This is a genomic window from Cellulomonas sp. ES6, assembly GCF_030053835.1.
In the GTDB taxonomy this organism is placed as follows: domain Bacteria; phylum Actinomycetota; class Actinomycetes; order Actinomycetales; family Cellulomonadaceae; genus Cellulomonas.
The window spans coordinates 511604-625813 of record NZ_CP125655.1 but is presented as its reverse complement, the minus strand read 5'-3'; the positions used below and the strand labels follow the sequence as shown (position 1 = coordinate 625813).

Below are 114210 nucleotides of genomic sequence, written 5' to 3'. Positions count from 1 at the left end.
GGACTCGATCAGGGCCAGGAGCGTGCGGAGGCCCACGCCGGTGCCGCCGGCCGGCGTGTAGCCGAACGGCGCCTTCTCGTTGAACGCCGGCCCCGCGATGTCGAGGTGCGCCCACGGGGTGGAGCCCACGAACTCCTGCAGGAAGATCCCGGCCGTGAGCATGCCGCCGAACCGGTCCCCGATGTTCGCGATGTCCGCGACCTTGGACTTCAGGCCGGCGCGCAGGTCGGCGGGCAGCGGCATCGGCCAGAACGCCTCGCCGGCGGCGTCCGCGGCGTCCACGACCTCGGTGCGCGTGGCGTCGTCGCCCATGACGGCGGACACGCGCGGGCCGAGGGCGACGAGCTGCGCGCCGGTGAGCGTCGCGATGTCCAGGACGACGTCCGGCTTCTCCTCGACGGCGGCGACGAGGCCGTCCGCCATGACCAGGCGGCCCTCGGCGTCGGTGTTCAGCACCTCGACGGTCTTGCCGCCGCGGATGGTCAGCACGTCGGACGGCCGCTGCGCCGTGCCCGAGGGCATGTTCTCCGCCAGGCACAGCCAGCCGGTCACGGCGACCGGCAGCTCGAGCCGGGCCGCCGCCAGCACCGTGTGCAGCACCGCCGCGGCACCGGCCATGTCGGACTTCATCGCGTCCATGCCCGCGGCGGGCTTGATGGAGATGCCGCCCGAGTCGAACGTGATGCCCTTGCCGACGAGCGCGACCTTCGCGGCCGGCCGGGACGGCGTGTACGCGACCTTGACCAGGCGCGGCGGGCGGGCCGAGCCCTGGCCGACACCCAGGATGCCGCCGTACCCGCCGGCGGCCAGCGCCTTCTCGTCCAGCACGGTCACCTTGAGCGAGCGGGCACCGGCGTCCTTGACCGCGGCCTTGGCGGCGTCCGCGAAGGCGGCGGGGTACAGGTCGTTCGGCGCGGCGTTGACCAGGTCGCGGACGCCGTGGACGGCGGCGGCGAGGACCTCCGCGCGGGCGACGGCCTTCGCGGCCGACTTGTCCCGGGCGCGCGGGGTGAGCACGACGACCTCGGCGGCGGGGGCCGCGTCGTCGGCGGAGCCGCCCGTGCGGTAGCGGGTGTAGGCGTACGCGCCGAGCAGCGCGCCCTCGGCGACCGCGGCGACCTGCACCGTGTCCTCCGCGGGCAGGGCGACGGCGACGGTGCGCACCCCGGTGAGCTCGCGCAGGGCGGCACCGGCGGCGCGGCGCAGCGCCTCGACGTCGGGGACGGCCCCGTCGACGGCGCCCAGGCCGGTCAGCACGAGGGTGCGGGCGGCCAGCGGGCCCGTGGCGGGCAGCCTGCGGACCTCGTCCGCGGCGCCCGTGATGCCGAGCACGCCGGCGAGCTCGCGCACCTGCGTCGCGGTCTCGACCGGCAGCCAGTCCGCCCCGACGACCCGCGGGCCGTCCGGGGAGCTGGCGACGGCGACGACGAGGGCGTCGGCGGTCTGGCGGGCGGGGTTCGCGGAGGTCAACGTCACTCGGGGCACCCGTCGATGCTAGCGGTGCGCCCGGTAGCGTGGGGCACCGTGACCGACGCCCTCCTCTTCGCCGTGGCCGCCGCGGCGCTGGTGCTGGCCGGCTGGGCCGGGTGGTTCGCGATCCGGGACCGCGCCGTCGTCCTGCGTCAGCTCTGGGGCGCCGCCGTCGTCGAGGCGCTCCTGCTGGTGCAGGCCGTCGTGGCGGGCGTCCGGCAGGCGACCGGGGCCGACCCCGCCGAGCCGGTGGTGTTCTGGGGCTACGTGGTGACGCAGCTCGTGCTGCTGCCGGCTGCCGCGCTCTGGGCCTTCGCGGAGCGCACCCGGTGGTCGTCGGTCGTCCTGCTGGTGGCGGCGGTGGCCGTCGCGTTCCTCCAGCTCCGCCTCGACCAGACCTGGGGGACCGCATGACCGCGACCGCCGCCGCGCGCGGACCGGCCCCGCGCAGCACCGCCACCGGACCGGGGCGCGTGCTCGTCGCGGTCTACGGCGTGTTCGCCCTCGCCGCCACGGCACGCGCCGGCTACCAGATCGCCGCCAAGTTCGACGAGGCGCCGCTGGCGTACCTGCTGTCCGCGCTGGCCGGGGTGGTCTACGTCGTGGCGACCGTCGCGCTGGCCCGGGACCACCGCCGCCTGGCGTGGGCGGCCGTCGCGGTCGAGCTCGTCGGGGTCCTCGTCGTGGGCACGCTCTCGGTGCTCGACGCCGGCGACTTCCCGGACGAGACCGTCTGGTCCGGCTTCGGTCAGGGGTACGGCTACGTGCCGCTGGTGCTGCCGTTCCTCGGCCTGGCGTGGCTGTGGCGCACCCGCGGACGGGCGGCCGCACCGGCCGCGACCTCGGCCGACGCGGCGCAGGACGGACGCGGGTCCCGGCCCGGCCGGGCGTCGGACCAGTAGGTTGGGCGGCGTGTACGGCCTCCTCTTCCGCCTGGTCTTCTCCCGCACCGACCCGGAGCGTGCGCACCACCTCGCGTTCACCTGGATCCGGCTCGCGTCGCGGGTCCCGGTGCTGCGCGACGTGCTGCGGGCGGCGCTGACGCCCCCGTCGTCCGGCGCCGTGCGGGTGCTCGGGCGCACGTTCCCGTCGCCGTTCGGCCTGGCGGCGGGCTTCGACAAGAACGCCGTCGGCGTCCCCGGCCTGACGATGCTCGGCTTCGGGTTCGTCGAGGTCGGCACCGTCACGGCGCAGGCCCAGCCGGGCAACGAGCGCCCGCGGCTCTGGCGGATCGTCGACCAGCGCGCCCTGCGCAACCGGATGGGGTTCAACAACGAGGGCGCCGTGGCGGTGGCGGAGCGGCTGCGCCGGCTGCGGTCCACCGCGTCGGGCCGCGCGCTCGTGGTGGGCGTCAACATCGGCAAGACGAAGGTGACGCCCGCCGAGGACGCGCCGCGCGACTACGCGACGAGCGCCCGGTACCTCGCGCCCTGGGCGGACTACCTGGTCGTCAACGTGTCGTCGCCGAACACGCCGGGGCTGCGGGACCTGCAGTCCGTCGACGCGCTGCGCCCGATCCTCCAGGCGACGCGGGAGGCCGCCGACGAGGCCGCCGCCGCGGCGCAGCGCCCCCGGGTGCCGCTGCTCGTCAAGATCGCCCCGGATCTCGCCGACGCCGACGTGGACGCGGTCGCCGACCTCGTCGCGGAGCTGGGGCTCGACGGGGTGGTGGCGGTCAACACCACGATCGCCCACGACCTGGGTGAGGGCGGCGTCTCGGGTCCGCCCCTCCTGGATCGCGGCCTGGTGGTCGTCGCCCGCCTGCGGCACCGGCTGGGCACCGGCCCGGTCGTGGTGGGCGTGGGCGGCATCAGCACCGCCGCGGACGCCCGGGCCTACCTGGCAGCCGGTGCGGACCTCGTGCAGGGCTACACCGGCTTCATCTACCAGGGGCCGTTCTGGGCGTCGCGCATCGGCAGGGCGCTGGCCGGCGACGTCGCCGCCGCCCGCACCGCCCGGCGGCCGGCGTGACCGCCGTGCGACCCCAGTGGGTCTGGGAGCTCACCGGGGCCCGGGGCGAGCTGCTCGACCGCCCGCTGTCGCCGGTGTTCGCCACGCGGTCGGACGCCGAGGAGTGGCTCGGGCTGCAGTGGCGCGCGCTGCGCGACCAGGGCGTGCACCGGGCGGGCCTGCGGAACGACGGCACGGCGGTGCCGCCCGTGCACGACCTCACGGCGGTGCCCGACCAGGTGACCTGGCGCCGGCCGGACTGACGCGTGCGGTGAGCGCCGCCCGGGGTCGGCGTCCGCCGCGCCCGGGCCGTAGTCAGACCGGCGCCGGCAGCGCCGCCCCGCCGCCCGCGCGGGCGCGGCCGTCGCGCCCGAGCGACGCCCAGGCGAGCGCGAGGCCGTCGACCGCCCGCACGAGAGCGTCCGGGGGCGCCGTGAACGGCACGCGCAGCCGGTCCTCGAGCGTGCCGTCGACCGCGAAGGCGGGCCCGGGCGCCACCCGCACGCCGTGCGCGAGCGCGAGCGCGCTGAGCGCCGACGACACCGGTGACCCGAGGTCGACCCACAGCGACTGCCCGCCTCGCGGCACCGCGTACCGCCACGACGGCAGGTGCTCCGCGAGCAGCGAGGTCAGCAGGTCCCGTCCCGCCCGGAGCTGGTCGCGACGGCGCCGCAGCGGGTCCTCCCCGAGGCGCAGCAGCTCGGCGGCGACGAGCTGGTCCAGCACCGCGGTGCCGAGGTCCGCGGTGCGCCGCGCGAGGGCGAGCCGGGTGACCAGGTCGGCCGGGCCGCGCAGCCACCCGACCCGCAGGCCGCCCCAGTGGCTCTTGGACAGGGAGCCGATCGCGAGCACCCGCGTGGAGCGCCCGTCGCCCGACCACGGGGCGGGGGGCGGCCCGTCGAGGGTGAGGTCCGTGAGCGCCTCGTCCCCGGCCATGACGGTGCCGGTGCGCCGGGCGAGGTCGCGCACGCGGGCGCGGGCCTCCTCGTCGAGCGTGGCTCCGGTCGGGTTCTGGTGGTCCGGCACGAGGTAGACCAGGCGGGGCGCGACCTGCCGGACCGTCGACTCGAGGAGGTCCACGTCGGTGCCGCCGCGCCCGGTCGGCACGGGAACGGGCCGTGCGCCGACGGCGCGGACAGCGTCCACGGCGTGCGGGTAGGTCGGCTGCTCGACGACGACGCGGTCCCCGGGGCCGGCGTGCGTGGCGAGCAGCAGCGCGATGGCGTGCTGCGCACCGGTGGTGACGAGCACCTGGTCCGGCGTGGTCGGCGTCCCGCGCTCGGTGTAGCGGTCGGCGATCGCCTCGCGGAGCACGTCGAGCCCCAGCGGCGCGTAGCCGTGCCCGGAGTACCGCGGGAGCTCCTCGACGGCGCGCCGCGCGGCCTCGGGGAGCTCCGGCGGGGCGCCGCACGCGGCGACGGTGAGGTCGACGAGCGTGGCGTCCTCGAGCGGCCGGGGACGGCCTCGTCCCGGCCCGGCGGCGCGGGGCCGGGGGAGCGCGGTGACCGTCCCGGAGCCCTGGCGGCTGGCCAGGTACCCCTCGTCCCGCAGCACCCCGTACGCTCCCGTCGTTGTCGTGCGCGACACGCCCAGGGCCGCCGCGAGCTCCCGCTCGCCCGGCACGCGGGTCGCGAGCGGCAGGTCCCCGGCGAGCACCGCCCGGCGCAGGGAGTCCGCCAGCGCCGCGTAGGCGGGGCCGGGACGACGCCAGTGGCCCAGCAGCGTGGCCAGTGCAGGGCCCGCGATGCGACGGTCGGAGACGAGGAGCGAGGACATGAGGCCACTGTGGCGCAAGTGGCTATCGCAGGGAAGTCCGGTCGGGGCGCAGGATGACGTGGTGACCGCCTCTCCCGACGCCCCTGCCCCCGTCGCCTCGCCCGATCCGGGTCCCGCCGCGCCGCACCCCGGCCGCCCCGGCCGCCCCGGCCGCCCCGGCCGCCCCGGCCGCCCCGTCGGAGCCTCCGAGGACCGCGCCACCGGCACCGCCACCCGCCGGGCCGCGCAGCTGCTCGGCGGCCTCGTCCTGTACGCCGCGTCGATCGCCCTGCTCGTGCACTCCGGGCTCGGGAACATGCCCTGGGACGTGCTCAGCCAGGGCACGTCCCGCCAGATCGGCTGGTCGCTCGGCACGGTGACGATCGCGTACAGCGTGGTGGTCCTGCTGTGCTGGTGGCCGCTGCGTCAGCGCCCCGGGATCGGCACCGTGGCGAACGTCGTGGTGATCGGCGTGCTGATCGACCCGGCGCTCGCGCTGCTGGACCGGCTGCCGGACCCGCTGCCGCTGCCGGCGCGGGTGGCGCTCGTGGTCGCGGGCATCGGGCTGAACGGGCTGGCCAGCGCCCTGTACATCGGTGCGCGCCTGGGCCCGGGTCCGCGCGACGGGCTCATGACCGGCGTCGTCGCCCGGACCGGCTGGCCCGTCGGACCCGTGCGGATCGCGATCGAGGTGACCGTGGTCGCCGTCGGCTGGCTGCTCGGCGGCACGGTCGGGCTGGCGACGCTCGCGTACGCCCTCGGCATCGGGCCGCTCATCCACTGGCTGCTGCCCCGCCTCACGGTGCCGGCCGTGGCAGCACCGGAGGGACCGGCGACGGCCGACGTCCCGGCGGACGTCGAGCCGGGCGAGGGGCGCTGACCGACCCCTGGCACGCCGGAGGGCCGGACCCCCGAGGGGAGCCCGGCCCTCCGGCACGTGCGCTCAGCGCGAGGCCCGCACGTGCGCTCAGCGCGAGGCGGGGGAGGACTTCGCCGTCTCCGCCGGGTCCGAGATCACGGCGTCGCCGAGGATGTCGTCGATCCGCGTCATGAGCTCGGCGGGGATCGTCACGCCCGCGGCCTTGACGTTCTCGACGACCTGCTCGGGCCGGGACGCGCCGATGATGGCGGCCGCCACGTTCCGGTTCTGCAGCACCCAGGCGACCGCGAGCTGCGCGAGCGACAGCCCGAGCTCGTCGGCCACGGGGCGCAGCTGCTGCACGCGCTCGAGCACGTTCGGCCGGTCGAGGAACGACTTCACCATGCGCGCGCCGCCCTTCTCGTCCGTGGCGCGCGAGCCGGCGGGCAGCGGCTGGCCGGGCAGGTACTTGCCCGTGAGCACGCCCTGCGCGACGGGCGACCAGACGATCTGCGACAGCCCGAGCTCCTCGGAGGCGGGGACGACCTCGCCCTCGATGACGCGCCACAGCGCGGAGTACTGCGGCTGGTTCGACACCAGGCGGAAGCCGAGGCCCTGGGCGAGGGCCTGACCGGCGCGGATCTGGTCGGCGGTCCACTCGCTCACGCCGATGTACAGCGCCTTGCCGGCGCGCACGACGTCCGCGAACGCCTGCATCGTCTCCTCGAGCGGCGTCTCGTGGTCGTAGCGGTGCGCCTGGTACAGGTCGACGTAGTCGGTCCGCAGGCGGGTCAGCGAGCCGTCGATCGACTCCATGATGTGCTTGCGGGACAGGCCGGAGTCGTTCGGGCCCTTCGGGCCGGTCGGCCAGTAGACCTTCGTGAAGATCTCGAGGGACTGCCGACGCTCGCCCTTCAGGGCCTCGCCGAGCACCTCCTCCGCGACGGTGTTCGCGTACACGTCCGCGGTGTCGAACGAGGTGATGCCGTTGTCGAGCGCGGCGCGGACGCAGGCGGTCGCGGCGTCGTTCTCGACCTGCGAGCCGTGCGTGAGCCAGTTGCCGTAGGTGATCTCGGAGATCTTGAGGCCGGAGCGGCCCAGGTGGCGGAATTCCATGCCCCCACCCTAGGCCGACGGGAGCCGTGCGCTACCGCGGGTACTCACCGTGCTTGACCTGCGGCTTCGGCAGCCGGGCGCGGCGGATCTGGAACACGCGCGTGACGCTGTACATCATCATCCCGCGCTGGATGGTGTCGGGCCCGAACTTCGCGACGAGCCGCTTGCGCAGCCGGCGCCACATGATCGCCACGTCGACGACCATCGCGATGATGAACAGGTACAGCACGACGAGACCGAGGAACGCGATGTTCGGGTTCCACGTCGTCAGGAGCATGTTGGCGAGCAGCATGACGATGGCGACCGGCAGGAACAGCTCGCCGAGGCTCCAGCGCGCGTCGACGTAGTCGCGGATGTACCGGCGGACCGGGCCCTTGTCCTTCGCGGGGAGGTAGCGCTCGTCGCCGGTCTGCATGGCGGCGTACTGCCGGTCCCGCTCGGCACGCTGCGCGGCCCGGGCCTCCTTGGAGGCGGCCTTGCGGTCCGTAGGCACCAGCGGGCGGCGGTTGGCGGCCTCGGCGACCTTCCGCTTCGGGGTGGGACGGCCCTTGCCCGACCCGGGGGCCTCGGCGGTGCCGGGGGTCTCCTCGGTCAGGGGCGCCTGGGTGGTCCCGCCGGTGCTGCCGTCCTTGCTGCGTCCGAACACCCCTCCAGGGTAGTCGAGTAGCGTGAGGGTCCGTGACAGAGCCGACCTCGCCCTCCGCGTCCCCGTCCGTCCCCGCGCTGCGCGCCCGCGTCGAGGAGGCCTTCGCCGGCGTCCGCGCGGACCTCGAGGCGCTGGTCCGCGTCCCGAGCGTCTCCAACGCGGACTTCGACCAGGCCCACGTCGCCGCCAGCGCCGAGCACGTGGCCCGGCTGCTGCGCGAGGCGGGGATGCCGGAGGTGCAGGTCCTGGCGGTCGACCGGCCCGACGGCACGCCCGGTGCTCCCGCGGTCGTCGCCCGGCGCCCCGCCCCGGCCGGTGCGCCGACCGTGCTGCTCTACGCGCACCACGACGTGCAGCCGCCCGGCGCGCGCGAGGACTGGGACACCGACCCGTTCGAGCCGACCGAGCGCGACGGGCGCCTGTACGGGCGCGGCGCGGCGGACGACAAGGCCGGCGTCGTCGCGCACCTCGGTGCCCTGCGCGTGCTCGGCGACGAGCTCGGCGTCGGCGTGACGGTCTTCGTCGAGGGGGAGGAGGAGGTCGGGTCGCCGTCCTTCACCCGGTTCCTGCACACGCACCGGGACCTGCTGGCCGCCGACGTCATCGTGGTGGCCGACTCGTCCAACTGGAAGGTCGGCGTGCCCGGCCTCACGACGTCGCTGCGCGGGCTCGTCGACCTCGAGGTCGAGGTCGCCGTCCTGGACCACGCGGTGCACTCCGGCATGTTCGGCGGCCCCGTGCTCGACGCGGTGACGCTGCTGTCCCGGCTGATCGCGACCCTGCACGACGACGCGGGCGACGTGGCGGTCCCGGGCCTCGTCGCGGCCGCCGATCCCGCGGTCGACTACGACGAGTCGGCGTTCCGGGCCGACGCCTCGGTGCTCGACGGCGTCCGTCTCGCCGGCACCGGGCCGCTGACGGCCCGGCTGTGGACCCGGCCGACGATCGCCGTGATCGGGCTGGACGCCCCGCGGGTCGCCACCGCGTCGAACACGATCGCCCCGAAGGCGACCGCGAAGCTCTCGATGCGCATCGCCCCCGGGCAGGACCCCGCGGCGGCGCTGGCCGCCCTGCGGGCGCACCTGGAGGGGAACGCGCCGTTCGGTGCCCGCGTCACGGTGCGCGACGGCGAGCTCGGCAAGCCGTTCCAGGCGCCGGCGGACTCCCCGGCGATGCGGGCCGCCCGCCGGGCGTTCGCGGACGCCTGGGGCACCGAGCCGGTCGACATCGGCATCGGCGGGTCGATCCCCTTCATCGCGGACCTCCTCGAGGTGTACCCGGACGCCGCGATCCTCGTGACCGGCGTCGAGGACCCGGACTCGCGCGCGCACGGCGCGAACGAGTCGGTGCACCTGGCGGAGCTCGAGAAGGTCGTCCTGGCGGAGGCCCTGCTCCTGGCCCGACTCGCCCTCTGACGCACCGCGCACGCACCCCACGTGCAGCGCACGCGCACGCCAGGTGCGTACGCACCGCACGCGCGCCGCACTCCGTCCCCCTCGGAGGCTCCGACGGGGCATCGGAGGTACCCGTAGAGCCCTCCGATGACGCGCGTCGACCTCCGAGCACGTTCGGAGCCTCCGAGGGGCCGGTGCGGGAGCGCGGGCCGGTGCGGGCGCGCGGGCGGGTGCGTCGCGGCGGGGGCGCGGTCAGACGGGCGGCTGCGGGTCGTACTGGATGCCGCGGCGCACCGCTCGGGCGGCGTCGCGGGACTCCAGGCGCGCGACGAGGTGCAGCGCCATGTCGATGCCGGCCGAGACGCCCGCGGACGTGACCACGTCGCCGTCGTCCACGTAGCGCGCCTCGGTGTCGACCAGGACGCTCGGGTCGATCCGCGCGAGCTCGTCGACGGCGGCCCAGTGCGTCGCGGCGGGGCGGCCGGCGAGCAGGCCGGCGGCCGCGTAGACGAGGGCCCCGGTGCAGACCGACGTCATGAGTGCCGTCTCCCGGCGCGCGCGGCGCACCCACGCCAGGTGCTCCGGGTCGTGGACGAGCCGCCGGGTGCCCTGGCCTCCGGGGTGCACGAGCACGTGCAGCGGGCCGGCCTCCTCGCGCGAGGTGTCGGGCAGCAGGCGCAGACCCTTCGCGCAGCGCACCCCCGCCCCGTCGGCGGAGAACGTCACGACCTCGGGGCGCAGCGCGGAGTGCGCGGCCCACGACGTCAGCACGTCGAAAGGCCCGACGACGTCGAGCTCCTCGGCGTCGTCGAACACGACGATCCCGACCCGCAGCGGGTGACCCGTCCCCACGTGCCCTCCTCCCGCCGTGACGCCCCGGGCCGTGGCCCTCGGGTGCCCGGCCGTCCGAGCCTGCCCGGACCGGGTGCCGGCGGCGCCGGTCCCGGACCCGGGCCCTGCCGTGTCGGCGCCGGCCGGTCAGTACCCCGGCAGCGCGAGCATCTGGTCGAGCGCGACGCGCGCCCAGTGGGCGTCGTCGGCGTCCACCACGATGCGGTTGACCACCCGCCCGTCCAGGAGCGACTCCATGGCCCAGACGAGGTGCGGGAGGTCGATGCGGTTCATGGTCGAGCAGAAGCAGACCGTCGAGTCCAGGTACGAGATCTGCTTGTCGGGGTGCGCGGCGGCGAGGCGGCGGACGAGGTTCAGCTCGGTCCCGATCGCCCAGGAGGAGCCGGCCGGCGCGGCGTCGAGCGCCTTGATGATGTACTCGGTGGACCCCACCATGTCCGCGCCGGTCACGACCTCGTGCCGGCACTCCGGGTGGACCAGCACGGTGACGTCCGGCACGGCCGCCCGCACGTCCAGCAGGTTCTGGGCGCTGAACCGGCCGTGCACCGAGCAGTGGCCGCGCCACAGGATCATCCGGGCGTCGCGGAGCTCCTGCGCGGTCAGGCCGCCTCCGGGCTTGCGCGGGTCGAAGACGACGCACTGGTCGAGCGGGATGCCGAGCTGGAGCACGGCGGTGTTGCGGCCGAGGTGCTGGTCCGGCATGAACAGCACCTTGCCGGTGCCGTCGAGGCCTCCCACCTGGTCGAACGCCCACCGCAGCGCGACGTGCGCGTTGGAGGACGTGCAGACCGTGCCGCCGTGCCGGCCGGTGAACGCCTTGATGGCCGCCGTGGAGTTCATGTACGTGACGGGGACCGTGTCCTGCGCGACGCCGGCGTCCACGAGCACGTCCCACGCGTCCTCGACCTGGTCGATCGCCGCCATGTCCGCCATCGAGCAGCCGGCGGCCAGGTCGGGCAGGACCACCTGCTGGCTGTCGGAGGTCAGGATGTCGGCGGACTCGGCCATGAAGTGCACCCCGCAGAACAGGATGTACTCGGCCTCGGGCCGGGCGGCGGCCTCGCGGGCGAGCTTGAAGGAGTCGCCGGTGACGTCGGCGAAGTCGATGACCTCGTCGCGCTGGTAGTGGTGGCCGAGCACGAACGCGCGGTCGCCGAGCGCGGCGCGCGCGGCGCGGGCCCGGTCGACGAGGTCCGGGTCGGACGCGGCGGGCAGGCCGCCGACGCACTCGACGCCGCGTTCGGACGCCAGGTCGGCGCCCTGGCCGAGCAGCAGCAGGGCCGAGGGGGCGGGCTCCGTGAACGTGGCCGTGGCGGAGAGCAGACTCACGCGCAGGATCATCCCACAGCGGGCGCCGGTGCCGGCGGGGTCGTCGTGGCCCGCCCCGGGTGCGGCGCGGATGGGGCGCGGATCGGACGCGGGTCGGGCGGGGCGGACGGCGACGCGGACCTGCGGAGCGGCCGTCCGCGGGCGTGCGAGGATCGCGGCGTGCACGTCCTCGTCGCCCCCGGCAGGTTCGACGCGCGGCCGGACGACGGCCCCGCGCGTCCCCGCGGTGTGCCCGCCTCCGACCCGTGGCCCGCGCTGACGGCGCCCGAGGCCGTGGACGCGCTCGTCCGGGGGTGGCGCGAGGGTGCCCCCGGGGACGTGCTGGTCCCGCTCCCGCTGTCCGACGGCGGCGCCGGCCTGGTGGAGGCCGTGCGGGCGGCGCGCGGCGGCGAGCTGCTGTCCGTGACGACGACCGACGCCCACGGCGCAGTGGTGCCGGGCGCGGTGCTCGTCGTGCAGGAGCCGTCGGGCGCGCGCACGGCGTACGTCGACGGGGCCCTGGCGCTCGGGGCCGCCGACCCGGGGAAGCGGCCCGTCACGGCCACCACCTCCGCCGGGCTGGGCACCCTCCTGGCGGCTGCGCTCGACACGGGGGCCGGGCGGGTCGTCGTGGGCCTCGGCGGGCGGCGGACCGTCGCCCACGACGCGGGCGCGGGTCTGCTCGCGGCGCTCGGAGCGGCTCCGGCCGTGGCGGCTGAGGGGCTCGGCGCCGCGGCGGCCCTGCGCGCGGACGACCTCGCGGCGCTGCCGCGGCTGCGGGAGGCACTGGCGGGCAGGGACCTGGTCGCCCTGCACGCGCACGACCTGCCCCTGACCGGGCTGAGCGGTGTCTCGGCGGACCTGGCCGAGTCCGGGCGCGTGGACGCCGCGACCGCGCAGGACGCCGAGCGTGCGGCAGCGGCGTTCGCGCACGCCGCGGCGTCCGCGGCCGCGACGGCCGGTCGGGTGGACCTGCTCGCCGGTCCCGGGACGGGTCGCGGCGCCGCGTCCGGGACCGCGCCGGGTGCGGCACGCTCGGCGGGGTCCCGGGAGGCGCTCGTACCCGGGTCCGGGGCCGGAGGGGGAGCGGCGTTCGTGCTGGGGCTGCTGGGCGCGCGGCTCGTCGAGGGCGCCGCGTGGGTCGCCGACGCCGTGGACCTCGCCGCGCGGGTCGCGGAGGCCGACCTGGTCGTGACCGGGTCGGGCGTGCTCGACGCCTCCGCGCTGGAGCACGGCGTGGTCGGGGCGGTCGCGCGCGCCGCCCTCCCGCTGGGCGTGCCGGCGGTGGCGGTCGCGGCGCAGCTGCGCACCGGCCGGCGCGACTGGGGCGCCGCGGGGCTCGCCGGCGGGTTCGCCGTGCTGGAGCGTCCCGACGACGCCGCGCGGTGGCGGGCCGACCCGGCCGCGGCGCTGCGGGGCCGGGTGCCGCGCATCGCCCGCACCTGGTCGCGCTGACGTCCCCGCGGGCCCGCCCGGCCGTGCGCGGGCGCTGCGGCGGGTCGCGCGCACGCGGGCGTACATTGGGGAACAGATCGTGCGGCGGCGCAGTTGTGGCTGTCGTGACCGTCTCTCGGCGCTCGCTCGCGCGCGCCGGCGACCGATGCCGACCTTGTCAGGAGACACCATGAGCGAGACCACCGAGACCGCGACGCACGGCGTCGTCCTCACCGACGTCGCGGCCGACAAGGTGCGCAGCCTGCTCGAGCAGGAGGGGCGCGACGACCTGCGCCTGCGCATCGCGGTGCAGCCCGGGGGCTGCTCGGGCCTCATCTACCAGCTCTACTTCGACGAGCGCGTCCTGGACGGCGACGCCCTGCGCGACTTCGACGGCGTCGAGGTCGTGGTCGACCGCATGAGCGTGCCGTACCTCGAGGGCGCGACGATCGACTTCGCGGACACGATCGAGAAGCAGGGCTTCACGATCGACAACCCGAACGCCGGCAGCAGCTGCGCCTGCGGCGGGTCGTTCAGCTGACCTCGGGTCGCACCACCACCTCGGGAGCCCCGGACCGCGCGGTCCGGGGCTCCTGCGCGTCCGGGTCCGGGCCCGCGTCCGGGACCGGCGGGCGGGTGGCCTAGAGGTCGCCCGCGCCTGCGTCCCGGCGCAGCCCCGCGACCACGCCCGGCAGGACGTCGCAGAACCGGTCGACGTCGGCCGCCGTCGCGCCGCGCGGGAGCGACAGCCGCACGTTGCCCTGGCTGAGCAGGCCCATCGCGGCGAGCACGTGGCTCGGCGTCTGCGTCGCGGACGTGCACGCCGACCCCGACGCGACCGCGAAGCCCGCGCGGTCCAGGGCGGTCACGACCGCCTCGCCGTCGACGTACAGGCAGGAGAACGTCAGGACGTGGGGCAGCCGCTCGGCGCGCGCCCCGGGGCCGGCGACGTCGACGAGCGGCACGGCGGCGACCCGCTCCCGTACGCGGTCGACCAGCGCGGCGCGGTCGTCGTCGCCGGCGCGCACCCGGGCGTGGGCGTGCTGGAGGGCGACCGCGGCGGCCAGCGCCGCGGGGACCGCCACGCCGCCGGGGAACCAGCGGTCCTCGTCGGGCGGGCCGACGGGGGAGCGACGCACCCCGGCGCGCGTCACGAGCACCGCGACGCCGGGCGGCGCGCCGACGTCGCCGGGGTCCACCGTGAGCACGTCCCACGCGTCGCCCACCGGCACGTGGCCCCACGAGGACCCGGCGTCGACGAGCAGCGGCACGCCCGCGGCGCGCGCGGCGGCGTGCGCCTGCTGGACCGGCTGGAGCGTGCCGACCTCGCCGTTCGCGTGCTGCAGCGCGGCCAGCGCGACGCCGGGCACGGCGACGGCCTCGGCGAGCGCGCCCGGGTCCACGCGCCCGAGGCGGTCGACCGGGACGGTCACGCGGCTCCCGCCCGGCCCCTCCGCGACGGCCAGGTCCGCGGCGTCGAGCACGGCCATCCGCTCGACGGCGGAGGTCACGACCGTCCCCCCGGTGCGCCGGCGGCCGCGGGCGACGGTCCGCACGGCACCGTGCAGCGCCGCCGTGTGGGAGGGCGCGAGGTCCACCTCCTCGGTCCGCGCGCCCACGAGCGCCGCGACGGCCTCGCGGGCACCGTCGAGCAGGGCGCGGGCGCGACGCCCCTCCGAGTGCAGCCGTCGCGGGTCCGCCCACCCCTCGTCGAGGGCGGCGAGGTACGCCTCCCGGGCCGCGGGCAGCACCGGTGCGCGGCCCGCGGAGTCGAGGACCACGCGACGCGGTGCCGCGCCGCGCCCACGGCCCGCGGCGCTCCCGGATCCCGGCGGGACGGTCGGCACGGGGGACGGCTCGGTGCTCACTCCCGGCACGGTATCCGCCCTGGCAGCCGCACGCGGCACCCACCGGGGCGCGGGGGCGCGGCCGCGGGGAGTGATCCAGATGACACTGCGTCATCTCGTGCGCCTGAAACGCGGTTCTGAGGCCACGAGCAGCCTGTCCTCGCGCTACGCTGCACGGGATCGAGGACAAAGGTCCTAGGTGGACTTCCCCGTCGGACGGTGCACGGCCCGACGCGTCGCGGCCGACGGGGACCGAAGTGGAAGGCCCCCGGTGCGCTCGCAGACCCCCCGCCGCCCGAGGCGGACCCGACTGGCCGTCGCGGGACTCGTGACCGTCGTCGCGCTCGCGCTCGCCGGATGCTCGCCCGAGGCCCAGCGCGGCTGGCTGCCCGGCGACTCCGACAACGAGATCACGAACCAGACCGGCCGGATCACCAACCTGTGGGTCGGCTCCTGGGTGGCCGCCCTCCTGGTCGGCATCCTCGTCTGGGGCCTGATCCTGTGGTGCGTCGCGGTGTACCGGAAGCGCAAGGACGACGACCAGCTCCCGGTCCAGCTCCGGTACCACGTGCCGCTCGAGATCATGTACGTCGTGCTCCCGATCGTCATGGTCGGCGTGCTGTTCTACTACACGGCGCGCGACATGACCGAGATCCAGGACACCTCCGCGGAGCCCGACCTGACCGTCCAGGTCATCGGCAAGCAGTGGAGCTGGGACTTCAACTACGTCGACGACGACGTCTACGACACCGGGCAGCACGCCCAGGAGGTCGGCCGCACCGGCGTCCTCGCGGACCAGCCGACGCTGTACCTGCCCGTCGGCGAGCGCGTCGAGTTCGTGCTCGACTCCCGCGACGTCATCCACTCGTTCTGGGTGCCGGCGTTCCTCTACAAGCAGGACATGATCCCGGGACGGACGAACACGTTCCAGGTCGTGCCGCAGGTCGAGGGCGAGTACCTCGGCAAGTGCGCGGAGCTCTGCGGCGAGGAGCACTCGTCGATGCTGTTCAACGTGAAGGTGGTGTCGCGCGAGGAGTACGACGCGCACATCCAGGACCTGCGGGACGCCGGCCAGGACGGTCAGCTGGGTCTCGAGTACAACCGCCTGCAGGACGTCCGCGTCACCGGTGAGGGTGGCAGCGACGCCGAGGGCGACGAGGGAGAGAGCTGATGGCCGCCGCCGTCGAGGTCGTGCCGGGGCTCGCGCCCCGCCGCCAGACCCTGGGCCGCACGATCGTCAAGTGGGTCACGTCGACCGACCACAAGACGATCGGCTACATGTACCTGATCACCGCGTTCGTGTGGTTCGCCATCGGCGGCCTCATGGCGCTGCTGATCCGCGCCGAGCTGTTCGAGCCGGGCATCCAGGTGGTGCAGAGCAAGGAGCAGTACAACCAGCTCTTCACCATGCACGGCACGATCATGCTGCTGCTGTTCGCGACGCCGCTGTTCGCCGCGTTCGCCAACATCATCATGCCGCTGCAGATCGGTGCGCCCGACGTCGCGTTCCCGCGGCTCAACGCGTTCTCGTACTGGCTGTACCTGTTCGGCGGCCTCATCGCGGCGGCGGGCTTCCTCACGCCGCAGGGCGCCGCGTCGTTCGGGTGGTTCGCGTACGCGCCGCTGTCGAACTCCGTGTACTCACCGGGAGCCGGCGGGGACCTGTGGGTGTTCGGCCTCGCGCTGACCGGTTTCGGCACGATCCTCGGCGCCGTCAACTTCATCACCACGATCGTCACGATGCGCGCGCCCGGCATGACGATGTTCCGGATGCCGATCTTCACCTGGAACACGCTCATCACGAGCCTGCTGGTGCTGATGGCGTTCCCGCCGCTGGCCGCCGCGCTGTTCGCACTCGGCGCCGACCGCCGGCTCGGCGCGCAGGTGTTCAACCCCGAGAACGGCGGCGCCATCCTCTGGCAGCACCTGTTCTGGTTCTTCGGGCACCCCGAGGTGTACATCATCGCGCTGCCGTTCTTCGGCATCGCGACCGAGATCCTGCCGGTGTTCAGCCGCAAGCCCGTGTTCGGCTACAAGGGCCTGGTGTACGCGACCATCGCGATCGCCGCCCTGTCCGTCACGGTGTGGGCGCACCACATGTACGTGACCGGCGCGGTGCTGCTGCCGTTCTTCGCGCTGATGACGATGCTCATCGCCGTGCCGACGGGCGTGAAGTTCTTCAACTGGATCGGCACGATGTGGCGCGGCAAGCTCACGTTCGAGACGCCGATGCTGTGGACCATCGGGTTCCTCACGACGTTCCTCTTCGGCGGCCTGACCGGCGTCATCCTGTCCAGCCCGGCGCTCGACTTCCACGTCTCCGACACGTACTTCGTCGTGGCGCACTTCCACTACGTGGTGTTCGGCACCGTCGTGTTCATGATGTTCGGCGGCATGTACTACTGGTGGCCGAAGTTCACCGGCCGGATGCTCAACGAGCGGCTCGGCAAGCTCCACTTCTGGCTGCTGTTCATCGGCTTCCACATGACGTTCCTCGTCCAGCACTGGCTCGGCGCCGAGGGCATGCCCCGCCGGTACGCCGACTACTCGCCGGAGGACGGCTTCACCTGGATGAACCAGGTGTCGACCGTCGGCTCGATGATCCTCGCGATCTCGACGCTGCCGTTCCTGTGGAACGTCTACATCACGTGGCGCCGCGCGCCGAAGGTCACCGTGGACGACCCGTGGGGCTACGGCCAGTCGCTCGAGTGGGCGACGTCCTGCCCGCCGCCGCGGCACAACTTCACGTCGCTGCCCCGCATCCGGTCCGAGCGCCCCGCGTTCGACCTGCACCACCCCGAGGTCGCCGCCATGGACCACGTGGAGCCCGAGCCCGGGTTCTTCGACTGGGAGGCCGAGCGGTCCGGCGAGCAGGGCCTGGCCCGTGACCGCCTCGAGCACGGCGGCGGCGAGCAGGAGCAGTCGACGGCCACGATCGTGGACGACCGGCCGCAGGGTGACGACGAGGAGGGGCGCACGCGATGAGCAGCCTGCACGAGCCGGGTGCCCGGCCGTCCCCGACGGGCAGCGGTGAGCGCCCCCGGCACGCGATGAAGGTCGAGCCGTACCTGTTCCTGGGCGGCGTCCTGTTCTTCATCCCGATCGGCCTGATCTACGCGTGGTGGAGCGACGGCGAGCCCGTCGGCACCGTCGGCATCCCGCTGGTCGGGGGCCTCGTCGGCATGATCGGCGGCTACCTGCTGCTGGTGTCCCGCCGCATCGACGCCCGCCCCGAGGACGACCCGGAGGCGCTCGTCGCGGAGGGCGCCGGCGACCAGGGCGTGTTCAGCCCGTGGAGCTGGTGGCCGATCACGGTGGCGGCGGCCGGCGCGGTGGCGTTCCTCGGGATGGCCGTCGGCTGGTGGCTGCTGTACGTCGGCGCGGCCCTCGGGGTCATCGGCCTCGTCGGGTGGATCTTCGAGTTCTCCCGCGGCCAGCACGCGCACTGAGCGCTCGCGCACCGCACGGACCACGGGCCGGGCACCCCACGCGGGGAGCCCGGCCCGTGGCGCGCGTGGCGCCGCGGTGCCCCGCCGGGAGCCGCGCTGCCGGCGGTGCGGTCCGCAGGTCCCGCTGCGCGCTGCCACGGCGGAGACCGACGCGTCACCGGGTGCGGAAGTACCGGAACAGGTGCGACTCCCGTGTGAGCGCCGCGGCGACCTGCGCGCCGAGCAGCGCGGCGGCGAGGCCGGGAGCGGCGACGTGGACGGCGGTGCGGACGAGCGCCGCGGGGTCCTCGCCGGTGCCGGTGACGACCTGCACCGCGACCGCCGCGGCCACCAGGACCCCGGCCGGGAGCACGGACGCGAGGCCCTCCAGCAGCAGCAGGAGGTGCTGGGCGGGTGCGGTGACACCGACGTGCCGTGCCGCCGCGAGCTCGAGCCGACGGGCCCGGACTCCCGCGAACCCCAGCAGCGCCCCGCCGGCGACGGACAGCCACACCGCGTGCCGGGTGGCCCTGCCGGCGTGCGCCTGGACCCCGTCGAACGTCGTGCCCAGCGTGGTGTTGAGCTGCGAGACGACCACCGGCGCGGCCTGCTCGTCGCCGGCGGGGAGCACGGCGAGCCGGGCGAGGGCTGCCAGGCCCGCGGGCGCGGGGTACGCGTCGACCCAGCACGCGTCGTACGGGTCGGCCCGGGTCGCCGGCAGCAGGGCGGCGTACGCGTACCCGGGGCGTCGGCCGTCGTCCGGCCAGACGTAGGTGCCGCGCACCGTCGTGGGCGTGCCGTCGAGGACGAGCCGGTCGCCGGTCCCGACGCCCAGTGCGGCGGCGGCGTCGGACGCGAGCAGCACGCCGGCGGACCCGGAGTCGTCGGCGCGGAGCAGTGCGGGAGCGCCGGGGGAGACGAGGTACGCGGCGACGGGCCCGCGCGGGAGGGTCGCGGGCGCGAGGGGCTCGGCGGCCTGGCGCAGGGCCCCGGCGGCACGCACCCCGGGAAGCCGGGCGAGGGCGTCGCAGGTGCCGCCGTCGATCGCCCCGGGTGCCTCGACGGTCAGCACGGACGCCCCGGCGTCGCGGAACTCGGCGCCGCGGACGAGCAGGGCCTCCACCCCGGCGACGTCGACCACCGCGGCGGAGCCGACCAGCAGCGCGAGCGCCAGCGTGGAGCGGAGCGCGTGCGCGGTGCCCGACCGCACGTCGCGCCACGCCTCGCCGACGACCCACCTCACGCGCCGACCCCGCGGACCGGGTCGACCCCGCGGACGGCGTGGGTGGTGAGGTCGGCACAGGCCGCGAGGTCGAGGGTGTCGGTGCACGCCGCGCGGGTCTGGGCGTCGTGCGTCGCGACCACCACGACGGTCCCCTCCCGGGCGAGGCCGCCGAGGGTGCTGCTGACCTGCGCCGCGGTCCGCGCGTCGAGCTGGGCGGTCGGCTCGTCGACGAGGAACAGCTCGGGCCGGGCGGCGATGCCGCGGGCGAGCACGAGCCGCTGCGCCTCACCGCCCGAGAGGGCGGCGAACTCCCGGTCCGCGACCTCCTCGAGGCCGAACCCCGCGAGCAGCGTCCGCGCCCGGTCCTCGGCCTCGCGCCGCGTGTGCCCCTGCGTGAGCAGCGGCAGCACCACGTGGTCGAGCGCGGTGCGGCGCGCGACGCCGTGGGGGTTCTGGAACACCCAGCCCACCCGTGCCACACCGTGCCGGTCGACGGTCCCCTCGGACGGGTGGAGCCACCCGGCGAGCAGCGAGAGCAACGTGCTCTTGCCCGACCCGGACGGCCCGACCAGGGCGTACACGCGGTCGGGGAGGAGCGTCGCGGACAGCCCGCGGAAGAGGAACGGCTGGCCGGGGAACCGGTGGCCCAGCCCGTCGAGCACCACCTTCATGCCCTCACCCCCGGCACCCCGGGGCGGGGTCCGTCCGCACCGCGGCCGGCAGGACGGCCTCGTCCGCCGGAGTGACGTACGTCTGACCGAGCTCCGACCCGACGACGCGCACGGCCACCGGGGTGCCCGTGGCGTCGCGCACGCAGGCCGTCCCCGACTCCGCGTCCTGCACGGACGCCGGCGGCACGATCCCGACCTCGAGCGACGTCACGAGGGACCACGGCACGGTCAGGGTGACGTCGGCGCCGGCCTCGGCCGCTGCGGCCGCCTCCGTGTAGCTGCGGGAGCCGGCGATCGCCTGGAGCGCGGCCCCGTCGGCCACGCGGCCCTCGGCGTCCACCGGCACCTGCTGGTCGTCCACCGTGAGCGCGCGCTCGCCCGGCACGGCGTCCGCCGGCAGGCTCACGAGCGCCGCGGCGGAGATCGCCGCCGGGAGCTCGGCCAGCACGTCCCCGGCGGCGACGTCCGAACCCGTCGCCGCCACGCACCGGCTGACCACGACGGACGGCGCCGGCAGCCACGCGACACGCGTGTGGTCCACCGGCTGACCCCAGGCCGGGGCCGGGAGGCCGGCGGCGACGGCAGCGTCCCGGTACGCCCGGAGCGTCCCGGCCGTCACGCGGTCGCCGTCGGGTGCGTCGTGCCCCAGCCCGCGCAGCGCCTCGTGCAGGGCGGCCACGTCGGTGCCGCGGTCACCGGTGGCGAGCGTCCGCCACAGCGGCTCCGACGTGTGCAGGTTCAGCAGGCCGGCGCCGTCCAGGGCGAACGTCGAGGTGCCGCTGTCGAGCGAGCCGCCCGGCGTGCACGTCGACCGCGTGAGGTAGCCGTCGGCGCGGACCGTGACCTCGCGCGCCTCCCCGGGGGACACGCGCAGGGCGAGGTTGCGCGGGTCGGCGAACTCACGGGTCGTCACCGGGACCTCCGTGATCGGCGCACCCGCCGCCAGGGCCTCGGGCGTCCCGGGGGCCGCGAGCCACGTCCCCACCGCGAGCCCCGCCGCCGACGCGGTGAGCAGGGCCAGCGTCAGCACGGACGCGGAACCTGCACGCATCAGGGGGTCGCCGATCCGGACGGGCCGGTCGACCCGGTCGTGCCGGCGTCGGAGGCCAGCCCGAGCGGGTCGAGCTGGCAGGCGGTCGCCGTCTCCTGGTCCGCCGGCTCCCAGGGCGTCGCCGCACCCTCCTCGTACGTGTTCTCCAGGTCGCGGGCCGTGAACCCGGGCTCCACGATGCCGTGCTCCACCATGCACGCGGCCTGGATCGTGAACGCGTCGAGGTTGTCGGGGTTCAGGCGGATCTGGTCGTGCAGCGCCACGACCCCGCCGTCGGCGAAGGCGCACAGCCCCATGACGTCCAGCGGGTCCTCGCTCCCGGTGAGCACGTCGACGGTCTCGAGCCCGTACGCGTCGTACTCGACGGTGGCACCGTGGTCGTCGTAGCACGCCAGGACCTGGCGCATGCCCTCCTGCACCTCGGCGTCCGAGATCTCGCTGTCCGCGAAGGCGCGGTGCGCGAACTCGGAGTCGGTGACGGAGTCGTAGTACGCGAGCTCTTCGGCCCACGGTCCCGAGAAGTCTCCCGGAGCGGAGCTGGGGCCGGTTCCGGGGGTGCCTGAGCACGCGGCGAGGAGCACGACTCCGGCGGCGAGGCCCGCCGCGGCACGGAGCCGCGGCGAGCCTGCGGTCGAGGGGCGCTCGCCCATCAGCCGAAGACCATCGTCGGGTACTGGTAGCAGACCTGGTAGGGGTTGTACGACCAGTTGCCGGCAGAGACCCAGCTCGCGAGGCGCACACCGTTCGTCGCCGTCGCGGACTTCTTGTACCCGTACGCGCCGCGGGTGCAGTTGACGTTCCTCACCTTCGTCGAGCTCAGGTTGCTGTAGCTGCAGCCGGCGGCCGACGCGTCCGGGGCGCCGGCTGCGGCGTCGACGACGCCGAACGCCCCGAGGGCGAGCGCGAGGGCGGCGAGCCGGGCGGTCGTGCGGCGGCGGGCGAGGGTGGTGCTCATGGCGTGCTCCTTCGTCGTGAAGCAGGCCGGCATCGGTGCGGCTGATACACCGGGCGGTCCCCGTGGACCGGTCCGTCGATGCTGGTCCGGGCGCGGGACCGGGGTCAACGCGAGGTCGCGCGACACGCCCGGGTAGCGGCGCTGGAGCCCGGCGAGTCGTCCGCCTTCGTCCCGTGATGTCCTGGTGGCAGGCGTCTCACGCTGCGGACGCGCCGAGGGCCGGCCACCCTGCGGGGTGACCGGCCCTCGGGCCGAGCGGGCGCGGTGTCAGAGCGCCGGGACGATGAGACCCGAGGTCTGCGTGCGCGCGCGCGTGAAGCGCTCGCCGGCGTCCGCCCAGCTGACGATGTTCCACCAGGCCTTGACGTAGTCCGCCTTGACGTTGACGTAGTCGAGGTAGAACGCGTGCTCCCACATGTCGAGCACGACGATCGGCACGAGGCCCAGCGGGATGTTGCCCTGCTGGTCGTAGAGCTGCACGATGACGAGCTTCTGCCCGATGGAGTCCCACGCGAGGATCGACCAGCCGGAGCCCATGATGGTCGTGGCGTTGTTGGTGAAGTGCGCCTGGAACTTGTCGAACGAGCCGAAGAACTCGTCGATCGCCGCGGCGAGCTCGCCGACCGGCTTGTCGCCGCCCTCGGGGGAGAGGTTCTGCCAGAACACCGAGTGGTTCACGTGGCCGCCCAGGTTGAACGCCAGGGCCTTCTCGAGGCCCGCGATCGCGCCGAAGTCGCCGGACTCCCGGGCTGCCGCGAGCTTCTCCAGCGCGGTGTTGGCGCCGGCCACGTACGTCGCGTGGTGCTTGTCGTGGTGCAGCTCCATGATGCGGCCGGAGATGTGCGGCTCCAGCGCCGCGTAGTCGTAGGGCAGGTCCGGAAGGGTGTAGTCAGCCATCAGTGCCTCTTCCTGCTCGGGTCGCGGCGCTTGGTGCCGCGACGGCGTTCTGGCAGCAGGGGCGTGCGGCCGCGGGGGCTGCGCGCACCTGCCTCTGTCGTACCACGTCCCGCGGTGGGCGGCCCGGGGGACGGTGGGGCGGGACCGGTCCGGGGACCGCCCGCTCCCTCCGGTGCAACGAGCGGCGCGCGCGGATGATTCCCCAGGTCACGGCCGTGCGACGCGGTGGTCGCCGTGCCCTCGACGGCGGCAGGGCCGGCCGCGCGTCGACGTGACGCACGACCGGCCCTGCCGTCGCTGCTGCGGGTCTCAGCGGTGCGCGCCGCCGCCCGTGCCCTCGGTGTCCTCGGGCTCCGACGCGAGCTGACGGGCACCGCTACCGGCACCGATCGCCCGGTGCTCGTCGTCGTGCGCCGCCGGCAGGGCGTCGTGCCCGCCGTGCGACTGCGCCGCCGCGAGCTCCGCCGGCGTGACCGGCTCGACGCGGTCCTCGTAGAACACGCGCGAGAGGCGCTGGCGCAGCAGGTCCTTGCGGTAGCCCTTGCGCCGGACGCCGCGGGAGTCCTCCGCCGGCTCGATCTCGACGGGCCGGCGCGGCTCGTGCTGCACGCGCAGCCACCGCTCGTGCGCGTCGAGGGGCTTGTGCACCTCGATGTACTCGCCGGACGCGAACCGGACGATGCGCCCGGTCTCGTGCCCGTGGAGCACGACCTCGCGGTCCTTGCGCTGCAGCGCGAGGCAGATCCGCTTGGTCAGCCAGAACGCGATCGCGGGGGCCACGAAGATCAGCACCCGGAACGTCCACGTGATGTCGTTGATCGACAGGTGGAAGTGCGTCGCGATGAGGTCGTTCGACCCGGCGAGGATCAGGATGAAGAACGCCGTGAGGAACGAGACGCCGAACGCGGTGCGGAACGGGGCGTTGCGCGGGCGGTCGAGCACGTGGTGCTCGCGCTTGTCGCCCGTGGCGAACGACTCGATGAACGGCCACAGGGCCAGCGTCGTGAACAGCAGGCCGGGGATCACCACGCCCGGCACCAGGATGTTCATCGAGACCGTGTACTGCCCGATGACGAACTCCCAGCCCGGCATGAGGCGCAGGCCGCCCTCGAGGAAGAGCATGTACCAGTCGGGCTGCGCGCCGGCGGACACGACGCCCGGGTCGAACGGCCCGTAGTTCCAGACCGGGTTGATCGTCATCGTGGCGGCCATCAGCGCGATGACCGAGAACACGACGAAGAAGAACCCGCCGGCCTTCGCCACGTACACCGGGAACAGCGGGTAGCCGACGACGTTCTTGTCGGTGCGGCCCGAACCCGGGTACTGCGTGTGCTTGTGCAGCACGACGAACAGCAGGTGCAGGCCGATGAGGGCGAGGATCAGCGCCGGCACCAGCAGCACGTGCACGGTGAACAGGCGCGGGATCAGGTCGGTCCCCGGGAACTCGCCGCCGAACAGCGCGAACGAGATGTACGAGCCGAGGATCGGGATCGCGCGGGCCACGCCGTCCGCGATCCGCAGGCCGTTGCCGGACAGCACGTCGTCGGGCAGCGAGTAGCCGGAGAACCCGGCGAGCAGGCCCAGGATCATCAGCGTGAAGCCGACGACCCAGTTGAGCTCGCGCGGCTTGCGGAACGCGCCCGTGAAGAAGACGCGCATCATGTGCGTGACGATCGCGGCCATGAAGATCAGCGCGGCCCAGTGGTGGATCTGCCGCATCAGCAGCCCGCCGCGGACCTCGAACGACAGCCGCAGCGTGGAGGCGAACGCCTCGGACATCTGCACGCCGTCCATCGCGGCCCACGGGCCGTGGTAGTGCACCTCGTTCATGGAGGGCACGAAGAACATCGTGAGGAACGTGCCCGAGATGAGGAGCACGACGAAGGAGTAGAGCGCGATCTCGCCCAGCAGGAACGACCAGTGGTCGGGGAAGATCTTGCGCGCGAACTCCTTGACCGCGGTGCCGATGCCGGTCCGCTGGTCCAGGTAGTCGGCGGTCGCCGCGGCGGCGCGTGCGCCCGCGGTCGGCGGTGCCGACGCCTGCGGCGGGGAGTCGACGGTGCTCATGTCAGGCGCTCCCAGAACGACGGGCCGATGGGTTCGTTGAAGCCGTCCTGCGCGACGAGGTAGCCCTCGTCGTCGACCGTGATCGGCAGCTGGGGCAGCGGGCGCTTCGCCGGGCCGAACACGACCTTGGCGCCGTCCGCGGCGTCGAAGGTCGACTGGTGGCACGGGCACAGGATGTGGTGCGTCTGCTGCTCGTAGAGGGCGACCGGGCACCCGACGTGGGTGCAGATCTTGGAGAACGCCACGATGCCGTCGTACGACCAGCCCTCGCCCTGCTCGGAGCGGATGTCGCGCGGGTCCATGCGGATCATCAGCACGACCGCCTTGGCCTTCTCGTTCAGCGGGTGCTCCGCCTCCTCGAGGCCCTGGGGGATGACGTGGAACACCGAGCCGATGGTCACGTCCGACGCCTTGATGGGCCGGCCGCTCGGGTCGATCGTCAGCCGCGTCCCGCGGCGCCACATCGTGTGCTTCGAGCGCGCCACGTTCCAGTCGCCGCCGAGGTTACCGACCAGCGGCACCGCGATCGACAGCGGGAACAGCGCGAGCGAGGTCACCATCGCGCCCTTGAGCACCCCGCGGCGCCCGATCGACGAGTCCTTGGCGCCCTCGCGCAGGGCCTCGACGGCCTTGACGCGGTTCTCCGCGGACGACGCCGTGGGGTGGCGGTCCTCGGCGCGCTCGTGGTCGTTCATCAGGGACTTGGCCCAGTGGACCGCCGCGAGCCCGATGCCGGCCAGGCCGAGGAACAGCCCGAGCCCGAGCAGCAGGTTGGACAGCCGCATGCTGCCGACCGTCTCGCCCGGCGGGACGAGCGCGTACGCGACGATCGCGCCGATCGTGCCGAGGATCGAGATGGTGAACAGGACGACGACCTGCCGCTCGGCGCGCTTGTTCGCCTTCGGGTCGGTGTCGCCCACACGGGCGCGGTGCGCCTCGAGGCCCGGGTCCTCGAACCGCTCGGGCACCGGCGCGGAGCCGTCCCGGGTGGTCAGGTCGGTCGAGGGGTCGTGGGGTGAGTTCACGAGGACTTGGCTCCGATCCAGACCGAGGCGGCGATCAGCAGGCCGATGCCGACCACCCAGGCCCACAGGCCCTCGCTGACGGGACCGAGCGAGCCGAGGGAGAGGCCGCCCGGCGACCCGTCACGCTGCTCGTCGAGGTACGCGATGATGTCGCGCTTCTCGTCCGGGGTGATGTTGGCGTCGTTGAACACCGGCATCGACTGGGGGCCGGTGAGCATCGCCTCGTAGATGTGCGTGGGCGTGGTCTGGTCGAGCGAGGGCGCCCACTTGCCCTGGGACAGCGCGCCGCCGGCGCCGACCGCGTTGTGGCACATGGCGCAGTTCGTGCGGAACAGGGCCATGCCGTTCGCCGCGTCGCCGAGGCTCGGGTCCACCTGCTCGGCGGTCGGCACCGCGGGCCCGGCGCCCAGCGAGGCGACGTACGCCGCGAGCTTGTCGATGTCGTCCTGCGTGAACTGGACGGGCTTGGCCTGGATCTGCTGGCCGTTCATCTGCGCGGGCATGCGGCCGGTGCCGACCTGGAAGTCGACCGCGGCGGCGCCCACGCCGATGAGGGAGGGGCCGCCGGCGCCGCCGTCGACGGCCTCACGGCCCTCGGCGGTCGGGCCGTGGCAGGTGGCGCAGTTGGCCTGGAACAGCTTCTGGCCGGTGGCGATGTCGCTCTCGCTGGCCGTCGCCTGCGCCGCGTCGGCGCTGGCGGGCTGGGCGATCGCGTACACCGCACCGGTCAGCAGCAGCGCCAGCAGGAGCAGCACGACCGGTGCGGACCGGTGGTGCCTGCGGGCGGCGAGTGCCTTCACGGATGGATCCTCGTCTCGGGCGTGCGGGGGGCTCGGGGGGTCGTCGTCACTTGATCAGGTAGATCGTCGCGAACAGCGCGATCCAGACCACGTCGACGAAGTGCCAGTAGTAGGACGTGACGATCGCGGTCGTCGCCTCGTGGTGGCCGAACCGCTTCGCCGTGAAGGACCGGCCCAGGAGGAACAGGAACGCGATGAGGCCGCCGACCACGTGGAGGCCGTGGAAGCCGGTCGTCAGGTAGAAGACGGAGCCGTAGGGGCTCGACGAGATCGTCAGGCCCTCGTGCACCAGCTCCGCGTACTCGAAGATCTGCCCGCCGATGAAGAACGCACCCATGACGTAGGTGAGCGTCATCCACTCGTTCATGCCCCAGCCGCGCACGTTCAGCAGCGAGCCGGAGCGCACCGGCTGGAACCGCTCCGCGGCCCACACGCCCATCTGGCAGGTGACGGACGACAGCAGCAGCACCGTCGTGTTCACCGCCGCGAACGTGACGTTGAGCTTCTCCGTCTGCACGGCCCACTCCTCGGGGACCGTGGCGCGCAGCGTGAAGTACATCGCGAACAGGCCCGCGAAGAACATCAGCTCCGACGCGAGCCACACGATGGTGCCCACCGACACCGGGTTCGGTCGGTTGACGCTCACCCGGGGAGCGGACGTGGGGGCAGCCGTTGCGGTCGTCACGCACGTCAGTATGGCCGAAAACCGCAGCGCATGGGTCCCAAGTCCTAGGGCGTGGCCGAGGTTTCTGTCACATCGTCACCTCGTTCCGGCCCGTCCGCCGCGGTTCCGGGCGCCTGCGGACCACCGGCACCCCGGCGTGCCAAGATGCAGGGCGGGGACCCCCGTCCCGCCCCGCACCGAGTGAAGGACCACCATGGCCGCTGACCGCCTCACTGCCGACGCCTCCGCCGAGCAGGCCGGACCGCGCATCCTCCTCTACAGCGACGACCTCGACACCCGCGCCCAGGTGCGGCTCGGCGTCGGCCGGCGCCTGCGCCGGGGCGCGCCGGACATCGAGTGGACCGAGGTCGCGACGCCCGCCGCCGCCCTCGAGCAGGCCGAGGCCGGCGGGTACGACCTGTTCGTCTTCGACGGCGAGGCCCCGAAGGTCGGCGGCATGGCGCTCGCGCGCCAGGTCAAGGACGAGGTGTTCGGCTGCCCGCCCGTGCTCGTGCTCACCGGCCGCCCGCAGGACGCGTGGCTCGCCGCCTGGTCCGACGCGGACGCCGTCGTCTCCCAGCCGCTCGACCCGGTCGAGCTGCAGAGCGCCGTCGCCGGTCTGCTCACCGGCGCCCCCGCGGCATGACGCAGGGCGCGGGCCCCGTGCCGGCGGTGACCTGGCCGGACCTGCTGGCGTCGCTCGTCGCGCGGCAGGACCTCACGGAGGCGCAGACCGCCTGGGCGATGGACCAGATCATGTCCGGCGAGGCGTCCCCGGCGCGGATCGCCGGGTTCCTCATCGGGCTGCGCGCCAAGGGCGAGACCGTCGCCGAGCTGACGGCGCTCGCCGACACGATGCTCGCCCACGCCCTGCGCTTCGAGGTGCCCGGGCGGTCCGTGGACATCGTCGGCACCGGCGGGGACCGCGCGCACACCGTCAACGTCTCGACGATGGCGTCGCTCGTCGTCGCCGGGACCGGCGTCCGGGTCGTCAAGCACGGCAACCGGGCCGCGTCCTCGTCGTCCGGTTCCGCGGACGTGCTCGAGGCGCTCGGCATCCGGCTCGACCAGACCCCCGAGCGCGTCGCCGCCCTGGCATCCGAGGTCGGCATCACGTTCTGCTTCGCCCTGACGTTCCACCCCGCCATGCGGCACGTGGCCGTCGCGCGCCGCGAGCTCGGCATCGGCACCGTCTTCAACTTCCTGGGCCCGCTCACCAACCCGGCGCAGCCGGCCGCCGCCGCGATCGGCGTCGCCGACCCCCGCATGGCGGGGCTCGTGGCCGGCGTGCTCGCGCGGCGCGGCACCGAGGCGCTGGTGTTCCGGGGGGACGACGGCCTCGACGAGCTGGCGCCGACCGGGACCGCCCACGTCTGGCACGTCACCGGCGGTGCCGTCACCGAGCACGTGCTCGACCCCGTCGCGGACCTCGGTCTGACGCCGCTGACCGTGGCCGACCTGCGGGGCGCCGACGCGGCCTTCAACGCCGGTGTCGCGCGGGCCGTCCTCGCCGGGGAGCACGTCGCGTCCCGGGAGACCGTGCTGCTCAACGCCGCCGCGGCCCTCGTCGCCGACGGTTCCCTGCCCGGGACGGGCGCGGAGGGCGGTGGCCTCGTGGACCGGCTGCGCAGCGGCCTCGAGCACGCCGCGCGGGCGGTCGACTCCGGGGCGGCGGCCGAGGTCCTGGCGCGCTGGAGCGCGGCGAGCTGAGGCGCTGGAGCGCGGCGAGCTGAGGCCGACGGCCGTGAGCGGGTGGCGGCCGGCGGCCCGCGCCGTCAGCCCTCGATGCCCAGGGCGAACGCCTGCTCGAGGTCGTGCTGCGAGTACGTCCGGAACGCGATGAACGTCTGCGTCCGCACGACGCCCGGGACCTTGCTGACGCGGTCCGCGATGATGTCCGCCAGCTCCTCGTGCTCCCGGACGCGCACCATCGCGATGAGGTCGACCCCGCCGGTGACCGAGTAGACCTCGCTCACCCCGGGGATCTCGGCGATCGCCGCGGCGGCCTCGGGGATGCGCGCGGCGTCGGTGTCGATGTGCACGATGGCGGTCAGCATGACGCCATCATGCCGCGCCGGCGGCCCCCGCGGGGTCGTCCCGCGCCGCACGCCGCGCGTCGGGGTCAGGCGGCGGCACGAGGGCCGGGGCCGACGGGTGGCCCGGGGCGGACGCCTCGCCGGGCGCTGCGCCCGGGCCGGCGGCGGGCGCCGGCTCGGGCGCAGCGACGGCAGGCGGGCGGACGTCGTGCGGCGCTGGGAGCGGCGTTGCGGCGTCGCGCTCGAACTGCGCGTCGCGCTCGGCCCGCGCCTCCGCCTCGGCATCCTCCAGCCACGTGGTGCCGACGGCCGCCGCGGGGTCGGTGCGGGCCTGGGCGGAGCGCACCGGGTACGACCACGGGGTGCTCACCGAGACGATCCTCACGCCGGGACGCCCGAGCCACCCGAGCACGAGGTCGGCCTCCTCCGGGTGTCCCGCCGGCGCCGGGGGAACCGGAGGGTCGACGTGCTCCCCGCTGGCGCGCAGCGACTCGATGGCCGGCGTGGGATCCGTGCGGGGCGGCACGAGCGCCGTCCCGGCGAGCCGGCCGTGCCGGACGAGGACGAGCTCCCAGCCGCCGGCGTCCGTCCGCCGGGCTGCGACGAGCTCGGCGCACGCCGACAGGGGCGCCAGGCGCTGCGCACGCGCCGAGCCCCGGAGGAACGCCGCGAGGCGGTCGCGGACCGTGGCCGCCTCCTCGTACCGCTCCTGCCGGGCGAGCCCCGCGATCCGGCCGGCGTGCGCGTCCACCACCCCCGCGGGGTCCGCGGTCATGGCCTCCCGCACCCGGTCCACGGTGGCCGCGTGCTCGGCCGCGGCCTCGGGCCGGACGCACGGAGCCGGGCAGCGGCCGATCTCCGCGAGGTGGCACGCCGTGGCGCCCGGCGCCGGCACGGCGGGGAGACGCGACGTGCAGCGCCGGATCGCGAAGGCGTCGTGCAGGGCCTCGACCGCAGACTGCGCCGCCGAGCGCGAGGAGAACGGGCCGATGTGGGTCGCGCCCGGGCGGACCTCCCGGACGACCGACAGGCGCGGGAACGGCTCGTCCGTGAGCCGGATCCAGGGCATGCGCTCCGGCGCCCGGGAACGCCGGTTGTAGCGCGGGTCGTGCTCCGCGATCAGGCGGAGCTCGCGCACCTGGGCCTCCAGCGGCGTCGCGCACACGACGGGCGTGACCGACTCGGCGATGCGCACCATCTCCCGCATCCGCGAGCGCTTCTCGGCCGCCGTGAAGTACGACCGGACGCGCGACCGCAGCGAGGTCGAGGTGCCGACGTAGAGCACCTCGTCGCGTGGTCCCCGGAACAGGTAGACGCCCGGCGCGTCCGGCAGCCCGTCGGCGAGGTGCCGCTTGCGCCGGATGTCCGACGGCACCGCGTCGCCCGCCGTCGCCAGGTCCTCGAGGTGCGTGATGCCGAGCGGCGCGAGGCGGCTCAGCAGGGCGTGGAGCACGTCGACCGTGGCCCGGGCGTCGGCCAGCGCCCGGTGCTCGGGTGTCGTCGTCGCGTGGAACAGGGCGGCCAGCGTGGACAGCTTGTGGTTCGGGGCCTCGTCGCGGGTCACGACACGACGGGCGAGCCTGACGGTGTCGACGACCGGGAAGCCCGGCCAGGCGTGGCCCGTCTCGGCCGCGGCCGCCTTGAGGAAGCCCACGTCGAACGGCGCGTTGTGCGCGACCAGGACCGCACCCCGCGCGAACTCGAGGAACGACGGCAGCACCGACCCGATGCGAGGTGCGCCGACGACCATCGCGGTCGTGATGCCCGTGAGGACCTGGATCTGGGCCGGCACCGGGCCGCCCGGGTCGACGAGCGTCTGGAACTCGCCGAGCACCTCGCCCCCGCGCACCTTGACCGCGCCGACCTCCGTGATGGCGGACGCCCCGGGTGCGGCGCCGGTCGTCTCGAGGTCGACGACGACGAACGTGACGTCCGACAGCGGGGTGCCGATGTCGTCCAGCGTGACCTGCACCGGCCGGCCCACGGGCTGCCGCGTGAGGTCCTCACGCGGGGGCACGGGGGAGCGGAACACCATGACGGGGACGGTATCGGTGGGGTCCGACACACCGGCGGCACGGGCCGCAGGCTAGAACGGCGGAGGCAGCTCGGCCAGCGCGTCGACCTGGGACGGCGGACTCGCGGACACGTCGACCACGGCGTCCCCGCCCGGGCGCGTGAGGTAGCGGTGGCCCGCCGGGGTGACCCACTCGTACACGCCGGGCCGGAGCTGGCGCAGGCGAAAGCCCCCGTCGGTCTTGAGGCGGTGGTGCCGGCGGCACAGCACCCCGAGGTTGGCGTCGGACGTCGTGCCGAGCGGCTGCGCACCGCGCGCTCGCTCTCCCAGGGCCGTCACGTCCGACGCCCGAGCGTGACCGGCCCCGGAGGGCACGCCGTGGAACTCGAGGGTGTGGTCGAGGTCGGCGTCTGCTGCCGACACCGTGCAGCCGGGCGCCGCGCAGTGACGGTCGCGGGTGCGGACGTGCTCGTCGAGGGCTGCCGGTGGTCGGTAGCGGGTGCGACCGACGTCCAGCACGGCGCCGGAGAGCGGGTCGGTGACGATGCGGCGCCAGGTGCCGCCCGCAGCGAGCGCCCGGGCCGTCACGGCGTCGACCGGCCCGTAGCCGGCGAGCTCGCCGGGCCGGTCGTCCAGGCCGAGGAGCGTCGAGGCGGCGACGGTCACCCGGATCTGAGCGCCGGCCCGGCCTGCGCCCCGTCCGCCGCAGGCGCAGCCGCCCGTGGCACGAGGGGCACCCGGGGCCGAGCCCTGCGCCGACGTGGCGCCGGAGGAGCCCGGCCGCACCCGGTCGTCGCTCCCGGCAGCCGTGCCGTCGCCATCGGGCAGCACGCTGTCCTGGCTGTCCTGGCTGTCCTGGCTGTCCTGGCTGTCCTGGCTGTCCTGGCTGTCCGGCGCCGGGACGTCACCGACCACCAGGTCGCGCAGCCCGTCCGCGCGCAGCTGCTCGAGGGTGCGCGGGTCGCCGTGGACCCGGGCGGCTCGTGCGGTGTGCTCGAGGACGCCGTCCACCCGGGTGGCGTCCTCGGCCGCCAGGACGAGCCACATCGACGCCATCCCGTCGGGCTCGGGGCGGGGGCGGGACACCCGGCGCCCCGTCCGGGCGAGCTCGTGCCGGGCTGCTGCTCCGTCGGGGTCGACCTCGCGCAGCGCGCGCTCGACGTCGAGCCGCACCTGCGCGGTCGACCGCTCCGGGGCCTCGGGCAGGACGAGGTCCTCGACGGCCTCCGCGACGCGCAGGTCCAGGTTCCCCAAGCGCTGCACGAGGACGGACACCTTCGCGGCGTCGAGATCGCCCGCAGCGAGCGCGGCACCGGTCGCGGGCAGCACGAGGTCCAGGACCTGGCCCTCGCGCACCAGCCGGTTCGCCACGACACGGGAGACGCCGAGGCGCATCGACAGCTCGTCCGCGGCGACGGAGCGGTGGCGCGGCAGGGGACCGACGTCGTCGTTCCACGCCGGCTCCATCTCGGGGCGACGCGCCAGCGCCGCAGCGAGGCTCAGCGTGCGCGCGTGCGCCGCGGCCTCGAGGCGCGCGGATGCGGCGACCGCCTCGACGAGGATCTCGACGGGGACGGTCGACGGGTCGAGCTTGTCGAGCCACGCCGCGAGCGGCTGGTCGGGTGCGGCCTGCGCGACGGTCTCGATCTCGCCCAGGAGCCGGGTGCGCTCCCGCCTGGCCGCGAGGTGCGCCGGCTCCTGCGGCACGACGGCGTCGGTGCCGACGGCCTCGTGAGTGTCGGTGGTGTCGTGGCCACCCGTGGTGTCGCGGCCACCCGTGGTGTCGCGGTCGCCGGTGGTGCCGTGGTCTCCGGGGGAGTCGGCGCCACGCGGGGCGAGGTGACGGGCGCCCGTCGTGGCGCCGGCGCCCCCGCCGCAGGGGCTCGACGCGAGGGGCCCCCGGTGGCCACCTGCTCCTCCCGGTCGCGGGTCGCGCGGTCCGCCGGCCACGGCCGCCTCGCGCGGTTCGCGACGGCGGCCCCGGGCGTCGTAGAAGGGCAGCGCCGACCCGGCGCGCAGCCCCCACGAGTCGCCCGCGAGGAGCGGCTCGGGGAGGTGTTCGCGCAGGTCAGGTGCCATGAGAACACGCTACCGACGACCTCCGACAAGCGCCCTGCCCGGGCGGTCCGCCTGGGGACGACGGTCGCTGTGTCGTGGTGTGCACGGCGTGTCGCCCCGGCCGCGCGGGCCCGTAGGGTGACGAGCATGTCCGTCGTCGTGCCCCCTGCCGTCCGGGCCGCCGTGGTGGGGCTCGCGGCCGAGGTGCTCGGTGCGCTGGAGCCGGCCACCGTGCCGTCCGCGCTCGCCGCGGTCCGCCGGTTCGCTCCCCGCCGACGGGCCGACGCGGGCGCCGGCCCGTTGTGGCGCGCGGTCGAGGGTGACGACGCGTTCCGGGCACGGGTCGCGCGGGCCTGGTCGCACGCGCACCCCGACGAGGCGGCCGACCTGCTCGCCGCGGGTCGCGAGCCGTCGCCACGGCCGTCGCCACGGCCGTCGCCGTCGCCGTCGCAGCCCGCCGGGTCGGGCGCACCTGTCGCGGGCCTGGAGGCCAGCACGCCGTCCTCCGCGCTGGACCCGGATGCCGGCACGCCGTCCTCCGCGCTGGACCCGCATTCCGGCACGCGGCCTCCCGCGCCGGACCTGGACGCCGGCACGCGGCCTCCCGCGCTGGACCCGGATGCCGGCACGCGGCCTTCCGCGCCGGACCCGGTGACGCTGGCCGTGGGCGCCGTGCTGCTGCGCCCGCCGGGATGGCAGGACGTGGTGCTCGCGGCAGCGGCGCCGGAGGCCTGGTCAGCGGGCTCGGGCGACGAGGATCCGAGCGCAGCCGGCGCGGGAGGGTCGCGAGGGCAGGGCACGGGCCCCGCCCAGGGCTCGGGTTCTCCTCAGGTTTCCGGCCGCCCGCAGGGCTCCGGTGCCCGCCTGGGCCCGGCCTCCCGCGGGGGCGCGGGCTCCGCGGTGGCCGTGCGGCCCGACGACGTGCACCGGATCGCCGCGCGGCTGGCGGCCGAGCAGGAGCGGGCGGACGCGGCGGAGGCCGAGCTGGTCGCGCTGCGCAAGGAGCTGCGACGGCTCCGGTCGGACGCGGACCGCGCGAGGGCCGAGGCGCGGCGGGCCGCCGAGCGGGCGGCGGAGGTCGGCGCCGCGGCCGAGCGGGTGCACGCTGAGGCCGCGGCGCTCCGGGCGCGGGCCGACGAGGAACGGCGGCGGGCGGAGGAGCTGGTGCGGGCCGCCCGGGAGGACGCCGCGGTGCTGCGGGACCTCGCGGAGGTGCGGGTGCGGCTGCTGCTGGACACGCTGGTGGAGGCGGGGTCGGCGCTGCGGGAGGAGCTCGCGCTGCCCCCGGCGGGTGCGATGCCGGCCGACCTGGTGGCGCCGGCGCCCGTGCCCGGTCCGGCCGGACGTGCGACGTCGAGGGGGCGGGGTGCGGACGACCCGGCGCTGCTGGACGAGCTGCTCGCGATGCCGCGGGCCCACCTGGTCGTCGACGGCTACAACGTCTCGAAGCTCGCCTGGCCCGACGTCCCGCTCGCCGAGCAGCGCCGCCGTCTCACCGAGCGGCTCGCGAACCTCGCCGGTCGGACGGGCGCGGAGGTGACGTGCTGCTTCGACGGGCGCGAGCCCGGGCCGCACGACCGGGCCCCGAGCGGCCCGCGCGGGGTGCGGGTGCTGTTCTCGCAGGGGGAGATCGCCGACGACCTCATCCGGCGGCTCGTGCGTGCGGAGCCGACGGGCAGGGTGGTCGTGGCGGTGACGTCCGACCGGGCGCTGGGCGCCGACCTCGAGGCGGCCGGCGCCCGGGTCCTGCCGTCGGCGACCCTGCTCGCGCGGCTCGGGCGCGTCTGACGTCGGCGCGCCCAGGACGGTCCGGCGCGCCCTGGACGGTCCGACGCGTTCCGGCGCCCCGGCACCGACCGCCTACCCGCCGGCCACCCGAGCGCCGGGCACCGATAGCCCATGCGCGCCGACCCGGCCGCGACCGGGCCCCGCGACCGGGTCCCGCAGAGGGGTCCCGCGACCGCCGGCGCCCCCGCCTCAGCGCCCGGGCTCGGCGGCGTAGATCGCCTCGACGTCCGTCGCGAAGTCCTTCAGGACGTGGGTGCGCCGCACGCTCAGCTTCGGCGTGAGGTGCCCGCTCGCGATGGTGAGGTCGCGCTCGAGGATGCGGTAGCGGCGGATCGACTCGGCGCGCGAGACGGCCCGGTTGGCACGCTCGACGGCCTGGTCGACGGACGCGAGCACCTCGTGGTCGTGCATGGCCTGCGCGACGGTCATCGGCTCGCGGCCGTGCGCCGAGCACCAGCCCGGCAGCCCCTCGGCGTCGAGGGTGACGAGCGCGCCGATGAATGGCCGGCCGTCCCCGACCACGACGACCTGGCTGATGAGCGGGTGGGCGCGCAGGCGGTCCTCGAGCAGCGCCGGGGCGACGTTCTTGCCGCCCGCGGTGACGATGATCTCCTTCTTGCGGCCGGTGATGCTGAGGTAGCCGTCGGCGTCGAGGGAGCCGAGGTCGCCGGTGCGGAACCAGCCGTCGTCGAACGCCTCGGCGGTGGCGACGGGGTTGCCGTGGTACCGCGTGAAGACCTGCGGCCCGCGCACCTCGACCTCGCCGTCCGCGGCGATCCGGACGGACGTTCCGGGCAGCGGCGGCCCGACCGTGCCGATGCGCGTCTTGCCCGGCAGGTTGACGGTGGCCGGGGCGGTGGTCTCGGTCAGGCCGTACCCCTCGAGGACGCGGACGCCGATGCCGCGGAAGAAGTGCCCGAGCCGCTCGCCGAGCGGAGCCCCTCCGGAGATCGCCCACTCGACCTGGCCGCCCATGGCGTCGCGGAGCTTGTGGAACACGAGCCGGTCGGCGACGGCGTGCTGCACCCGCAGCGCGATCCCGGGCCGGCCGTCGTCGAGCGCGCGCGAGTAGGCGATCGCGGTGCGCGCGGCCCACTGGAAGATCTTCAGCTTCCCGCCGGCGGCGGCCTTCTGCTCGGCGGAGTTGTAGACCTTCTCGAACACGCGCGGCACCGACAGGATGAAGGTCGGCCGGAACTCGCCGAGGTCCTGCAGGAGCTGCTTGGTGTCGGGCGTGTGGCCGAGGACGGAGCCCGCGGGCATGCAGAGCACCTCGACGAAGCGTGCGAACACGTGCGCGAGCGGCATGAACAGCAGCGTCCGGGAGCCGGGGGTCGCGACGACCTCGTGCAGCCCCTGGACGGCGTTGCGCGCGAGCACGGAGAAGTTGCCGTGCGTGAGCTCGACGCCCTTGGGGCGGCCGGTGGTGCCGGAGGTGTAGATCAGCGTGGCGAGGTCGTCCCGGCCGGCGACGCGGCGCCGGCGGTCGATCTCGGCGTCGGGCACGTCGCGGCCGTCGGCGACGAGGCGCTCGACGGCCCCGTCGTCGAGGACGAGGACGTCCTGCAGCAGGGGGGCCTCGGGGCGGACCTCGGCGACGGTGGCGGCGTGCTCGGCGGTCTCGACGACGAGCAGCGTCACGGCCGCGTCGGTGAGGATCCAGTGGACCTGCTCGGCGGACGAGGTCTCGTAGACGGGGACGGGCACCGCGCCGGCGCTCCACAGGGCCCAGTCGAGCAGCGTCCACTCGTAGCGGGTGCGGGACATGATGCCGACGCGGTCGCCGGGTGCGATGCCGCGGGCGACGAAGCCGCGGGCGACGTCCCGGACCTGCCGGTCGAACTCGCGGGCGCTCACCGTGTGCCAGGTGGTACCGGTCCCGGGCGTCTTGTACTCGATGAGGGGACCGTCGCCGGTCCCGGCGACGCGGGCGGCCAGCAGGTCGAGCAGGTTCTCGCGGGGCCCCGCGTCGACGAGCAGGGGTGTGCTGAACTCCTCCATGGTTCTGGCTCCATCGTCAGAGGTCGGAAGGTGCCCGCAGCATAAGGGACTTTGGTCCCACATGCAGGGCGCGCGCCGTGCCGCCACCCGTCCGGGGACGGTGCGCGGCCCCGGGGCGGCGTGGGAGCGCGTTCAGGGAATCCGGGCGCGCACGCTAGCGTGGGCTCGCACGCGCGCGCTGCCGCCGCACCGGTGCGGCAGCACCCGGGACGCCCGGCGGCCGTGCGCCTTCGTGCGGGACGCACAACCACGACGCGGAAGCGGGGAAGCATGCACGCCATCGGTGTGGACATCGGCGGGACGAAGATCGCCGCCGGTGTGGTCGACGAGGACGGCCGCATCATCGCCAAGACGCGGCGCGACACCGACCCCCGCGACTCGGGCAGCGTCGACCGCGGCGTCATCGAGGCGTGCCAGGAGCTCGCGTCCGAGCACGAGGTGGGCGCCATCGGCCTCGCCGCCCCCGGCTTCATCGGCGCGGACCAGGCGACCGTGCTGTTCACCCCGAACCTGCCGTGGCGCGACCACCCGCTGCGCGACATCGTCGCGAAGGAGCTGGGCGACGACGTCCGGATCGTCGTGGAGAACGACGCCAACGCCGCCGGCTGGGCGGAGTTCGCGTTCGGAGCCGCACGCGACGTGCAGGACATGCTCCTGCTGACGATCGGCACGGGACTCGGCGGCGCGCTCGTCGTCGGCGGCAACCTCATCCGCGGCGCCTGGGGCGTGGCGGCCGAGGTCGGTCACATGCGCGTGGTCCCCGGCGGCCACTACTGCGGCTGCGGGCACGAGGGCTGCTGGGAGCAGTACGCCTCGGGCAGCGCCCTCGTGCGGGACGCGCAGTCGGCCCTCATCACGCAGCCCGAGCGCGGCGCCCGCCTGCTCGAGCTGGCCGGCGGCGACGCCGACGCGCTCACCGGGCCGCAGGTGACGCAGGCCGCGCAGGAGGGCGACCCGCTGGCCGTCGAGCTCCTCGCGGAGCTCGGCCGGTGGATCGGCGAGGGCTCCGCGTCCGTCGCCGCGCTGCTCGACCCGGCGATCGTCGTCATCGGCGGTGGCGTCAGCGCGGCCGGCGACCTGCTGCTCGCCCCCGCCCGCCGCGGGTTCCTCGACCAGCTGTCGGCGCGCGGGCACCGCCCGGAGGCCACGTTCGCGCTGGCCTCGATGGGCAACGACGCGGGCATCGTCGGCGCGGCGGACCTCGCGCGGCGCTGAGCCGCCCGCCGGGGCCGAGCCGCCCGCGGTGCCCGGTCGCCCGCGGGTGCGGTGACGCGCGGACCCGCGCGGCTCAGACGACCGCGCCGTCCGCGTCGTCGTGGTCGTCCTCGTCGCGCCGGTGCGGCATCCGCCACAGCAGCACGACGAGCCCGAGCAGGAACACCGCCACCGACGCCTGCACGATCGCCGACGGGGCGTCGCGCCAGCCGAGCAGGACGACGAGCCACAGCAGCGGCATCCCGCCGACCGCGAGCCACGCCATCGTGAGCAGCGGGTCGCCGCCGAGCACCGGCCCGGGGTCCGGCGGCACGAAGTGCTCCGCGTCGTCGACGCGCCGCTCCGCCTCGTCGATCTGCCCGGTGGCGTCCCAGTCCCGCCCGGTACCGCCCCCCGGCAGGCCCGCGGAGCGGTCCTCGTCGGCGTCGGTCCGGGCCTCGTCGCCCCCCGACCGGGCCGGACGCACGACGCGGCTGTCGGTGACCCATGGTGCGACGGGGTAGGTTACGGCGGGACCGGACGACGTCCGCGGGTCGTCCTGGCCCGTGGCGCCGGAGGTCGACGGCCCGGTGAGGTCCGTGCCGCCCTGCAGGTCCGCGACGATCGCGGCCCACTGCTCGTCGGACACCTCGGCGGACCGGTCGGCGCGCGCGGCGTCGCGCTCGTCCCCGTCGGGGGACGGGTCGTCGGCGGGGTGGTCGGGACGCGGGGCCATGGCAGCACTCTAGAGTCGGCTCCGAGCACAGGGCACGGGACGGGGTCGACGGTCCCGCGCGACGAGGGCGAGAGGTGGCAGGTTGTTCTACTGGTTGATGAAGCGGGTCCTGATCGGCCCGCTGCTGCACCTGCTGTTCCGCCCGTGGGTCCGCGGGGCGGAGCACGTGCCGAGCAGCGGCGGCGCGATCCTCGCGAGCAACCACCTGGCCGTCATCGACTCGTTCTTCCTGCCCCTGGTGCTGGACCGCGAGATCGTCTTCATCGGCAAGAACGAGTACTTCACGGGGCGCGGGCTCAAGGGACGGCTGACCGCGGGCTTCATGCGCGGCGTCGGGACCATCCCGGTGGACCGCAGCGGCGGCAAGGCGTCCGAGGCGGCGCTGCGCACCGGGCTGCGGCGCCTGGAGGAGGGCAAGCTCTTCGGCATCTACCCGGAGGGCACGCGCAGCCCCGACGGCCGGCTGTACCGCGGCAAGACCGGCGTCGCCCGCCTGGCGCTGGAGTCCGGCGCGCCGGTGGTCCCCGTCGTCATGGTCGACACGGAGAAGGCCCAGCCGCTCGGGCAGCGCCTGCCGCACCCGCGCCGCATCGGCGTCGTCATCGGCGAGCCGCTCGACTTCAGCCGCTACCAGGGCATGGAGAACGACCGGTTCATCCTGCGCTCGGTCACCGACGAGATCATGTACGCGCTCATGAGCCTGTCCGGCCAGGAGTACGTCGACATCTACGCCGCGACGCAGAAGGCCCGCATCGCCACCGGCCACCCGGCCGCGACCGGCCCCGCCGCCCCGGAGCCGACCGCCCCGGGCGGCCGCGCCGTGCCCGATGTCCAGCCACCGGTCCCGCCGGAGGAGGACGCCGCGGCTCAGTAGGATGAGCCCGTCCGCCGTGCCCTGCGCGTGGCGGCACCCCGGACCTCGGTCCCGGTTCCGGGTCTCGTGCGTCGCGTTCAGTGGCGCGCGGGCTGGGGACCCCCAGCCGTGCTGATCAACGAGAGGTGTGTCTCATGTCGGTTCGTCGCGTCGCGCTCCTGACCGCGGGTGGCTTCGCTCCGTGCCTGTCCTCGGCCGTCGGTGGCCTCATCGAGCGGTACACCGAGATCGCGCCCGAGGTGGAGATCATCGCGTACGAGCACGGCTACTACGGGCTGCTGCGCGGGGACAAGATCGTCATCACCGACGAGGCGCGCCGGCAGGCGGGCATCCTGCACCGGTTCGGCGGCTCGCCGATCGGCAACTCCCGCGTGAAGCTCACCAACGCGGCCGACTGCGTCAAGCGCGGGCTGGTCCAGGAGGGCCAGGACCCGCTGCAGGTCGCGGCCGAGCAGCTCAAGGCCGACGGCGTCGACGTGCTGCACACCATCGGCGGCGACGACACGAACACCACGGCCGCGGACCTCGCCGCGTACCTGGCGGAGAACGACTACGGCCTGACCGTCGTCGGCCTGCCGAAGACCATCGACAACGACGTGGTGCCGATCAAGCAGTCGCTGGGCGCCTGGACCGCCGCCGAGGAGGCCGCCGGGTTCGCCGCGAACGTCATCGGCGAGCACCGCTCCGGCCCGCGCATGCTCATCGTGCACGAGGTCATGGGCCGGCACTGCGGCTGGCTGACCGCCGCCGCCGCGTCCGAGTACCGCAAGTGGCTCGACGCCCAGGAGTGGGCCCCGGCCCTCGGCCTGACCCGTGAGCGCTGGGACATCCACGCGGTGTTCCTGCCCGAGCTGGCGATCGACATCGACGCCGAGGCCGCGCGCCTCAAGGCGATCATGGACTCCCAGGGCAACGTCAACATCTTCCTGTCCGAGGGTGCGGGCATGCACGAGATCGTCGAGCAGCTCGAGGCGTCCGGCGCCGAGGTGCCGCGCGACCCGTTCGGCCACGTCAAGCTCGACACCATCAACCCGGGCCAGTGGTTCGCGAAGCAGTTCGCGGAGAAGCTCGGCGCCGAGAAGGTCATGGTCCAGAAGTCCGGCTACTACTCGCGCGCCGCGGCCGCGAACGCCGAGGACCTGCGCCTCATCAAGTCGATGACCGACCTGGCCGTCGAGTGCGCCCTGCGCGGCGAGGCCGGCGTCATCGGCCACGACGAGGAGGACGGCGACCGCCTCAAGGCCATCGCGTTCCCGCGGATCGCGGGCGGCAAGGCGTTCGACGTCTCGCAGCCGTGGTTCGGCGCGCTCCTGGAGGGCATCGGGCAGCCCCTGGTGCCCGCAGCGGCCCACTGATGAGCGTCGAGGCCGACCCCGCGGTGCTCGAGGGCCTCGAGCACTGGCGGACCCTGCCCGTCACGCAGCAGCCCGCGTGGCCGGACGCCGACGCCCTCGCGCGCGTCGGCGCCCGGCTCGCCGGGCTGCCCCCGCTGGTGTTCGCGGGGGAGGCGGACGCGCTGCGCGGCCAGCTCGCCGCCGCGGGCCGGGGCGAGGCGTTCCTGCTGCAGGGCGGTGACTGCGCCGAGACGTTCGCGGAGGCCACGGCCGACAACATCCGCGGCAAGATCATGACCGTCCTGCAGATGGCGGTCGTGCTCACGTACGGCGCCAGCCTGCCCGTCATCAAGATGGGCCGGATGGCGGGGCAGTACGCCAAGCCGCGTTCGTCGGAGACCGAGACCCGCGACGGCGTGACGCTGCCGGCGTTCCGGGGCGACATCATCAACGGCTTCGAGTTCACGCCCGAGGCCCGCACGCCCGACCCGGAGCGGCTGCTCGACGCGTACCACACGTCCGCGTCGACGCTGAACCTCATCCGCGCGTTCACCACCGGGGGCTTCGCGTCCCTGCTGCGGGTGCACGAGTGGAACCGGGGCTTCACCGCGAACCCGGCGTACGCGCGGTACGAGGAGATCGCCGCGGAGATCGACCGCGCGATCCGGTTCATGGCCGCGTGCGGCGCCGACTTCGACGCGCTGCGGACCGTGGACTTCTACTCGAGCCACGAGGGCCTGCTGCTCGACTACGAGCGTCCCCTCACGCGCATCGACTCGCGGACCGGGCTGCCCTACGACTGCTCGGCGCACTTCCTGTGGATCGGGGAGCGCACCCGGCAGCTCGACGGCGCGCACGTGGACTACTTCAGCCGCGTGCACAACCCGATCGGCATCAAGCTCGGCCCGACCTCGACGGCCGACGACGCCCTGCGCCTGATCGACAGGCTCAACCCGAGCGCGGAGCCTGGCCGCATCACGTTCATCACGCGCATGGGCGCCGGGAAGATCCGGGACCTGCTGCCGTCGCTCGTCGAGAAGGTCACCGCCGACGGCCGTCCCGTCACCTGGGTGTGCGACCCGATGCACGGCAACGGCATCACGTCGGCGTCCGGGTACAAGACGCGGCGGTTCTCCGACGTCATGGACGAGGTCGCCGGGTTCTTCGAGGTGCACCGGTCGCTCGGGACCGTGCCGGGCGGGCTGCACATCGAGCTCACCGGGGACGACGTCACCGAGGTGCTCGGCGGCGCGGAGGAGATCGACGACGCCGGGCTGGCGCGCCGGTACGAGACGCTCGTCGACCCGCGGCTGAACCACCAGCAGTCGCTGGAGCTCGCGTTCCAGGTGGTGGAGCTGCTCCGCCGGAGCTGAGACCCCGCGACGACGCCCCGTGCCGCGCGCCCCGACGAGGGCCGCTGCGCGGGGCGTCGTGGTGCGCAGCGCGTCAGACGACGGTGAGGGTGATGACGGTGCCCGGTAGAACTGACTCGCCCTCCGGGACGCTCTGGTCGACAACCGTCCCGATCAAGCCGCCCCAGGAGTTCTTGCGCTCGACCTTCAGCCCGAGGTCGGTGAGTGTCTTCTCGGCCTCGGCGAACGTCATGCGCTCAACGTTCGGCACGGCCACGGGTTCCGGCCCCTTCGACACCTGCAGCGTCACGGTGTCCGTGCGGTGCCCCTCGGTGCCGCCCTCGGGGGACTGGGAGATCACGCGGCCGGCCTCGACGGTGTCGCTGAACGCCTCCTGCGCCTCGACCTTCAGGCCGATGGCGTCGAGCTGCGTCCGCGCCTGGTCGAGGGTCGCTCCGACGACGGAGACCACGGTGACGGGCTCGGGTCCCTTGGACACGGTGAGGTACAGCGTGGACCCGCGCCGGATGGAGGCGTTCGGCTCGACGGCGGTCCCGTCGGCGTCGGTGATCGCGGTGACGACGCCGAACCCGGCGGTGTCGGAGTAGACGTTGTCGTTGTAGTCCACGACGAGGTCGGCCCCGGTGATTGCGGCCTCCACGTCGGCCTGCTGCTTCCCGACGAGGTCAGCGGGCACGGTGACGAGGTCGGGGCCGCGGGAGACGGACAGCGTGACGCTGCCGTCCTTGCGCACGGGGTCGCCCTCGGCCGGCTCCGCGGCGAAGACGGTGCCCTTCGGCGCCGAGTCGTGGAACTCCTCGACGGGGTCGGCCCCGAGACCCGCGTCCTGGAGCTCCGCCACGGCCTCGTCGACGGTCAGCGACGTCACCTCGGGGACGGTCGTGTAGGCGCCGGGCCCCTCCGCGAGGTACCACCACGTCCCGCCGCCGGCAGCGGCGAGGACCAGCACCGCGGCGAGCGCCCAGCGCCACCAGCGACGCCGGCGCGGCGGCGCGGGGGAGTCGACGGCGGGCTCGGGCCCGCCCGCGGTGACGACGCCGATCGGCAGCGCGACGGTCCGTCCGGGTGCGTCGATGCGCGCCGTGGCGTCCGAGGGACGGCCGTCGTCGTCGGACGGGTCGTCGCCCCGGAGGTCACCCGGCCCGTCGGACTCCGGGTCGGTGGCCTGGGGGAGCGACACGGCCGGCTCGACGTCCACGCGGCGGTCGAGCGTGGCGGTGTCGAGCGCCGTCCGCGTGCGCCGCAGCAGCGCGAGCGCGGCCCCGGCGTCGGCCGGGCGGTCGTCGGGCTCGCGGGCCGACAGCGCCCCGACCAGCTCGTCCACCTCGACCGGGAGCCAGGACGCGGTGTCGGACGGCGCGGGCACGTCGGAGTTCACGTGCTGGAACGCGATCTGGATGGGCGTCTCGCCGGTGAACGGCTGCGCGCCGGTGATCATCTCGTACAGCAGCACGCCCGCGGCGTACACGTCGGTGCGGGCGTCGCTGCCGCCGTGCAGCACGAGCTCGGGGGCGAGGTAGGCCACGGTGCCGAAGACGGTGCCGGTGGTGGTGGACGTGACCTCGGTGACGGCGCGCGCGAGACCGAAGTCCGTGACCTTCACCCGGCCGTCCGACGCGAGCAGGACGTTCTCGGGCTTCACGTCGCGGTGCACGAGACCCGCGCGGTGCGCCGCGGCCAGCGCGTCGAGCACCTGCTCCGCCACGCCGAGCGCCTCGCCGACGCTCAGGGACCCGCGCTCCGCGAGGTGCCGCCGCAGGTTCACGCCGTCGACGTACTCCATGGTCAGGTACGACGTCTCGCCGTCGACGCCCTGGTCGTACACCCCGACGAGCCCGGGGTGCGTCAGCCGGGCGGCGGCGCGCGCCTCCCGCCGGAACCGCGCGACGAAGTTCGCCCCCGCGGTCCCCTCGGCGAGGTGCGGGTGCATCACCTTCAGCGCGACGTCACGGTCCAGCCGGCGGTCCACCGCGAGGTACACGGTGGCCATCCCGCCGCGCGCGATCCGCGAGACGACCTGGTACCGCCCGTCGACCAGGCGGCCGACGAGCGGATCGGTGACGGTGGCTCCCACGGCGCGCAGTCTACGGTGGCGGGGTCGCCGGACCCGGCAGGCAGACCGTCAGAAGCGCGCCATGAGGGTCTGGACGTTCGCCACGTAGCGCCGGGTGTCGCTGAACATCCCGTTGCGCTTCACCGAGCCGGCGCCCTGGTAGTACGACGCGATGGCCGTGGGCAGGTCGGGCGAGGTCTTCACGAGCTGGCGCAGGATCGCCACGCCCGCCACGACGTTGTCGTCGGGGTCCAGCAGGTTGAGGTCGCGGCCGACCAGGTCCGACGCCCAGTCGCCCGACGTCGGGATCACCTGCATGGTCCCGATCGCGTTGGCGGGGGAGACCGACGTGTGGTCGAACCCGGACTCCTGGAACGCGATCGCCTGGGCCAGCGCGGCGTCGACGCCCATGGCCCGGGCGGTCGAGGCGACCTTCGCCTGCATCTGGTCGCGGCTCGGCACGCCCATCGCCAGCAGGGACGCCTTGTTCGCGTTGGCGGAGGCGACCACGCTCGGCGCGTAGGTGCGGCCGAGGAACGTGTTGCCGACAAGCGCGGTGCCGCCGGTGGCCTGGGGCGTGGCGGCGGGCGCGGCCGTCGCGGTGGCGCCGGCGCCGGGGATGGTGAGGGTCTGGCCGACGCGGATGAACGCGCGCGAGTCCAGGCCGTTCGCGGACACGACGGCGGCGACGGTGGTGCCGTAGCGCTGGGCGATGGCGGAGACGGTCTCGCCGGAGGCGACGGTGTGGGACCCGCCGGTGGCCTGGGGTGCGGCGGCGGGGGCGGCCGTCGCGGTGGCGCCGGGGATGGTGAGGGTCTGGCCGACGCGGATGAACGCGCGCGAGTCCAGGCCGTTCGCGGACACGACGGCGGCCACGGTGGTGCCGTAGCGCTGGGCGATGGCGGAGACGGTCTCGCCGGAGGCGACGGTGTGGGACCCGCCGGTGGCCTGCGGCGCGGCGGCGGGCGCGGTCGTCGCGGAGCGCTGGGTCGGGATCGTGAGCCGCTGCCCCTCGCGGATGAACGCGCGCGAGTCCAGTCCGTTCGCCGTGCGGACGGCGGAGACGGTCGTGCCGTGCCGGGCGGCGATGTGGCTGACGGTGTCACCGGACCGCACCGTGTACTGCTCGTCGGCGTGCGCGGCTCCCGCCGACGCCGTGGCGGCGACGGCGGCGATCGCGATGGCGCCGGTCCCGGTCGCGAGGCGGCGTCCACGGGCGCGGGAGGCGGCGCCGGGCGCCTGGGCGCGGGCGGCCTGGTCCGTGAGGGCGAGGGCGGGCTGCGTCATGGTGGGGACCCCTGTGCTGAGGACGTCGCCGCTGGCGGTGTGCGAGTGACGTGTGTGACTACTGTGACTGATGTGACTAGTGCGACGGTAGTGCAGGTGACGGGGCCTGGGAAGTCGGCGGTCGCATTTGTCCGGTTGACCTGCGCCGATCCGTCGCGACGTCACCCGCTGGGTGGACGCACGGGACGTCCGGGCCGGTGGCGGCGCCGCCGGGACGCGAGGCGTCGGATGCCGCCCGGGCTCAGTACGCTGGCCCGCGTGACTGCGCAGCCCACCCCCGATGACCTGGTCGACACCTGGCTGACCGTGCCCGACGCGGCCGACGAGCTCGGCCTCGACGCCGGCAAGGTCCGCCGCCTGCTGAAGGAGCGGCGGCTGGCCGCCGTCCGGCGGGGGGAGCCGCGGGTCCTCAGCATCCCCGCGGCGTTCCTCGTCCCGGTCGACGCGGCGAACCCGGTCGCCGACCCGCACGCCGACGAGGACGACGAGGCGCCCGCGGCGCGTGCCACGGTGCTCGCCTCGCTGCAGGGCACCCTGACGGTGCTCGGGGACGCCGGCTTCTCCGACGAGGAGGCCATCGTGTGGTTGTTCACCCCGGACGACTCGCTGCCGGGACGCCCCGTCGACGCCCTGCGCGCGGGGCACAAGACCGAGGTGCGGCGTCGCGCCCAGGTGATGCTCTGAGCGTGTGACGCGCCGGTGCCGGTGCGGGCGGCGGCGGGCGGCCGGACCCGCGCCGGCACACCGGCTCGGGACGCCGCCGTCTAGGCCCGGCGGTCCACCGCGGCGTGCGCCAGCTCGAGCAGCATCGCCCGGCCGTCGTCGGCCAGGGGCGCGGCGGCCAGCTCGGTGAACGCCCGGTCGCTCAGCCCGGCGATCAGCTCCTCCACGTCGGCGACCGCGCCGCTCGCGCCGATGAGGGCGGCCAGCGCGCCGCACGCCGCGTCGTCCAGGTCGCGGTCGCCGAGGCCGGTGCGCAGCGCGTCGACGAGCGCCACGTCGCCCGACTCCTGCGCGCGGGCAATCGCCCGGGCGACCAGCACCGTGCGCTTGCCCTCCCGCAGGTCGTCGCCGGCGGGCTTGCCCGTGGCGGCGGGGTCGCCGAACACGCCGAGCAGGTCGTCGCGGAGCTGGAACGCCTCGCCGAGCGGCAGGCCGTAGCGGGCCGTGGCCGCCAGCGCCGCGTCGTCCGCGCCCGCCAGCACCGCGCCGAGCCGCAGCGGGTGCTCCACGCTGTAGCGGGCCGACTTCGAGACGATCACCTCCCGGGCGCGGGCCTCGTCCTCGACCGGGTCCTCGCCCCACGGCAGCACCTGCGCCAGCAGGTCGAGGTACTGCCCGACCGTGACCTCCGTGCGCATGCGCTCGAAGACGTCGTGCGCCCCCGTCCGCCGGTCCGCCGGGCACCGCTCGACGGCCCGGACGAGCTCGCGCTCGCTCGCGACGAGCGCGAGGTCGCCCAGCAGGATCGCGGCGGACTCCCCGAACCGCCCCGCGTCGCCCGACCACCCCTGCGCGACGTGCCGAGCGGCGAACCGCCGGTGCGCCGACGGCTGGCCGCGGCGGGTGTCGGAGTCGTCCATCACGTCGTCGTGGAACAGGGCGGCGGCCTGGAACAGCTCGAGCGCGGCACCGACCCGCAGGACGACCTCCGCGTCCGCCGAGCCCGCCTCCCCGCCGTGCGCGCGCCACGACCAGTAGCAGAAGGCCGCCCGCAGCCGCTTGCCGCCGGCGAGCATCTGCCCGAGCGCCTCCGCGAGCGGGACGGCGCCGGCGCCGGCGGCCGCCAGCTCGGGGACGAGCCCCGCGACGTGCTCCGTGAGCAGGGCGTCCACCCGGGGGCGCAGATCCTCGACGTCGACCAGGGCGGTGGTGGGGCTCACGCGGCGAGCCTAGGGCCTCAGAGGCGGACGGACCCGCCCAGGGTGAGCGTGCGGACGCCGTCGCGGTCCAGCACGCCGAGCGTCAGGATCTCGTCGGCCTGGTCCCCGCGCACGAACGTGGACGAGGCGGCCAGCCCCGAGGTGCCCGGGTCCACGACCGTCTCCGTGAAGCCGGCGGCCGCGAGCTGGTCGCGCACGTCCTGCACCAGCGCGTCCGTGCCCAGCGGGCTGCGGAGGTTGAGGCTGATCGTCGTGAGGCCCGTCGCCGCGTCCGGCTCGGCGCTCGAGACGAGGATGTCGCTGCCCTCGGGCGGAGCCACCAGCTCGGACGGGAAGCCGGGCGCCAGCCCTCCGACCTGCGAGCCGGTGGCCGTCGGGCTGGGCAGCAGGGACTCCGTCGGCGCGGGCGTGGGGTCCGGGCTCACGAGGGTGGTGGGGGCGGGCGCCGGGTCGTCGTCCGCGCAGGCCGCCGTCGACAGGACCGCGAGCACCAGCAGAGCGGTGGCAGGTCGGACGAGCACGCGGTCACAGTAGCGCCGCTCCCCGCGCGGGGGCCGAGTCCTCCACAGGGCCGTCGCCGGTGCGTCGTCCCCAGCGCGCCCGCGCCGGCGCGCCGCGACGGGCCGGTGCCGCGGTGGAGTGACGCCATGACCACCACGACCACGACCACGACCACGGCGCCGAGCGCGGCGGCGAGCGCGACGCCACCCGCGGCGGACACCCACGGGCGGGGCGCCACCCGGCTCGCGCCTGCGCAGCAGCGTCCCCACCCCACCCCGGAGCTGCTCGGAGCGCTGCCGTACCAGCTGGGCTTCCGCCCCGAGGAGTGCCTGGTCGCCGTCGGGCTCCGCGGTCCGGGACGCAGCATCGGCCTCGTGGCCAGGATCGACCTGGACGACGTCCTCAGCCCGGCAGGTCCGGACCTGCTCGACGACGTCGCCGGGCACCTCGCGGCCGACCACGCGGTGGAGGTCGTGGTCGTCGTCTACAGCACCGAGGGCGACCCGCGCGACCTCCCGCCGGGGTCGGGCGCCGTCGGAGGTGCCGACACGCAGCGGGCGGCCGAGTCGGCCCGGGCGGCGCTGGAGCACCTCGGTCCGGTCACGACCTGGATGGTGGCGCAGGGTCGGTACCTGGGACTGACGTGCCTCGACGCGGCGTGCTGCCCGCCCGGCGGGCGACCGCTCGCGGAGCTGGAGCAGGGCGGGATCGCCGGCCCGGTGTCCCGCGCCCGGCCGCTGCCCCGGCGTACGGAGCTCGCCGCCGTCCCCGTGGCACCCGCGGGCCGCCGGCGCTCAGCAGCCGCCGCCAGGTCCCGGTGGACGGACGCCCGGCTGCGTGCGTCCGGCCCGGAGGCGCTGCTCGGCTGGAGGGAACGCTCGCTCCGGGCCTGGCGCGCCGCCGTCGCCGACGTGCACCGGTCGCCGGGCGAGGGCGTCGACCTGAGTCCCGCCCAGCTCGGTCGCATCGAGGCCGCGCTCGAGGACACGACCGTGCGGGACGCGGTGGTGCTCACCCTGATCCGGCCGGAGGCGACCCTCCCGGATGCGTTGCTGCGACACCTCCCGCACTCCGGCGGCGCGGACGCGGCGGACGGCGGGCCGACGTCCGGGGCAGGTGCCGGGACGGTCGAGGATGGCGCGGGCCTGACGGGCGACGCGTCGACAGCCGCGGGCGGCGCCGGGACCGTCGACGGTGTATCCGGCGTGGGGGACGGCGCACGGGGGACGCAGGGCGACGCCACGGACGCGCGTCCGGCCGGGCGTGGCACGACGGGCGTGCCCGGCGCCGGGGGTGCGGACTCCGCCGCGGCGTCGGACGCGGACGACGGCGCCCGCGGGTCCGAGGTCGCTCCCGCCGACGCGGCATCCGTGTCCGCGGCGGTGCGGCGCACGCTGGACGTGCTGCTCGAGCCCGAGCACGCCGAGGAGCCTCGGGAGGACGTCGCGTCGGCAGCGCGCGCGGTGCTCGAGGCCGTCGTGGCCCACGGTCGCACGGGCCGGCAGGCACCCGCGTGCACGCTGCTGGCGCTGCTCGCCTGGTGGGCGGGCGACGCGATCCGGGCGCGGCTGCTGGTCGACCGGGCGCTCGCGGAGGACCCGTCCCACCGGCTGGCCGAGCTCCTGGACCGGGCGCTCGGTGTCGGGCTGGCTCCGGGGTGGCTGCGTCGTCGCTGCTGAGCGGCCCGGCGCTGTCGTGCGGGTGCGGCGCGTTCCGGTACCGTCGGACCACGGTCCGCAGCCGCACCCGAGCGATGTCCTCGCGTTGCCGGCGACGGACGCCGAGCAACACGTGCGAGGAGCACCCATGAGCATCGTGGTCGGGTACCTGGCGACGGTCGAGGGGCGTGCCGCCCTGGCCGCCGCGACGGGCGAGGCCGTGCGCCGGTCGGAGCCGCTCGTCGTGGTCGTCAGCGAGCGGGGGGACGAGAGCGACGAGCAGCGCTCCGAGCTGTCCGCCTCGCTCGACGACGTGCGCAGCTCGCTGGAGTCGCGGGGCATCCCGCACGACATCCGCGTGATCGCCGGGGGTCGCGATGTCGCCGAGGACCTCATCGGCACCGCCGAGGAGACCGGCGCCACGCTCATCGTCATCGGCCTGCGCCGTCGCAGCCCGGTGGGCAAGCTCATCCTCGGCGCCAACGCCCAGCGGATCCTGCTCGACTCGCCGTGCCCCGTCCTCGCGGTGAAGCCCGACCCGAGCTGACCTCGCGCGACCAGGGCACGCCCGCCGCGACGCGGGAGGTCGCGCCGCCGGACGCGGGTCCGGGGACGCCGGTGCTGCCGGGGCGAGGGGGCGCCTCAGCGGTGCTCCGCTGCCGCGCTTCGGCGGCGCCCACGCCCGCGCCGGGCTCGGGCGTGGGTGAGCCCTGCGTGGACGCCGGTCTCTCGCTGGTGCGTGTGCGGCGTGGTGTCGGGTCGCCGCGTGTGCGTGTGCGGCGTGGCCGTCGAGTCGTCGCGTGTGCGCGTCCCGCGTGGCCCGCCTGGCTCTCGTGTGTGCACGTCCCGTGTGGCCCGCCGGGCTCTCGCGTGCGCACGTCCTGCGTGGTCGGGGAGCCCCTGCGGGTGCGTGTCCCGTGGTCCGTCGGCGGCCCTCGCGAGGCGATCCCGGGCCCCCGTGGTGACACGCCCGGGACGGGCCTGCGGGAATCCTCCGGGCGACCCGCGCGTTGAGCACTCACGACAGGGTCACCTGCCGCGCCGGCCAGGGTCTCGCCACCCCCGGGCGATGCTCCGCCGTGGGTGCGGCCGGTACAATATCGAGGTACCCGATGCGCCGAACCGGGTCCCTTTGCTGCCGAAAGGTCATTCGTGACGCCCCAGACTTCCACCCCCACCCTTCCGCGCGAGTTCGAGCACCCCGCCCTGCAGGACCTCGTCCGCCGCGGGCGCACCAGCGGGAGCGTCGACGCCGCCGCGCTGCGCTCGGCCTGCGAGGCCGCGCAGGTGGAGGACGCCAAGCGGCTGAAGGCCGTCGTGCGCGGTCTGGCCAACGCCGGGATCTCGGTCTCCGAGCCCACCGCGGCCACGACGCGCGTCGCGGCCGCCACCACCGCGAAGGCCCGGCCGTCCACCAAGGCCGTCGTGTCGGAGGACGGCGACGACGCCAAGCCGGCGCCCCGCAAGCGTGCCGCGGCCAAGCCCGCGGCGAAGAAGACCACCACCGGCAAGGCCGCGACCGCGAAGCCCGTCAAGGCCGCCGGCAAGGCCGAGGACGACATCGACGACGAGGACGTCGAGCCGGACGAGGTCGAGATCGAGGACGTCGAGATCGACCCGGCGGACGCCACCACGGACGGTGACGACGAGTCCACCGAGGACGGCGACACCGAGACGCCCGCGACGCCCGCCGCCGCGACCCCCAAGGCGGACGAGGAGACCGAGGACGTCGGCTTCGTCGTCTCCGACCGCGACGAGGACGACGCGCCCGCGCAGCAGGTCGTGACCGCCGGTGCGACCGCCGACCCGGTCAAGGACTACCTCAAGCAGATCGGCAAGGTCGCGCTGCTGAACGCCGAGCAGGAGGTCGAGCTCGCCAAGCGCATCGAGGCCGGCCTGTTCGCCGAGGAGCGCCTCGCCGCGGTCGGCGACGACCTGGAGCCGAAGGCGCGCCGCGAGCTGCAGTGGATCGCGCAGGACGGCCGACGGGCCAAGAACCACCTGCTCGAGGCGAACCTCCGCCTCGTCGTCTCGCTGGCCAAGCGCTACACCGGCCGCGGCATGCTGTTCCTGGACCTGATCCAGGAGGGCAACCTCGGTCTGATCCGCGCGGTCGAGAAGTTCGACTACACCAAGGGCTACAAGTTCTCGACGTACGCCACGTGGTGGATCCGCCAGGCGATCACCCGCGCGATGGCCGACCAGGCGCGCACCATCCGCATCCCGGTGCACATGGTCGAGGTCATCAACAAGCTCGCCCGCGTCCAGCGGCAGATGCTCCAGGACCTCGGCCGGGAGCCGACGCCCGAGGAGCTCGCCAAGGAGCTCGACATGACCCCCGAGAAGGTCGTCGAGGTCCAGAAGTACGGACGCGAGCCCATCTCGCTGCACACCCCGCTGGGCGAGGACGGCGACAGCGAGTTCGGTGACCTCATCGAGGACTCCGAGGCCGTGGTGCCCGCCGACGCGGTGAGCTTCACGCTGCTGCAGGAGCAGCTGCACCAGGTCCTCGACACGCTGTCCGAGCGGGAGGCCGGCGTCGTGTCGATGCGCTTCGGCCTGACCGACGGCCAGCCGAAGACCCTCGACGAGATCGGCAAGGTCTACGGCGTGACCCGCGAGCGGATCCGTCAGATCGAGTCCAAGACCATGTCGAAGCTGCGGCACCCCAGCCGCTCGCAGGTGCTGCGCGACTACCTCGACTGAGCCCCCCCGGGGCAGCAGGACGGCCCCTCCTCGACCACGCGGTCGGGGAGGGGCCGTTCGTGTGCCGGTCACCCCGCGGGCTCCTCGCCGGGCTCCTCGCCGGCCCTGCGGACGCGAACGGGCCCGCCCGGCTTCTCGGCCGGGCGGGCCCGTCGTGGTGGTGCGGTGGCGGCGTCGCGCGGTCCCGGCGCGCCGCGGGGGTCGTGGTGCGGTCAGCGCGCCCCGGCGCCGGCGCCGTGCTCGGCGAGGAGCTTGTCGGTCTCGTCCTGGACGTGCGTCGCGAGCTGCGAGTACTTCGGCGCGTGCTCGCGCGCGTGGTGCGCGCAGAACAGCAGCTCGCCCACGGGCAGCAGCACGCGGACGTAGGCCTGAGCGCCGCAGCGGTCGCAGCGGTCGGCTGCAGTCAGCGGAGTCGTGGTCTCAAGAGTCCCAGTCACGTTGTCATACAACCATCCCGGCCCGGGATCCTTCCCGTCGGGAGCGGGTGGTTCGCTGCGGGCGAAGCAGAAGTCACCCGGTGCTCACACAGCCGCAACACGACCGGCACACTCCCGGCGCGGCATGGCTCCGCGGGAGTGCCCGGTGGAGCGATTAGGCTCGGGCACCGTGTCGACCGCATCCGCCGAGTCCAGCTACACCGCCCGCCACCTGTCCGTGCTCGAGGGGCTGGAGGCCGTCCGCAAGCGCCCGGGCATGTACATCGGGTCGACGGACTCCCGCGGTCTCATGCACTGCCTCTGGGAGATCATCGACAACTCCGTCGACGAGGCGCTCGCGGGGCACGGCGACCGGATCGACATCGTCCTGCACGCGGACTCGTCGGTCGAGGTCCGCGACCAGGGGCGCGGCATCCCCGTCGACGTCGAGCCGAAGACCGGCCTGACGGGTGTCGAGGTCGTCCTGACGAAGCTGCACGCGGGCGGCAAGTTCGGCGGCGGGTCGTACGGGGCGTCCGGCGGTCTGCACGGTGTCGGCGCCTCCGTGGTGAACGCGCTGTCGGAGCGGCTCGACGTCGAGGTCGACCGCGGGGGCAAGACGCACCGCATGACGTTCCACCGGGGCGAGCCGGGCGTGTTCGACGACCGCGCGGGCCGCACCCCGGACTCGCCGTTCGAGCCGTTCGTCGCCCGGTCGCAGCTGGACGTGGTCGGCAAGGTCGCGCGGGGCCGCACGGGCACCCGCATCCGCTACTGGGCGGACCGCACCATCTTCCCGTCGACCGCGGTGTTCTCCTACGACGAGCTCGTGACCCGCGCGCGGCAGACCAGCTTCCTGGTGCCGGGCCTGACGATCACGGTGCGCGACGAGCGCGGGCTGGCCGGGACGCCGGGCGCGGAGGGCCCGCACGAGGAGGTGTTCCGGCACGACGGGGGCACGGTCGACTTCGCCGACTTCCTCGCCCCCGACGCCCCCGTCACCGACACGTGGAAGCTCACGGGCTCCGGGTCGTTCACGGAGACGGTCCCCGTGCTGGACGCGCGCGGCCACATGACGCCGCAGGAGGTGCAGCGGGACTGCGAGGTCGACATCGCGCTGCGCTGGGGCACGGGTTACGAGACCGAGGTCCGCACGTTCGTCAACATCATCGCGACGCCGAAGGGCGGCTCGCACCTGGCCGGGTTCGAGACGGCGCTGCTGCGGACGCTGCGCAAGCAGGTGGACGCGAACGCCCGCCGGCTGAAGATCTCCGCGAAGGACGGCAGCGACCGCATCGAGAAGGACGACGTGCTGGCGGGCCTGACGGCCGTCGTGACCGTCCGGCTCGCGGAGCCGCAGTTCGAGGGCCAGACGAAGGAGGTCCTGGGCACCGCCCCGGTGCGGGGCATCGTCGCGAAGGTCGTCGACACCGAGCTCGCCGCGATCCTCACGTCGAGCAAGCGGGAGCACAAGGCGCAGTCGGCGGCGCTGCTCGACAAGGTCGTGGGGGAGATGCGGGCACGCGTCTCGGCCCGCAAGCAGAAGGAGATCTCCCGCCGCAAGACGGCCCTGGAGTCCTCGTCGCTGCCCGCGAAGCTGGCCGACTGCCGCAGCGACGACGTCGGCCGCAGCGAGCTGTTCATCGTCGAGGGCGACAGCGCGCTCGGGACGGCGAAGCTCGCGCGCTCGTCGGACTTCCAGGCGCTCCTGCCGATCCGCGGCAAGATCCTCAACGTCCAGAAGGCGTCCATCTCCGACATGCTGCGCAACGCGGAGTGCGCGGCGATCATCCAGGTGATCGGCGCCGGGTCCGGCCGCACGTTCGACCTGGACGCCGCCCGGTACGGCAAGGTCGTGCTGATGACCGACGCCGACGTCGACGGCGCGCACATCCGCACGCTGCTGCTGACGCTGTTCTTCCGCTACATGCGCCCGCTGGTCGAGGCCGGGCGGGTGTACGCGGCGGTCCCGCCGCTGCACCGCATCGAGGTGATCGGCGCCGGCAGCCGCAAGAACGAGTACATCTACACGTACTCGGAGGCCGAGCTCGCGGCGACGCTGAAGAAGCTCGACCGGGCCGGCAAGCGCTACAAGGAGGACATCCAGCGCTACAAGGGTCTGGGCGAGATGGACGCCGACCAGCTCTCGGAGACGACGATGGACCCGCGGTTCCGCACCCTGCGCCGCGTCACCCTGCCGGCCGCCGAGAGCGCGGACGCGCTGGTCCGCAGCGCGGAGGAGACCTTCGAGCTGCTCATGGGCTCGGACGTCGCACCGCGGAAGGACTTCATCGTGGCCGGCGCCGCGACCCTCGACGCCTCCCAGATCGACGCCTGACCGCGCGCGGGGGCACGCGCAATCTCGGATGACATCGACGGCCCCGTCAGGCACCGTGGACGCATGACCACGACGCGACCGACGACCGAGCACACCCTGGCACCCATCGCGGAGCGCGCCGCAGCGCCCGCGGTGCTGCCGGAGCCCGACCCGGCCGCCACGGGGCTGACCTGGCGGGCGCTGCGCCGGGACGACGTCCCCGCCCTCTTCGCCCTGGTCGCGCGGACGGAGGAGGCCGACGAGGCGCCGGCGCGCACCGCCGAGGCCGAGGTCGACGAGTGGTTCGACGGGGACTGGAAGGACGTCGCGGCCGACACCCGCGTCGGCCTGGACGCCGACGGCGAGCCGCGCGCGTGGATGGTCGTCGAGTCCCACCCCGGTGACCTGCGCGTGGTCCGCGCGCACCTGTCCGGCGGCGTGGACCCGTCGCACCGCGGACGGGGCGTCGGCCGGGCGCTCGTCGCCTGGGGCACCGGCCGGGCGCGGCAGCTGCTCGCGGCGTCCGGCAAGGAGGTGCCGGGCCGGATCGGCGCCTACGTCGAGGACCACCGCGCCGACGCGCTGGGGCTGTACGCCGCGGCGGGCTTCACGCCGGTGCGGTACTACGCCGAGATGCGCCGCGACCTGGCGGCTCCGCTGCCGGAGGTGCGCCGCACGGAGGGCGTCCGCGTCGTCCCGTGGACCCCGGAGCTCGACGAGGCGGTGCGGCTCGCCCACAACGAGGCGTTCGCGGACCACTGGGGCAGCGAGCCGCGCACCCCGGAGGCGTGGCAGCACGGCCGCTCGATGTTCGCGCCCGCCTGGAGCCGGGTGGCCGTGGACGAGGCCACCGGCGAGGTCGCCGGCTACGCGCTCTCGGGCCGGTACGAGCAGGACTGGCCGGTCGCCGGCTACACCTCCGGCTACACGGAGCTGCTCGGGGTGCGGCGCGCGTGGCGCGGTCGCGGGCTGGCGGTCGCGCTGCTCACCGCCGTGATGGAGGCGTACCGGGAGGACGGCATCCAGTACGCCGAGCTCGACGTCGACACCGCGAACCCGTCGGGGGCGCACGGGCTGTACGCCGACCTCGGGTACGAGGTCACGCACGGCTCGCGTCTCCTGACGATCGAGCTGTAGCGGGCGGCCGGTGGTTTCCGGCCCCGCGCGGGGTCCGGTGGTTCTACGCTGAGCCGCATGGCGGCGGCGCACGCGGCGGAGGAGCAGCTCCCGCAGGACGCGACCTGGCGGGCGTACCTGGGCCTGTCCCGGGAGTTCTTCACCGCGCTCGAGCGGGGGCTCGGGGCGGAGGCGGGCGTCTCCGTGGCGGACCTGGAGCTGCTGGAGCCCCTGCTCGCGGCGGGCGAGCCCGGCCTGCGCGCCAAGGACCTGGCCGCCGCCGCGGAGTGGCAGGACAGCCGGGTGTCGCACCAGCTGCGCCGCATGGAGCTGCGCGGGCTGGTCACGCGCAGCCGCGACCGTCAGGACGCCCGCGGGACCGTCGTCGCGCTGACCGAGGCGGGCACGGCCGCGGCGCGCGCGGCGCAGGCCACCCGGCGGGTCATGGTCGGCGACCTGCTGCTCGGACCGCTGGACGCCGCGCAGGTGCGCTCGCTCGAGGAGATCGCGGCGCTGGTGCGCGCCCGGGTCGCGGCGGCTTGCCTCGGCCGCTGACGGCGGGCCCGGCCGTCGGCCGGGCCCCCGGGCTCAGCCGGCCCCCGGGCTCAGCCGATCGCGACCGGCGGCGCGGCGAGCGGCTGCCCCGAGCCGTCGCGCCGGTCGTCCGGCTCCGGCAGGTCGACGGGCTGGCCGGCGGACCCGGTGGCGCGCGCCGGCGCCGGGCCGGCCCAGGCGAGGAACAGCGCGTCCTCGCCCTTGAGGAACCGGTGCGCCCGGACGCCGCCGGTGGCCCGGCCCTTGCCCGGGAACCGCCCGAACGGCGTCACCTTGGCCGTGCCGGCCTGCGTGCCGGGCAGGGCGTCGGAGGTCCCGGCCACCGTGACCACGACGGTCCCGTCCGGGTCGCTGCCCGCGGGCAGCGCGCCGAAGTGCACCACCCGCGCGCCGGGCGCGAGCTTGATGCCGGCCATGCCGCCGGCCGGGCGGCCCTGCGGCCGGACCGACGCGGCGGGGAAGTGCAGGAGCGCCGCGTCGGACGCGACGAAGACCAGCTCGTCCTCCTCGCCCACGGTCGCGCAGCCGACGACCTCGTCGCCGTCCTTGAGCGCCACGACCTCCCAGGAGTCGCGGTTGGCCGGGGCCTCGCCCGGCGTGACCCGCTTGACGACGCCCTGCGCGGTCCCGAGCGCCAGGGTCGGCGCGTCCGCGGTGACCGGCACCAGCCCGACGACCCGCTCGCCCGCGTCGAGGGCGAGCAGCTCCGGCAGGGGCAGGCCGCCGGACAGGTTCGGCGCTCCGTCCGTCGGGGGCAGCGCGGGCAGGTCCAGCACGGAGACCCGGCGCACGACGCCGCGGGAGGTGAGGACGCCCACCTCGCCGCGGACCGTCGCCGGGACGGCGCCCGCGAGCACGTCGTGCCGGGAGCGCCCGGCGCCGGGCGCGGGTCGCAGCACGACGTCGGTGCCCGCCGTGCGGGCCACGAGCCCGGTCGCGGAGAGCAGCGCGTAGCAGGGCGAGTCCTCGATCTCGAGCGACAGGGCCGGTGCCGCCCCGCGCGCCGAGCGGGGCGCCGGTGCGCCCTCCGCGGCCGTCACCGACCCGCCGGCGGACTCGAGCAGGATCGTCCGGCGGGGCGTGCCGTACGTGGCGGCGACCTCCGCCATCTCGTCGGACACGGCGCCGCGCAGCAGGCCCTCGTCGGCCAGGAGCGCCTCGAGGGCCGCGATCTGCTCGGCCAGCTCGTCGCGCTCCTTCTCCAGCTCGATGCGCGAGAACCGCGTCAGGCGGCGCAGCCGGAGCTCGAGGATGTACTCGGCCTGCGGCTCCGACAGGTCGAAGACGTCGCGCAGGCGGGTGCGGGCGGTCTCCGCGTCGTCGGACGACCGGATGACCTGGATGACCTCGTCGATGTCGAGGATCGCGACGAGCAGGCCCTCCACGAGGTGCAGGCGCTCGCGCTTGCGGGTCAGCCGGAACTGGCTGCGGCGGCGGACCACGGAGATGCGGTGCTCGACCCAGACCTGCAGCAGCTCGCGCAGCCCGAGCGTGCGGGGCTGCCCGTCGACGAGCGCGACGTTGTTGATGGAGAACGAGTCCTCGAGCGGCGTGTACCGGTAGAGCTGCTCCAGGACGGCCTCGGGGTTGAACCCGGTCTTGACCTCGATGACCAGGCGCAGCCCGTGCTGGCGGTCGGTGAGGTCGAGCGCGTCCGAGATGCCGGAGAGCTTCTTGGACTGCACGCCCTCCTTGATCTTCTCGATGACCTTCTCGGGACCGACCGTGTACGGCAGCTCGGTGACGACGATGCCCTTGCGGCGCGGCGTGACGTTCTCGATGCGGGCGGTGGCGCGGGTGCGGAACGCCCCGCGCCCGGTGCGGTACGCGTCGCGCACCCCGTCGAGCCCGACGATCTTGCCGCCCGAGGGCAGGTCGGGGCCTGGGACGAACCGCATGAGCTCCTCGAGCGTCGCGTCCGGGTGCAGCACCAGGTGCCGGGCGGCCGCGACGACCTCGACGAGGTTGTGCGGCGCCATGTTGGTCGCCATGCCGACCGCGATGCCGGACGCCCCGTTCACGAGCAGGTTGGGGATGGCCGACGGGAGCACACCCGGCTGGGTGAGCTTGTTGTCGTAGTTCGGCACGAAGTCGACGACGTCCTCGTCGAGCCCGGCGGTCATCGCGAGCGCGGCGGGAGCCATGCGCGCCTCGGTGTACCGGGGCGCCGCCGGGCCGTCGTCGAGCGAGCCGAAGTTGCCGTGCCCGTCGACCAGGGGGAGCCGCAGCGAGAACGGCTGCGCCATCCGGACCATCGCGTCGTAGATCGCGGCGTCGCCGTGGGGGTGCAGCTTGCCCATGACCTCGCCGACCACGCGGGCCGACTTCACGTGCGCGCGGTCGGGCCGCAGGCCCATGTCGTGCATCTGGAACAGGATCCGCCGCTGCACGGGCTTGAGGCCGTCGCGGGCGTCCGGGAGCGCGCGCGAGTAGATGACGGAGTACGCGTACTCGAGGAACGAGCCCTCCATCTCGGTCGCGACGTCGATGTCGACGATGCGCTCGACGACGTCCTCGGGCGGGACGTCGGGGGTGCTGCTGCGGCGCGCCATGCGGATGCGGCTCCCGGGATCGGCGGTGGGTGACGGCCCATTGTCCCCGTCCGGCGGCCCTGGGGACGACCACGACGCGCGGGCCCGGCCCCGTTAGGCTCGTGCGCATGGCGGAGGTCACCGGGGACGCGCGCGCCGACGAGCCGCGGGACGACGCCGCGCCCGTCGGGTACCCGGAGAGCTGGGAGGCCGACGTCGTGCTGCGGGACGGCAGCACGACCCACGTCCGCCCGATCCGGCCGGAGGACGCCGCCGCGCTCCAGGCGTTCCACGTCGCGCAGTCCGAGGCGTCGACCTTCCTGCGGTTCTTCGCGCCGCTGGAGCGCCTCCCGGACCGCGACCTGGCCCGGTTCACCCAGGTCGACCACCACGACCGGGTGGCGCTGGTGGCCGTGACCGGGGACGACGCGATCATCGGGGTCGCGCGCTACGACCGCGTCGGGCCGGACGAGGCGGAGGTCGCGTTCAACATCGCCGACGCGCACCACGGTCGCGGGCTCGGCTCCGTGCTGCTGGAGCACCTGGCCGCCGCGGCGCGCGAGCGCGGGGTGCGCCGCTTCACCGCCGACGTGCTGCCGCAGAACGGCCGCATGATCGCCGTGTTCCGCGAGGCCGGCTACACGCTGCAGCAGCGGCTCGAGGACGGCGTGGTCACGGTGTCGTTCGACATCCATCCCACGGACCGGTCGCTGGCGGTGACGGCGGCGCGCGAGCACACCGCGGAGTCGCGCAGCGTGCAGGGGCTGCTCGCCGCGCGCTCGGTGCTGGTGCTGACGTCGCCCGACGCGGAGCCCGGGTCCCTGCCGGACCTCCTGGCGTCCCGCGTGCTCGCGGACCTCGCGGCCGGAGGGGTGCACGGGCCGGGGGAGCCGGAGCACCGCACGGGCGCCGTCGTCGAGCCCGCAGGTCCGGCGGAGCCGGTCCAGGTGCACGTGGTCGGGCGCGCCCCGGAGCCCGGCACGCCGGTGGCCGTGCGGACGTGGCCGGACCTGGACGCGGTGCCCGGTCCGGTGGACCTGGCCGTGCTCGCGCTGCCCGCCGCGGACGCGGTCGTCGCGGTGCGCTCGCTCGGACGGCTGGGGGTGCGGGGCGTCGTGGTGCTGTCCGCGGGCTTCGCGGAGACCGGGCCGACCGGCCTGGCGCTGCAGCGGGCCCTGCTGCGCACCGCGCACGCGGCGGGCATGCGCGTCGTCGGACCCGTGTCCTACGGCCTGCTCGCGCACGCCGCGGGAGGGCTGCTGAACGCCTCCCTGACCGAGGACCCGCCGCCCGCGGGGCGGATCGGGTTGTTCTGCCAGTCCGCCCCGGCGGCGGTGTCGCTGCTCGGGTCCGTGCGCCGCCGGTACCTCGGCCTGGCCCACCTGGTGTCGGCGGGCAACCGCGCCGACGTGTCGGGCAACGACCTCATGCAGTTCTGGCAGGACGACGACGGCACCGACGTCGTCGCGCTCTACCTGGAGTCGATCGGCAACCCGCGCAAGTTCTCCCGGGTGGCCCGCCGGCTGGCCCGGGTCAAGCCGGTCGTGGTGGTCACCGCGGGGCGCTCCGGGCACGTCGTGCCGCCCGGCCACGCCGTGCGGCCCACCCAGGCGCCGCGCCGGACGCTCGACGAGGTGATGCGTCGCTCCGGCGTGGTGCTGGTCGACAACACGCACCAGATGCTCGAGGCGGCCCAGCTGTTCGCGCTGCAGCCCCTGCCGCCCGGCGGGCGCGCCGCGGTGGTGGCGTCGTCGCCGTCGATGGCGGCGCTCGTGCAGGAGGCGGTCGTGACCGCCGGTCTGACGGTCGCGGGGGAGGCGGTGATCCTCCCCGAGGACGCGGACGAGGAGCGGGTCGCCCGCGCGTTCGGGGACGTGTACGCCGACCCCGGGGTCGACGTCGTGGTCACCGTGCACGTGCCCACCGCCGGCCCGCGCGACGACCGGGTCGCGCAGGCGCTGGCCCGGGCCGCCGCCGGGTCGGGTCGCACGTCGGTGGCGTGCCTGCTCGGTCTGCACGGCGCGACGCCGCAGCTCACGGCGCCCGACGCCGACGGCCTGCTGCGCACGGTCCCCGCGTACACCACGCCGGAGGACGCCGTGCTCGCCCTCGGGCAGGCGGTGCGGTACGCCGCGTGGCGGTCCGGGGACCGCGGCACCCTGGTGCACCCGCAGGGCGTGCACGCGCGCACCGCGCGGCGACTGATCGACTCCTGGCTCGAGGAGGCGGGCCGTCCGGCGGTGCTCGACCTCGGGCCCGACCGCACGGCGGAGCTGCTCGCGCTCGCCGGCGTGCACGTCCTGGCGTCGGTGCCGGTGCACGACGCCGACGAGGCGGTCGCCGCCGCCGAGCGGCTCGGCTGGCCGGTCGCCCTGAAGTCCACCGTGCCCGCCCTGCGGCACCGCTCCGACCTGGGCGGCGTGCGGCTGGACGTGCACGACGCCGCGGAGCTGCGCGCCGACGTCGCCCAGGTGCTCGAGCTCGCCGCCCCGCACGCACCCGCGGAGGGCCGCGCGCCCCTGGAGGTCCAGGCGATGGCCCCGCACGGCGTCGCGACCGTCATCCGCTCGTCGGAGGACCCGCTGTTCGGACCGGTGCTCGGGTTCGGCCTCGGCGGCGACACCACCGACCTGCTGGGCGACCTGGCGTACGCCGTGACGCCGCTCACCGACGTCGACGTGTCCGAGATGGTGCGCGCCCCGCGGTCCTCCGCCCGGCTCTTCGGCTACCGCGGCGTCCCGCCGCTGGACGTGGCCGCGCTCGAGGACGTGCTGGCGCGCGTGTCCGTGCTCGCGGACGACCTCCCGGAGCTGCTCGCGCTCGAGCTCAACCCGGTCGTCGTCGCGGAGCGGGGGGCGTACGTGCTCGGCGCGACGGCGCGGGTCGGGACGGCCGCGCGCGCCGACGGGCCGCGCCGGGCGCTGCCCGCATGAGCGGCGGGCACGCGGCGCGTCGTGCCCGCGGGCGGACGGTGTGACGGGCCGCCCCGGTCGGTGGGAGGATGTCGTGGTGCCCGCACCGTCCACCGACCTGCTCCGCGACCTGCACCGCGCGGGGTACTACCCCGAGCTGGTGGCCGACGTGCTCGACGTCGCGCTCGCCGACGAACCCGTCGAGGCCCACCTCGTGCACCCGGAGACGACGTTCGACGCCTCCGAGGTGCGCCGGCACGTCACCGTGCTCGCGCTGACGCCCACCCGCCTGGTCGTCGCGCACGTGGACGACCACCCGGCGGACAGCGAGCACCCCTCGGCGAGCGCCGCGGCCACCACGGAGGCCGTCCCGCTGTCGGAGCTGCGGTCCGTCGCGCTGACGCACGTGCTCGGCTCGCCCGAGCAGCACCGTCCCGGCGACCCCGCCACCGAGCTGACGCTGGCGATCGGGTGGGGCGCGGTCTCGCGCGTGGACCTGGAGCCCGCGCAGTGCGGCGACCCGCAGTGCGAGGCCGACCACGGCCTCACCGGGACGCTGACCCCCGACGACGTGGTCGTCCGCGTGAGCGCGGTGGCCGAGGGCGCCGGTGCCGTCCGGGACGCCGTGGCGTTCGCGCGGCGCCTGTCCGCGGCGAGCGCACGCTGACATGACGACCGCCACGTCGTCCACCGTGCCGGCCCGGCTCGCGGACGCGGGGCTCGTGCTGCCGGACTACCGGGGGCCGTCGCTGTCCGGCCTGCTGCCCGCCGTCGCCGACGCGCTCGGCGCGCCCGTGCCGGAGGGCCCGGAGCGCCGGGCCCAGCTCGGCCTGCAGCCGACGCACCGCGTCTGCGTCGTGCTCGTCGACGGCCTGGGCTACGAGAACCTCGCCGAGCGCGCCGGCCACGCGCCGTTCCTGCGGTCGCTGCTCGACGGCGCCTCGGCGCTGTCCGCCGGGTACCCGTCCACCACCGCGGCGTCGATGGGCAGCTTCGGCACCGGCACCGCGCCCGGGCGCACCGGGCTCGTCGGCTACACGGTCCGCAACCCGCGCGACGGGCGGCTCGCGAACATGGTGTCGTGGGACGGCCTGGGGCCCGCCCGGGAGTGGCAGCGCGAGCGCACGGTCTTCGAGCGCCTCGTCGCCCACGGCGTCACGGTGACCACGGTCGGGCCGGCGAAGTTCATGGGCTCCGGCCTCACGGAGGCGGCGCTGCGCGGCGGGGGGTACCGGGCGGCCGAGCCGCTCGCCGCCCGGGTCGACGCCGCGCTGCGGCTGCTGCGCGAGCCGGGCCTGGTGTACCTGTACTGGGGCGACGTGGACAAGACCGGCCACCACGAGGGGTGCGGCTCCTGGCAGTGGGGCGACGAGCTCTCGGCGCTCGACGGCGAGCTGCGCCGCCTCGTGCGGTCGCTGCCGCGCGGCGCGTCCGTCGTCGTCACCGCCGACCACGGGATGCTCGACGTCGACCCGGCGCGGCGCTGGGACGTGGCCACCACGCCGGGGCTCGCGCAGGACGTCGAGCTGGTCGCGGGGGAGCCGCGCGCGCTGCACGTCCACCTGCGGCCCGGGGCCGACCCGGAGGCGGCCGCGGAGCGCTGGGCGGACGTGCTGGGCGACGCCGCGGTGGTGCTCACCGGCGACGTCGCGGTCGGCGCCGGCCTGTTCGGGACGGTCTCCGAGCACGTGCGGCCGCTGATCGGCGACCTCGTCGTCGCGACCACCGGCCGCGCCACCGTGGTGGACTCCCGGACGCAGACGCCGGCGTCGCTGCAGCTCGTCGGCGTCCACGGCTCGCTGACGCCGGCCGAGGTCCGGGTGCCGCTGCTGGCCGTGCACACCTGACCGCGACGCACAGGAACGGAACGAGGAGAGCGTGGCAGAGCTGGTCTTCTTCTGCGGCACGATGGACTGCGGCAAGTCCACCCTGGCGCTGCAGATGCACCACAACCACCAGGCGCGCGGTCGCGACGGCGTGCTGTTCACCCGCAACGACCGCGCGGGGGAGCACCGGCTGTCCTCCCGGCTGGGCCTGTCGGTGCCGGCGCACGAGGTCACGGACACCACCGACTTCTGGGCGGAGGTCGTCGCGCGCCGCACGGGCGGGCGGGCCGTCGACTTCCTCATCTGCGACGAGGCGCAGTTCTACTCGGCGGAGCAGGTCGACCAGCTCGGGCGCGTGGTGGACGAGCTCGGGGCCGACGTGTTCGCGTTCGGGATCACGACGGACTTCCGCACCCGGCTGTTCGCCGGGTCGGCGCGGCTCCTGGAGCTCGCCGACCGCGTCGAGTCGCTCCAGGTCCAGGCGCTGTGCTGGTGCGGCGCCCGGGCCACGCACAACGCGCGCACGGAGCACGGGATCATGGTGGTCGAGGGCGCCCAGGTGGTGGTCGGCGACGTCGCGGTGCCGGACGACGAGGACGCCGTCGGCTACGAGGTGCTCTGCCGGAAGCACCACCGGATGCGGATGACGGCCCGGAGCTCGCGCGCCGGGACGATGTCACCCCAGACGCTGGACCTCGCCGGCGACTGAGCCGCCCCGGCCCGGGCCTCTACTCCGGCTTGGCCCCGAAGACGATCTCGTCCCAGCTCGGCACCTTCGGCCGGCCGCGGCGGCTGCTGCGGGGACGGGCCTCGCGCTCCTCGGCGCGCGGGGCCGCGTCCGCGTCCGGGGCCGTGCCCGTCGCGCGGTCGGCCGGCGGCTGCTCGCCGGGCTCCAGGGCGACGGGCGTCGCCGGCTCCTCGGCGTCCCGCGTCCGCGCGGGCGCGGGGTAGATGCGGGCCTCCGCGGCAGGGGCGACGTCCACCGGGTGCGCGCCGGGCGCCTCCGCGGCGGGCTCGTCGCCGAGCTGGCCGAAGTCGAACGCGTGCTGCGGCCCGAAGCCGCCGAACGGGTCGTCCTCGTCCTCGTCGAGCTCGAGCGCCTGGCGGACGCCGCGGCGGGCCCGCAGGTCGTCGAGCAGCTCGCTCGTCGCGCGCAGGTCGTCCACCGGGTCCTCGGCCGGCTCCGCGGGCGCCGGTCCGTCCACGGCCGCGAGCACGGGCCGCACGTCGGCGTCGACGTCGTACACGAGGTCGCGCACCGCGGACAGGTGGCGCCGCGGCACGGGGCCGTCGGCGATCTCCGTCTCGGACAGCCAGCGGGCCTCGTCCTCCTCGGCGTGCACGGCCCGGGCGGACGCGTCGTACGCCCAGCGCGCCTCGCGGGCGTCGTCCTCCACGCGGAACCGCGCGACGACCGTCCAGCCGGCGCCGGTCTCGCGGTACGCGTCCCACTCGACGCCCTCGGGGTCGACGCCCCGCGCGGCGAGCCGGTCCACGACCAGGTCGCCCAGCACCGGCGCGCCCACGTCCCGCCCGACGCGGGTCGCCCGGGCCTGCTCGGCCACGAACTCGCGCTCGGCGAGCACGGGCCCCTCGAACCGGCGCACGTGCTCCACCGCCAGGCCCGACTCCTCCGCGATCTGCTCGGCGGACTGCCCCGCGCGCACGCGCGCCTGGATCTCCCGCGGGCTCGGCACCCCCGACTGCTCCGCGCGGATCTGCTCCAGCTGCGGCCGGTCGCGGCGCACGGCGGCACGCAACGGCTCGTCGATGCGCAGGCGGTAGCGCTGCCCGTCGGCCGCGGCGAGCACGAGGTGTTCCCCGTCCTCGTGCAGCCCGATCAGCTCCAGCTCGGCCATCACCTCTCCCATCGTCCGCGACGAGCCTGCCATCGCCCGGCCCCGATCCCGCGGAGGCTGGGCGGTGCGCCGTCCAACTCCCCGGCTGCCATGATCACCCCTGTGTCCGTGGACCTCCCGCTGCAACCCGTGCTCGAGCTGCTCGGCGTCTTCGTGGGTGCACTGTCCGGCGGCCTGGCCGCGGTGCGCAAGGGGTTCGACATCTTCGGCATCGTGGTGCTGGCGTGGGCCGCGGGGCTGGGCGGCGGCATCATGCGCGACGTCCTCATCGGGGCCGTGCCGCCGGTCGGCATCGCGCAGTGGGAGTTCGTGGTGTGCGCGTGCGTCGCGGGGCTGGTGACGTGGGCGGCGCACCCGGGCCTGGGCCGGCTGCGCCGGTTCGTGCTGGTGCTCGACGCGGGCGCGCTCGCCCTGTTCACGGTCGTCGGGACGATCAAGGCCCTCGAGTACGGCACCGGGGCGACCGCCGCCGTGTGCGCGGGCGTGATCACGGGCGTGGGCGGCGGCGTGCTGCGCGACCTGCTGACCGGCGAGGTGCCCGTGGTGCTGCACCAGCGCCAGCTCTACGCGATCCCGTCGGTGCTCGGGGCCCTGCTCGTGGCGGTGCTGTGGCACCAGGACGCGCTGTCGGTCGGCACCGAGGTGGTCGCCGTCCTCGTGGTGCTCGGCACGCGGCTGGTCGCGCTGCGGTTCCGGCTGCAGGCACCGGGGCCGTGGGACCCCGCGGCGCTGCGGGACGCGCGGGCCGCGCGCACGGGCCGGGGCCGGCCCGGGTTCGGCCGCGCCGGCCGCACGGAGCGCGGGGTGCGGGCGGCGCAGGCGGCCCGGGCGGGCGACCACGGCCGGGGAGGACGTCCGCCGGGGCGCGGCCCCGGGCGCCTCGAGCCCGCGCCGCTGCTCCGCTGGATCGCGCGCCTGCGCCGCCGCCGCGGCGCGTGAGCGGGCCGGGACGGCGACCGCCTGCGGGCTGTCCGGCAGGATGGGTGGCGTGACCACCGCACCGGACCCCGCCCCGCCCGCCGACCAGCCGTCCGCCCTGCCCGGCCCCGCCGAGGTCCGGCTGCTCGCCGACCTCGCCGAGCGCTTCGCCCGCTCGGCCGGCGAGCTGATCCGCTCGACGCGCCCCGCGCGGGTGTCGGTGGCGGCCACCAAGTCGAGCGAGGTCGACCCGGTCACCGCCATGGACCTGGCGTCCGAGGCGCACCTGCGCGCGCTGATCGCCGAGCACCGGCCGGACGACGGCGTCCTGGGCGAGGAGGACGGCTGGCAGCCGGGCACCACGGGGCTCACGTGGGTGCTGGACCCGGTCGACGGCACGGTGAACTACCTGTACGGCGTCCCGGCGTACGCGGTGTCCGTCGGCGTCGTCGCGGGCGAGCCCGACCCGGAGCGCTGGACCGCCGTGGCGGGGTGCGTGCACTCGGTGGTGGACGGCGTGACGTACACGGGCGGGCTCGGCGCCGGCGCGTACCGGGACGGCGAGCGCCTGGCGGTCAACGAGGCGCGCCCGCTCGCCACGTCGCTCGTCGGCACGGGCTTCGGCTACCGGGCGGAGCGCCGCCGGGTGCAGGGCCGGGTGCTGGCGGAGCTGCTGCCGCAGGTGCGGGACATCCGGCGCATCGGCGCGGCGTCGCTCGACCTGTGCCGGGTGGCGGAGGGGACGCTCGACGCGATGTACGAGCGGGGCCTGAACCCGTGGGACGTCGCGGCGGGCGAGGTGATCGCCCGCGAGGCGGGTGCGCAGGTGAGCGGCCTGCGGGGCCGCCGCGCGAGCCGTGACATGACCGTCGTGGGACCGCCGGAGACCGTCGCGGAGCTGGCCGGTCTGCTCGCCGCGCTGGGCGCCGACGCCGACGCCTGAGAGGACTCTGGGAGGCGCCGGCCGACCGGCGTGCACCGCGCGCCGAAATAGGGCACAATCCGGGGCGCCCGGCCGGGAACAAACCTGTCGCGCGACGACTTGATCCCGCGTACGCCGATCACCGACCCCAACGGAGCGTGACCACACCTCATGGCAACCGACTACGACGCCCCGCGCAAGACCGAGGAGGACCTGAGCGAGGACTCGCTCCAGGAGCTCCAGGCCCGGCGCTCCGACAAGAACTCGGGCGTGGTGGACGAGGACGAGACCGAAGCAGCCGAAGGGTTCGAGCTCCCGGGCGCGGACCTGTCCGGCGAGGAGCTCTCTGTCCGGGTGCTGCCGCGTCAGGCCGACGAGTTCACGTGCTCCAAGTGCTTCCTGGTGCACCACCGCAGCCAGCTCGCGTACGAGAAGGACGGCATGCCCGTCTGCTCGGAGTGCGCGGCCTGAGCTGCCTCCACGACCCGGGCGCGTGAGCGTCCGGACCAGCCGTCACGACGCCGGCCGGGCCTCCTGGGCCCGGCCGGCGTCGTCGTCCGCGGCCAGCGCGGCCACGAGGGCCTCCGGGCGGCGCGTCGAGACGAGCCAGTACGGCGTCGGGTCGGCGGGGTCCGCGAGCTCGACCCGCACCGCCGTGCGCACCCACCCGCGCAGGCAGACGTAGGCGCGCGCGTCGAGGCCGGGGCCGAGGGCCTCGCGGGTCGCCGCCGGGTCGAGCGGGCGCGGGTCGCGCAGCAGCGTGACGGGCACGTGCGCCGCGCCGGCGTGCAGCTCGCCGCCGGCCACGCGGACGCGGGTGGAGGCGGCCACGGCGGCGGCGCCGGCCGCGACGAGACCGACGACGCCGGCCACCAGCCCCGCCGTCCGGCTGACCGGCCACAGGACGATGCCGAGCATGACGGCGGCCGCGGGCACCGCGAGCCACCCGGCGGGCGAGGGCCACAGGCGCTCGTCGAACGAAGGCGGGGTCGTGGTCTGCACGGTCCCAGCATCCCACCCGCGCCGGTAGGGTCGGGGCCCGTGACGAGCACCGGACCCGGCCCCGCCCACGACACGCCCGACGACGGCACCCGCACCGACGGGACCCGCGCCGACTCGACCCGCGCCGACGGCGCGACGACCACCGTGCTGCTGCGGCGGCTCGACGAGGGCGTCCCCGTCCCGGGGTACGCGCACCCCGGGGACGCCGGCGCCGACCTGGTCACCCGCGTCGACGTGACGCTGTCGCCGGGGGAGCGCGCGACGGTCCCGACGGGCATCTCGATCGCGCTGCCCGAGGGCTTCGCGGCCTTCGTGCACCCGCGGTCGGGCCTCGCCGCGCGGCACGGGCTGACCGTGGTGAACGCGCCGGGCACGGTCGACGCCGGGTACCGCGGCGAGATCGCCGTGACGCTGCTCAACACCGACCCGCGGGAGCCCGTCGAGCTGCACCGCGGGGACCGCATCGCCCAGCTCGTCGTGCAGCGCGTGGAGCGGGCGGCCTTCGTCGAGGTGGAGGCCCTGCCGGAGTCGGTCCGTGGAGCGGGCGGGTTCGGGTCGTCCGGCGGCTGGCGCGCGGCCGCCGGCGTCGCCCCGGTCGTCGCCGGCGCGCCCGCGGAGGCCCCGGACGCCGGCCCCGGTTCCGCCTCGGGCGGAGCCCGCTAGGTGCGCCGCACCGGGCGGACTACTGTGGACGTGTACGTGCCCGCGACGCGGGTGACCCGGGGAAGGGACTGAGGGTGGCGCTATTCCGGCGCGGTGCGAAGGACCGCACCGCCCAGGACGAGACCGCGGCCGCCGAGCCGACCGCCGACCGCGACGACGCCGCGGACGCCACCGGGGCCGAGGCAGCCGCCCCGGCCGCGGACGACCCGGCGGGCGACGCGCCCGACGCTCCGGTGTCCGACGTCCCCGCGCCCGCGCTCCCGGCCGACCGGTCGCGCGGCCCCTGGGACGCCACCGAGGACGTCCCGCCCGGCCCGCGCATCGACCTCGGCGCGCTCCGCCTGCCCGGTGTGCAGGGCATGGAGCTGCGCATGGAGATCGACAAGAAGAGCGACGTCGTGACGGCCGTCGGCGTGACGCTGGACGGCTCGACCCTGCAGATGCAGGCGTTCGCCGCGCCGCGCTCCGAGGGCATCTGGGACGAGATCCGCGAGGAGATCGGCGAGTCCGTGCGCAAGCAGGGCGGGGCGGTCGACGACGTCCCCGGCCCGTTCGGGCGCGAGCTGCTCGCGCGGCTGCCCGTGCGGACGCCCGAGGGACGCACCGGCCACCGGCCCGCGCGGTTCATCGGCGTCGACGGTCCGCGCTGGTTCCTGCGCGGTGTCGTCACCGGCCGCGCCGCGGTCGACGAGGACGCCGCGAAGCGCCTCGAGGACGTGTTCCGCCGCACCGTCGTCGTCCGCGACGGCCAGGCCCGCCCGCCGCGCGACCTGCTCGCGCTCCGCCTCCCCGGGCAGGAGGACGGCGCCGTCCCCAAGGCCGCTGCGCCGGCACCCACGTTCGACCCGCTGACGCGCGGGCCGGAGATCACGGAGATCCGCTGACATGTCCCCCGTGTCGCTGCGCGAGCAGCTGCGCAAGGCGGTCGCCTCGCAGGAGGAGATCGAGGCCGACGAGGAGCGCGAGGACGCGGTCCGCGCGACCGGCTGCACGCCGGTCTCGCAGGCCCCCGAGCGCCACCGCGTGAAGATGTCCGGCGTGCTGCGCTCGGTCGTGCTGCGCCCCCGGGAGGGCGTGCCCGCGCTGGAGGCCGAGCTGTACGACGGCAGCGGCACGGTCGACCTCGTGTGGCTGGGCCGCCGCGAGATCGCCGGCATCGAGCCGGGTCGCCGGCTGAAGGTCGAGGGCCTGGTGTGCTCGCGCGAGGGCCGGCGGTCGATGTTCAACCCGCGCTACGAGCTGCGGCCCCGGCCCGGTGAGTGAGCCGGACGCGGCCGGCGCCCCCGCGGAGGCGGACGTCCCGCAGGGCGGTCCCGCCCGGGGCATCCGCGCGCTCGGCGAGGAGCACTTCTCCCTGACCGACGCGGTCGGCGGAGTGCGCGGCGCCGTCGAGTCCGTCGCCCCGGGCCTGGTCTTCGTGGTCGTCTTCGTCGTGTCGGGTCAGCGGCTGGCGCCCGCCCTCGTGGCGTCCGCGGCGACGGCGCTCGTCGCCACGCTGCTGCGTCTCGTGCAGCGCACCCCGGTGACGCAGGCGCTGTCGGGCGTCCTCGGCGTCGGCATCGGCGTCATCTGGGCGTGGCGCTCCGGCCAGGCCGCCGACTACTACGCGTGGGGCCTGCTGGTGAACCTGGGCTGCCTGCTCGGGTTCGCCGTCTCCGCCCTGGTCCGCTGGCCGCTCGTCGGCCTGGTGGTGGGCCTGTTCCGGCCGGACGGGCCGATGTCGTCGTCGGGGTCGTGGGGCGCGGCGGTCGCGTGGCGGACCGACGCGGAGCTGCGCCGCCGCTACGCCGTGGCCACCTGGCTGTGGGCCGGCATGTTCGCGGCGCGGCTGCTCGTGCAGGTCCCGCTCTACCGCGCGGACGAGGTGGCCTGGCTCGGCACCGCGAAGCTCGTGATGGGCCTGCCGCTCACGGCGCTGGTGCTGTGGGCGAGCTGGCTCCTGGTGCGCGGGTCGACAGCAGCTCCGCCAGCTCCTGCTCCGAGCCGTCCCGCCCCGTGACGAACAGCAGCTCGTCGCCGCCCTCCAGGGTGTCGTCGGTGCTGGGGGAGAACGGCCGGTCGTCGCGCACGATGCAGGCCAGCACGGTGTCGGCCGGCCAGTCGATCTGACCGACCAGGCGACCCGCGAGCGGGGAGCCGTCCGGCAGCGTGAGCTCGAGGATGTCGGCGCCCGACTGGTGGAACGTGAAGATCCGCACGAGGTCGCCGACGGACACGGCCTCCTCGATCATCGCGGTCATGATGCGCGGGGTGGACACGGCGACGTCGACGCCCCACGCCTCGTCGAACATCCACTCGTTCTTCGGGTTGTTCACCCGGGCGACGGTGCGCGGCACGCCGTACTCCGTCTTGGCGAGCAGCGAGATCACGAGGTTCGCCTTGTCGTCGCCCGTGGCGGCGACCACGACGTCGCACTCGTCGGTGCGGGCCTGCGTCAGGGTGGGCAGCTCGCACGCGTCGGCGAGCAGCCAGTCCGCGTCCGCCACCTGGGCCACCCGCATGGCGGACGGCTGGCGGTCGATGAGCGTGACCTCGTGGCCGTTGGCGAGCAGCTCCCGGGCGATCGAGCGGCCGACGGAGCCGGCGCCGGCGATGACGACCCTCATGCCTCCACCTCCGGGGCGGCGGTGACGACGCGCTCGACGGTGGCCGTGTCGTCGGCGCGCATCAGCAGGTGCACGATGTCGTTCTCCTGGAGGACGGTCTGGGCGTCGGGCAGGAACCCGTCGCCGTAGCGGGTCACGTACGCCACGCGGGCGCCGGTGGCCTCCTCGAGGACGCGCAGCGGCTTGCCGCGCCAGCCCTCGTGGACGTCGACCTCCGACAGCACGATGCGGCCCGACGCGTCGGTGTACTGGTTCGTCGCGCCCATCGGGAGCAGGCGGCGCAGCACCTGGTCCGCGGTCCACCGCACGGTCGCGACCGTGGGGATGCCGAGCCGCTGGTAGATCTCCGCGCGGTGCGGGTCGTAGATGCGCGCCACGACGTTCTCGACGCCGAAGGTCTCGCGCACGACGCGCGCGGCGAGGATGTTCGAGTTGTCGCCGTCGGACACCGCGGCGAACCCGAAGGCGTCGTCGATGCCGGCCTGGCGCAGCACGTCGCGGTCGAAGCCGAGCCCGGTGACCTTGCTGCCCGCGAAGTCCGCGTCGAGCCGGCGGAACGAGTCGGGGTTCTGGTCGATCACCGCGACGGAGTGGCCGTGGCTCTCCAGCGACTGCGCGAGCGTGGCGCCGGCGCGGCCGCAGCCCATGATGACGAAGTGCACAACGCGGAACGGTATACCCGCGGCGCGCGACCCGGCACCGCCGGAGGTCCCCGGGGTGCCGCGCCGGACCCGGGTGGCGCGACGGCACGCGAGTGCGCCTAGCATGGTCCCTCGTGCCGGATCTCGCGGATGCCGCCAAACGCTTGCTGCTGGGCCGACCGGTCCGCAGCGAGAACCTGGGGCACACCCTGCTGCCCAAGCGGATCGCCCTGCCGATCTTCGCGTCGGACGCGCTGTCGTCCGTCGCGTACGCCCCCGACGAGGTGCTGCTGACCCTGGCGCTCGCCGGGGTGAGCGCCACCGTCATCTCCCCGTGGGTCGGCCTCGCGGTCGTGGTCGTCATGGCCACCGTCATCGCGTCGTACCGGCAGAACGTGCACGCCTACCCGTCCGGGGGTGGCGACTACGAGGTCGCGACCGTGAACCTCGGCCCGCGGGCCGGCGTCTCGGTGGCCAGCGCGCTGCTGGTCGACTACGTGCTGACCGTCGCGGTGTCGGTGTCGTCCGGCACGCAGTACGCGGCGTCCGCCCTGCCGGCGCTGCGGGGCCACGAGACGCTCGTGGCGGTCGGGGTCGTCGTGCTCCTGACGCTGGCCAACCTGCGCGGCGTGAAGGAGTCCGGGCGGGCGTTCGCGATCCCCGTGTACCTGTTCATGGTGGCGGTCGGGTCGACGGCGGTCTTCGGGTTCGTCCAGTACCTGACGGGCGACCTGCAGCAGGCCGCGTCGCACGACCTGACGATCGTGCCGGTCCAGGGCTTCGACGAGGGGCTCGCGGGCGCCGCCGGGGCGTTCCTGGTGCTGCGGGCGTTCGCGTCCGGCTCCGCCGCCCTCACCGGCGTGGAGGCGATCAGCAACGGCGTCCCGTCGTTCCGCAAGCCGAAGTCCAAGAACGCCGCGACCACGCTGCTGCTGCTCGGCAGCCTGTCGGTGTTCCTCATCATGTCGATCCTCACGCTCGCCCGGCTCACCGGCGTGCACTACGTGGAGGACCCGGCGACGCAGCTGCTGCGCGACGGCCGCCCGGTCGGCGAGGACTACGTGCAGGACCCGGTGATCGGGCAGCTCGCGCAGACGATCTTCCACGCGTTCCCGCCGGCGTTCTACCTGGTGGCGGTCGTCACCGGCCTGATCCTCGTGCTCGCCGCGAACACCGCGTTCAACGGCTTCCCGGTGCTCGGCTCGATCCTCGCGAAGGACGGGTTCCTGCCGCGGCAGCTGCACACCCGCGGCGACCGGCTCGCGTTCTCCAACGGCATCGTCGCGCTGGCGCTCGGGGCGATCGCGCTGATCATCGCGTTCGACGCCCAGGTCACCCGGCTGATCCAGCTCTACATCGTGGGTGTCTTCGTGTCGTTCACGCTGTCCCAGCTCGGCATGATCAAGCACTGGACCCGCGAGCTGCGCACGGAGCCGGACCCGGCGCGCCGCCGGCAGATGACGCGGTCCCGGGTCATCAACGCGACCGGCTTCGGGATGACCGCGACCGTGCTGCTGATCGTGCTGGTCACGAAGTTCACGCACGGCGCCTGGATCGCGATCCTCGCGATGATCGTCGTGTTCATCGGCATGCAGGGCATCCGCCGGCACTACGACGCGGTGCGCCAGGAGCTCGCGCTGGGCGAGGACCCGACCGCGGCCCGTGCGCTGCCGAGCCGCGTGCACGCGATCGTGCTCGTGTCGCACCTGCACCGCCCCACCATGCGTGCGCTCGCCTACGCGCGGGCGTCGCGCCCGCACACGATCGAGGCCGTGACGGTGGGGGTCGACCCCGAGGACGCGCAGGCCCTGCGGGCGCAGTGGGAGGCGATGGAGCTGCCCGTCCCGCTGCGCATCCTGGACTCGCCGTTCCGCGAGATCACGCGCCCGATCATCACGTACGTCCGCTCGATCCGGCGCGAGAGCCCGCGGGACCTCGTGGTCGTGTACATCCCCGAGTACGTCGTCGGCCACTGGTGGGAGCAGCTGCTGCACAACCAGAGCGCCCTGCGGCTCAAGGGCCGCCTGCTGTTCACCCCCGGCGTCGTCGTGGCGTCCGTGCCGTGGCAGCTCGCCTCGACGGAAGGTCAGACCGGTATGGAGGAGCACGTGCGCAGGACGATCTCCCGTGGCCTCTGAGGACCGCGCGCCGGGCGACGTCGTGGAGCTGGAGGTCGGGCCGGTCGCGCACGGCGGGCACTGCGTCGCGCGGCTGCGGACCCCGGGCGAGGAGGGTCCGGGCCGGGTCGTCTTCGTCCGGCACGCGCTGCCCGGCGAGCGGGTGCGCGCCCGGCTGACGGAGACCGGCGCGAAGGCCCGGTTCTGGCGCGCCGACGCCGTCGAGGTGCTCGAGGCGTCGCCGGACCGCGTCCCGTCCGCGTGGCCGGAGGCCGGGCCGGGGGGCGTCGGCGGCGGCGAGCTCGCGCACGTGTCGCCGGCGGCGCAGCGCGCGTGGAAGGCCGCGGTGCTCGGTGAGCAGCTGCAGCGGCTGGCGCGCGTGGAGCGGGACGTCCCGGTGCGGGAGCTCCCCGGCGACGCGGAGCGGGGCGGGCTCGGCTGGCGCACGCGCGTCGGGTTCCTGGCCGACCGGGAGGGTCGCGCGGGCATGCGGCGGTTCCGGTCGCACGACGTGGTGCCCGTGTCCGCGATGCCGCTGATGAGCGACGCGCTGGCCGGGCTCGACCTGCTGGGGCGCCGCTGGCGTCCTGGCGCGCGGATCGAGGCGGTCGCGCCCGCCGGTGGCGACCAGCCGGTGGTGCTCGTCGACGGCGAGCCGTTCGACCTGCGCCGGGGCAAGGTGGACCCGCGCCCGAACGCCCGCACGGCCGTGCGCGAGCGGGTGCGGGTCGGCGACCGGGAGTGGGCGTACCGGGTGGCGGCGGCCGGGTTCTGGCAGGTGCACCGCGAGGCGCCGGCGGCGCTCACGGGCGCGGTGCTCGACGCGGCCGGCGACGTCGCCGGCGCGCGGGTGCTGGACCTGTACTCCGGCGCGGGCCTGTTCACGCTCCCGCTGGCGGACGCCGTCGGCGACGCGGGCACCGTCGTCGCCGTCGAGGGCGACGCCCGGGCGGTGAAGGACGCCCGGCGCAACCTGCACGACCGGCCGCAGGTGGCGCTGCACGGGGGCGACGTCGCGGGGGTGCTGGCCTCCGGGGAGGCGGGACCGCGCGCCGACGTGGTCGTGCTCGACCCGCCGCGGGTCGGTGCCGGCCGGGACGTCGTGCGCGCCGTGGCCGGGCTCGCGCCGGAGCGCGTCGTCTACGTGGCGTGCGACCCGGCGGCGCTGGCGCGCGACGTGGCGTACCTCGCGGAGGAGGGCTACGCCCTGGCGGACGTCACGGGGTACGACCTGTTCCCGATGACGCACCACGTGGAGGCGGTCGCGGTCCTGACCCGCTGACCGGGTGCGTCGCCCCGCTGCGGGGACGCAGGGCGGTCGCGCGCGGGCGGCTCGCGGCCTAGCGTGAGAGCGGGCGCCCGCGTCCGGACGCCCGGGGACGGAAGGAGTCGACGATGACCACAGCCCACGACGGCAGCGCCCGCGAGTCGGCCGCCGAGGCGGCCCACCGCGTCGCGGAGGCGAGCCGGCGGGCGACCGAGGAGCTGCACAAGCAGGGCACCCCGGACTACGACCCGCGTCAGCACCAGAAGGCCGTCGAGCGCGAGCGGCGCGCGGCGGAGGAGGCCGCGTCCGGCGACTGACCGGGCCACGTCCCGGGACCGGGGCGGGAGCACGTCGCGCGCGTCGCGGCGTGGTGCACGTCGCCCGCCCCGGTCCGGCACGGTAGGATGTATCTTGACGTCAAGATAAATCGCCGGACCGCCCCCGGTCCGCGCGGTGATCGCAGACGACCACGCGCCGCGGCCCGCCCCGCGGGTCCCCGCCGGACCCGCGGACGGGCCGGGGCGGCCGCACCCGCACCACGAAGGAGCCCCCCTGTGAGCAGCGTCGACAGCTTCGGGTCGAAGTCCCGGCTGAGCGTCGGTGACGACACCTACGAGATCTTCCGGCTGGACGCCGTCCCCGGGACCGAGAAGCTGCCGTACAGCCTCAAGGTGCTGGCGGAGAACCTGCTGCGCACCGAGGACGGCGCGAACATCACCGCCGACCACGTGCGCGCGCTGGCCGCCTGGGACCCGGCGGCCGAGCCCGACACGGAGATCCAGTTCACGCCCGCCCGCGTGATCATGCAGGACTTCACCGGCGTGCCCTGCGTGGTCGACCTCGCCACGATGCGCGAGGCCATGGCCGACCTCGGCGGCGACCCGACCCGCATCAACCCGCTCGCCCCCGCCGAGCTCGTCATCGACCACTCGGTGCAGATCGACGTGTTCGGGCGCGAGGACGCGTTCCGCCGCAACGTCGAGATCGAGTACCAGCGCAACCACGAGCGCTACCAGTTCCTGCGGTGGGGCCAGACGGCCTTCGACGACTTCAAGGTCGTCCCCCCGGGCACCGGCATCGTGCACCAGGTCAACATCGAGTACCTGGCCCGCGGCGTCATGACGCGCGAGGTCGGCGGCGTCGTCCGCGCGTACCCGGACACCTGCGTCGGCACCGACTCGCACACCACGATGGTCAACGGCCTGGGCGTGCTCGGGTGGGGCGTCGGCGGCATCGAGGCCGAGGCCGCCATGCTGGGGCAGCCGGTGTCGATGCTCATCCCGCGCGTCGTCGGCTTCAAGCTCACCGGGTCCATCCCGTCCGGCGTCACCGCGACCGACGTCGTGCTCACCATCACCCAGCTGCTGCGCCAGCACGGCGTGGTCGGCAAGTTCGTCGAGTTCTACGGCGAGGGCGTCGCCCAGGTCCCGCTCGCGAACCGCGCGACGATCGGGAACATGTCGCCCGAGTTCGGCTCGACCTGCGCGATCTTCCCGGTCGACGACGTGACGCTCGAGTACCTGCGCCTCACCGGCCGCTCCGAGCAGCAGCTCGCGCTCGTCGAGGCGTACGCGAAGGAGCAGGGCCTCTGGCACGACCCGTCGCGGGAGCCGGCGTACTCCGAGTACCTGGAGCTCGACCTCGGCACCGTCGTGCCGTCCATCGCCGGCCCGAAGCGCCCGCAGGACCGCATCGAGCTGTCCGCCGCCAAGGAGTCGTTCGCGACGTCGATCCTCGACTACGTGTCCGCGGACGAGGCGGCGCCGTTCACGGGGGCGGACCGGACGTTCACGGGGCTCGACGAGTCCGTCGACGAGACGTTCCCCGCGTCCGACCCGATCGCCGCGGGCGAGCACGCCGACGCCTCCGACGCGCCGGCCCACGTGGCCGCGGGCGACTCGGCGCGCCGGCCGCACCGCCGCGTGCCGGTGACGCTCGGCGACGGCACGACCACGGAGCTCGACCACGGCGCCGTCGTCATCGCCTCGATCACGTCCTGCACCAACACGTCGAACCCGTCGGTGATGCTCGCCGCCGCGCTGCTGGCCCGCAAGGCCGTCGAGCGCGGCCTGGCCTCCAAGCCGTGGGTGAAGACGTCGATGGCCCCCGGCTCCCAGGTCGTGACGAACTACTACGAGAAGGCCGGCCTGTGGCCGTACCTCGAGAAGCTCGGGTTCCACCTGGTCGGCTACGGCTGCGCGACCTGCATCGGCAACTCCGGCCCGCTGCCCGAGGAGGTCTCGGCCGCCGTCAACGAGCACGACCTGTCGGTCGTCTCGGTGCTGTCGGGGAACCGCAACTTCGAGGGGCGCATCAACCCCGACGTGAAGATGAACTACCTCGCGTCGCCGCCGCTCGTCATCGCGTACGCGCTCGCCGGGACGATGGACTTCGACTTCGACCACGAGCCGCTCGGCGCGGACGAGAGCGGTGCGCCGGTGTTCCTCGCGGACATCTGGCCCACGCCGGAGGAGGTCCAGGCGACGATCGACGCGAGCATCGACCGCTCGATGTTCGAGGCCGACTACGCCGACGTGTTCGCGGGCGACGACCGGTGGCGCGCGCTCGACACGCCGGAGGGCGACACGTTCGCCTGGGACGCGGAGTCGACGTACGTGCGCAAGCCCCCGTACTTCGACGGCATGGCCGCCGAGCCGGCCCCCGTCGCCGACGTGTCCGGTGCCCGGGTGCTGGCCCGGCTCGGCGACTCGGTCACCACGGACCACATCAGCCCCGCGGGCTCGATCAAGGCCGACAGCCCCGCCGGGCGGTACCTCGCGGAGCACGGCGTCGAGCGCCGCGACTTCAACTCCTACGGCTCCCGACGCGGCAACCACGAGGTGATGATCCGCGGCACGTTCGCGAACATCCGGCTGCGCAACCAGCTCGTGCCGGGCGTCGAGGGCGGCTTCACGGTCAACCACCTGACCGGCGAGCAGACGTCGATCTACGACGCCGCGCAGGCGTACGCCGAGGCCGGCGTGCCGCTCGTGATCCTGGGCGGCAAGGAGTACGGGTCCGGCTCGTCGCGCGACTGGGCGGCCAAGGGCACGGCGCTGCTCGGCGTGAAGGCGGTCATCACCGAGTCGTTCGAGCGGATCCACCGGTCGAACCTCATCGGCATGGGCGTGCTGCCGCTGCAGTTCCCGGCGGGGGAGTCGGCCGACTCGCTCGGGCTGGACGGCACCGAGACGTTCGACATCGCCGGCATCGCGGCGCTCAACGACGGGCCGGCCCCGCGCACCGTCCGCGTCACCGCGACGAAGGCCGACGGCGCGGTCGTCGCGTTCGACGCCGTGGTGCGCATCGACACCCCCGGCGAGGCCGACTACTACCGCAACGGCGGCATCCTGCAGTACGTGCTGCGGAGCCTCGCGAGCGCCTGACGCGGTCTCCGACGCCCCCGTGCCCTCGCGGCGCGGGGGCGTCGGGGCGTCCGGGCGCGCCGCGCGGGGGTCAGACGTCGCGGGGGTTGCTCCCGCGGGCCTCCCACGCGTCCCGCACGACCTGCTCCAGCACGCCGAGGTCCACGCGGTCGAGGTCCGTCAGGTACACGCACCCGCGGCCGGTGCGGTGCGGCCCGAGCGCGGCGAGGCGGTCGGCGTGGGCCTCGACGCCGTCGGTCAGGTACAGCGTCAGCGCGGCCTTGCGCGGCGAGAACGCCACCGGGGGCCAGTCGCCGCTGCGACCGGAGGCGTACGTGTAGCGCGCCGACCCGAACCCGATGATCGACGGGCCCCAGAGCACGGGCGCCTCGCCGGTGACGCGGGTGGCGAGCTCGAGCAGCCGCCGCGCGTCGCGGCGCCGGCGCTCCGGCGTCACGGCGGCGACGAAGGCGGGGACGTCCGCGTCGGTCGGGACGGTCCTGGGTGCGTCGGCCATGCGGCCATCATCCCTCCGGGCCGGGGCCGGCGGCGGGCCGCGGCCGGGTCAGCCGAGCAGCGCCCGCACGGCGTGCGCGCCGGTCGCGGCGACCGGCGGGTCGTCGTCGCCGTGCGCGACCATCGCGGACGCCATGACCAGCGCCCACCCGGCCGCGCGTCGCCACCGGCCCGGGTCGGGAGGCCCGGCGGCGTCGGCGAGGGAGTCCGAGCGCTCCCGGAACGCCGCGCGTCCGTCGTCGTCGAAGGTCAGCCACGCGGTCGCGAGGTCGCACGCGGGGTCCCCGGCGGTGAGGTCGCCGAAGTCCAGCAGCGCGGCGAGCCGGCCGTCGCGCACCACGAGGTTCGCGGGGTGCGGGTCGCCGTGCAGCCAGAGCGGGGCGCCCGGCCAGCGGGGCGCGGCGAGCGCGTCCTCCCACAGCGCCTCGGCGCGCGCCGCAGCGCCGGGGGAGCGCGCCTCGAGGTGCTCGAGACGGCCCCGCAGCGCGGCCGACCGGTCCGCGAGCTCCCCGCCCCGCACCGGGTTGACGGGGGCGTCCGGGGGCGCGGCGGCGTGCAGGGCGGCGAGCGCCTCCGCCAGCGCCGGCGCCCAGGCCGTGCGGGCGGCGACCGGCTCGTCCGCCGCGTGCGTGCCGGGGAACCACGGCACGACGCTCCACGCCCACGGGAACCCGGCCCCGGGCCTCCCGGTCCGCACCGGTGCGGGCACGGGGACGGGACAGCGCCGGGCGAGCTCGCCGAGCCAGCGCTGCTCGTGCTCGACGAGGTGCGCCGCGGCCTCCCGGCGCGGCAGGCGCACCGCGAGGTCCTCGCCCAGCCGGAACGTCGCGTTGTCCCACCCGTGCGCCACCAGCCGCACCGGCAGCGCGGCGAGGTCCGGGTGCTGCTCGGTGAGCAGGGCGAGCACGAGGTCGGCGCTGAGCGCCACCTCGGCGGCGGGCTTGACGGGCACGGGAACCTCCGGTGGAGCGGGCGCGCCAGGCTACCCGACGCCGGGCGACGTCCTGGCGCGGCCGCGGGGTGGTCGCGGCGGGGCGGTCAGCGACCGGGCGGGTGGCACTCCAGGCGGGACGTGGCGCCGGGTCCGGCGGCGTCCGCGGCCGGAGAGCCCGGAGCGGCCGGGGCCGTCGCGGGGAGGGCGCTGTCGACGACGCGGGGCTGCGGCACGACCGCGTCCACGACCATCGACCCGTCCGACGGCCCCTCCACCGGGACCGGCTCGGGGGTCGCCTCGACCTGGTCGAGCGGCGCGATCGGCATGGCCGCGAGCTGCCGGTGCGCGCGCAGGTACGCCGGCACCAGCAGGACGACGGCGCCGGCCCACGCGAGCGGGTTCCCCCACACGACGCCGACGAACCCGAAGGCCGCTCCGAGCACCACGGCGGCGCCGACCCGCATCACGAGCTCGATCACGCCGGTCAGCGTCGGCACGCCCGTCCGGCCGAGCCCCTGGAGCGCGCCGCGCAGCACGAACAGCACGCCCAGCACCGCGTACAGCGCGGCGTTGATGTGGAGGAACTGGGTCGCCATGTGGACCACGCGGTCCTCCCCGTCGCCGACGAACAGCCGGACCAGCCACGACCCGGACGTGACCAGCACGACGCCGAGCGCCACCGAGCCGGCGACCGCGAGGCCGGTGGCCTGCACGACGCCCTGCCGGATGCGGTCCGGCCGCCCGCCGCCGAGGTTCTGCGCGACGAACATCGACACCGCGAGCCCGAGGGACTGCAGCAGGGCGATCGCGAGCCCGTCGACGCGCGCCGCGGTGGTGTACGCGGCGACGGCGTCGGCACCGAGCCCGTTGAGGCGGACCTGCACCGCGAGGGTGCCGATGGCGATGATCGACGCCTGGAACCCCATCGGCAGGCCGAGCCGCAGGTGCTCGGCCAGGTCGGTGCGCGTCACGCGCCAGTCCGCCCGGCGCAGGTGGAGCACGGGGACGCGGCGCCGCACGAACTCCAGGCACAGCGCCACCGACACCGCCTGCGACACCACGGTGGCGAGCGCCGCGCCGCCGACGCCGAGCCCCAGGCCGCCGACGAAGAGCACGACGAGCGCCACGTTGAGCGCGCACGCCACCGTGAGGAAGACCAGCGGGGTGCGGGAGTCGCCGATCGCGCGGACGACCGCGGACAGGTAGTTGAAGAACATCAGCGCGCCGGTGCCCAGGAAGCTCACCTGCGCGAACGTCGTCGCCTGCGCCATGAGCACGTCCGGGGTGCGCAGCAGCGTGAGCGCCGGCCCGGCGAGCAGCGGGGCGGCCGCGGTCAGCGCGATGCTGCCGGCGCCCGTGAGCAGGGCGCCGGTGGCGACCGAGCGCCGCACGGCCGCCGCGTCGCGCGCCCCGAACGCCTGGGCGGTGGGGATGGCGAAGCCGGAGGTCATGCCCCAGACGAACCCGAGGAGCAGGAACAGCAGGCTGCCCGTCGCGCCGACGGCCGCGAGGGCGTCGACGCCGAGGTGGCGGCCGACGACGACGGCGTCGACGAACTGGTAGAGCTGCTGGACGACGTTGCCGACGAGCAGCGGGACGGCGAACACGAGGATGACGCGCCAGGGGCGGCCGGCGGTCAGGACCTTGGCCATGAGGGGGAGTGCTCCGGGCAGGACGAGGGCGGCTGGGGATCGGGACGGCAGGGGGAGCGGCGGCGTCCCGGTCGCGGCGGGCGGCGGCGCCGTCGACGATCGTATCGTTTCGATGATGTCGTGACGAGCCCTTTTCCCGGCGCGGCGAGGGTGATCCGTGCCGGCTGCGCGGCGCCGGTCAGACGGGCGCGGGCACCGTGCGGGCGGGGTCCCAGGGCTGCGCCCAGCCGACCTCGTCCAGCAGCCGGTCCAGGACGAACGCGGTGAAGCCCCAGACCACCACGCCGCCGACGCGGAAGGCCGGGCCCCGGTACTCGCTGCCGTGGCGGTGCAGCACGGTGCTGACGCGGTTCTCCGGGTCCACCAGGTCCGCGACCGGCACGCGGAAGACGTCGACCGTCTCGGCCGGGTCCGTGGCCGCGACGGCGGACGGCTGCTGCCACCAGGCGACCACCGGCGTGACGAGGTTGCTGCTCACCGGCAGCGGCAGGGGCGGCAGCGTGCCGAGCACGCGCACCCCGGCGGGGTCGAGACCCGTCTCCTCCTGCGCCTCCCGCAGGGCCGCCGCCCGGGGGCCGTCGTCACCGGGGTCGACGCCGCCACCGGGGAACGACACCTGGCCCGGGTGGTGGCCGAGGGTCGGGGAGCGGCGGGTCAGCAGCACGTCGAGGTCGGCGGCGACCGCCGGGTGGTCGGTGCGCGCGGCGACGTGGTCGAGGACGCCGAACAGCACCAGCACCGCCGAGCTGCGGACCGGGAGGTCCGACGCCGCGAACGCGCGCTCCGGGTCGGGCGCCCACACGGGACGGCGGTCGCACAGGCGCAGCAGGTCGTCCAGCGCCGCCGGTGCGCCCGCGCCCGGGTTCACGCGTGCTCCCGCACCGCCGCCGCGAACGCGGCCAGGCCCAGGTCGGCGCCCGGCCGCAGCGCCGCCAGGTGCTGACGGGAGCCGATCCGGATCGCCTCCGCCTCGCCCGGCTCGAGGCCCGCCGTCATCGCGGGGGTCGCGAGCCAGACGTCGAGCAGGGTGGGCTCCACCTCCAGGTGGAACTGCAGGCCGACGGCGCTGCCCGCCCGGAACGCCTGCACCGGCGTGGTGCCGGTGCGCGCGAGCAGCGTGGCGCCGTCCGGCAGGTCCACGGCGTCGTCGTGCCAGTGCAGCACCGTCGGGTGCGGCCCCGTCGCGGCCAGGAGCGGGTCCGGGGCCACGACGTCCACGGGCGCGAAGCCGATCTCCGTGCCGTGCCGCCGGTGCAGGCGGGCGCCGAGCGCCAGGGCGAGCAGCTGCATCCCCAGGCAGACGCCCAGGGTCGGGACGCCGGCGTCGACCGCCTCGGCGAGAAGCCGGCGCTCGGCGGCCAGGCCCGGGTGGCCGAGGTCGTCGTCCGCGTCCTGGGGCCCGCCCATGACGACGAGGCCGGCGAGGTCGCCGACCGCCGGCAGCCGCGGCGAGGGGTCGTCGACGACGGTCCGCGTGGTCATCGGCAGGCCGTCCAGTGCGCGGGCGACGAGGCCCGGGCCCTCGTGCGCGACGTGCGTGAGGACGAGGACGGGACGCGGCGAGGTCACCCCGCGACCCTAGCCTCCGGCCGGGCGCGGCGTGCGGCCGGGCGCGGGCCCGTCCGCCGGGTCGCGCGGCGCCCGCAGGTCCCGCAGCGCCCGACGCGCCGCGTACCAGCCGGACAGCCCGTGCACGCCCGGCCCGGGAGGGGCGGACGCCGAGCACAGGTACACGCCGGGTGCGCCCGAGGCGTACGGGTCGAGCCGGGGGACCGGGCGGGTCGCCATGCTCCACAGCGACACCGCGCCGCCCGAGATGTCGCCGCCGACCAGGTTCGCGTCGTGCTCGGCGAGCCGTGCGGCGGGCAGCGCGTGCGAGGCGACGACCGTGTCCCGGAACCCGGGTGCGAACCGCTCGACCTGGCGGAGCACCGCCTCGGTGGGGTCGACGTCGGAGCCCGCCGGGACGTGCGCGTACGCCCAGACCGGCCGCAGGCCGCCGGCGCCGCGCCCGGGGTCCAGCGCGGCGGGGTCCGACAGCAGCGTCAGCGGCCGCTCGGCGTGCCGGCCGCGCCCGACGGCGGCCTCCGCCTCCACCACCTGGTCCCGGGTCCCGCCCAGGTGGACCGTGCCCGCGCGGTGCACCTCGGGGTGCGCCCAGGGGATCGGGCCGTCGACGACGAGGTCCACCTTCGCGGCGGCGTTGCCGTACCGGTACCCGGCGTACGCCCGCTGCAGCCGCGGGGGCATCGCGTCGCCGAACACCTGGGCGACGAGGCGCGGGGCCGTGTCGAACAGGTACGCGCGCGCCGGCGGCAGGTCGGCGCGGCGCGCGACGGGGTGGCCCGTCACCACGCGGCCGCCGAGGCGCACCAGGTCGGCGTGGAGCGCGTCGACGATCGCCTGCGAGCCGCCGCGGACGACGGGCCAGCCGTGCTCCGCGTGCGCGAGGGTGGTGAGCAGCACGGCCGTGCCCGCCGCCGCCAGCGACGGCAGCGGCGTGATCGCGTGCCCGGCCACGCCCGTCAGCAGCGCCGCGCCCTCCTCGGTGCGCAGGGCCGACGGCACGACGGGCGAGCCGTTGCGCAGCACCCCCAGCGCGAACCGTGCCGCGGTGGCGACCGTGCGGGGCGTCGCGCCCGGCGGGACGCTGCGGTGGTCCCCGAGCGCCAGCGCCACGACGTCCTGCCACCGCTCGGACAGCGGGCCGAACAGCCGGCGCCACGCGTCGCCGTCCGCGCCCAGCCCGTCGGCGGTGCGGTCCAGGTCGCGGTAGGCCACGGCCGCCCGGCCGCCGTCGAGGGGCTGCGCGAACGACGCCTCCGGGGTGAGCAGGTCCAGGCGCTCGTGCAGGCGCAGCTCGCGGAAGAACGGCGACGCCCACGCCATCGGGTGCACCGCCGAGCAGATGTCGTGGACGATGCCCGGCGCCAGGCCGAGGTCGAGCGTCCGGGACCCGCCGCCGACCGTGTCCTGCGCCTCCAGCACCGTCACCGACAGCCCCGCGCGGGCGAGCGTCACCGCGGCCGCGAGCCCGTTGGGGCCCGAGCCCACCACCACCGCGTCGACGTCGCCGCGGCCGGCGGCCGGGCGGGGGACGCGACGCCCCGGCCGGGCGCCACCCGGGGCCGCGCCGCGGGGCGCGGCGGCGCCGGTGCCGTGACGGGGACGGCCGTGACGGGGGTGCGTGGGGTCCGGGCTCATCGACCCGACGCTAGGCCGGACGCGGCGTCCGCGCAGCCCCGGCGGCGGTCACGGCGCGCGCCCCGTGCGGGGCCGCGCGGGGGCGGGCTCCGGAGGGCGGGGGACCTCGTCGTCGGTCCGGAAGCCGATCGCCTTGTGCGACCCGTCGCAGAACGGCTTGATGGCGGAGGCGCCGCACCGGCACAGGGCCACCGTGGCCCGCCGGCGGGGGACGACCTGCCCGGTCGCGTCGCGGAGCTCCACGTCCCCCCGCACGAGGATCGGGCCGTCGGGGCAGGCGGTGAGGACGACGGCGGGTGCGTCATCCCGGCTGCCGGGGCTCACGCGGCGACCTCCGGGGACCGGGGGTGGACGAGGCGGTGCACGGCACGCAGGTCACGCAGCGGCGTCGCGGCGCGCGCCAGGCGCCCTCCCGCGTACGGCACGCCGCCGCAGGCGCGCAGCACGAGCGCCAGCCAGGCGCACACCCCGCGCTCCAGCAGCCACGCCGGGGCCAGGGGCACGGCCGACGCCGGGAACCGGGAGGCACCGCCGGCGCGCCGCCGGCCGGTCTCCGCGACCGCGACGACGACGAGCGCCAGCGCCGTCAGCACCCGCACGTCGCGTGCCGCCACGACGACGACCGGCAGGACCGCCAGCTCCGCGGCGAACCGGAGCGGCTGGGCGAGGCTGTCGTAGGCCTGACGCGGCCGCTGGCGCAGGAAGTGGCGGACGGTCGGCGGGCGCCGCGTCACGAACACGTCGTCGGCGCGGTGCTCGCTCCCGCCGCGGGCGCGCACCGTGCGCAGCAGCTCGAGGTTCTCGAACAGCACGTCCCCGTCGTAGCCGCCGGGACCCAGCGCGTCGCGACGCAGGGCCAGCGTGCCCGGGTAGTCGGAGCCGAGCGCCCGGTTCAGCAGCGTCCGCGCCGTGTCCCAGCGCGCGTGCCACGGCATCGGGTCGAAGACGTTCTGCGGCCGGACGACGTCGGCGTCCGCCAGGCGCGCCAGCACCACCGCCAGCGCCGCGCGGTCGTAGCGCACGTCGTCGTCGGCCAGCACCACCCGCGGAGCCCGCGCCAGGCGCAGCCCCGTCAGCACCCCCGCGACCTTCCCGTTCCGCCCGGGGTGCGCGTCGGGCCGCACGTGCCGCACGGCGTCGCCGAACGCCCGCGCGTGCGCGGCGAACCGCGCGGGGTCCGAGCCGTCGACGACCGTGACCGGCAGCCGGCCCGCGAGCCCCCGCAGGTACGCGGCCAGCTCCTCCAGGCCGGCGTCGTCGGACCACCGCAGCGGGAGCACGTACTCCGCGTCCGGCAGCGGCGGCCCGGCCGGCCCGGTCACGCCGCGCTCCCCACCGTCCACGGCCGCAGCAGCGAGGTCTCGCCGGCCGACCAGTGCTCCACGAGGTGCGCGCCGACCCGGCCGTCGACCTCCAGGCACGCGGCGGCGCCGAAGAGCACGTCGTCCCGCAGGTGCGGCTGCTGCTCCACGAGCGCCCCCGCGAGGTCGCGGCCCGCGATCTGCTCGTGCACCGCGTCGGCCTCGACGTGCTCGTCGAAGTACCAGGTCACGTCGGCGTCGTAGCCGTGCCGCCGGAACCCGTTGCCGTACAGCCGGTTCGGCTGCGAGGACGTCATCTCGAACGCCGCCAGGTGCCCGACGACGCAGCCCCGCAGCCGCCGGTGCAGCCCGAACAGCGACATCGTGTTCACCGAGGCCAGGGTCACCGCGGGCACGTCGTCGACGTAGTGGCCGTAGGTGTCGTCCAGCCCGAGTCCGCGCATCGTCCGCGCGAACAGCGCCGCGTGCATGCGCTCCGGACGGCCGCCGCCGTACTCGTCGGCCTGGATCTCCACGAGCGCGGCCTTCGGGGCGCCCATGAGCCGGGGGATCGCCCACGTGTGCGGGTCGGCCTCCTTCAGCTGGTAGACCGAGCGGTGCACCAGGAGCTCGTGCAGCTGCTCGTCGGTGGCCTTGCGGGCCACGTACGCCGACAGGCCCGGTCCGGAGTCGCGGCCCGTCAGGTCGAACAGGGCTCGCGCGACCGCGGGGCTGAGCCCCTCGCGCGCGGAGTCCGCCTCGAGCTGCTCGACGAGGTCCTCCGGCACGCGGACCTCCGCACGCAACCGCGCCTCGAACCGCTGCTCGACGACCGCCCGGGCGCGCAGCAGGTGCGGGTCCCACTCCATCCGGTCGTCCACGCCGTCGACGCCCTGGTGGTGCAGCTCGTACATCACCGTGAGCGCGAGCTGGACGTCCTCGTCCACCAGCACGTCCGGCGAGGCGTCGACGGCGCTCGCGGCCTGCTCGGCGAGCTCCGGGCCGACCTCACCCGCCGCGAGCGCGGTCAGCACGCTCCGGCTGAACGGTCCACGGGGGGCGGGTGCTCGCATCGTCGGGTCCTCCTGGCGCGCGTCGGGTCGGGTGCCCCGCTGCCAGAGGCGGCGCCCGCGTCCGCGCGGGCGGGTGCCGACGTCACGGTAGCCGCGGGTCGTCCGCCTCGCCCGTCGAGCCGCCCTGCCCGCCGGGTGCCGTCGCGGCGCCGGCCCAGCCGCGTGCCGTGGCCGCCACGACCTCCTCCCACGCGGTCGGGCGGAGGCCGAACGTGGCGGTGGTGGCGGTCGCGTCGAGCAGGAACGGCCGCTCGGTCTGCCACAGGACCTCTCCCAGCTCGCGCAGCACCGGGACGACCGCGCCCCCGGCCGTCAGCAGCGGGCGCGGCACCCGCCGCACGCGCGGGGCGGGGCGGGGCGACGACGCCGTGCCCGGGGCCGGCTGCGCCGCGGCCACGAGGTCGGTGAGCGTCTGCCGCACCGAGCGCTCGGGCGGGCCGGGGACGTGCCACGCGCGCCCCCACGCCCGTGCGTCTCCCGCGACGACGGCGAGCGTCCGGGCCACGTCGGGCACGTACGAGAAGGCGTGCGGCGCGTCCGGGTCCCCGAACGACCAGACCGTGCGCCCCCGCAGGGCGGCGTCGGCGTAGCGCCGCAGCAGACCGCCGGCGCGCGGGACGGTCGGCCCGATGAAGTCCGACGCCCGCACCTCCGTCACCCGGACCCGGCCCGCCTCGTGCGCGGCGAGCGCCTCCTGCCACAGGCGCGCACGCAGCCGGCCCTTGTGCCCGGTCGCCGCCAGCGGGAGGTCGCGGTGCAGCGGGCCGTCCACGGGGCCGTACCCGTACAGGTTGCTCAGCGTCACCAGCACCGCGCCGCTGCGCTCCGCGACCGCGAGCAGGGAGGCGGCGACCGGGGGCCACCGCTCCTCCCACTGCTGGTACGGGCCGGGGTTCACGCAGTTCACGACCGCCGCGGCGCCGCGGGCGTGGACGGCGAGCGCGTCGGCGTCGGCCGCGTCGGCCGGCACGCACCGGACGCCCGGTGCGGAGGGGCCCCGGCCCGAGCGGCTCACCAGGGTCACGGTCTCGCCGCGCCCCGCGAGCAGGGTGGCCAGGGCGGAGCCGACGGAGCCGGCGCCGACGACGAGGACGGGCACGGGAGCCTCCCGGGGCCGGTGGGTGTGCGGGGTCGGCTCCAGTCTGCTGCGCGCACGCCGCGCGCGAGGGCGGTTCCGGGGGCGGGTCGACGTCGGCGCCGCGCCGGTGGTGGGCCGGTGCGGCGCCGGTTCCGGGCTGGTGGTGGGCCGGTTCCGGTCAGGCCAGGGCGAGGCCGTCGACGAGCTCCGCGCCCGGGGCCTGCGCCAGCAGGGCGCCCGGCAGGGCGATCTTGGACCGCCGCAGCCCCGAGCCGATGATCACCGTGCCGCCGGCGCCCTCGACCTCCGTCGCGACGGCGGCGTCCACCAGCACGCGGTAGCCCGTCGGGAGGCCGAGCGGCGTGATCCCGCCGTACTCCATGCCGGACTCCTCGACGGCGCGGTCCACCGGCAGGAACGAGGCCTTGCGGACGTCGAGCAGCCGCTTGACGGCGTTGTTCACGTCCGCGCGGCCCGTCGCCCGCACGACGGCCGCGGCGACCCGCTCCTCGCCGCCGCGCCGCCCCGCCACCAGGACGCAGTTCGCCGACACCGCCAGCGGCAGGTCGTACGCCTCGGTCATCGCGGCGGTGTCCGCGAGCCCCGGGTCGATCTCCGTCACGAGCACCTGGTCCGCCACCGCGGGCTCCACGGCGGCCCAGCCGGTCACGGCTGCGGCGGTGGGCTCCGCGAGCAGGTGCAGGTGGTCGACGGCGCGCAGCCAGGTCAGGTTCCCGAGCGTCAGCGGCATGGCCGCAGCGTAGCCAGCACGGCCGTGGGTGCCACCGGGTCGTCCGCCTCTCGGTCAGGATGGGGGCGTGCTCCCGCCGCCGCCGTCCGACCCGTTCGCCGCCGACCCGTACGTGCTGGTGCCCGCCGCGCCGCCCCGGGACGACTACCTGCGGCTGCGCCGCGACGCGGGTCTGACGCCCAAGCGGCCCGACCAGGCCGACGGGGCCCTGGCGGGGAGCTGGTCGTGGTGCCACGTGCGGACGGCGGAGGGCCGGGTCGTCGCGATGGGGCGGGTGGTCGGCGACGGCGGCTGGTACTTCCTGGTCGCGGACATGGCGGTCGACCCCGGGCACCAGCGGCGCGGTCTGGGCCGCCGCGTGCTGACGCGCCTGCTCGACGACCTGCGCGCGCGGGCGCCCGAGGGTGCGTACGTCACGCTCGTGGCGGACCCGCCGGGCCGGCGGCTCTACGAGTCGCTGGGCTTCCGTGACGTCGCCCCCGGGGCCACCGGCATGGTGCTGGAGCTCGGGGAGGTCAGCGGGAGGACGTCGGGCTGATCGTCGCCCGCCCGAGCGTGTGGAACAGGGCGGTGAACGCCACCGCCGTGGGCGTCGCGTCCCGCGGGACCTCGAGGTGCTCGACGTCGAGCGCGTGCACCGCGAACACGTACCGGTGCGGCCGGTCCCCGGGCGGCGGCGCGGCCCCTTCGTAGCCGGGCGTGCCCCCGTCCGCGCGGACGTGGAACGCCCCCTCGGGCAGCAGCGCACCGTCCGGCGATCCCGCGCCGCGGGGGAGCGAGGTCGTGCTCACGGGGACGTCCACGACCGTCCAGTGCCAGTACCCGGCGGGGGTCGGCGCGTCCGGGTCGAAGCAGCTCACGACGAACGAGCGCGTCCCCTCGGGGAACCCCGACCACTCCAGCGCGGGGGAGAGCCCCCCGCCGTCGGCGGTGAGCTCGGGGGCGAGCGGCTCGCCGTGCACGACGTCCGCGCTCGCCACGTCGAAGGCGGCGACGGACGGCAGCAGGGCGTACGGCTCGGGGGCGACGGGACGGGTCAGCGAGACGGCCATGGTCCTCCTCCGGGGCGGTCGCGGACGGTGCCGCGACGGGTGTGCCTGCGTCTCATCCTGCCCCCGCGCGCCGGTCCGCGCAGGGGCTCCGGCGTGTCCGCGACGGCGCGCCGGGCGTGGTCCCCAGGCGGCCCGGCGCCGGATTGACGGGTGCCGTCGTGTCGGCGTCTACTGGCACAATCGAACACGTGTTCGAACGACGGGGGCGGTGGGGACGGTGTCGGCCGTCCCGCCGCGCGGAGGGCGGGACGGAGGTGGAGCGGTGAGCGCGGCGGACGCGGTGACCCAGCAGGAGCGGATCGCCCGCGCCCGGGCGGCCCTCGCGCACGCCGAGCTGCGGACCGGGGCACGCAGTCTGGCACGCGGGGCCGACCACAGGGATGACCACGGGACCGGGCACAGGGACGACCACGGGGCGGACGGGGGCACCGACTCTCCGGGACGCGAGGCGGGGGGTGCCGACCGCCACTCCGTCCACGGCACCGCGGCGCTCGCGGTCGCGGTCCGCCCCGACACGGAGGGGCTCCCGGGCTCGGCGCCGTCGGCCGGGCCCGTGGCCGTCCCCGACCTGCCCGGCCGCGTCCCGTCGCCGTCGCGGCCCGCCGCACGCGGCCCGGTGCTGCTGACCGACCGGCCGCCGCTCGCCGTGCCGCCCGCGCTGACCCCGCTGCTGCCCGACGGCCTGCGCCGCGGCAGCACCACCGCGGTCCTCGGCTCCACCTCGCTGGTGCTCGCGATGATCGCGGCGGCCTGCACGGCGCGCGAGGCGTGGGCGGCGGTGGTCGGGCAGCCCAGCCTCGGCCTGCTGGCCGCCGCCCAGTCCGGTGTCGCCCTGGCGCGGCTCGCGGTCGTGCCGCGCCCCGGGGTGGACTCCCCGACCGTCGTCGCCGCCCTGCTCGACGGGATCGACGTCGTCGTGGTCGGCCCGGGGGCGACCCTCGCCGACGCCGACCGCCGCCGGCTCATGGCGCGCGCCCGCGACCGCGGGTCCGTGCTGCTGGCCACCTCGCCGTGGCCCGGGGCGGGCTGCGTGCTGACCGTCGAGGGCGGCCGGTGGACCGGGGTGGGCGACGGCGACGGCCGGCTGCGGGCGCACGAGCTCCGAATCACCCGCACGGGCCGCGGTGGCGCCGGCCGCGCCCAGGACCTGCGCGTGGTCCTGCCGCTCGAGGCCGGTGCCGACCCGTACGCCCCACCCGCGGTCCCCGCCGCGTCCGCGCCCGGTGAGGCGGACCGCCCCGGCCTGAGGCTGGTCGGATGAGCACCCGCACCACCGTCGTCTGGGTGCCGGACTGGCCGGTCGTCGCCGCGGTGCGGGCCGCCGACGTGCCGCCGCACCTGCCCGCCGCCGTGCAGTCCGGCGCGCGGCTGACCGCCGTGTCCGCGCTCGCCCGGGCGCAGGGCGTGCGCCGGGGGATGCGGCGTCGGCAGGCGCAGGGCGTCTGCCCGGAGGTCGTCCTGCTGCCCGCCGACGACGACCGCGACGCCCGGCTGTTCGAGCCGGTCGCCGCCGCCACCGAGTCGGTCGTCGCCGGCGTCGAGGTCGCCCGCCCCGGCCTGCTGCTGCTCCCCGCCGACGGTGCGGCCCGGTTCCACGGGACGGAGGAGGCGCTCGCCGAGCGCCTGGTGTCCGCCGTCGCCGAACGCACCGGCCACGAGTGCCAGGTCGGCACCGCCGACGGTCTGCTGGCGGCGATCCTCGCGGCCCGCACCGACGACGTCGTCCCCCCGGGCCGCTCCCGGGAGTTCCTGGCGCCGCGCCAGGTCGGGGAGGTCGGCACGGCCGCGGTGCAGGACGACGCCCTCCGGGCCGTGACCGACCTCGTCGACCTGCTGCGCCGGCTCGGGCTGCGGACCCTCGGGGACCTCGCGGCGCTCGCGGCGGGGGACGTGCACGCGCGGTTCGGCGGCTGGGGCACGTGGGCCTGGACCCTGGCGCGCGGGGACGACCTGCGCCCGCCCGCCCGCCGCCGCCCCGAGACCGACCTCGAGGTCGCCACCGCCCTCGACCCGCCCGCGCACCGGGTGGACGTCGCGACGTTCGCCGGCCGGCGCCTGGCGGAGGAGCTGCACACCCTGCTCACGGAGCAGTCGCTGACCTGCGGGCGGCTGCGCATCGCCGCCCGGACGGACTCCGGCGAGGAGCTCACCCGCACCTGGCGGACGGACCTCGGGGGGCTCGGCGGGCTGTCCGCGGCGCGGATCACCGACCGGGTGCGCTGGCAGCTCGAGGGCTGGCTCACCGCGGCGGCGGTCGAGCGGGGCGGCCGGGCGGAGCCGGAGCACGACGAGGGGGCCGAGCCCGTCGGGCTCGTCGCCCTCGCCATCACCGCCGAGGACGTCGCCGCCGCCGGCGCCGAGCAGGGCCGGCTGTGGGGCGGCCCGTCCGGTGGTGACCTGCGGGCGCACCGCGCGCTCGACCGCGTGCAGGGCCTGCTCGGCGGGGACGGCGTGCTCACCGCCGCCCTGCAGGGCGGCCGGGACATCCGCGACCGCGTGCACCTGCAGCCCTGGGGGGCGCAGGCTGCCGCACCCCGGCCCGCCGACCGGCCGTGGCCGGGCCGCCTCCCGGAGCCGGCACCCGCCACCGTGCCCGTCCGACCCGCGCCCGTGGAGGTGCTCGACGCCCGGGGGCGGCCGGTGTGGTTCGACGGGCGCCTCGTGATGACCGCGCCGCCCGCCCGGGTGCGGACCCCCGGCACCGACCGCCGCCCCGCCGCGGAGCACGAGGTCGCCGGCTGGGCGGGCCCGTGGCCGCTGGCCGAACGGTGGTGGGCACCCGACCGGGCGGAGCTGCGCGTGCACGTGCAGGCCACCCTCGCCGACGGGCGCGCCCTGCTGCTCGCCTGGCGCCCCGACGGCTGGACCTGCGAGGCCGTCTATGACTGACGCCCCCCGCTACGCGGAGCTGCACGCGCACTCGGCGTTCAGCTTCCTCGACGGCGCGAGCCAGCCGGAGGAGCTCGCCGCCGAGGCGCACCGGCTCGGGCTCAGCGCGCTCGCGCTCACCGACCACGACGGGCTGTACGGCGTCGTGCGGTTCTCCGAGGCCGCCCGGCGCGTCGGGCTGCCCACCGTCTTCGGTGCCGAGCTGCACCTGCCCGTCCCCGGGCTCACCGGCCCGGACGTGCTCGACCCGCCCACGGGCGTGCCCGACCCCCGCGCCCTGCACCTCCCGGTCCTGGCGCGGGGCCCCGACGGCTACCGGGCGCTGTCCCGCGCCATCGCCGAGGGCCACCTCGCCACCGGCACCAAGGGCGCCGCGGAGTACCGGCTGGAGTCCCTCGCCGAGCAGGCGGACGGACGCTGGCTCGTGCTCACCGGGTGCCGCAAGGGACCCGTGCGGCACGCCCTCACCGACGGCGGCCGGACCCCCGGCGTCGCGCCCCGTGGCCCCGAGCGGGCGCGCGCCGAGCTCGACCGGCTCGCCGCCCTCTTCGGCCGGGACAACGTCGCGGTCGAGGTCACGCAGTCCGGCGGGCCGTTCGACTCCGAGACGGCCGACGCCCTCGCCGCGCTCGCCCGGGACGCCGGGCTGCCGCTGGTCGCCACCGGCAACGTGCACTACGCCACCCCGCGGGACGCCGACCTGGCGATGGCGCTCGCGGCCGTGCGGGCCCGCTCGTCGATGGAGGACCTCGACGGCTGGCTGCCCGGCGCGCCCACCGCGCACCTCGCGTCCGCCGCGGAGATGCTGCACCGGCACCGGCGGCACCCGCAGGCCGTCGCGACCGCCGCCGCCCTGGGCGACGAGTGCGCGTTCGACCTGCACCTCGTCGCCCCGCAGCTCCCGCCGTACCCCGTGCCGCCCGGCCACACCGAGGCGACCTGGCTGCGCGAGCTCGTCCGCCGCGGCGCCCTGGAGCGGTACGGCCCGCCCGAGGCCGAGCGGGTCCCCGGCGCCTACGCGCAGCTCGAGCACGAGCTGCGCGTCATCGAGGACCTCGGCTTCCCCGGCTACTTCCTGGTGGTCTACGACCTGGTCGACTTCTGCCACCGCAACGGCATCCTCGCCCAGGGCCGTGGGTCCGCCGCGAACTCCGCCGTCTGCTTCGCGCTGAAGGTCACCGCCGTCGACGCCGTGCAGCACGGTCTGCTGTTCGAGCGGTTCCTCGCCCCCGAGCGCGACGGGCCGCCCGACATCGACGTGGACATCGAGTCGGGCCGCCGCGAGGAGGTCATCCAGTACGTCTACGCGAAGCACGGCCGCACGCACGCCGCCCAGGTCGCGAACGTCATCTCGTACCGCGCCCGATCCGCGGTCCGGGACGCCGCCCGGGCGCTCGGCTACGACGTCGGGCAGCAGGACGCGTGGAGCAAGTCGATCGAGCGCTGGGGCACGCTGCGAGGGCCCCAGCCGGTGCACCCGTGGTGGTCCGGCGAGAACCGGGTACCCGCCGACGCCGTGCCCGCCGACGCCGTGCCGGCGGGCACGGTGCCCGCCGGCGCGACGCCCGGCACCGTGCCCGCCGGCGCCCCTCCCCGGACGTCGGCGGCCGCCGCGCAGGACGCCGGCTACGCCGCGCAGCAGCGCGACCCCGACGGCGTGGTGTGGGGCTGGAACCACGAGCCCGGCACCCCGCCCGCGCCCCGGCGTCCGGCGGGGCACGACGACACCGACGGCCGCCCGGGGCAGCCCACCGCCGACGGCCACGACGTCGTCCCCGCGCACCGGCCGCCGCCCGCCGCGGACCTGGACGAGATCCCCGACCAGGTCGTCGACCTGGCCGACCGGTTCCTGCGCCTGCCGCGCCACCTCGGCATCCACTCCGGCGGCATGGTGATGTGCGACCGCCCGGTCATCGAGGTGTGCCCCGTCGAGTGGGCGCGGATGGAGGGGCGCACGGTCCTGCAGTGGGACAAGGACGACTGCGCGGACGCCGGGCTGGTGAAGTTCGACCTGCTGGGGCTGGGGATGCTCACCGCGCTGCGGCTCGCGTTCGACGAGGTGCGCAAGCAGGGCGGCCCGGCCCTCGACCTGCACGCCCTGCCGGACGAGGACCCGCTGGTCTACGACCTGCTGTGCGCGGCGGACACGGTCGGGGTGTTCCAGGTCGAGTCCCGTGCCCAGATGGGGACGCTGCCGCGTCTGCAGCCGCGGAGCTTCTACGGGATCGTCGTGGAGGTCGCGCTCATCCGCCCCGGGCCGATCCAGGGCGGCTCCGTGCACCCCTACATCGAGCGCTACCAGGGGCGCCAGCCCATCACGTACGCGCACCCGAAGCTCGTGAAGTCGCTGGAGCGCACCCTCGGCGTCCCGCTGTTCCAGGAGCAGCTCATGCAGATGGCGATCGACGTCGCCGACTTCACGCCCGCGGAGGCCGACCAGCTCCGGCGCGCGATGGGCTCCAAGCGCAGCATCGAGAAGATGGAGGCCCTGCGCGCCCGGCTGATGTCCGGCATGGAGCGCAACGGCCTGCCCGAGGACGTCCGCGAGGAGGTCTACGAGAAGCTCAAGGCGTTCGCCGACTTCGGGTTCCCCGAGTCGCACGCGTACTCCTTCGCGTTCCTCGTCTACGCCAGCGCGTGGCTCAAGGTGCACCACCCGGCCGCGTTCTACGCCGGGCTGCTCGCCGCGCAGCCCATGGGCTTCTACTCCCCGCAGACGCTCGTGGCCGACGCCCGCCGGCACGGCATCGAGGTGCTGCGCCCGGACGTCCAGCGCTCCGGGGTGCAGGCCGTCGTCGAGCGGGTCCGGCCCGAGCCTCCCGGCGGCGAGCCCCTCCTGACCCCCCGGCAGTCCGGGACCGCGCCCGTGCCGCGTGCGCCGGGCGCGGCGGCGGGGGAGGCCGTCCGGTCGCTCGCGGTGCGGGTCGGGCTCGCCTCGATCCGGTCCGTGGGGGAGAAGGTCGCCGAGCGGATCGTGGCCGAGCGGGACGCCCACGGTCCGTTCGCCGACCTGCGGGACCTCGTGCGCCGGGTCGAGCTCAGCACCGCGCAGCTCGAGGCCCTCGCGACCGGCGGCGCGCTCGAGCCGCTGGGCGTCACCCGGCGGGAGGCCCTGTGGGCGGCGGGCGCCCTCGCGCAGGAGGGACCCGACACCCTGCCGGGCGTCTCGGTCGGCGTGCGGGCGCCGACCCTGCCGGGCATGAGCCCCGTCGAGCTCGCCGTCGCGGACGTGTGGGCCACCGGCGTCACCGTGGACTCCTACCCGACGCAGTACGTCCGCGACGGCCTCGACGCGGCGGGCGTGCTGCGCGTCGAGCAGACCTACCACCACGACCCGGGCCGTCGGGTCGCCGTCGCCGGCGTCGTCACCCACCGGCAGCGCCCCGGGACGGCGGGCGGGGTCACGTTCCTGTCCCTGGAGGACGAGACCGGGCTGCTGAACGTCGTCTGCAGCACCGGGCTGTGGCAGCGGTTCCGCAAGGTCGCCCGCACCTCGCGCGCGCTGGTGGTCCGGGGGAGGCTGGAGCGCGCCGACGGCGCCACGAACCTCGTCGCCGAGCACCTGTCGCCGCTGTCCCTGCAGGTCGCCACGACCTCCCGGGACTTCCAGTGACCTCGCGACCCCGGTGGCCACCGGGGTCGGCGTGCCGACCTGCCTACACTGCGGCGATGCCCCTCCTCGGCCCGCTCGTCGCGTACCTGCCGACCCCGCGCGGACCCGAGGGCGAGGTGCGCACCGACCCGCTGGAGGACCTCGTCGACCGCGCGGTCCGCGCCGGCGTCTCGGGCGTCGCGGTGCTCGGCAGCACCGGCGGCTGGCCGTACCTCACCGCCGGCGAGCGGCGGATGGTCGTCGAGGCGGGAGTCGCCGCGGCGGACGGCCGGGTGCCGGTCGTCGCGGGCGTCGGGGCGTTCACCACCGACGAGGTCGTCATGCACACGATCGTCGCCGAGCGCGCCGGGGTCGACGCCGTGCTGCTGCCCACGCTGGCGTACCTGCCGCTGACCGAGGACGAGGTGCTGGGGCTCGTCGAGGACGTCGCGGGCGCCGCGCGGGTGCCCGTGTGGCTCTACCACAACCCCGTGAGCACGAGCTTCCGGTACTCCGTCGAGCTGCTGGCCCGCGCCGCGCAGACCCCGGGCGTCGGCGGGGTCAAGGACCGGGGGAGCGACGCCGTCGAGCTGCGCGACCGCGTGCGCGCGCTCAGCTCGGCCGTGCCGCCGCACGTCGAGCTCGGGTGCAGCGGCGACCTGCTCGGATACGAGGGGCTGCTGGCCGGTGCCCGCACCTGGCACTCGGGCCTCGCGGCGGCGCTGCCCGAGTGGTACGTCGCGGTCGCCGGCGCCGCGGCGGACGGCCGGGAGGACGAGGCCCGGGCGCTGATGTCCCGGCTCGCACCGGTGGCGGAGCTGGTGCTCGGCCTCGGCGGCGCACGCGCCGTGCACGCCGTGGCGACCCTGCGGGGAGTCGACACCGGCGAGCTGCCGGCGCCGCTGCGCCCCGTCGACCGCGACGGGGTCGCCGCCCTCGACCGGGCGCTCGAGTCCCTCGGGGAGCCGCCGCGCGCGTCGTCGCCGGACGTGTAGGACGACCCGCCGCAGGAGGGGCCGACCAGCCCGCGACGCGCGGCGACCGGCGCTCGCGTCAGGCCGGCGCCGTCCCGTCCTGGCCGTCGCCGTCGACCGGCTGCACGTCCTCGGTGGCGTCCTCCGCGTCCATCGGCGGGTCGAGCTGGTGGAACCGCGAGTAGATCGCCCACACCACCGACACCAGCGGCACGGCGATCACCGCGCCGAGGATCCCCGCGGTGAGCGTCCCGCCGGTGACCGCCAGCGCCACGACCACCGGGTGCAGCGAGACCTGCTTGCCCATGACGAGCGGCTGCAGGACGTGCCCCTCGAACTGCCCGATCAGCGCGATGCCGATGCCGACGACCGCCGCCTGCAGGGCGCCGTTCGCGGCGAGCGCGACGATCATCGCGACGACCATCGCCGCGGGCGCCCCGACGAGCGGGATGAACGCGCCGATGAGCACCAGCACGGCGAGCGGCGCGGCGAGCGGCACCCCGATGATCGACAGCAGCACGAAGGCCAGCACGCCGTCGGTGACCGCGATGATCACGGTCCCGCGGGTGTAGCCGGAGAACGTGTACCAGCCGGCGCCGCCCGCGGTCTTCCAGGACTCCCGCACCGTCGCGGGCAGTTGGTTGACGAACCACGTCCACATGTCCTGACCGCGCGCCAGGAAGAAGATCGCGCAGAACACGGCCAGCGCCATCGCGGTGAACACCTCGACCACCGACCCGGCGGACGCCGCCGCCTGGCTGGCGAGATCGCCGGCGTGCTGCTGGATCCACTCGCGGCCGGTGTCGATCCACTCCGCGATCTGCTCGTTGGTGATCGAGACCGGCAGCGGCCCGTTCTCCAAGAAGTCGACGATCTGGTCGATGCCGTCGCCGAACTGCTGGGACAGGTCCTGCCACTGGTTCGCCACGGAGTAGCCGACGTAGAACACCATGCCGGCGAGCACGAGGAACCCCGACAGCAGCCCGAGCGCGGTCGCCAGCGGCCGGGGCATGACGCGGCCGTAGAAGTCGACGAGCGGCCGAAGCACGGCGGTGAGGACGAACGCGATGAACACCGCGACGAACAGCAGCTGCACCTGCGCGGTGGCGTAGAACACGACCCCGATGCCGGCGAGGAGGACGAGCAGCCGCCACGTCACCCCGGCGGACGTCCGCAACCACCGCGGCACGCCGTCCCCGGGCTGCTGCCCGGCGCTCACCCGCCGCTGCCCGGCCACCCGCCGGGCGCCCGCGCCCGTGGAGGTGCCGGTCCGGGCGTTGCTCTGCTCCGCCATCGTGCGCGCGCCCCTTCCGGCCGTCGTGGCCCCGCGTCCGCCGTCCGGCCCGGCTCCGGGGCGCCACCGCCAGTGTGCCCCCACCTGCGGATGCGTGCCCGGCCGCCACTCCGTGCTATGTTTTCTGCCGCACCTGACGGGTCGTCGGGGCGCCGACGTGCGCACCGGTCCGACCCTCGGGAGACACCCTGTCCGGGTGGCGGAATGGCAGACGCGCTAGCTTGAGGTGCTAGTGCCCGTATAGGGCGTGGGGGTTCAAGTCCCCCTCCGGACACTCGTTGAGACAGCGACGACGAAGGCCCCGATCCCGCCAGATCGGGGCCTTCGTCGTGCGGCGGGCCCGTCGTCGATTCCGCCATGATGTGCGCATGACGCACCCATTCGTCCCACCGCCGGCCCCAGTGCTCAGCGGCGACGAGCAGGTCGTCGGTCTAGGCGACGCGACGGTTCGCGAGTTCTGGTCCTGGGCGATGTCGGACCTGCGGAGCAACACGCTCCGGGGAGTGCTCGCCGAGTTCATCGTCACGCGGGCGGTCGGATCGGGCTCAGTCCGTCGCGTGGAGTGGGATGCGTACGACGTCGTCACTCCGTCCGGCGTGCGGGTCGAAGTGAAGGCAGCCGCTTACCTGCAGGGTTGGTCCCAGCCCCGTCTGTCGCGGATCAGCTTCTCCGGGCTCAGCGCGAGAACGCTCGACGGCTCAGTGAACGCGTACGCGGGCGATCGGGACTACAACGCGGACGTGTACTGCTTCGCGGTCCACACGGCGACGAGCCATGAGTCCTTCGACGTGCTCGACACATCACAATGGCGCTTCTACGTAGCCACCCGCGCGGCGGTTGCGGGGACGGGTGCTCGGAGCCTGGGCCTGGCGGCCGTGGAGCGCATCGCAGAAGGTCCGTTGATGCTCGATGAACTCGCCTTCGCCATCGAGACCGCAGGCGCCAAGTGTTGAGCACGCCCGGGACGCGAGCACGGACGTCGAGGTCGAGTCGGTGGTCACCGAGGTGGGAGCGGCTCCACCGTGTGCGAAGCCGCTCCCACGTCACCGCAGCACCCCGCTGCGCATCACCTCCGCGTACCAGCCCGCGCTCGCCTTGGGCGTCCGCGCGAGGGTCGAGCGGTCGACGTGCACGATGCCGAACTTCTTGCTGTACCCGTACGCCCACTCGTAGTTGTCGAGCAGCGTCCACAGCAGGTACCCGCGCACGTCGGCGCCCTGCTCGACGGCCTGGTGCACGGCGGCGAGGTGGGAGCGCAGGTACGCGATCCGGTCGGGGTCCTGGACGACGCCGTCCACGACGTCGGTGTCGTCGTACGCGGCGCCGTTCTCGGTGATGACGAGGTGGGCGCCGGCCGGTCCGGTGACGTCGCGGTGCAGGGCGAGCAGGAGGTCCCGGAACGCGCCGGGGTGGTTCTCCCAGTCCATGGCGGTGCGGTCGGCCCGGGTGCGGACCCAGCGGGCGCCGCGCGCGGTGAGCCACGGGGACACCTCGGTGCGGGCGGACGCCCCGGAGGGGGAGACGGCGCCGGAGCCGTCGGGCGCCCCGACGACCCAGGAGTTGTAGTAGTTGACGCCCAGCACGTCGACGGGCGCGGAGATGGTCGCGAGGTCGCCGTCGTGCACCAGGTCGTCCGGCCACAGCCCGGCGACGTCGGACAGGAACCCCTCCGGGTAGGCGCCGTGGAAGACCGGGCCGGTGAAGACGCCGTGCTGGGCGTCGGCGACGCGGCGGGCGGTGTCGACGTCGGCGGGGTCGGACGGGTCGAGGGGGGAGTACCGGGAGAAGTTCAGCGTGAGGCCCAGCCGGGCGCCGGGGTCGGCGTCCCGCAGGGCCCGGGTGGCGAGGCCGTGCGCGAGGTTGAGGTGGTGCACGGCCCGCAGCGCGGCGACGTCGTCCTGGATGCCGGGCGCGTGCTGACCGCCGGCGTACCCGAGGAACGCGGAGCACCACGGCTCGTTGAGGGTGGTCCAGGTGCGGACCCGGTCACCGAGCGCGGCGTGCAGGTCGAGCGCGTACTCGGCGAACCGCTCGGCGGTCGACCGCTCCGCCCACCCGCCGCGCTCCTGGAGCGCCTGCGGCATGTCCCAGTGGTACAGCGTGGGCCACGGCTCGATGCCGGCGGCCAGCAGCTGGTCGACGAGGCGGTCGTAGAACGCGACGCCCTGCGGGTTGACCGGGCCGCCGTCGGGGCGGACGCGCGCCCACGACGTCGAGAACCGGTAGGTCCGGACGCCGAGGTCCTGCATGAGCCGCACGTCCTCGGCGCTGCGGTGGTAGTGGTCGCACGCGACCTCGCCGTCGTCGCCGTTCTCGACGGCACCGGGGACGCGGGCGAACGCGTCCCAGATGGAGTCGGTGCGGCCGTCGGAGTGGGCGGCACCCTCGATCTGGTACGCCGCGGTGGCGACGCCCCACGCGAAGCCGTCAGGGAACCGGCGCGGGCCGAGCGGGTCCGGCGCGGGCCACGGCGACGGCGGCAGGGCGGTAGCGGCGGCCCCGGTCACGCGCCCGCTCCCGTCGCGACCGCCACCGCGCCGGCCAGCGGCTCGCCCACGGGCTCGCCCAGCAGCTGCCCCGCGTGCCGCAGCACGCGCGGGTCGAGCACCGCCTCCGCCTCCAGCGGCACCCCGGCCGTGAGCGTGAACACGGCCTCCTCGCCCGGCAGCAGGCTGACCAGGGAGGCGTCGACGCGCGCGTCGGGGTGCGCCCGGTCGGCGAGCACGGTCACGTCGCGCACGTAGGAGCGGGCGCGGACGGTGACGACGGCCCCGTCGGGCGTGGTGCGGACGTCGGCCTCGAGCGCGTCCGGGTCGAGCGCCTGGTCGACCACCTCCGCCAGGTCGTGCACGACCCGCGCGAAGCCCGGGACGTCGACGGTGACGACCTCCCGCGCGGGGTCGTCGGACGTCAGGACGTCGCCCGGCACGGCGACCCGCGCGACGCCGCGCGCCGGCACGGTCACCGGGAGCGTGGCCCGCGCCACGACGTCGCCGTCCAGCCGCACCCGCTGCAGGACCGCCTCGCCGGCGTACGCCTCGTCGGTGTCGTTGTGGAGCACGAGCGCGTGCGTGACCTCGCCGCCGCCCGCGGCCTCGTACCGGTCCGCCGGGCCGGCGGCCAGCGAGCCCACGAGGGGCGCGGACAGCGGGTCCGCCGGCTGGACGGTCACGAAGCGCGGGGCGTACACGTCGCGCAGGGCGTACCAGAGCGGCTTGCGGCGCTCGCCGTGGTCGACGGCCGCCCAGGACACCACGGGCCAGTCGTCGTTGAGCTGCCACACGACCGTCCCGGTGCAGTACGGCGCGAGGGACCGGAAGTGCGCGATGCCGAACCGCAGGGCGTGCGCCTGGTTGAGCTGCGTCGCGAAGTGCCAGTCGTCGATGGTGCGCGGCTCGGGCAGGTGCCCGCGCAGGCCGCGTGCCAGCTTGAGGTTGCCGTTGTTCGCCTTCTGGTGGACCAGCAGCTCGGCGCCGTCGGGGTCGAGCGGGGCGTCGTGGACGACGTCGAACAGCGTGGTCCACGCCGCCGGCCCCTGGAACCCGAACTCGGCCACGAAGCGCGGCAGCCACTCGGTGTACGCGCGGTAGTCCTTCTCGTTCCAGACGTCCCAGACGTGCACGGTGCCGTCGGTCGGCAGGTTGGGGGACAGGTGCGCGTCGGAGGAGTAGGGGCTGCCGGGGATGTACGGCCGGGTCGGGTCGAGCTCGGCGAGGATCTCCGGGAACATCCGGCGGTAGTAGTCGTCGCCCCACGTGCGGCCCTGGAGCGTGCCGCGCCAGCCCCACTCGGCGTACCCGACCAGGTTCTCGTTGTTGCCGTTCCACAGCACGAGGCTGGTGTGCCGGCTCAGGCGGGTGACGGCCTCGCGGGCCTCGGCCTCGATCTCCTCGGCCAGCCAGGGCTCCTCGGCGTAGGCGGCGCAGGCCAGCAGGAAGTCCTGCCAGACGAGCACGCCCTCGCGGGTGCAGATCTCGTACAGGTCGTCCGCCTCGTACATGCCGCCGCCCCAGATGCGCAGCAGGTTCATGTTCGCCTCGACGGCGTCGGCGACGCGGCGCTCCAGGCGGTCCCGGTCGACGCGGGTGACGAACGCGTCGTCCGGGATCCAGTTGGCACCGCGCACGTGGACGGGCCGGTCGTTGACGAGGATCTCGAAGGGGTGGCCGTGGGCGTCGGCCTCGGTGCGCAGCCGGACGGTGCGGAACCCGAGCGCGTGGGTCCACCGCGGTCCGGGCTCGCCGGTGGCCTCGTCCAGGACGGCGACCTCGACGTCGTACAGCGGCTGCGCGCCGTGCCCGCGGGGCCACCACAGCTCGACGTCGGGGACGGCCACGGTGACGGCGCCGGACCCCCGGACCGCGGCCGTGGCGGTCGCGCGCACCCGGCCGTCGCGGGACACGGTGACCCGCACGGGGCGCGTGCGGGGGACGCCGTCGTCCACGAGGTCCACGTGCGCGGTGAGCAGCCCGGCGTCGCCGGCCACGTCCACGAGCGGGCGGACCGCGTCGATGCGGACGTCGCTCCAGCCCTCGACGGCGATCGACTGCCAGATGCCCGACGTCGCGACGTCGATGCCCCAGTCCCAGCCGAAGTTCGACGCCGTCTTGCGCAGCGCGTTGTACGGGTGGTGGTTGACGTGGAACAGCGGGCCGCCGTTCTCGCGCTCGCGACGCTCGGCGGCGGGGACGGGGGCGTCGAAGGTGACCTCGATGCGGTTCTCGCCCTCGACGAGCAGGTGGTCGACGCCCCAGCGGTAGGAGCGGTTCTGGTTCGCGGTCTGCCCGACGACGGTGCCGTTCAGCACCACGGTGGCGAGGGTGTCGAGCCCGAGGGCGACGAGGTCGTGGCGGTCCTCGCCGTCGGGCGCCCAGGTGAACGTGCGGGCGAAGCGCCAGACCGTGGAGCCGATCCACTGCTGGGCGGCCTCGTTGTCGGCGTCGAACGGCTCGTCGATCAGGCCGGCCGCGAGCAGGTCGAGGTGGACGCACCCGGGGACCGCGGCGGGGACGTCCCGCCCGAGCAGGTGCGGCGGGACCTCTCCCGACAGGGCCGTGACCGTCCAGGGGCCGTCGAGGCTGAGGGAGGGCATGCGGGGTCCTCTTTCGCTGAGCGGGGAGCCGCGTCGCTGCGGCCTCCTCCACTATCGCCGGACTTTGTTAGGCGAGTCAAGTAAGGCGGGGTGGGGCGTCGGCGCCACGGCTCAGCGCGGCGAGAGCGCCCGCTGCAGCACGAGGGACGCCGCCCCGACGGCCGCGGCGTCCGCGACCTGCCGGGACAGGGCCACCCGCACCGGGTGGCGGTCGGCGGCGAACGCCTCGTGGGCGAGGCGCTGCTCCAGGTGGCGCAGGTACACCGTCCCGGCCACCGCGAACGCCGGCCCGGCGAGCACCACCGAGTCCAGGTCGAGCAGGTCGGTGAGCGCGAGCACCGCGTCCGCGAGGTGCTCGGCGGACTCCTCGATGAGCTCGAGCGCGACCTCGTCGCCCTGCACGGCGGCCGTCGCCACGGCGTCGAAGTCGTTGTCCCAGTCGCCGCCCGGGTCCAGCCGGATGCGCGTCGCCGTGCCGGTGGCGACCAGCGCCCGCGCCCGCTCCGCGACCGACCGCGGCACGACGACGTCCTCGACGGCTCGGCCCCGCCACACGCTGCCGCGTCGCACGTTCAGGTGCCCGATGGCGCCGGTGTTGGAGCTCGCGCCCCGCAGCACGGCCCCGTCGAGCACGATGCCGGCGCCGACGCTGGCCCCCATGTGGATCGTGCAGTGGGCGCGGGAGTCGGCGCTGGTCCCGCCCCAGAACTGCCCGAGCGCGGCGGCGCTGGCGTCGTTGTCGACCACCACGGGCAGGCCGGTGAGCCGCTCCAGCTCGGCGCGCAGCGGGTGGCCGCCCCAGCCCGGCAGCGAGCGCGACCGCAGGATGAGGCCGCGGTCCACGTCGAGCAGCCCGGGCGTGGCCAGGCCGATCCCGACGATGCGGGCGGCGTCGACGCCCGTGGTGACGAGCAGCTCGCCGATGACGCGCGCCACCTGCTCCAGCACCTCGCCGGGCTCCCGGTCCCGGGCGCCGCGGACCCGCGCGCGGCCGATCATCGCGCCGACCGCGTCGACCACCGTCACCACGACCCAGTCGGCCGCGAGCTGGACGCCGAGCGCGCAGATCGCCCGCACCTCCAGGGTGAGCAGCACGCGCGGCTTGCCGCCCGTGAACTCGCGCTCGCCGGTCTCCCGCAGCAGCCCGTCGTCCAGCAGCGAGCGCACGACGTGCGAGATCGTCGCCTGCGTCAGCCCGGTGAGCTCGGCGAGCTCCGCCCGGCTGGCCGACCCGCGCAGCCGCAGCGCGTCGAGGACGGCCCCCCTGCTCGCGGGGTGCCCGCGGACCTGGCTCATGGGCTCCTCGGCTCCCTCGCGGCGGACGCGACGCGCGGCGCCGCTGACGCAGGCGATGATCGCACAGCGCCGCCGCCCGGACGGGCGACCGGCCATACTGCCCTCATGCAGCCCACCCGGACGCCGCCCGCCGCCGGCGTCGTCGTCGGCGCCGTGGTCCGGCGGACCCGCGGGCACCGCGGCCTCGCCCCGTTCCACACGGCGCTGTTCGACGGCATGGAGCACGTGCTCGCCGAGCACGGCGGCCACCTGCTGGTGCACCTGGTCGCGACCGCCGAGGAGGAGACCGCCACCTACGAGCGGTGGGCGGCGGCCGGGACCGTCTCGGCGGTGCTGGTCAGCGACCTGGTGACGGACGACCCCCGCATCGGGCTCTGCCGGGACCTCGGCCTGGCCGTGGTGCTGCTGGGCGAGCACGACCGCACGGACGTCACGCGCATCGACGTCGACAACGACGCCGCGATGGGCGCGGCCGTGGACTTCCTGGTCCGCCTGGGGCACACCCGCATCGGGCGGGTCTCCGGGCCTCCGGAGCTGTTCCACACCGCGATCCGCACGCGGGCGTTCGCGCGGCACGTGGCCGCGGCGGGCGCGCACGGGACGACCGTCGAGGGGGACTACAGCGCCGACTCCGGCGCGGCGGCCCTGCGCGCGCTGCTCACCGCGGACCCCGGCGTGACCGCCGTGATGTTCGACAACGACGTCATGGCGGTGGCCGCGCTCGACGCCGCCGCGGCGCTCGGCCGGCGCGTGCCGCAGGACCTGTCGCTGCTCGCGTGGGACGACTCGCCCGAGTGCCGGCTGGCGCACCCGCCGCTGTCCGTCGTGGCGCGCGACATCCGCGGGCTCGGGCTCCGGTCGGCCGAGGTGCTGCTGGCGCCGGAGCCGGTGCGGGTCGTCCAGGCCCGGGGGGTGCTCGTCGTCCCCCGCGGGTCGACGGCCCCGCCCGCCCCGCCGGTCCAGCCCGGCCAGTCCGGTCAGTCCGCCCGCGTCACCTCCAGCACCAGCGCCTGACCGGGCGCGAGCAGCGGCAGGCGCACCCCGGCGCCGGCCAGCGCCGCGCCGCCGAGGTGCACCTCGCCGCGGGCGAGCCACGGCGGGGGCTGGACGTCGAGCGCCGCCGGGACGGCGAGCTCCGGCACGGGACGCACCCGGTAGCGGCTCGCCGCGTCCAGGCCCGGCACCCGCAGCACCGTGGGCAGCGCGCGCGGTCCCGTCGTGGTGCGGGCCACCCGCACCACCGCCGCCGAGCCGTCCGGGGCGAGCACCTGCGTGACGTGCAGGCCCGGGTCGGGCTGCTCGGGGTGCCGCACCGCCCCGGTGTGGAGCAGCCCGCGCAGCCGCCGGTACGCCGCGATGCCGGACCGGAGCTGCTCGAGCTCGGCGGGGGAGCAGCCGGTGATGTCCCACTCGACGCCGGCCGAGCCGACGAGCGCGACGGCGATGCGCAGCCCCAGGTCGGAGACCCGTCGCGTGGTGTGCGCGCGCCCCGGCCCGACGTGCGACCCGATGAGCTCCGGCGGCACCAGCAGCTCGGTCCAGCGCTGGATCTCGAGGCGCTCGAGGGGGTCGTTGGTGTCGGACGCCCACACCCGGTCGGTGCGCTCGAGGATCCCCAGGTCGACGCGCGCGCCGCCGGACGCGCACGACTCCACCTCCAGGCCGGGGTGGCGCTCCCGCACGGCGTCGATCAGCGCGTACACCGCCTCGGTGTGCCGGACGACGCCCGCCCGCCCGTCGTGGACCGCCTCCAGCAGGTCGCGGTTCTGGTCCCACTTCAGGTAGCCGACCCCGGAGGCGGTGACCACCGCGGAGATCGCCTCCAGCAGGTAGGCGGCGACCTCCGGCCGCGCGACGTCCAGGACGTGCTGGTGCCGCCAGGTGCGCCCGGGCGCGCCCGCCGGGTGCAGCAGCCAGTCGGGGTGCGCGCGCGCCAGGTCGGAGTCCGGGTTGACCATCTCCGGCTCCACCCACAGGCCGAGCTCCATGCCGAGCCCGTGCACCACGCGCGCGAGCGGGGCGAGGCCGTCCGGCCACACCCCGGCGTCCGTCCACCAGTCGCCGAGCCCCCGGCGGTCGTCGCGCCGACCGTGGAACCAGCCGTCGTCCAGCACGAACCGCTCGACGCCCACCTCCGCGGCGACCTCCGCGAGCCGGGTCAGCGCCGGGAGGTCGTGCCGGAAGTAGACGGCCTCCCACGTGTTCAGCGTCACCGGCCGGTCCCCGCGCGGGTGGCCGGGCCGGGCCCGCAGCGAGGCGTGGAGCCGGTCGCCCAGGCCGTCGAGGCCGGTGTCCGACCACACGAACACGACGTCCGGCGTGCGGAGCCGCTCGCCGGGCGCGAGGCGCACCTCGCCCGGGCGCAGCAGCACCCCCGCGCCGAGGACGGTCGGCGCCTCGGGCAGCGCGTCCACGCGGTAGACGGCGTCGGCGCTCCACGCGAGGTGCACCGCCCACACCTCCCCGTGGCCCGAGCCGAAGCCCGGGGTGCCGGCCACCAGCAGGGTGGGGGCGTCGTGCCCCGTGCGGCCGCGCCGGGTCTCGCGCGCGTGGCTGCCCTGCGTGAGCGGGCGGCGCTGGGGGCTGCGCTCCCGCGTCCAGCGTCCCGCCAGGTCCAGCAGCTCCGCCGCCGCGTCGCCCACGGGCACCGTCGCCTCGAGCGCCGCGACGTCGACGGCCGTGGCGCCGGTGTTCTCCAGCTCGTGACGCACGCGCAGCACCCCCGCGGCGTCCAGGTGCAGGCGGGTGCGCAGCGCGAGGCCGTCGGCGGTGCCGGTCAGCTCGAGCACGCCGTCGCCGGCCACGACCTGCGTCGGGCCCCACGCCGGCAGGAGCAGCCGCCCGTCGCGCGAGCCCGCGAGGCCCGGGCGACCGGCCCACCCGTCGTGCTCGCCCGGCAGCACCGTCAACGGCCAGGGCTCGTCGAGGGCGCTCGACGAGACGGTGCGCCCGAGCGCCGCCCGGAGCTCCGCGCCGTCGCCGAGGTCGCCGAGGTCGGGGCCCCAGTGCAGCACCTCCGGCAGGCCCGTCGCGGGCACCGACAGGACGAGGTCGACGCCCGCGCGTCGCAGGCGGTGCAGGCGCGGTGCGGGGGGCACCGGGTCGTGCCGGGCGTCGTGCCGGTCGTCGTGCCGGTCGTCGCGCCCGTCGTCCTGCGCGGCGTCGTGGTGGGTCAGCGTGGTCACCGGGCACCCCTCGTGTCGTCGTCGGCCGCCGCCCCGGCCGTGGCGTGCGGCGCGGCGCCGGACTCGTCGACCACCGCGCAGCCGCCCGCGGGCAGCGTGAGCACGGGGCCGACCGCACGGCCGGTCACGAGGTCGGTCCCGGCGGCGACGACCTCGGCGTCGGCGTCCGTGTGGTTGAGCAGGAACAGCACGCCGCCACCGGGCGTGAGGCGGCGCACCGCCTCGACCCCCGGCGGCGCCTCCGCGGCGGGCCGCAGGTCGAGCCCGGCGACCACCTGGTCCAGCACCGCGGCGGCCGTGGCCTCGCCCAGCCGGGCGCCGACGTACCAGACGGTGCCCGCGCCGTGCCGGTGCCGGGTCACGGCGGCGCGCCCGGCTCCGTCGCCGTCGGCGTAGCGCAGGACGGGCTCGGCACCGGCCAGCACGGTGTCCTCCGTCCACTCGTGCACGGTGCTGCCGTCGTCCAGGTGCACCACCTCGTCGCGCTGCAGGGGCCGGAACTCCTCGGTCCAGACGCCGAGCCAGTCGCGGTACGCACCGGGGTAGCCGCCGGGGATCACGCGGGAGTCCCGGTCGACGATCCCCGACAGGTACGTGATGAGCGCCGTGCCGCCGTCCGCGACGTACCGCTCCAGGCGGGCGGCGCGCTCCGCGTCGGTGACGAAGAGGTTCGGCACCAGGACCAGCTCGTACCCGTCGAGCTCCGCGTCGGCGGGCAGCACGTCCACGAGCACCTGACGGTCCCACAGCAGGCCGTGCCACAGCCGGGGCTCGCGGGAGTAGCGCAGGGCACGGTGCGGCTTGAGGCCCTGCTGCAGCGCCCAGCCCGACTCGTCGTCGACCAGCAGCGCGACGCGGGCGGGCTCGACGGGCGACCCCGCCACGTGCGCGAGGCGCCGCAGCACCTGCCCGAGCTCGACGACCTCCCGCCAGACGCGGGTGCCCGTGCCGGCGTGCGGCAGCATCGCCGAGTGGAACTGCTCGGTCCCGGCGGTCGACGCGCGCCACTGGAAGAACAGGGCGCCGTCGGAGCCGCGGGCGACGTGCGCGAGCGCGTTGCGCAGGATCTCCCCGGGCGCCTTGGCCCGGTTGCGCTCCTGCCAGCTGGGCGCCCCGGTGGAGTGCTCCATGAGCAGCCACGGCGCGCGGTCGCGCGACATGCCGCGCACGCGGTCGCCGGCGAACGCCAGGTCCTGCGCGCGGCGCGGGTCCGCGACGAGCGTGTAGTGGTCGGTGGCCACGACGTCGACCTCGCGCGCCCAGGCCGCGTAGTCGACGACGTGCGGCCCGACGCCGACCATGAAGTTCGTGGTGACGGGCGCCTCGCTGCGCTCCCGCAGCACCGCGGCCTCGGCCCGGTAGTGGTCGAGCAGCTCGTCGGAGGAGAATCGCTCGTAGTCGAGGAACAGCCCGGGGTTCGGCACGTCCCGCTGGCCGCGCGGCGGCTCGATCTCCTCCCAGTCGCCGAACCGGTGGCCCCAGAACGCCGTGCCCCACGCGGCGTTGAGCGCGTCGAGGCTGCCGTGGCGCTGCCGGAGCCAGCGGCGGAACGCCGCCGCGGAGACGTCGCACCAGCAGCGCGCGTTGCCGCCGCCCAGCTCGTTGCTGACGTGCCAGAGCCGCACCGCCGGGTGCGAGCCGTAGCGGTCGGCCAGCGCCGTGGTCATCCGCAGCGCGTACTCGCGGAACACCCGGTTGCTCGGGCACCAGCCGAGGCGGCCGCCGGGGTGCAGCGGGACCAGGTGCGCGTCGACCGGCAGGAGCTCGGGGTGCCGGCGCAGGAGCCAGCTCGGGGGAGCGGCGGTGGGCGTCGCCAGGTCGACCGCGATCCCGGCGTCGTGCAGCAGGCCGAGCACCTCGTCGAGCCAGTCCCAGTCGTACTCGCCCTCGCGCGGCTCCAGCAGCCCCCACGAGAAGACGCCGACGGTGACGATCGTGACGCCGGCCTCCTGCATGAGGCGGACGTCCTCGCGCCAGACGTCGGGCGTCCACTGCTCGGGGTTGTAGTCGCCGCCGAACGCGAGCCCCGCGCTCAGGACGGGTCGGACGGGCCGGGCGTGGGCTCCGGCGGGCGCAGCGGGCGCGGCGTGCGAGGACGCGGTCACAGCATCTCCCTCGATGTCGGTGGACGGCCAGACTCCAAGGCGGGGACTTGGTTTGTCAAGCAACGAAACTAAGCCGGGCGCGCGCGCACGCCACCGGCGGCGGGCGGAGAGCCGTGCGGGGGCCCGCCCGGGGTCAGGACGCGGACTCGAGGTACGCCCGGATGGCCGTCACGGCCCCGGCGCGCGCCCACTCCGTGAAGTCGAACGGCTGCACGTCGAGCGGGGTCACCGCGTCCTGCGGGTCCCGGTGGTGGGCGACGGCCGCCCAGACCGCGTCCGGTGCCAGGCGCATCACGGCGAGGCCGTCGCCGGTGAGCACGATCTTCTCCGGGTCGAGGGTGTTCGCGACCGTGGCGATCAGGACGCCCAGCGCCCGCCCGGCCTCCCGGAACGCCAGCACCGCGGCGGGGTTGCCGCGCTCCGCGAGGGCGACGGCCTCCTCGTACGTCGTCCCGGGGGCGCCGAGCGCCGCGGCGATCGCGCTGCTCACCAGGTAGACGCTCGCGCAGCCGCGGTGGCCGAGCCCGCAGATGGGCCCCGAGGGGTCGATGCGCAGGTGGTCCAGGCGCCCCGCCCGGCCCGTGGCGCCCTGGATCATGCGGTCGTCGACGACGAAGCCGAACCCCAGGCCCGTGCCGACGGTGAGCAGCGCCAGGGACCGGCACCCGGCGCCGGCGCCGAACCAGTGCTCGGCCGCCGTGAGGGCGCGCACGTCGTTCTCGGTGGTCACGGGCAGACCCGTGCGGTCGGAGAGGGCGGCGCTCATGCGCACGTCGCTCCACCCGAGGTACGGCGAGGACACGACGACCTGGTCGCGCCCCGCCCCGAGCAGGTCGCCGGCGAGGCACACGCCGACCGCCCGCAGGCCCGGGTGCGTCGCCCGCTCCCGGGCGACGAGGGCCGCGAGCTGGTCGACGACGTCCTCGAACGCGCGCGAGGTGATGGGCTCCTCGGACGTGGCGACCACCCGGGCGGTGAGGTCGGTGACGGCGGCGTAGAGCACGTCGCCGGTGAGCTTCACGCCGAGCAGCCGGTAGGTGTCGGTGCGGGCCTGGAGCAGCTCGCTGGGGCGCCCGGTGCGGCCGCGCAGCTCCACGCCGACCTCGCCCACCAGCCCGTGCGCGACCAGGGTGCGGGTGACGCGGGTGAGGCTCGCGCGCGACAGCCCGAGGCGCTGGGCGATCTCGGTGCGCGACTGCGGGCCGCGGATCAGCACCTCGCGGAGCGCGGCGCGCTCCGCCTGGTTGAGCGCCGGCCACCCGCCGGTCGCGCGGGGTGGCACCGCCTCGGTCGTCGCCTGCGCCATGGTGCGCGTCCTCTCGTCACCGACGTCCCTGGTCCCGGCGGGGTGCGGGCCCGGAGGGGACGTGCGGACATCGTCCCGCAGGGGGACCGCGTCCCCGCTGATGACACGCATCGTGGCACGAGTTGGTTGACTCGCGTAATTAAGGCAGGGTAAGAATGCCCCAGTCGCGGTCCGCGACCGTCACCGTCGACGGAAGGAACACCCGATGATCCGCACCACCGCACGACCCCGGCGCCGGCTCGGCGCCGGCCTCGCCGGAGCGGCTGCGCTGGCCCTCCTCGTCACCGCCTGCAGCGGGGGAGGTGACGACGCCGACGACGGCCAGGGTTCCACCGCAGGGGTCGGGGCCTCCGAGACCCTGGTGGCCTACACGGGCCAGGCCGGCGACTACCAGATCAACTTCAACCCGTACTCGCCGTCCAACATCGCCGGGCGCGGGACCATCTTCGAGCCGCTGTACTTCATCAACAAGGCGCGCGTGGAGGACCCGGTGCCGCTGCTGGGCACCGACTACGCCTGGAACGACGACGGCACCGAGCTGTCGGTGACGCTGCGCGACGGCGTGACCTGGTCGGACGGCGAGCCGTTCACCGCCGACGACGTCGTCTTCACGTTCGACATGCTCGTGGAGACCCCTGCGATCAACAACATGGGGTTCGACGGGACCGCCACGGCCGTCGACGACGAGCACGTGACCTTCACGTTCGACGAGCCCGCGTTCGTCAAGGCGCCCGACATCCTCGGTCAGTACATCGTCCCGGAGCACCTGTGGGCCGACGTCAACCCGACCGAGGACGTCATCGAGAACCCGGTCGGCACGGGCGCGTACCTGCTGAGCGACTTCAAGCCGCAGGCCATCACCCTCGTCGCGAACGAGGACTACTGGGGCGGCGCGCCGAAGCTGAAGCAGATCCGCTGGCTCTCGCTGTCCGGCAACCAGGCCGGGGCCGACGCCCTCGCCGCGGGCGACATC

At 75.8% G+C, this 114210-nt stretch carries 99 protein-coding genes and 1 tRNA gene (2 of these 100 only partly in view); 49 read left to right on the top strand and 51 right to left on the bottom strand.

All coding sequences use genetic code 11. The features are described 5' to 3' along the window. Nucleotides 1-1485, bottom strand: the 5' portion of a protein-coding gene (locus tag P9841_RS02930; protein ID WP_283320617.1) for a leucyl aminopeptidase. Its footprint begins 15 nt before the window's first position; 1485 of the gene's 1500 nt are visible here — the first part of the coding sequence; the start codon lies at nucleotides 1483-1485; the stop codon falls past the left edge of the window. A gap of 39 nt (nucleotides 1486-1524) precedes the next feature. Between P9841_RS02930 and P9841_RS02925 the strand changes: the two genes are divergently transcribed. The 4 genes from P9841_RS02925 to P9841_RS02910 are packed head-to-tail and all read left to right on the top strand — an operon-like array spanning nucleotide 1525 to nucleotide 3683. Then, entirely contained in the window at nucleotides 1525-1884 is a 360-nt protein-coding gene (locus P9841_RS02925) for a hypothetical protein (RefSeq protein WP_283320616.1), read from the top strand. Beyond that, nucleotides 1881-2372: a hypothetical protein gene (locus P9841_RS02920; protein WP_283320615.1), complete on the top strand. Its 492-nt coding sequence runs from the start codon at nucleotides 1881-1883 to the stop codon at nucleotides 2370-2372. Before P9841_RS02925 ends, P9841_RS02920 begins: the two co-directional genes overlap by 4 nt. Before the next feature lie 10 nt (nucleotides 2373-2382). Continuing rightward, nucleotides 2383-3441, top strand: a complete 1059-nt coding sequence (locus tag P9841_RS02915; protein WP_283320614.1) for a quinone-dependent dihydroorotate dehydrogenase — start codon at nucleotides 2383-2385, stop codon at nucleotides 3439-3441. A 5-nt stretch (nucleotides 3442-3446) separates the two neighbouring features. Beyond that, nucleotides 3447-3683, top strand: a complete 237-nt coding sequence (locus P9841_RS02910) for a hypothetical protein (protein WP_283320613.1) — start codon at nucleotides 3447-3449, stop codon at nucleotides 3681-3683. A 52-nt stretch (nucleotides 3684-3735) separates the two neighbouring features. Here the strand turns inward: P9841_RS02910 and yczR are convergent, their stop codons facing one another. Further along, on the bottom strand, nucleotides 3736-5196 hold the full coding sequence (yczR, locus tag P9841_RS02905) for a MocR-like transcription factor YczR (protein WP_283320612.1): 1461 nt from the start codon (nucleotides 5194-5196) through the stop codon (nucleotides 3736-3738). 61 nt (nucleotides 5197-5257) lie between these two features. Here yczR and yczE point away from each other — a divergent pair, with 61 nt between their 5' ends. Further along, complete coding sequence (yczE, locus tag P9841_RS02900; RefSeq protein WP_349306922.1) at nucleotides 5258-6055, top strand: membrane protein YczE; 798 nt, start codon at nucleotides 5258-5260, stop codon at nucleotides 6053-6055. Nucleotides 6056-6142: 87 nt separating this feature from the next. Here the strand turns inward: yczE and P9841_RS02895 are convergent, their stop codons facing one another. After that, entirely contained in the window at nucleotides 6143-7150 is a 1008-nt protein-coding gene (locus tag P9841_RS02895) for an aldo/keto reductase family protein (protein ID WP_283320611.1), read from the bottom strand. A 31-nt stretch (nucleotides 7151-7181) separates the two neighbouring features. Further along, nucleotides 7182-7796, bottom strand: coding sequence for a DUF3043 domain-containing protein (locus tag P9841_RS02890; RefSeq protein ID WP_283320610.1), 615 nt, complete (start codon nucleotides 7794-7796; stop codon nucleotides 7182-7184). A 32-nt stretch (nucleotides 7797-7828) separates the two neighbouring features. Here P9841_RS02890 and P9841_RS02885 point away from each other — a divergent pair, with 32 nt between their 5' ends. Continuing rightward, complete coding sequence (locus tag P9841_RS02885; protein ID WP_283320609.1) at nucleotides 7829-9211, top strand: dipeptidase; 1383 nt, start codon at nucleotides 7829-7831, stop codon at nucleotides 9209-9211. A gap of 231 nt (nucleotides 9212-9442) precedes the next feature. On the opposite strand, the gene P9841_RS02880 is transcribed toward P9841_RS02885, so the two are convergent. Both P9841_RS02880 and nadA read right to left on the bottom strand, forming a co-directional pair. Further along, on the bottom strand, nucleotides 9443-10042 hold the full coding sequence (locus P9841_RS02880; RefSeq protein ID WP_283320608.1) for a DJ-1/PfpI family protein: 600 nt from the start codon (nucleotides 10040-10042) through the stop codon (nucleotides 9443-9445). 126 nt (nucleotides 10043-10168) lie between these two features. Next, a complete protein-coding gene (gene nadA, locus P9841_RS02875; protein WP_283320607.1) occupies nucleotides 10169-11383 on the bottom strand; it encodes a quinolinate synthase NadA in 1215 nt (404 codons plus the stop codon). Nucleotides 11384-11530: 147 nt separating this feature from the next. Between nadA and P9841_RS02870 the strand changes: the two genes are divergently transcribed. Then, nucleotides 11531-12805: a glycerate kinase gene (locus P9841_RS02870; RefSeq protein WP_283320606.1), complete on the top strand. Its 1275-nt coding sequence runs from the start codon at nucleotides 11531-11533 to the stop codon at nucleotides 12803-12805. Nucleotides 12806-12974: 169 nt separating this feature from the next. Beyond that, a complete protein-coding gene (erpA, locus tag P9841_RS02865) occupies nucleotides 12975-13325 on the top strand; it encodes an iron-sulfur cluster insertion protein ErpA (RefSeq protein WP_146840169.1) in 351 nt (116 codons plus the stop codon). A 100-nt stretch (nucleotides 13326-13425) separates the two neighbouring features. Here the strand turns inward: erpA and P9841_RS02860 are convergent, their stop codons facing one another. After that, nucleotides 13426-14652, bottom strand: coding sequence for a cysteine desulfurase family protein (locus P9841_RS02860; protein ID WP_349306921.1), 1227 nt, complete (start codon nucleotides 14650-14652; stop codon nucleotides 13426-13428). A 250-nt stretch (nucleotides 14653-14902) separates the two neighbouring features. Between P9841_RS02860 and ctaC the strand changes: the two genes are divergently transcribed. The 3 genes from ctaC to P9841_RS02845 all read left to right on the top strand — a co-directional run bounded on the left by ctaC (nucleotide 14903) and on the right by P9841_RS02845 (nucleotide 18080). Continuing rightward, the gene (gene ctaC / locus P9841_RS02855) at nucleotides 14903-15802 is read left to right on the top strand and encodes an aa3-type cytochrome oxidase subunit II (protein ID WP_459349145.1); all 900 of its coding nucleotides are present in this window, start codon (nucleotides 14903-14905) and stop codon (nucleotides 15800-15802) included. Beyond that, a complete protein-coding gene (ctaD, locus tag P9841_RS02850; protein WP_283320604.1) occupies nucleotides 15802-17616 on the top strand; it encodes an aa3-type cytochrome oxidase subunit I in 1815 nt (604 codons plus the stop codon). The genes ctaC and ctaD overlap by 1 nt, the downstream gene beginning before the upstream one ends. Nucleotides 17617-17681: 65 nt before the next feature. After that, complete coding sequence (locus P9841_RS02845; protein WP_283321837.1) at nucleotides 17682-18080, top strand: cytochrome c oxidase subunit 4; 399 nt, start codon at nucleotides 17682-17684, stop codon at nucleotides 18078-18080. A 154-nt stretch (nucleotides 18081-18234) separates the two neighbouring features. Here the strand turns inward: P9841_RS02845 and P9841_RS02840 are convergent, their stop codons facing one another. The 10 genes from P9841_RS02840 to ctaE all read right to left on the bottom strand — a co-directional run bounded on the left by P9841_RS02840 (nucleotide 18235) and on the right by ctaE (nucleotide 27435). After that, nucleotides 18235-19302: a hypothetical protein gene (locus P9841_RS02840; RefSeq protein ID WP_283320603.1), complete on the bottom strand. Its 1068-nt coding sequence runs from the start codon at nucleotides 19300-19302 to the stop codon at nucleotides 18235-18237. After that, nucleotides 19299-19955, bottom strand: a complete 657-nt coding sequence (locus tag P9841_RS02835; RefSeq protein WP_283320602.1) for an ATP-binding cassette domain-containing protein — start codon at nucleotides 19953-19955, stop codon at nucleotides 19299-19301. Before P9841_RS02835 ends, P9841_RS02840 begins: the two co-directional genes overlap by 4 nt. 4 nt (nucleotides 19956-19959) lie before the next feature. Further along, complete coding sequence (locus P9841_RS02830) at nucleotides 19960-21006, bottom strand: hypothetical protein (protein ID WP_283320601.1); 1047 nt, start codon at nucleotides 21004-21006, stop codon at nucleotides 19960-19962. Beyond that, complete coding sequence (locus P9841_RS02825; RefSeq protein ID WP_283320600.1) at nucleotides 21006-21656, bottom strand: hypothetical protein; 651 nt, start codon at nucleotides 21654-21656, stop codon at nucleotides 21006-21008. The genes P9841_RS02830 and P9841_RS02825 overlap by 1 nt, the downstream gene beginning before the upstream one ends. Further along, nucleotides 21656-21961 carry a hypothetical protein gene (locus P9841_RS02820; RefSeq protein ID WP_283320599.1) on the bottom strand — a complete coding sequence of 102 codons (306 nt, stop codon included), beginning with the start codon at nucleotides 21959-21961 and terminating at the stop codon, nucleotides 21656-21658. Before P9841_RS02820 ends, P9841_RS02825 begins: the two co-directional genes overlap by 1 nt. A 267-nt stretch (nucleotides 21962-22228) precedes the next feature. Next, nucleotides 22229-22858, bottom strand: coding sequence for a superoxide dismutase (locus P9841_RS02815; protein WP_283320598.1), 630 nt, complete (start codon nucleotides 22856-22858; stop codon nucleotides 22229-22231). Between the two features lie 309 nt (nucleotides 22859-23167). Beyond that, the gene (gene qcrB, locus P9841_RS02810; protein ID WP_283320597.1) at nucleotides 23168-24925 is read right to left on the bottom strand and encodes a cytochrome bc1 complex cytochrome b subunit; all 1758 of its coding nucleotides are present in this window, start codon (nucleotides 24923-24925) and stop codon (nucleotides 23168-23170) included. Then, on the bottom strand, nucleotides 24922-25950 hold the full coding sequence (gene qcrA / locus P9841_RS02805; RefSeq protein WP_283320596.1) for a cytochrome bc1 complex Rieske iron-sulfur subunit: 1029 nt from the start codon (nucleotides 25948-25950) through the stop codon (nucleotides 24922-24924). The genes qcrB and qcrA overlap by 4 nt, the downstream gene beginning before the upstream one ends. Beyond that, nucleotides 25947-26750: a cytochrome bc1 complex diheme cytochrome c subunit gene (qcrC, locus tag P9841_RS02800; RefSeq protein WP_283320595.1), complete on the bottom strand. Its 804-nt coding sequence runs from the start codon at nucleotides 26748-26750 to the stop codon at nucleotides 25947-25949. The genes qcrA and qcrC overlap by 4 nt, the downstream gene beginning before the upstream one ends. Nucleotides 26751-26796: 46 nt before the next feature. Further along, complete coding sequence (gene ctaE, locus P9841_RS02795; RefSeq protein ID WP_459349146.1) at nucleotides 26797-27435, bottom strand: aa3-type cytochrome oxidase subunit III; 639 nt, start codon at nucleotides 27433-27435, stop codon at nucleotides 26797-26799. A 193-nt stretch (nucleotides 27436-27628) separates the two neighbouring features. On the opposite strand from ctaE, the gene P9841_RS02790 reads away from it, so the two are divergent. Both P9841_RS02790 and trpD read left to right on the top strand, forming a co-directional pair. Further along, on the top strand, nucleotides 27629-28060 hold the full coding sequence (locus P9841_RS02790; RefSeq protein ID WP_283320594.1) for a response regulator transcription factor: 432 nt from the start codon (nucleotides 27629-27631) through the stop codon (nucleotides 28058-28060). Beyond that, nucleotides 28057-29124, top strand: coding sequence for an anthranilate phosphoribosyltransferase (gene trpD / locus P9841_RS02785; RefSeq protein ID WP_283320593.1), 1068 nt, complete (start codon nucleotides 28057-28059; stop codon nucleotides 29122-29124). Before P9841_RS02790 ends, trpD begins: the two co-directional genes overlap by 4 nt. Nucleotides 29125-29189: 65 nt before the next feature. On the opposite strand, the gene P9841_RS02780 is transcribed toward trpD, so the two are convergent. Genes P9841_RS02780 through P9841_RS02770 form a run of 3 tightly spaced genes read right to left on the bottom strand, consistent with a single transcriptional unit; the run spans nucleotide 29190 to nucleotide 33543 of the window. After that, on the bottom strand, nucleotides 29190-29471 hold the full coding sequence (locus P9841_RS02780; RefSeq protein ID WP_283320592.1) for an Lrp/AsnC family transcriptional regulator: 282 nt from the start codon (nucleotides 29469-29471) through the stop codon (nucleotides 29190-29192). A gap of 7 nt (nucleotides 29472-29478) precedes the next feature. Continuing rightward, nucleotides 29479-31485 carry a DEDD exonuclease domain-containing protein gene (locus P9841_RS02775; protein WP_283320591.1) on the bottom strand — a complete coding sequence of 669 codons (2007 nt, stop codon included), beginning with the start codon at nucleotides 31483-31485 and terminating at the stop codon, nucleotides 29479-29481. Nucleotides 31486-31536: 51 nt separating this feature from the next. Then, nucleotides 31537-33543, bottom strand: coding sequence for a DUF222 domain-containing protein (locus tag P9841_RS02770; RefSeq protein WP_283320590.1), 2007 nt, complete (start codon nucleotides 33541-33543; stop codon nucleotides 31537-31539). 126 nt (nucleotides 33544-33669) lie between these two features. On the opposite strand from P9841_RS02770, the gene P9841_RS02765 reads away from it, so the two are divergent. Continuing rightward, nucleotides 33670-35310: an NYN domain-containing protein gene (locus P9841_RS02765; protein ID WP_283320589.1), complete on the top strand. Its 1641-nt coding sequence runs from the start codon at nucleotides 33670-33672 to the stop codon at nucleotides 35308-35310. Nucleotides 35311-35499: 189 nt separating this feature from the next. Here P9841_RS02765 and P9841_RS02760 read toward each other — a convergent pair whose 3' ends face one another. Then, a complete protein-coding gene (locus tag P9841_RS02760; RefSeq protein ID WP_283320588.1) occupies nucleotides 35500-37311 on the bottom strand; it encodes an AMP-dependent synthetase/ligase in 1812 nt (603 codons plus the stop codon). Nucleotides 37312-37581: 270 nt separating this feature from the next. On the opposite strand from P9841_RS02760, the gene P9841_RS02755 reads away from it, so the two are divergent. After that, entirely contained in the window at nucleotides 37582-38526 is a 945-nt protein-coding gene (locus P9841_RS02755; RefSeq protein WP_283320587.1) for an ROK family glucokinase, read from the top strand. A gap of 73 nt (nucleotides 38527-38599) precedes the next feature. Here the strand turns inward: P9841_RS02755 and P9841_RS02750 are convergent, their stop codons facing one another. Further along, the gene (locus P9841_RS02750) at nucleotides 38600-39241 is read right to left on the bottom strand and encodes a hypothetical protein (RefSeq protein WP_283320586.1); all 642 of its coding nucleotides are present in this window, start codon (nucleotides 39239-39241) and stop codon (nucleotides 38600-38602) included. Between the two features lie 97 nt (nucleotides 39242-39338). On the opposite strand from P9841_RS02750, the gene P9841_RS02745 reads away from it, so the two are divergent. The 3 genes from P9841_RS02745 (at nucleotide 39339) to P9841_RS02735 (ending at nucleotide 42822) form a co-directional block, all read left to right on the top strand. Continuing rightward, nucleotides 39339-40115, top strand: a complete 777-nt coding sequence (locus P9841_RS02745) for a lysophospholipid acyltransferase family protein (protein ID WP_283320585.1) — start codon at nucleotides 39339-39341, stop codon at nucleotides 40113-40115. A 134-nt stretch (nucleotides 40116-40249) separates the two neighbouring features. Continuing rightward, entirely contained in the window at nucleotides 40250-41470 is a 1221-nt protein-coding gene (locus P9841_RS02740; protein WP_222172330.1) for a pyrophosphate--fructose-6-phosphate 1-phosphotransferase, read from the top strand. Next, a complete protein-coding gene (locus P9841_RS02735; RefSeq protein ID WP_283320584.1) occupies nucleotides 41470-42822 on the top strand; it encodes a class II 3-deoxy-7-phosphoheptulonate synthase in 1353 nt (450 codons plus the stop codon). The genes P9841_RS02740 and P9841_RS02735 overlap by 1 nt, the downstream gene beginning before the upstream one ends. Nucleotides 42823-42895: 73 nt before the next feature. Here P9841_RS02735 and pknB read toward each other — a convergent pair whose 3' ends face one another. Next, nucleotides 42896-44896: a Stk1 family PASTA domain-containing Ser/Thr kinase gene (gene pknB / locus P9841_RS02730; protein ID WP_283320583.1), complete on the bottom strand. Its 2001-nt coding sequence runs from the start codon at nucleotides 44894-44896 to the stop codon at nucleotides 42896-42898. Between the two features lie 48 nt (nucleotides 44897-44944). Beyond that, a complete protein-coding gene (locus tag P9841_RS02725; protein WP_283320582.1) occupies nucleotides 44945-46162 on the bottom strand; it encodes a lytic transglycosylase domain-containing protein in 1218 nt (405 codons plus the stop codon). Between the two features lie 228 nt (nucleotides 46163-46390). Here P9841_RS02725 and P9841_RS02720 point away from each other — a divergent pair, with 228 nt between their 5' ends. Beyond that, nucleotides 46391-46846 (top strand): Rv2175c family DNA-binding protein, encoded by a 456-nt coding sequence (locus tag P9841_RS02720; protein ID WP_502848331.1) that lies wholly within the window; start codon nucleotides 46391-46393, stop codon nucleotides 46844-46846. Nucleotides 46847-46926: 80 nt separating this feature from the next. Here the strand turns inward: P9841_RS02720 and P9841_RS02715 are convergent, their stop codons facing one another. Both P9841_RS02715 and P9841_RS02710 read right to left on the bottom strand, forming a co-directional pair. Next, on the bottom strand, nucleotides 46927-48045 hold the full coding sequence (locus P9841_RS02715; RefSeq protein ID WP_283320580.1) for a polyprenyl synthetase family protein: 1119 nt from the start codon (nucleotides 48043-48045) through the stop codon (nucleotides 46927-46929). Between the two features lie 17 nt (nucleotides 48046-48062). Then, the gene (locus P9841_RS02710) at nucleotides 48063-48566 is read right to left on the bottom strand and encodes a hypothetical protein (protein ID WP_283320579.1); all 504 of its coding nucleotides are present in this window, start codon (nucleotides 48564-48566) and stop codon (nucleotides 48063-48065) included. A 126-nt stretch (nucleotides 48567-48692) separates the two neighbouring features. On the opposite strand from P9841_RS02710, the gene P9841_RS02705 reads away from it, so the two are divergent. The 3 genes from P9841_RS02705 to P9841_RS02695 all read left to right on the top strand — a co-directional run bounded on the left by P9841_RS02705 (nucleotide 48693) and on the right by P9841_RS02695 (nucleotide 52910). Further along, a complete protein-coding gene (locus P9841_RS02705) occupies nucleotides 48693-50225 on the top strand; it encodes a DUF4192 family protein (protein WP_283320578.1) in 1533 nt (510 codons plus the stop codon). A 127-nt stretch (nucleotides 50226-50352) separates the two neighbouring features. After that, entirely contained in the window at nucleotides 50353-50751 is a 399-nt protein-coding gene (locus P9841_RS02700) for a universal stress protein (RefSeq protein ID WP_283320577.1), read from the top strand. 605 nt (nucleotides 50752-51356) lie between these two features. Then, nucleotides 51357-52910 (top strand): RNA polymerase sigma factor, encoded by a 1554-nt coding sequence (locus P9841_RS02695; protein WP_283320576.1) that lies wholly within the window; start codon nucleotides 51357-51359, stop codon nucleotides 52908-52910. A 212-nt stretch (nucleotides 52911-53122) separates the two neighbouring features. Here the strand turns inward: P9841_RS02695 and P9841_RS02690 are convergent, their stop codons facing one another. After that, nucleotides 53123-53359 (bottom strand): DUF7455 domain-containing protein, encoded by a 237-nt coding sequence (locus tag P9841_RS02690; RefSeq protein WP_283320575.1) that lies wholly within the window; start codon nucleotides 53357-53359, stop codon nucleotides 53123-53125. Between the two features lie 157 nt (nucleotides 53360-53516). On the opposite strand from P9841_RS02690, the gene P9841_RS02685 reads away from it, so the two are divergent. The 3 genes from P9841_RS02685 to P9841_RS02675 all read left to right on the top strand — a co-directional run bounded on the left by P9841_RS02685 (nucleotide 53517) and on the right by P9841_RS02675 (nucleotide 57314). Further along, nucleotides 53517-55664 (top strand): DNA gyrase/topoisomerase IV subunit B, encoded by a 2148-nt coding sequence (locus tag P9841_RS02685; RefSeq protein ID WP_283320574.1) that lies wholly within the window; start codon nucleotides 53517-53519, stop codon nucleotides 55662-55664. Between the two features lie 63 nt (nucleotides 55665-55727). After that, nucleotides 55728-56780 carry a GNAT family N-acetyltransferase gene (locus P9841_RS02680; RefSeq protein WP_283320573.1) on the top strand — a complete coding sequence of 351 codons (1053 nt, stop codon included), beginning with the start codon at nucleotides 55728-55730 and terminating at the stop codon, nucleotides 56778-56780. 57 nt (nucleotides 56781-56837) lie between these two features. Beyond that, on the top strand, nucleotides 56838-57314 hold the full coding sequence (locus P9841_RS02675) for a MarR family transcriptional regulator (protein WP_283320572.1): 477 nt from the start codon (nucleotides 56838-56840) through the stop codon (nucleotides 57312-57314). Between the two features lie 50 nt (nucleotides 57315-57364). Here P9841_RS02675 and P9841_RS02670 read toward each other — a convergent pair whose 3' ends face one another. Further along, nucleotides 57365-59866, bottom strand: a complete 2502-nt coding sequence (locus tag P9841_RS02670) for a DNA gyrase/topoisomerase IV subunit A (protein ID WP_283320571.1) — start codon at nucleotides 59864-59866, stop codon at nucleotides 57365-57367. A gap of 107 nt (nucleotides 59867-59973) precedes the next feature. Between P9841_RS02670 and P9841_RS02665 the strand changes: the two genes are divergently transcribed. The 4 genes from P9841_RS02665 to P9841_RS02650 all read left to right on the top strand — a co-directional run bounded on the left by P9841_RS02665 (nucleotide 59974) and on the right by P9841_RS02650 (nucleotide 65292). Continuing rightward, nucleotides 59974-62778 (top strand): bifunctional acetate--CoA ligase family protein/GNAT family N-acetyltransferase, encoded by a 2805-nt coding sequence (locus tag P9841_RS02665; RefSeq protein WP_283320570.1) that lies wholly within the window; start codon nucleotides 59974-59976, stop codon nucleotides 62776-62778. A gap of 76 nt (nucleotides 62779-62854) precedes the next feature. Continuing rightward, complete coding sequence (locus P9841_RS02660; RefSeq protein WP_283320569.1) at nucleotides 62855-63424, top strand: DUF5998 family protein; 570 nt, start codon at nucleotides 62855-62857, stop codon at nucleotides 63422-63424. A 1-nt stretch (nucleotide 63425) separates the two neighbouring features. Further along, complete coding sequence (locus tag P9841_RS02655) at nucleotides 63426-64604, top strand: alkaline phosphatase family protein (RefSeq protein WP_283320568.1); 1179 nt, start codon at nucleotides 63426-63428, stop codon at nucleotides 64602-64604. 31 nt (nucleotides 64605-64635) lie between these two features. Beyond that, nucleotides 64636-65292, top strand: coding sequence for a thymidine kinase (locus P9841_RS02650; protein ID WP_283320567.1), 657 nt, complete (start codon nucleotides 64636-64638; stop codon nucleotides 65290-65292). A gap of 19 nt (nucleotides 65293-65311) precedes the next feature. On the opposite strand, the gene sepH is transcribed toward P9841_RS02650, so the two are convergent. Continuing rightward, complete coding sequence (gene sepH, locus P9841_RS02645) at nucleotides 65312-66442, bottom strand: septation protein SepH (RefSeq protein WP_283320566.1); 1131 nt, start codon at nucleotides 66440-66442, stop codon at nucleotides 65312-65314. Nucleotides 66443-66544: 102 nt separating this feature from the next. Between sepH and P9841_RS02640 the strand changes: the two genes are divergently transcribed. The 3 genes from P9841_RS02640 (at nucleotide 66545) to P9841_RS02630 (ending at nucleotide 68753) form a co-directional block, all read left to right on the top strand. Then, a complete protein-coding gene (locus tag P9841_RS02640) occupies nucleotides 66545-67381 on the top strand; it encodes a trimeric intracellular cation channel family protein (RefSeq protein WP_283320565.1) in 837 nt (278 codons plus the stop codon). 49 nt (nucleotides 67382-67430) lie between these two features. Beyond that, nucleotides 67431-68303 (top strand): inositol monophosphatase family protein, encoded by an 873-nt coding sequence (locus P9841_RS02635; RefSeq protein ID WP_283320564.1) that lies wholly within the window; start codon nucleotides 67431-67433, stop codon nucleotides 68301-68303. Between the two features lie 150 nt (nucleotides 68304-68453). Next, on the top strand, nucleotides 68454-68753 hold the full coding sequence (locus P9841_RS02630; RefSeq protein WP_146835284.1) for a DUF4193 domain-containing protein: 300 nt from the start codon (nucleotides 68454-68456) through the stop codon (nucleotides 68751-68753). 42 nt (nucleotides 68754-68795) lie between these two features. On the opposite strand, the gene P9841_RS02625 is transcribed toward P9841_RS02630, so the two are convergent. Next, nucleotides 68796-69284: a DUF3093 domain-containing protein gene (locus tag P9841_RS02625; protein ID WP_283320563.1), complete on the bottom strand. Its 489-nt coding sequence runs from the start codon at nucleotides 69282-69284 to the stop codon at nucleotides 68796-68798. A gap of 144 nt (nucleotides 69285-69428) precedes the next feature. On the opposite strand from P9841_RS02625, the gene dut reads away from it, so the two are divergent. From dut to P9841_RS02605, 4 genes are all read left to right on the top strand, one after another. Beyond that, entirely contained in the window at nucleotides 69429-69947 is a 519-nt protein-coding gene (dut, locus tag P9841_RS02620) for a dUTP diphosphatase (RefSeq protein ID WP_283321835.1), read from the top strand. 74 nt (nucleotides 69948-70021) lie between these two features. Next, nucleotides 70022-70831 carry a DUF3710 domain-containing protein gene (locus tag P9841_RS02615; RefSeq protein WP_502848322.1) on the top strand — a complete coding sequence of 270 codons (810 nt, stop codon included), beginning with the start codon at nucleotides 70022-70024 and terminating at the stop codon, nucleotides 70829-70831. A 1-nt stretch (nucleotide 70832) separates the two neighbouring features. Further along, complete coding sequence (locus P9841_RS02610) at nucleotides 70833-71210, top strand: OB-fold nucleic acid binding domain-containing protein (RefSeq protein ID WP_370635557.1); 378 nt, start codon at nucleotides 70833-70835, stop codon at nucleotides 71208-71210. Beyond that, entirely contained in the window at nucleotides 71203-71946 is a 744-nt protein-coding gene (locus tag P9841_RS02605) for a DUF3159 domain-containing protein (RefSeq protein ID WP_283320562.1), read from the top strand. The genes P9841_RS02610 and P9841_RS02605 overlap by 8 nt, the downstream gene beginning before the upstream one ends. On the opposite strand, the gene P9841_RS02600 is transcribed toward P9841_RS02605, so the two are convergent. Then, the gene (locus P9841_RS02600; protein ID WP_283320561.1) at nucleotides 71855-72553 is read right to left on the bottom strand and encodes a potassium channel family protein; all 699 of its coding nucleotides are present in this window, start codon (nucleotides 72551-72553) and stop codon (nucleotides 71855-71857) included. The genes P9841_RS02605 and P9841_RS02600 overlap by 92 nt on opposite strands. Beyond that, nucleotides 72550-73200 (bottom strand): potassium channel family protein, encoded by a 651-nt coding sequence (locus P9841_RS02595; RefSeq protein ID WP_283321833.1) that lies wholly within the window; start codon nucleotides 73198-73200, stop codon nucleotides 72550-72552. The genes P9841_RS02600 and P9841_RS02595 overlap by 4 nt, the downstream gene beginning before the upstream one ends. Before the next feature lie 128 nt (nucleotides 73201-73328). Here P9841_RS02595 and P9841_RS02590 point away from each other — a divergent pair, with 128 nt between their 5' ends. From P9841_RS02590 to P9841_RS02575, 4 genes are all read left to right on the top strand, one after another. Continuing rightward, on the top strand, nucleotides 73329-75332 hold the full coding sequence (locus P9841_RS02590) for an APC family permease (RefSeq protein WP_283320560.1): 2004 nt from the start codon (nucleotides 73329-73331) through the stop codon (nucleotides 75330-75332). Beyond that, on the top strand, nucleotides 75322-76593 hold the full coding sequence (locus P9841_RS02585; RefSeq protein ID WP_283320559.1) for a class I SAM-dependent RNA methyltransferase: 1272 nt from the start codon (nucleotides 75322-75324) through the stop codon (nucleotides 76591-76593). The genes P9841_RS02590 and P9841_RS02585 overlap by 11 nt, the downstream gene beginning before the upstream one ends. A 113-nt stretch (nucleotides 76594-76706) precedes the next feature. Then, nucleotides 76707-76895 carry a translation initiation factor 2 gene (locus P9841_RS02580; RefSeq protein WP_283320558.1) on the top strand — a complete coding sequence of 63 codons (189 nt, stop codon included), beginning with the start codon at nucleotides 76707-76709 and terminating at the stop codon, nucleotides 76893-76895. Between the two features lie 237 nt (nucleotides 76896-77132). Then, nucleotides 77133-79964: an aconitate hydratase gene (locus P9841_RS02575; protein ID WP_283320557.1), complete on the top strand. Its 2832-nt coding sequence runs from the start codon at nucleotides 77133-77135 to the stop codon at nucleotides 79962-79964. A 70-nt stretch (nucleotides 79965-80034) separates the two neighbouring features. Here the strand turns inward: P9841_RS02575 and P9841_RS02570 are convergent, their stop codons facing one another. From P9841_RS02570 to P9841_RS02520, 11 genes are all read right to left on the bottom strand, one after another. After that, nucleotides 80035-80460 (bottom strand): DUF1801 domain-containing protein, encoded by a 426-nt coding sequence (locus P9841_RS02570; RefSeq protein ID WP_283320556.1) that lies wholly within the window; start codon nucleotides 80458-80460, stop codon nucleotides 80035-80037. Between the two features lie 48 nt (nucleotides 80461-80508). Beyond that, nucleotides 80509-81411 carry an aminoglycoside phosphotransferase family protein gene (locus P9841_RS02565; protein WP_283320555.1) on the bottom strand — a complete coding sequence of 301 codons (903 nt, stop codon included), beginning with the start codon at nucleotides 81409-81411 and terminating at the stop codon, nucleotides 80509-80511. 86 nt (nucleotides 81412-81497) lie between these two features. Next, nucleotides 81498-83045 carry an MATE family efflux transporter gene (locus P9841_RS02560; protein ID WP_283320554.1) on the bottom strand — a complete coding sequence of 516 codons (1548 nt, stop codon included), beginning with the start codon at nucleotides 83043-83045 and terminating at the stop codon, nucleotides 81498-81500. Nucleotides 83046-83223: 178 nt separating this feature from the next. After that, on the bottom strand, nucleotides 83224-83913 hold the full coding sequence (locus P9841_RS02555) for an NUDIX hydrolase (protein WP_502848316.1): 690 nt from the start codon (nucleotides 83911-83913) through the stop codon (nucleotides 83224-83226). Continuing rightward, nucleotides 83910-84614 carry a type 1 glutamine amidotransferase gene (locus P9841_RS02550; RefSeq protein ID WP_283320553.1) on the bottom strand — a complete coding sequence of 235 codons (705 nt, stop codon included), beginning with the start codon at nucleotides 84612-84614 and terminating at the stop codon, nucleotides 83910-83912. The genes P9841_RS02555 and P9841_RS02550 overlap by 4 nt, the downstream gene beginning before the upstream one ends. A gap of 9 nt (nucleotides 84615-84623) precedes the next feature. After that, nucleotides 84624-86249 (bottom strand): phytoene desaturase family protein, encoded by a 1626-nt coding sequence (locus P9841_RS02545; protein WP_283320552.1) that lies wholly within the window; start codon nucleotides 86247-86249, stop codon nucleotides 84624-84626. A gap of 48 nt (nucleotides 86250-86297) precedes the next feature. Beyond that, on the bottom strand, nucleotides 86298-86573 hold the full coding sequence (locus P9841_RS02540; protein ID WP_283320551.1) for a CDGSH iron-sulfur domain-containing protein: 276 nt from the start codon (nucleotides 86571-86573) through the stop codon (nucleotides 86298-86300). Further along, nucleotides 86570-87571 (bottom strand): glycosyltransferase family 2 protein, encoded by a 1002-nt coding sequence (locus tag P9841_RS02535; RefSeq protein ID WP_283320550.1) that lies wholly within the window; start codon nucleotides 87569-87571, stop codon nucleotides 86570-86572. Before P9841_RS02535 ends, P9841_RS02540 begins: the two co-directional genes overlap by 4 nt. After that, nucleotides 87568-88623 (bottom strand): iron-containing redox enzyme family protein, encoded by a 1056-nt coding sequence (locus P9841_RS02530; RefSeq protein ID WP_283320549.1) that lies wholly within the window; start codon nucleotides 88621-88623, stop codon nucleotides 87568-87570. The genes P9841_RS02535 and P9841_RS02530 overlap by 4 nt, the downstream gene beginning before the upstream one ends. 82 nt (nucleotides 88624-88705) lie before the next feature. Then, nucleotides 88706-89722 (bottom strand): NAD-dependent epimerase/dehydratase family protein, encoded by a 1017-nt coding sequence (locus P9841_RS02525; RefSeq protein WP_283320548.1) that lies wholly within the window; start codon nucleotides 89720-89722, stop codon nucleotides 88706-88708. 157 nt (nucleotides 89723-89879) lie between these two features. After that, complete coding sequence (locus tag P9841_RS02520) at nucleotides 89880-90452, bottom strand: YbaK/EbsC family protein (RefSeq protein WP_283320547.1); 573 nt, start codon at nucleotides 90450-90452, stop codon at nucleotides 89880-89882. Between the two features lie 67 nt (nucleotides 90453-90519). Between P9841_RS02520 and P9841_RS02515 the strand changes: the two genes are divergently transcribed. Then, the gene (locus P9841_RS02515) at nucleotides 90520-90990 is read left to right on the top strand and encodes a GNAT family N-acetyltransferase (protein WP_283320546.1); all 471 of its coding nucleotides are present in this window, start codon (nucleotides 90520-90522) and stop codon (nucleotides 90988-90990) included. Here P9841_RS02515 and P9841_RS02510 read toward each other — a convergent pair. Next, nucleotides 90968-91504 (bottom strand): YbhB/YbcL family Raf kinase inhibitor-like protein, encoded by a 537-nt coding sequence (locus P9841_RS02510; protein WP_283320545.1) that lies wholly within the window; start codon nucleotides 91502-91504, stop codon nucleotides 90968-90970. The genes P9841_RS02515 and P9841_RS02510 overlap by 23 nt on opposite strands. Before the next feature lie 262 nt (nucleotides 91505-91766). Here P9841_RS02510 and imuA' point away from each other — a divergent pair, with 262 nt between their 5' ends. Genes imuA' through P9841_RS02490 form a run of 4 tightly spaced genes read left to right on the top strand, consistent with a single transcriptional unit; the run spans nucleotide 91767 to nucleotide 98980 of the window. After that, a complete protein-coding gene (imuA', locus tag P9841_RS02505; protein WP_283320544.1) occupies nucleotides 91767-92765 on the top strand; it encodes a DnaE2-dependent mutagenesis accessory factor ImuA' in 999 nt (332 codons plus the stop codon). Beyond that, nucleotides 92762-94393, top strand: coding sequence for a DNA polymerase Y family protein (locus P9841_RS02500; RefSeq protein WP_283320543.1), 1632 nt, complete (start codon nucleotides 92762-92764; stop codon nucleotides 94391-94393). Before imuA' ends, P9841_RS02500 begins: the two co-directional genes overlap by 4 nt. Then, nucleotides 94386-98006, top strand: coding sequence for an error-prone DNA polymerase (locus P9841_RS02495; RefSeq protein ID WP_283320542.1), 3621 nt, complete (start codon nucleotides 94386-94388; stop codon nucleotides 98004-98006). The genes P9841_RS02500 and P9841_RS02495 overlap by 8 nt, the downstream gene beginning before the upstream one ends. A gap of 56 nt (nucleotides 98007-98062) precedes the next feature. After that, a complete protein-coding gene (locus P9841_RS02490) occupies nucleotides 98063-98980 on the top strand; it encodes a dihydrodipicolinate synthase family protein (RefSeq protein ID WP_283320541.1) in 918 nt (305 codons plus the stop codon). Nucleotides 98981-99038: 58 nt separating this feature from the next. On the opposite strand, the gene P9841_RS02485 is transcribed toward P9841_RS02490, so the two are convergent. Next, entirely contained in the window at nucleotides 99039-100253 is a 1215-nt protein-coding gene (locus P9841_RS02485; protein WP_283320540.1) for an AI-2E family transporter, read from the bottom strand. Between the two features lie 190 nt (nucleotides 100254-100443). Here P9841_RS02485 and P9841_RS02480 point away from each other — a divergent pair. Further along, nucleotides 100444-100527 (top strand) — tRNA-Leu (locus P9841_RS02480). 94 nt (nucleotides 100528-100621) lie between these two features. Further along, nucleotides 100622-101206: a hypothetical protein gene (locus tag P9841_RS02475; protein ID WP_283320539.1), complete on the top strand. Its 585-nt coding sequence runs from the start codon at nucleotides 100622-100624 to the stop codon at nucleotides 101204-101206. Between the two features lie 90 nt (nucleotides 101207-101296). On the opposite strand, the gene P9841_RS02470 is transcribed toward P9841_RS02475, so the two are convergent. The 3 genes from P9841_RS02470 to P9841_RS02460 form a co-directional block, all read right to left on the bottom strand. Next, nucleotides 101297-102760: a GH1 family beta-glucosidase gene (locus tag P9841_RS02470; RefSeq protein WP_283320538.1), complete on the bottom strand. Its 1464-nt coding sequence runs from the start codon at nucleotides 102758-102760 to the stop codon at nucleotides 101297-101299. After that, complete coding sequence (locus tag P9841_RS02465) at nucleotides 102757-105345, bottom strand: glycoside hydrolase family 2 protein (RefSeq protein ID WP_283320537.1); 2589 nt, start codon at nucleotides 105343-105345, stop codon at nucleotides 102757-102759. The genes P9841_RS02470 and P9841_RS02465 overlap by 4 nt, the downstream gene beginning before the upstream one ends. Nucleotides 105346-105456: 111 nt before the next feature. After that, nucleotides 105457-106641, bottom strand: a complete 1185-nt coding sequence (locus tag P9841_RS02460; protein WP_283320536.1) for an ROK family transcriptional regulator — start codon at nucleotides 106639-106641, stop codon at nucleotides 105457-105459. Between the two features lie 105 nt (nucleotides 106642-106746). Here P9841_RS02460 and P9841_RS02455 point away from each other — a divergent pair, with 105 nt between their 5' ends. Beyond that, entirely contained in the window at nucleotides 106747-107655 is a 909-nt protein-coding gene (locus tag P9841_RS02455) for a LacI family DNA-binding transcriptional regulator (RefSeq protein WP_283320535.1), read from the top strand. Here P9841_RS02455 and P9841_RS02450 read toward each other — a convergent pair. The 3 genes from P9841_RS02450 to P9841_RS02440 all read right to left on the bottom strand — a co-directional run bounded on the left by P9841_RS02450 (nucleotide 107619) and on the right by P9841_RS02440 (nucleotide 113237). Beyond that, nucleotides 107619-109826, bottom strand: coding sequence for an alpha-galactosidase (locus tag P9841_RS02450; protein WP_283320534.1), 2208 nt, complete (start codon nucleotides 109824-109826; stop codon nucleotides 107619-107621). The two genes, P9841_RS02455 and P9841_RS02450, sit on opposite strands and share 37 nt — an antisense overlap. Continuing rightward, on the bottom strand, nucleotides 109823-111931 hold the full coding sequence (locus P9841_RS02445) for a beta-galactosidase (protein ID WP_283320533.1): 2109 nt from the start codon (nucleotides 111929-111931) through the stop codon (nucleotides 109823-109825). Before P9841_RS02445 ends, P9841_RS02450 begins: the two co-directional genes overlap by 4 nt. A 133-nt stretch (nucleotides 111932-112064) precedes the next feature. Beyond that, nucleotides 112065-113237, bottom strand: coding sequence for an ROK family transcriptional regulator (locus P9841_RS02440; protein WP_283320532.1), 1173 nt, complete (start codon nucleotides 113235-113237; stop codon nucleotides 112065-112067). A 205-nt stretch (nucleotides 113238-113442) separates the two neighbouring features. Between P9841_RS02440 and P9841_RS02435 the strand changes: the two genes are divergently transcribed. Further along, nucleotides 113443-114210 carry the start of an ABC transporter substrate-binding protein gene (locus tag P9841_RS02435; protein WP_283320531.1) on the top strand. Its footprint extends 936 nt past the window's final position, so the window shows 768 of its 1704 coding nt (coding positions 1-768); the start codon lies at nucleotides 113443-113445; its stop codon lies beyond the right edge, outside the window.

Excerpts from the sequence above, each read along its gene's own strand:
- P9841_RS02815 (WP_283320598.1), bottom strand. The coding sequence starts at position 22,858 with ATGGCTGACTACACCCTTCCGGACCTGCCCTACGACTACGCGGCGCTG.
- P9841_RS02560 (WP_283320554.1), bottom strand. The coding sequence starts at position 83,045 with ATGGCCAAGGTCCTGACCGCCGGCCGCCCCTGGCGCGTCATCCTCGTG.
- P9841_RS02495 (WP_283320542.1), top strand. The coding sequence starts at position 94,386 with ATGACTGACGCCCCCCGCTACGCGGAGCTGCACGCGCACTCGGCGTTC.
- P9841_RS02775 (WP_283320591.1), bottom strand. The coding sequence starts at position 31,485 with ATGGTGTTCCGCTCCCCCGTGCCCCCGCGTGAGGACCTCACGCGGCAG.
- P9841_RS02770 (WP_283320590.1), bottom strand. The coding sequence starts at position 33,543 with ATGGCACCTGACCTGCGCGAACACCTCCCCGAGCCGCTCCTCGCGGGC.
- P9841_RS02465 (WP_283320537.1), bottom strand. The coding sequence starts at position 105,345 with ATGCCCTCCCTCAGCCTCGACGGCCCCTGGACGGTCACGGCCCTGTCG.
- P9841_RS02845 (WP_283321837.1), top strand. The coding sequence starts at position 17,682 with ATGAAGGTCGAGCCGTACCTGTTCCTGGGCGGCGTCCTGTTCTTCATC.
- P9841_RS02520 (WP_283320547.1), bottom strand. The coding sequence starts at position 90,452 with ATGCCGCTGACGCTCGGGAACCTGACCTGGCTGCGCGCCGTCGACCAC.
- ctaD (WP_283320604.1), top strand. The coding sequence starts at position 15,802 with ATGGCCGCCGCCGTCGAGGTCGTGCCGGGGCTCGCGCCCCGCCGCCAG.
- P9841_RS02440 (WP_283320532.1), bottom strand. The coding sequence starts at position 113,237 with ATGGCGCAGGCGACGACCGAGGCGGTGCCACCCCGCGCGACCGGCGGG.
- P9841_RS02460 (WP_283320536.1), bottom strand. The coding sequence starts at position 106,641 with ATGAGCCAGGTCCGCGGGCACCCCGCGAGCAGGGGGGCCGTCCTCGAC.
- P9841_RS02475 (WP_283320539.1), top strand. The coding sequence starts at position 100,622 with ATGACGCACCCATTCGTCCCACCGCCGGCCCCAGTGCTCAGCGGCGAC.
- P9841_RS02630 (WP_146835284.1), top strand. The coding sequence starts at position 68,454 with ATGGCAACCGACTACGACGCCCCGCGCAAGACCGAGGAGGACCTGAGC.
- yczR (WP_283320612.1), bottom strand. The coding sequence starts at position 5,196 with ATGTCCTCGCTCCTCGTCTCCGACCGTCGCATCGCGGGCCCTGCACTG.
- P9841_RS02720 (WP_502848331.1), top strand. The coding sequence starts at position 46,391 with ATGCCGCCCGGGCTCAGTACGCTGGCCCGCGTGACTGCGCAGCCCACC.
- P9841_RS02755 (WP_283320587.1), top strand. The coding sequence starts at position 37,582 with ATGCACGCCATCGGTGTGGACATCGGCGGGACGAAGATCGCCGCCGGT.
- P9841_RS02825 (WP_283320600.1), bottom strand. The coding sequence starts at position 21,656 with ATGGGCGAGCGCCCCTCGACCGCAGGCTCGCCGCGGCTCCGTGCCGCG.
- P9841_RS02725 (WP_283320582.1), bottom strand. The coding sequence starts at position 46,162 with ATGACGCAGCCCGCCCTCGCCCTCACGGACCAGGCCGCCCGCGCCCAG.
- P9841_RS02780 (WP_283320592.1), bottom strand. The coding sequence starts at position 29,471 with ATGCTGACCGCCATCGTGCACATCGACACCGACGCCGCGCGCATCCCC.
- P9841_RS02485 (WP_283320540.1), bottom strand. The coding sequence starts at position 100,253 with ATGGCGGAGCAGAGCAACGCCCGGACCGGCACCTCCACGGGCGCGGGC.
- P9841_RS02790 (WP_283320594.1), top strand. The coding sequence starts at position 27,629 with ATGGCCGCTGACCGCCTCACTGCCGACGCCTCCGCCGAGCAGGCCGGA.
- nadA (WP_283320607.1), bottom strand. The coding sequence starts at position 11,383 with ATGATCCTGCGCGTGAGTCTGCTCTCCGCCACGGCCACGTTCACGGAG.
- P9841_RS02705 (WP_283320578.1), top strand. The coding sequence starts at position 48,693 with ATGACCACCACGACCACGACCACGACCACGGCGCCGAGCGCGGCGGCG.
- P9841_RS02610 (WP_370635557.1), top strand. The coding sequence starts at position 70,833 with ATGTCCCCCGTGTCGCTGCGCGAGCAGCTGCGCAAGGCGGTCGCCTCG.
- P9841_RS02455 (WP_283320535.1), top strand. The coding sequence starts at position 106,747 with ATGCAGCCCACCCGGACGCCGCCCGCCGCCGGCGTCGTCGTCGGCGCC.
- erpA (WP_146840169.1), top strand. The coding sequence starts at position 12,975 with ATGAGCGAGACCACCGAGACCGCGACGCACGGCGTCGTCCTCACCGAC.
- P9841_RS02700 (WP_283320577.1), top strand. The coding sequence starts at position 50,353 with ATGAGCATCGTGGTCGGGTACCTGGCGACGGTCGAGGGGCGTGCCGCC.
- P9841_RS02680 (WP_283320573.1), top strand. The coding sequence starts at position 55,728 with ATGACCACGACGCGACCGACGACCGAGCACACCCTGGCACCCATCGCG.
- P9841_RS02530 (WP_283320549.1), bottom strand. The coding sequence starts at position 88,623 with ATGCGAGCACCCGCCCCCCGTGGACCGTTCAGCCGGAGCGTGCTGACC.
- P9841_RS02760 (WP_283320588.1), bottom strand. The coding sequence starts at position 37,311 with ATGGAGGAGTTCAGCACACCCCTGCTCGTCGACGCGGGGCCCCGCGAG.
- P9841_RS02545 (WP_283320552.1), bottom strand. The coding sequence starts at position 86,249 with ATGAGCCCGGACCCCACGCACCCCCGTCACGGCCGTCCCCGTCACGGC.
- P9841_RS02750 (WP_283320586.1), bottom strand. The coding sequence starts at position 39,241 with ATGGCCCCGCGTCCCGACCACCCCGCCGACGACCCGTCCCCCGACGGG.
- P9841_RS02510 (WP_283320545.1), bottom strand. The coding sequence starts at position 91,504 with ATGGCCGTCTCGCTGACCCGTCCCGTCGCCCCCGAGCCGTACGCCCTG.
- P9841_RS02765 (WP_283320589.1), top strand. The coding sequence starts at position 33,670 with ATGTCCGTCGTCGTGCCCCCTGCCGTCCGGGCCGCCGTGGTGGGGCTC.
- P9841_RS02740 (WP_222172330.1), top strand. The coding sequence starts at position 40,250 with ATGTCGGTTCGTCGCGTCGCGCTCCTGACCGCGGGTGGCTTCGCTCCG.
- P9841_RS02655 (WP_283320568.1), top strand. The coding sequence starts at position 63,426 with ATGACGACCGCCACGTCGTCCACCGTGCCGGCCCGGCTCGCGGACGCG.
- P9841_RS02920 (WP_283320615.1), top strand. The coding sequence starts at position 1,881 with ATGACCGCGACCGCCGCCGCGCGCGGACCGGCCCCGCGCAGCACCGCC.
- qcrB (WP_283320597.1), bottom strand. The coding sequence starts at position 24,925 with ATGAGCACCGTCGACTCCCCGCCGCAGGCGTCGGCACCGCCGACCGCG.
- sepH (WP_283320566.1), bottom strand. The coding sequence starts at position 66,442 with ATGGCCGAGCTGGAGCTGATCGGGCTGCACGAGGACGGGGAACACCTC.
- P9841_RS02670 (WP_283320571.1), bottom strand. The coding sequence starts at position 59,866 with ATGGCGCGCCGCAGCAGCACCCCCGACGTCCCGCCCGAGGACGTCGTC.
- P9841_RS02820 (WP_283320599.1), bottom strand. The coding sequence starts at position 21,961 with ATGAGCACCACCCTCGCCCGCCGCCGCACGACCGCCCGGCTCGCCGCC.
- P9841_RS02580 (WP_283320558.1), top strand. The coding sequence starts at position 76,707 with ATGACCACAGCCCACGACGGCAGCGCCCGCGAGTCGGCCGCCGAGGCG.
- P9841_RS02830 (WP_283320601.1), bottom strand. The coding sequence starts at position 21,006 with ATGCGTGCAGGTTCCGCGTCCGTGCTGACGCTGGCCCTGCTCACCGCG.
- P9841_RS02600 (WP_283320561.1), bottom strand. The coding sequence starts at position 72,553 with ATGAGGGTCGTCATCGCCGGCGCCGGCTCCGTCGGCCGCTCGATCGCC.
- P9841_RS02490 (WP_283320541.1), top strand. The coding sequence starts at position 98,063 with ATGCCCCTCCTCGGCCCGCTCGTCGCGTACCTGCCGACCCCGCGCGGA.
- P9841_RS02665 (WP_283320570.1), top strand. The coding sequence starts at position 59,974 with ATGGCGGAGGTCACCGGGGACGCGCGCGCCGACGAGCCGCGGGACGAC.
- trpD (WP_283320593.1), top strand. The coding sequence starts at position 28,057 with ATGACGCAGGGCGCGGGCCCCGTGCCGGCGGTGACCTGGCCGGACCTG.
- P9841_RS02835 (WP_283320602.1), bottom strand. The coding sequence starts at position 19,955 with ATGAAGGTGGTGCTCGACGGGCTGGGCCACCGGTTCCCCGGCCAGCCG.
- P9841_RS02570 (WP_283320556.1), bottom strand. The coding sequence starts at position 80,460 with ATGGCCGACGCACCCAGGACCGTCCCGACCGACGCGGACGTCCCCGCC.
- P9841_RS02895 (WP_283320611.1), bottom strand. The coding sequence starts at position 7,150 with ATGGAATTCCGCCACCTGGGCCGCTCCGGCCTCAAGATCTCCGAGATC.
- P9841_RS02675 (WP_283320572.1), top strand. The coding sequence starts at position 56,838 with ATGGCGGCGGCGCACGCGGCGGAGGAGCAGCTCCCGCAGGACGCGACC.
- P9841_RS02500 (WP_283320543.1), top strand. The coding sequence starts at position 92,762 with ATGAGCACCCGCACCACCGTCGTCTGGGTGCCGGACTGGCCGGTCGTC.
- P9841_RS02745 (WP_283320585.1), top strand. The coding sequence starts at position 39,339 with ATGAAGCGGGTCCTGATCGGCCCGCTGCTGCACCTGCTGTTCCGCCCG.
- P9841_RS02735 (WP_283320584.1), top strand. The coding sequence starts at position 41,470 with ATGAGCGTCGAGGCCGACCCCGCGGTGCTCGAGGGCCTCGAGCACTGG.
- P9841_RS02595 (WP_283321833.1), bottom strand. The coding sequence starts at position 73,200 with ATGGGCTGCGGCCGCGCCGGCGCCACGCTCGCGCAGTCGCTGGAGAGC.